This window comes from Nocardioides epinepheli (genome assembly GCF_037936805.1).
Lineage (GTDB): Bacteria > Actinomycetota > Actinomycetes > Propionibacteriales > Nocardioidaceae > Nocardioides.
Genome location: NZ_JBBMMC010000007.1, coordinates 110,864 through 224,543, shown reverse-complemented (window position 1 = coordinate 224,543; position 113,680 = coordinate 110,864). Strand labels below are relative to the sequence as shown.

General features: G+C 71.7%; 100 protein-coding genes (2 of these 100 cut by a window edge). 27 read left to right on the top strand and 73 right to left on the bottom strand.

The window, feature by feature from the left end; all coding sequences use genetic code 11:
• The 3 genes in view from WMR31_RS11865 to WMR31_RS11855 are tightly spaced (at most 37 nt apart) and all read right to left on the bottom strand, a layout consistent with a single transcriptional unit that may run on beyond the window.
• Positions 1–814 carry the 5' portion of an alpha/beta fold hydrolase gene (locus WMR31_RS11865; protein WP_340539040.1) on the bottom strand. 50 nt of this gene lie to the left of the window's left edge, so 814 of the gene's 864 nt are visible here — the first part of the coding sequence; the start codon lies at positions 812–814; its stop codon lies beyond the left edge, outside the window.
• Positions 814–1,770 carry a VOC family protein gene (locus WMR31_RS11860; RefSeq protein ID WP_340539039.1) on the bottom strand — a complete coding sequence of 319 codons (957 nt, stop codon included), beginning with the start codon at positions 1,768–1,770 and terminating at the stop codon, positions 814–816. Before WMR31_RS11860 ends, WMR31_RS11865 begins: the two co-directional genes overlap by 1 nt.
• Before the next feature lie 37 nt (positions 1,771–1,807).
• Positions 1,808–3,361 carry a bifunctional 3-(3-hydroxy-phenyl)propionate/3-hydroxycinnamic acid hydroxylase gene (locus tag WMR31_RS11855; RefSeq protein WP_340539038.1) on the bottom strand — a complete coding sequence of 518 codons (1,554 nt, stop codon included), beginning with the start codon at positions 3,359–3,361 and terminating at the stop codon, positions 1,808–1,810.
• Positions 3,362–3,535: 174 nt separating this feature from the next.
• On the opposite strand from WMR31_RS11855, the gene WMR31_RS11850 reads away from it, so the two are divergent.
• On the top strand, positions 3,536–4,204 hold the full coding sequence (locus WMR31_RS11850) for a TetR/AcrR family transcriptional regulator (RefSeq protein WP_340539037.1): 669 nt from the start codon (positions 3,536–3,538) through the stop codon (positions 4,202–4,204).
• A gap of 8 nt (positions 4,205–4,212) precedes the next feature.
• On the opposite strand, the gene WMR31_RS11845 is transcribed toward WMR31_RS11850, so the two are convergent.
• A complete protein-coding gene (locus WMR31_RS11845) occupies positions 4,213–4,980 on the bottom strand; it encodes an IclR family transcriptional regulator (protein WP_340539036.1) in 768 nt (255 codons plus the stop codon).
• 145 nt (positions 4,981–5,125) lie between these two features.
• Between WMR31_RS11845 and WMR31_RS11840 the strand changes: the two genes are divergently transcribed.
• From WMR31_RS11840 to WMR31_RS11825, 4 genes are read left to right on the top strand one after another with little or no spacing between them, the layout of a single operon-like run.
• A complete protein-coding gene (locus WMR31_RS11840) occupies positions 5,126–6,217 on the top strand; it encodes a cupin domain-containing protein (protein WP_445321625.1) in 1,092 nt (363 codons plus the stop codon).
• 1 nt (position 6,218) lies between these two features.
• Positions 6,219–7,046, top strand: coding sequence for a fumarylacetoacetate hydrolase family protein (locus WMR31_RS11835; protein WP_340539034.1), 828 nt, complete (start codon positions 6,219–6,221; stop codon positions 7,044–7,046).
• On the top strand, positions 7,043–7,681 hold the full coding sequence (locus WMR31_RS11830) for a maleylpyruvate isomerase N-terminal domain-containing protein (protein ID WP_340539033.1): 639 nt from the start codon (positions 7,043–7,045) through the stop codon (positions 7,679–7,681). Before WMR31_RS11835 ends, WMR31_RS11830 begins: the two co-directional genes overlap by 4 nt.
• The gene (locus WMR31_RS11825) at positions 7,678–8,991 is read left to right on the top strand and encodes an FAD-dependent oxidoreductase (protein WP_340539032.1); all 1,314 of its coding nucleotides are present in this window, start codon (positions 7,678–7,680) and stop codon (positions 8,989–8,991) included. The genes WMR31_RS11830 and WMR31_RS11825 overlap by 4 nt, the downstream gene beginning before the upstream one ends.
• 134 nt (positions 8,992–9,125) lie before the next feature.
• Here the strand turns inward: WMR31_RS11825 and WMR31_RS11820 are convergent, their stop codons facing one another.
• Complete coding sequence (locus WMR31_RS11820; protein ID WP_340539031.1) at positions 9,126–11,054, bottom strand: anthranilate synthase family protein; 1,929 nt, start codon at positions 11,052–11,054, stop codon at positions 9,126–9,128.
• 237 nt (positions 11,055–11,291) lie between these two features.
• Positions 11,292–13,820, bottom strand: coding sequence for a CHAT domain-containing protein (locus WMR31_RS11815; protein ID WP_340539030.1), 2,529 nt, complete (start codon positions 13,818–13,820; stop codon positions 11,292–11,294).
• A 126-nt stretch (positions 13,821–13,946) separates the two neighbouring features.
• Here WMR31_RS11815 and WMR31_RS11810 point away from each other — a divergent pair, with 126 nt between their 5' ends.
• Positions 13,947–15,302 carry a S8 family peptidase gene (locus tag WMR31_RS11810; RefSeq protein WP_340539029.1) on the top strand — a complete coding sequence of 452 codons (1,356 nt, stop codon included), beginning with the start codon at positions 13,947–13,949 and terminating at the stop codon, positions 15,300–15,302.
• Positions 15,303–15,571: 269 nt separating this feature from the next.
• Here the strand turns inward: WMR31_RS11810 and WMR31_RS11805 are convergent, their stop codons facing one another.
• Both WMR31_RS11805 and WMR31_RS11800 read right to left on the bottom strand, forming a co-directional pair.
• On the bottom strand, positions 15,572–16,003 hold the full coding sequence (locus tag WMR31_RS11805) for a hypothetical protein (protein WP_340539027.1): 432 nt from the start codon (positions 16,001–16,003) through the stop codon (positions 15,572–15,574).
• Positions 16,000–16,578: an RNA polymerase sigma factor gene (locus WMR31_RS11800; RefSeq protein WP_340539026.1), complete on the bottom strand. Its 579-nt coding sequence runs from the start codon at positions 16,576–16,578 to the stop codon at positions 16,000–16,002. Before WMR31_RS11800 ends, WMR31_RS11805 begins: the two co-directional genes overlap by 4 nt.
• A gap of 205 nt (positions 16,579–16,783) precedes the next feature.
• Between WMR31_RS11800 and WMR31_RS11795 the strand changes: the two genes are divergently transcribed.
• Positions 16,784–17,065: a hypothetical protein gene (locus WMR31_RS11795; RefSeq protein ID WP_340539025.1), complete on the top strand. Its 282-nt coding sequence runs from the start codon at positions 16,784–16,786 to the stop codon at positions 17,063–17,065.
• Positions 17,066–17,068: 3 nt separating this feature from the next.
• Here WMR31_RS11795 and WMR31_RS11790 read toward each other — a convergent pair whose 3' ends face one another.
• Positions 17,069–19,294 carry a HelD family protein gene (locus WMR31_RS11790; RefSeq protein WP_340539024.1) on the bottom strand — a complete coding sequence of 742 codons (2,226 nt, stop codon included), beginning with the start codon at positions 19,292–19,294 and terminating at the stop codon, positions 17,069–17,071.
• Positions 19,295–19,368: 74 nt separating this feature from the next.
• A complete protein-coding gene (locus WMR31_RS11785) occupies positions 19,369–20,178 on the bottom strand; it encodes an enoyl-CoA hydratase-related protein (protein WP_340539023.1) in 810 nt (269 codons plus the stop codon).
• 36 nt (positions 20,179–20,214) lie between these two features.
• Between WMR31_RS11785 and WMR31_RS11780 the strand changes: the two genes are divergently transcribed.
• Together WMR31_RS11780 and WMR31_RS11775 are read left to right on the top strand one after the other, a co-directional pair.
• Complete coding sequence (locus WMR31_RS11780) at positions 20,215–21,807, top strand: molybdopterin-dependent oxidoreductase (protein ID WP_340539022.1); 1,593 nt, start codon at positions 20,215–20,217, stop codon at positions 21,805–21,807.
• Positions 21,807–22,574, top strand: coding sequence for a serine hydrolase (locus tag WMR31_RS11775; protein ID WP_340539021.1), 768 nt, complete (start codon positions 21,807–21,809; stop codon positions 22,572–22,574). Before WMR31_RS11780 ends, WMR31_RS11775 begins: the two co-directional genes overlap by 1 nt.
• Before the next feature lie 16 nt (positions 22,575–22,590).
• Here WMR31_RS11775 and WMR31_RS11770 read toward each other — a convergent pair whose 3' ends face one another.
• A complete protein-coding gene (locus tag WMR31_RS11770) occupies positions 22,591–23,703 on the bottom strand; it encodes a YihY/virulence factor BrkB family protein (protein WP_340539020.1) in 1,113 nt (370 codons plus the stop codon).
• Between the two features lie 49 nt (positions 23,704–23,752).
• Between WMR31_RS11770 and WMR31_RS11765 the strand changes: the two genes are divergently transcribed.
• The gene (locus WMR31_RS11765) at positions 23,753–24,316 is read left to right on the top strand and encodes a GNAT family N-acetyltransferase (RefSeq protein ID WP_340539019.1); all 564 of its coding nucleotides are present in this window, start codon (positions 23,753–23,755) and stop codon (positions 24,314–24,316) included.
• 244 nt (positions 24,317–24,560) lie between these two features.
• Here the strand turns inward: WMR31_RS11765 and WMR31_RS11760 are convergent, their stop codons facing one another.
• From WMR31_RS11760 to WMR31_RS11680, 17 genes are all read right to left on the bottom strand, one after another.
• Positions 24,561–25,736, bottom strand: a complete 1,176-nt coding sequence (locus tag WMR31_RS11760; protein ID WP_340539018.1) for an acyl-CoA dehydrogenase family protein — start codon at positions 25,734–25,736, stop codon at positions 24,561–24,563.
• Positions 25,733–27,622 (bottom strand): acetyl/propionyl/methylcrotonyl-CoA carboxylase subunit alpha, encoded by a 1,890-nt coding sequence (locus WMR31_RS11755; protein ID WP_340539017.1) that lies wholly within the window; start codon positions 27,620–27,622, stop codon positions 25,733–25,735. Before WMR31_RS11755 ends, WMR31_RS11760 begins: the two co-directional genes overlap by 4 nt.
• A 79-nt stretch (positions 27,623–27,701) precedes the next feature.
• Positions 27,702–29,282 carry an acyl-CoA carboxylase subunit beta gene (locus WMR31_RS11750; protein WP_340539016.1) on the bottom strand — a complete coding sequence of 527 codons (1,581 nt, stop codon included), beginning with the start codon at positions 29,280–29,282 and terminating at the stop codon, positions 27,702–27,704.
• Complete coding sequence (locus tag WMR31_RS11745; protein WP_340539015.1) at positions 29,279–29,755, bottom strand: SRPBCC family protein; 477 nt, start codon at positions 29,753–29,755, stop codon at positions 29,279–29,281. Before WMR31_RS11745 ends, WMR31_RS11750 begins: the two co-directional genes overlap by 4 nt.
• Positions 29,752–30,882, bottom strand: a complete 1,131-nt coding sequence (locus WMR31_RS11740) for an acyl-CoA dehydrogenase family protein (RefSeq protein WP_340539014.1) — start codon at positions 30,880–30,882, stop codon at positions 29,752–29,754. The genes WMR31_RS11745 and WMR31_RS11740 overlap by 4 nt, the downstream gene beginning before the upstream one ends.
• Entirely contained in the window at positions 30,879–32,618 is a 1,740-nt protein-coding gene (locus WMR31_RS11735; RefSeq protein ID WP_340539013.1) for an acyclic terpene utilization AtuA family protein, read from the bottom strand. The genes WMR31_RS11740 and WMR31_RS11735 overlap by 4 nt, the downstream gene beginning before the upstream one ends.
• Positions 32,611–33,411: a TIGR03084 family metal-binding protein gene (locus WMR31_RS11730; protein WP_340539012.1), complete on the bottom strand. Its 801-nt coding sequence runs from the start codon at positions 33,409–33,411 to the stop codon at positions 32,611–32,613. The genes WMR31_RS11735 and WMR31_RS11730 overlap by 8 nt, the downstream gene beginning before the upstream one ends.
• Positions 33,408–34,022, bottom strand: coding sequence for a TetR/AcrR family transcriptional regulator (locus tag WMR31_RS11725; protein WP_340539011.1), 615 nt, complete (start codon positions 34,020–34,022; stop codon positions 33,408–33,410). The genes WMR31_RS11730 and WMR31_RS11725 overlap by 4 nt, the downstream gene beginning before the upstream one ends.
• Before the next feature lie 32 nt (positions 34,023–34,054).
• Positions 34,055–34,366, bottom strand: coding sequence for a Sec-independent protein translocase subunit TatA/TatB (locus WMR31_RS11720; RefSeq protein WP_340539010.1), 312 nt, complete (start codon positions 34,364–34,366; stop codon positions 34,055–34,057).
• The gene (gene tatC / locus WMR31_RS11715; RefSeq protein WP_340539009.1) at positions 34,354–35,139 is read right to left on the bottom strand and encodes a twin-arginine translocase subunit TatC; all 786 of its coding nucleotides are present in this window, start codon (positions 35,137–35,139) and stop codon (positions 34,354–34,356) included. The genes WMR31_RS11720 and tatC overlap by 13 nt, the downstream gene beginning before the upstream one ends.
• Positions 35,136–35,300 (bottom strand): Sec-independent protein translocase subunit TatA/TatB, encoded by a 165-nt coding sequence (locus WMR31_RS11710; RefSeq protein ID WP_340539008.1) that lies wholly within the window; start codon positions 35,298–35,300, stop codon positions 35,136–35,138. The genes tatC and WMR31_RS11710 overlap by 4 nt, the downstream gene beginning before the upstream one ends.
• A gap of 37 nt (positions 35,301–35,337) precedes the next feature.
• A complete protein-coding gene (locus WMR31_RS11705) occupies positions 35,338–36,318 on the bottom strand; it encodes an intradiol ring-cleavage dioxygenase (RefSeq protein WP_340539007.1) in 981 nt (326 codons plus the stop codon).
• A 120-nt stretch (positions 36,319–36,438) separates the two neighbouring features.
• Positions 36,439–37,290 carry an FkbM family methyltransferase gene (locus tag WMR31_RS11700; RefSeq protein WP_340539006.1) on the bottom strand — a complete coding sequence of 284 codons (852 nt, stop codon included), beginning with the start codon at positions 37,288–37,290 and terminating at the stop codon, positions 36,439–36,441.
• A gap of 9 nt (positions 37,291–37,299) precedes the next feature.
• Positions 37,300–38,379 carry a VanZ family protein gene (locus WMR31_RS11695; protein WP_340539005.1) on the bottom strand — a complete coding sequence of 360 codons (1,080 nt, stop codon included), beginning with the start codon at positions 38,377–38,379 and terminating at the stop codon, positions 37,300–37,302.
• Positions 38,380–38,406: 27 nt separating this feature from the next.
• Entirely contained in the window at positions 38,407–39,264 is an 858-nt protein-coding gene (locus WMR31_RS11690) for an endonuclease/exonuclease/phosphatase family protein (protein WP_340539004.1), read from the bottom strand.
• Positions 39,265–39,332: 68 nt separating this feature from the next.
• A complete protein-coding gene (locus WMR31_RS11685) occupies positions 39,333–40,004 on the bottom strand; it encodes a histidine phosphatase family protein (RefSeq protein ID WP_340539003.1) in 672 nt (223 codons plus the stop codon).
• Positions 40,004–41,122, bottom strand: coding sequence for a phosphotransferase family protein (locus WMR31_RS11680; protein ID WP_340539002.1), 1,119 nt, complete (start codon positions 41,120–41,122; stop codon positions 40,004–40,006). The genes WMR31_RS11685 and WMR31_RS11680 overlap by 1 nt, the downstream gene beginning before the upstream one ends.
• 46 nt (positions 41,123–41,168) lie before the next feature.
• Here WMR31_RS11680 and WMR31_RS11675 point away from each other — a divergent pair, with 46 nt between their 5' ends.
• Positions 41,169–41,690 carry a hypothetical protein gene (locus WMR31_RS11675; protein WP_340539001.1) on the top strand — a complete coding sequence of 174 codons (522 nt, stop codon included), beginning with the start codon at positions 41,169–41,171 and terminating at the stop codon, positions 41,688–41,690.
• 107 nt (positions 41,691–41,797) lie between these two features.
• Here the strand turns inward: WMR31_RS11675 and WMR31_RS11670 are convergent, their stop codons facing one another.
• The 3 genes from WMR31_RS11670 to WMR31_RS11660 are packed head-to-tail and all read right to left on the bottom strand — an operon-like array spanning position 41,798 to position 44,567.
• Positions 41,798–42,328: an AMIN-like domain-containing (lipo)protein gene (locus WMR31_RS11670; protein ID WP_340539000.1), complete on the bottom strand. Its 531-nt coding sequence runs from the start codon at positions 42,326–42,328 to the stop codon at positions 41,798–41,800.
• Positions 42,329–42,364: 36 nt separating this feature from the next.
• Positions 42,365–43,885, bottom strand: a complete 1,521-nt coding sequence (locus WMR31_RS11665; RefSeq protein WP_340538999.1) for a hypothetical protein — start codon at positions 43,883–43,885, stop codon at positions 42,365–42,367.
• Positions 43,860–44,567 (bottom strand): ABC transporter ATP-binding protein, encoded by a 708-nt coding sequence (locus tag WMR31_RS11660; protein ID WP_340538998.1) that lies wholly within the window; start codon positions 44,565–44,567, stop codon positions 43,860–43,862. The genes WMR31_RS11665 and WMR31_RS11660 overlap by 26 nt, the downstream gene beginning before the upstream one ends.
• A 77-nt stretch (positions 44,568–44,644) precedes the next feature.
• Here WMR31_RS11660 and WMR31_RS11655 point away from each other — a divergent pair, with 77 nt between their 5' ends.
• On the top strand, positions 44,645–45,640 hold the full coding sequence (locus WMR31_RS11655) for a glycosyltransferase family 61 protein (RefSeq protein WP_340538997.1): 996 nt from the start codon (positions 44,645–44,647) through the stop codon (positions 45,638–45,640).
• 274 nt (positions 45,641–45,914) lie between these two features.
• Here the strand turns inward: WMR31_RS11655 and WMR31_RS11650 are convergent, their stop codons facing one another.
• From WMR31_RS11650 to WMR31_RS11610, 9 genes are all read right to left on the bottom strand, one after another.
• Positions 45,915–47,423, bottom strand: coding sequence for a CoA-acylating methylmalonate-semialdehyde dehydrogenase (locus tag WMR31_RS11650; RefSeq protein ID WP_340538996.1), 1,509 nt, complete (start codon positions 47,421–47,423; stop codon positions 45,915–45,917).
• Positions 47,423–48,766: an aspartate aminotransferase family protein gene (locus WMR31_RS11645; RefSeq protein ID WP_340538995.1), complete on the bottom strand. Its 1,344-nt coding sequence runs from the start codon at positions 48,764–48,766 to the stop codon at positions 47,423–47,425. Before WMR31_RS11645 ends, WMR31_RS11650 begins: the two co-directional genes overlap by 1 nt.
• 95 nt (positions 48,767–48,861) lie before the next feature.
• Positions 48,862–50,025 (bottom strand): ABC transporter substrate-binding protein, encoded by a 1,164-nt coding sequence (locus WMR31_RS11640; RefSeq protein WP_340538994.1) that lies wholly within the window; start codon positions 50,023–50,025, stop codon positions 48,862–48,864.
• Between the two features lie 43 nt (positions 50,026–50,068).
• A complete protein-coding gene (locus WMR31_RS11635) occupies positions 50,069–50,851 on the bottom strand; it encodes an ABC transporter permease (RefSeq protein ID WP_340538993.1) in 783 nt (260 codons plus the stop codon).
• Positions 50,848–51,762, bottom strand: coding sequence for an ABC transporter ATP-binding protein (locus WMR31_RS11630; RefSeq protein WP_340538992.1), 915 nt, complete (start codon positions 51,760–51,762; stop codon positions 50,848–50,850). The genes WMR31_RS11635 and WMR31_RS11630 overlap by 4 nt, the downstream gene beginning before the upstream one ends.
• Entirely contained in the window at positions 51,759–52,703 is a 945-nt protein-coding gene (locus tag WMR31_RS11625; RefSeq protein ID WP_340538991.1) for an ABC transporter permease, read from the bottom strand. The genes WMR31_RS11630 and WMR31_RS11625 overlap by 4 nt, the downstream gene beginning before the upstream one ends.
• A gap of 3 nt (positions 52,704–52,706) precedes the next feature.
• Positions 52,707–53,735 (bottom strand): TIGR03842 family LLM class F420-dependent oxidoreductase, encoded by a 1,029-nt coding sequence (locus WMR31_RS11620; RefSeq protein WP_340538990.1) that lies wholly within the window; start codon positions 53,733–53,735, stop codon positions 52,707–52,709.
• A gap of 61 nt (positions 53,736–53,796) precedes the next feature.
• Positions 53,797–55,236 carry a dihydropyrimidinase gene (gene hydA, locus WMR31_RS11615; protein ID WP_340538989.1) on the bottom strand — a complete coding sequence of 480 codons (1,440 nt, stop codon included), beginning with the start codon at positions 55,234–55,236 and terminating at the stop codon, positions 53,797–53,799.
• A 31-nt stretch (positions 55,237–55,267) separates the two neighbouring features.
• Positions 55,268–56,107, bottom strand: a complete 840-nt coding sequence (locus WMR31_RS11610) for a nitrilase-related carbon-nitrogen hydrolase (protein WP_445321628.1) — start codon at positions 56,105–56,107, stop codon at positions 55,268–55,270.
• Positions 56,108–56,243: 136 nt separating this feature from the next.
• On the opposite strand from WMR31_RS11610, the gene WMR31_RS11605 reads away from it, so the two are divergent.
• The gene (locus tag WMR31_RS11605; protein ID WP_340538987.1) at positions 56,244–57,587 is read left to right on the top strand and encodes an aminotransferase-like domain-containing protein; all 1,344 of its coding nucleotides are present in this window, start codon (positions 56,244–56,246) and stop codon (positions 57,585–57,587) included.
• 25 nt (positions 57,588–57,612) lie between these two features.
• Here WMR31_RS11605 and WMR31_RS11600 read toward each other — a convergent pair whose 3' ends face one another.
• Positions 57,613–59,499 (bottom strand): protein-arginine deiminase family protein, encoded by a 1,887-nt coding sequence (locus WMR31_RS11600; protein ID WP_340538986.1) that lies wholly within the window; start codon positions 59,497–59,499, stop codon positions 57,613–57,615.
• 379 nt (positions 59,500–59,878) lie between these two features.
• Between WMR31_RS11600 and WMR31_RS11595 the strand changes: the two genes are divergently transcribed.
• Positions 59,879–60,226, top strand: coding sequence for a hypothetical protein (locus WMR31_RS11595; RefSeq protein WP_340538985.1), 348 nt, complete (start codon positions 59,879–59,881; stop codon positions 60,224–60,226).
• A gap of 97 nt (positions 60,227–60,323) precedes the next feature.
• Here the strand turns inward: WMR31_RS11595 and WMR31_RS11590 are convergent, their stop codons facing one another.
• Together WMR31_RS11590 and WMR31_RS11585 are read right to left on the bottom strand one after the other, a co-directional pair.
• Positions 60,324–62,531 (bottom strand): 3-hydroxyacyl-CoA dehydrogenase NAD-binding domain-containing protein, encoded by a 2,208-nt coding sequence (locus tag WMR31_RS11590; protein WP_340538984.1) that lies wholly within the window; start codon positions 62,529–62,531, stop codon positions 60,324–60,326.
• A gap of 144 nt (positions 62,532–62,675) precedes the next feature.
• Positions 62,676–63,887, bottom strand: coding sequence for an acetyl-CoA C-acetyltransferase (locus WMR31_RS11585; protein ID WP_340538983.1), 1,212 nt, complete (start codon positions 63,885–63,887; stop codon positions 62,676–62,678).
• A gap of 163 nt (positions 63,888–64,050) precedes the next feature.
• Here WMR31_RS11585 and WMR31_RS11580 point away from each other — a divergent pair, with 163 nt between their 5' ends.
• Positions 64,051–64,755 (top strand): MerR family transcriptional regulator, encoded by a 705-nt coding sequence (locus WMR31_RS11580; protein WP_340538982.1) that lies wholly within the window; start codon positions 64,051–64,053, stop codon positions 64,753–64,755.
• 338 nt (positions 64,756–65,093) lie between these two features.
• Here WMR31_RS11580 and WMR31_RS11575 read toward each other — a convergent pair whose 3' ends face one another.
• Complete coding sequence (locus tag WMR31_RS11575; RefSeq protein ID WP_340538981.1) at positions 65,094–66,524, bottom strand: DEAD/DEAH box helicase; 1,431 nt, start codon at positions 66,522–66,524, stop codon at positions 65,094–65,096.
• A 195-nt stretch (positions 66,525–66,719) separates the two neighbouring features.
• Between WMR31_RS11575 and WMR31_RS11570 the strand changes: the two genes are divergently transcribed.
• Complete coding sequence (locus tag WMR31_RS11570) at positions 66,720–67,619, top strand: NAD(P)H-binding protein (protein ID WP_340538980.1); 900 nt, start codon at positions 66,720–66,722, stop codon at positions 67,617–67,619.
• 33 nt (positions 67,620–67,652) lie between these two features.
• On the opposite strand, the gene WMR31_RS11565 is transcribed toward WMR31_RS11570, so the two are convergent.
• The 8 genes from WMR31_RS11565 to WMR31_RS11530 form a co-directional block, all read right to left on the bottom strand.
• Positions 67,653–68,351, bottom strand: coding sequence for a CPBP family glutamic-type intramembrane protease (locus WMR31_RS11565; RefSeq protein WP_340538979.1), 699 nt, complete (start codon positions 68,349–68,351; stop codon positions 67,653–67,655).
• Positions 68,352–68,405: 54 nt separating this feature from the next.
• Positions 68,406–68,600: a CsbD family protein gene (locus WMR31_RS11560; protein WP_340538978.1), complete on the bottom strand. Its 195-nt coding sequence runs from the start codon at positions 68,598–68,600 to the stop codon at positions 68,406–68,408.
• Positions 68,601–68,660: 60 nt separating this feature from the next.
• Complete coding sequence (locus WMR31_RS11555) at positions 68,661–70,097, bottom strand: flavin-containing monooxygenase (RefSeq protein WP_340538977.1); 1,437 nt, start codon at positions 70,095–70,097, stop codon at positions 68,661–68,663.
• A gap of 20 nt (positions 70,098–70,117) precedes the next feature.
• Positions 70,118–70,855, bottom strand: coding sequence for an amino acid ABC transporter ATP-binding protein (locus WMR31_RS11550; RefSeq protein ID WP_340538976.1), 738 nt, complete (start codon positions 70,853–70,855; stop codon positions 70,118–70,120).
• Positions 70,852–71,703, bottom strand: coding sequence for an amino acid ABC transporter permease (locus WMR31_RS11545; protein ID WP_340538975.1), 852 nt, complete (start codon positions 71,701–71,703; stop codon positions 70,852–70,854). The genes WMR31_RS11550 and WMR31_RS11545 overlap by 4 nt, the downstream gene beginning before the upstream one ends.
• A gap of 7 nt (positions 71,704–71,710) precedes the next feature.
• The gene (locus WMR31_RS11540; protein ID WP_340538974.1) at positions 71,711–72,643 is read right to left on the bottom strand and encodes an ABC transporter substrate-binding protein; all 933 of its coding nucleotides are present in this window, start codon (positions 72,641–72,643) and stop codon (positions 71,711–71,713) included.
• Positions 72,644–72,688: 45 nt separating this feature from the next.
• Positions 72,689–73,858, bottom strand: a complete 1,170-nt coding sequence (locus tag WMR31_RS11535; RefSeq protein WP_340538973.1) for a CaiB/BaiF CoA transferase family protein — start codon at positions 73,856–73,858, stop codon at positions 72,689–72,691.
• Between the two features lie 146 nt (positions 73,859–74,004).
• The gene (locus tag WMR31_RS11530) at positions 74,005–75,579 is read right to left on the bottom strand and encodes a DUF6461 domain-containing protein (protein WP_340538972.1); all 1,575 of its coding nucleotides are present in this window, start codon (positions 75,577–75,579) and stop codon (positions 74,005–74,007) included.
• Between the two features lie 119 nt (positions 75,580–75,698).
• Between WMR31_RS11530 and WMR31_RS11525 the strand changes: the two genes are divergently transcribed.
• The 3 genes from WMR31_RS11525 to WMR31_RS11515 are packed head-to-tail and all read left to right on the top strand — an operon-like array spanning position 75,699 to position 78,588.
• On the top strand, positions 75,699–76,124 hold the full coding sequence (locus tag WMR31_RS11525) for an HIT family protein (RefSeq protein ID WP_340538971.1): 426 nt from the start codon (positions 75,699–75,701) through the stop codon (positions 76,122–76,124).
• Positions 76,121–77,269 carry a MalY/PatB family protein gene (locus WMR31_RS11520; RefSeq protein ID WP_340538970.1) on the top strand — a complete coding sequence of 383 codons (1,149 nt, stop codon included), beginning with the start codon at positions 76,121–76,123 and terminating at the stop codon, positions 77,267–77,269. Before WMR31_RS11525 ends, WMR31_RS11520 begins: the two co-directional genes overlap by 4 nt.
• Positions 77,270–77,274: 5 nt before the next feature.
• Positions 77,275–78,588 (top strand): UDP-glucose dehydrogenase family protein, encoded by a 1,314-nt coding sequence (locus tag WMR31_RS11515; protein WP_340538969.1) that lies wholly within the window; start codon positions 77,275–77,277, stop codon positions 78,586–78,588.
• A 9-nt stretch (positions 78,589–78,597) separates the two neighbouring features.
• Here the strand turns inward: WMR31_RS11515 and WMR31_RS11510 are convergent, their stop codons facing one another.
• From WMR31_RS11510 to WMR31_RS11490, 5 genes are read right to left on the bottom strand one after another with little or no spacing between them, the layout of a single operon-like run.
• Positions 78,598–80,061, bottom strand: coding sequence for a hypothetical protein (locus WMR31_RS11510; RefSeq protein WP_340538968.1), 1,464 nt, complete (start codon positions 80,059–80,061; stop codon positions 78,598–78,600).
• Positions 80,054–80,953: a hypothetical protein gene (locus WMR31_RS11505; RefSeq protein WP_340538967.1), complete on the bottom strand. Its 900-nt coding sequence runs from the start codon at positions 80,951–80,953 to the stop codon at positions 80,054–80,056. The genes WMR31_RS11510 and WMR31_RS11505 overlap by 8 nt, the downstream gene beginning before the upstream one ends.
• Entirely contained in the window at positions 80,940–81,938 is a 999-nt protein-coding gene (locus WMR31_RS11500) for a sulfotransferase family protein (protein ID WP_340538966.1), read from the bottom strand. The genes WMR31_RS11505 and WMR31_RS11500 overlap by 14 nt, the downstream gene beginning before the upstream one ends.
• A gap of 5 nt (positions 81,939–81,943) precedes the next feature.
• The gene (locus WMR31_RS11495) at positions 81,944–83,566 is read right to left on the bottom strand and encodes a glycosyltransferase family protein (RefSeq protein WP_340538965.1); all 1,623 of its coding nucleotides are present in this window, start codon (positions 83,564–83,566) and stop codon (positions 81,944–81,946) included.
• Positions 83,567–83,590: 24 nt separating this feature from the next.
• A complete protein-coding gene (locus WMR31_RS11490; protein ID WP_340538964.1) occupies positions 83,591–84,967 on the bottom strand; it encodes a GH1 family beta-glucosidase in 1,377 nt (458 codons plus the stop codon).
• Positions 84,968–84,983: 16 nt separating this feature from the next.
• On the opposite strand from WMR31_RS11490, the gene WMR31_RS11485 reads away from it, so the two are divergent.
• Positions 84,984–85,625 carry a pirin family protein gene (locus WMR31_RS11485; RefSeq protein WP_340538963.1) on the top strand — a complete coding sequence of 214 codons (642 nt, stop codon included), beginning with the start codon at positions 84,984–84,986 and terminating at the stop codon, positions 85,623–85,625.
• Here the strand turns inward: WMR31_RS11485 and WMR31_RS11480 are convergent.
• Positions 85,616–87,229: an FAD-binding oxidoreductase gene (locus tag WMR31_RS11480; protein WP_340538962.1), complete on the bottom strand. Its 1,614-nt coding sequence runs from the start codon at positions 87,227–87,229 to the stop codon at positions 85,616–85,618. The genes WMR31_RS11485 and WMR31_RS11480 overlap by 10 nt on opposite strands.
• A gap of 17 nt (positions 87,230–87,246) precedes the next feature.
• Here WMR31_RS11480 and WMR31_RS11475 point away from each other — a divergent pair, with 17 nt between their 5' ends.
• From WMR31_RS11475 to WMR31_RS11460, 4 genes are all read left to right on the top strand, one after another.
• Complete coding sequence (locus WMR31_RS11475) at positions 87,247–87,846, top strand: TetR/AcrR family transcriptional regulator (protein WP_340538961.1); 600 nt, start codon at positions 87,247–87,249, stop codon at positions 87,844–87,846.
• Positions 87,843–89,387 carry a glycerol-3-phosphate dehydrogenase/oxidase gene (locus WMR31_RS11470; RefSeq protein WP_340538960.1) on the top strand — a complete coding sequence of 515 codons (1,545 nt, stop codon included), beginning with the start codon at positions 87,843–87,845 and terminating at the stop codon, positions 89,385–89,387. Before WMR31_RS11475 ends, WMR31_RS11470 begins: the two co-directional genes overlap by 4 nt.
• A gap of 133 nt (positions 89,388–89,520) precedes the next feature.
• The gene (locus WMR31_RS11465; RefSeq protein ID WP_340538959.1) at positions 89,521–90,501 is read left to right on the top strand and encodes a sigma-70 family RNA polymerase sigma factor; all 981 of its coding nucleotides are present in this window, start codon (positions 89,521–89,523) and stop codon (positions 90,499–90,501) included.
• A complete protein-coding gene (locus WMR31_RS11460) occupies positions 90,498–91,121 on the top strand; it encodes a TIGR03086 family metal-binding protein (RefSeq protein ID WP_340538958.1) in 624 nt (207 codons plus the stop codon). Before WMR31_RS11465 ends, WMR31_RS11460 begins: the two co-directional genes overlap by 4 nt.
• On the opposite strand, the gene WMR31_RS11455 is transcribed toward WMR31_RS11460, so the two are convergent.
• From WMR31_RS11455 to WMR31_RS11425, 7 genes are all read right to left on the bottom strand, one after another.
• Positions 91,098–91,457 (bottom strand): YkvA family protein, encoded by a 360-nt coding sequence (locus tag WMR31_RS11455; protein ID WP_340538957.1) that lies wholly within the window; start codon positions 91,455–91,457, stop codon positions 91,098–91,100. The two genes, WMR31_RS11460 and WMR31_RS11455, sit on opposite strands and share 24 nt — an antisense overlap.
• Before the next feature lie 66 nt (positions 91,458–91,523).
• The gene (locus WMR31_RS11450; protein ID WP_340538956.1) at positions 91,524–92,489 is read right to left on the bottom strand and encodes a glycoside hydrolase family 25 domain-containing protein; all 966 of its coding nucleotides are present in this window, start codon (positions 92,487–92,489) and stop codon (positions 91,524–91,526) included.
• 26 nt (positions 92,490–92,515) lie between these two features.
• Positions 92,516–93,985, bottom strand: coding sequence for an NAD-dependent succinate-semialdehyde dehydrogenase (locus tag WMR31_RS11445; RefSeq protein ID WP_340538955.1), 1,470 nt, complete (start codon positions 93,983–93,985; stop codon positions 92,516–92,518).
• 466 nt (positions 93,986–94,451) lie between these two features.
• A complete protein-coding gene (locus WMR31_RS11440) occupies positions 94,452–96,368 on the bottom strand; it encodes a M4 family metallopeptidase (RefSeq protein WP_340538954.1) in 1,917 nt (638 codons plus the stop codon).
• Positions 96,369–96,553: 185 nt separating this feature from the next.
• Positions 96,554–99,328, bottom strand: coding sequence for an AAA family ATPase (locus WMR31_RS11435; protein WP_340538953.1), 2,775 nt, complete (start codon positions 99,326–99,328; stop codon positions 96,554–96,556).
• A 66-nt stretch (positions 99,329–99,394) separates the two neighbouring features.
• A complete protein-coding gene (locus WMR31_RS11430; protein WP_340538952.1) occupies positions 99,395–101,317 on the bottom strand; it encodes a penicillin-binding transpeptidase domain-containing protein in 1,923 nt (640 codons plus the stop codon).
• A gap of 51 nt (positions 101,318–101,368) precedes the next feature.
• A complete protein-coding gene (locus WMR31_RS11425; RefSeq protein WP_340538951.1) occupies positions 101,369–102,187 on the bottom strand; it encodes an SGNH/GDSL hydrolase family protein in 819 nt (272 codons plus the stop codon).
• 191 nt (positions 102,188–102,378) lie between these two features.
• Here WMR31_RS11425 and WMR31_RS11420 point away from each other — a divergent pair, with 191 nt between their 5' ends.
• Both WMR31_RS11420 and WMR31_RS11415 read left to right on the top strand, forming a co-directional pair.
• Positions 102,379–104,778, top strand: coding sequence for an ABC transporter permease (locus tag WMR31_RS11420; protein ID WP_340538950.1), 2,400 nt, complete (start codon positions 102,379–102,381; stop codon positions 104,776–104,778).
• Positions 104,779–104,783: 5 nt separating this feature from the next.
• Positions 104,784–105,566 carry an ABC transporter ATP-binding protein gene (locus WMR31_RS11415; protein ID WP_340538949.1) on the top strand — a complete coding sequence of 261 codons (783 nt, stop codon included), beginning with the start codon at positions 104,784–104,786 and terminating at the stop codon, positions 105,564–105,566.
• 1 nt (position 105,567) lies between these two features.
• Here WMR31_RS11415 and WMR31_RS11410 read toward each other — a convergent pair whose 3' ends face one another.
• From WMR31_RS11410 to WMR31_RS11400, 3 genes are all read right to left on the bottom strand, one after another.
• Complete coding sequence (locus WMR31_RS11410; protein WP_340538948.1) at positions 105,568–105,894, bottom strand: hypothetical protein; 327 nt, start codon at positions 105,892–105,894, stop codon at positions 105,568–105,570.
• 63 nt (positions 105,895–105,957) lie between these two features.
• The gene (locus WMR31_RS11405) at positions 105,958–107,172 is read right to left on the bottom strand and encodes an HNH endonuclease signature motif containing protein (RefSeq protein WP_340538947.1); all 1,215 of its coding nucleotides are present in this window, start codon (positions 107,170–107,172) and stop codon (positions 105,958–105,960) included.
• Between the two features lie 564 nt (positions 107,173–107,736).
• Positions 107,737–109,500 (bottom strand): DEAD/DEAH box helicase, encoded by a 1,764-nt coding sequence (locus WMR31_RS11400; RefSeq protein WP_340538946.1) that lies wholly within the window; start codon positions 109,498–109,500, stop codon positions 107,737–107,739.
• A gap of 79 nt (positions 109,501–109,579) precedes the next feature.
• Here WMR31_RS11400 and WMR31_RS11395 point away from each other — a divergent pair, with 79 nt between their 5' ends.
• On the top strand, positions 109,580–109,954 hold the full coding sequence (locus WMR31_RS11395) for a YccF domain-containing protein (RefSeq protein ID WP_340538945.1): 375 nt from the start codon (positions 109,580–109,582) through the stop codon (positions 109,952–109,954).
• A 15-nt stretch (positions 109,955–109,969) separates the two neighbouring features.
• On the opposite strand, the gene WMR31_RS11390 is transcribed toward WMR31_RS11395, so the two are convergent.
• The 5 genes in view from WMR31_RS11390 to WMR31_RS11370 are tightly spaced (at most 23 nt apart) and all read right to left on the bottom strand, a layout consistent with a single transcriptional unit that may run on beyond the window.
• Positions 109,970–110,311 carry a DUF2200 domain-containing protein gene (locus WMR31_RS11390; RefSeq protein ID WP_340538944.1) on the bottom strand — a complete coding sequence of 114 codons (342 nt, stop codon included), beginning with the start codon at positions 110,309–110,311 and terminating at the stop codon, positions 109,970–109,972.
• A 23-nt stretch (positions 110,312–110,334) separates the two neighbouring features.
• Positions 110,335–111,771, bottom strand: coding sequence for an FAD/NAD(P)-dependent oxidoreductase (locus WMR31_RS11385; protein ID WP_340538943.1), 1,437 nt, complete (start codon positions 111,769–111,771; stop codon positions 110,335–110,337).
• Positions 111,768–112,052 carry a (2Fe-2S)-binding protein gene (locus WMR31_RS11380; protein WP_340538942.1) on the bottom strand — a complete coding sequence of 95 codons (285 nt, stop codon included), beginning with the start codon at positions 112,050–112,052 and terminating at the stop codon, positions 111,768–111,770. Before WMR31_RS11380 ends, WMR31_RS11385 begins: the two co-directional genes overlap by 4 nt.
• Positions 112,042–113,241, bottom strand: a complete 1,200-nt coding sequence (locus tag WMR31_RS11375) for an NAD(P)/FAD-dependent oxidoreductase (protein ID WP_340538941.1) — start codon at positions 113,239–113,241, stop codon at positions 112,042–112,044. The genes WMR31_RS11380 and WMR31_RS11375 overlap by 11 nt, the downstream gene beginning before the upstream one ends.
• Positions 113,238–113,680, bottom strand: the final stretch of a protein-coding gene (locus tag WMR31_RS11370) for a dihydrodipicolinate synthase family protein (RefSeq protein ID WP_340538940.1). It continues 490 nt past the right edge of the window; the window shows 443 of its 933 coding nt (coding positions 491–933); its start codon lies off the right edge, out of view; it ends in the stop codon at positions 113,238–113,240. Before WMR31_RS11370 ends, WMR31_RS11375 begins: the two co-directional genes overlap by 4 nt.

The following is a 113,680-nucleotide window of genomic DNA, read 5'->3' as shown; positions in this document are numbered from 1 at the left end:
TGAACTCGTCGGCGTGCTCGAGCTGGGCCCAGTGGCCGCAACGGTTGATGATGTGCACGCGGCTGTCGGGGATCCGCGCGGAGGCGTACAGGGTCCCCTCGAAGCCGACGACCCGGTCGTCGCGGCCGTGGATGAGGAGCGCCGGAGCAGTGATCTCCCCGAGCCGGCCCAGGTCGGCCCACTTCGGGATCGGGCCGCGAATACCGGCCTTGGCGACGTTGGCGACGTGCTGCGGCCGTGCTGCGACCGCATCGGAGCGCTGCTGGCACAGCTCGGGAGTTGCGAAGCGCGCGCCGTCGAAGACCATGATCTCGACCAGCCGCTTCATGGCCTCGGGCGAGTAGTCGCTGTAGCCCGCGTACATGATCTTGATGCCCTCGGACGGCCCGGTAGCCCCGAACAGGAACGGGGTGAGCTGCAACGGCGCTCCCATCGTGATCAGGTGGCTGACCCGCTCGGGACGCTCGATCGCCATCCGGATCGAGGTGTGCCCGCCCATCGAGTTGCCCACGAACGCCGCCTTCGCGATGCCGAGGGCGTCCATCAGCTGACACACCGCGTCCAGTGGCTCGTAGGCCAGGAAGTCGACCTCGGACGACCCGCCCCACCCAGGTAGGTCGGGAGCGATGACCCGGAGGCCGGCGTCGGCGAGCGCGCCGATGTTCGGGTTGTAGTTGCTCCACCCGGTGGCTCCTGGGCCTCCACCGTGCAGCAGGATCACCGGGACGCCGTCGGCCGGGCCGGCCTCGTTGTAGTGGATCGTGAAGTCGGCGGTGGTGACGTCGTTCGCGACGTCGGCCTCGAGCAGCCCCATCACAGGGCCCCTTCCGGCGCCGGCCCCGGCATCGGCGGGAGCTTCGCGGCACCGGCGGCGAGCTGCTCGGCGACGGCGCCGGCCGGCGCGTGTCCCCACCAGTGCAGCTTGTCGAGGACCTTCGGCTCCCACGTCGCGTCGTCGATGAGCAGGCCGCCCCAGCCGTACTCGACCGAGAAGCCCGACGGCGTGACGACGTAGAAGCTGAACATGTGGTCGTTCGGGTGCATGCCCAGCGTCATCTCCATGGGCTGGCCGGCCGCGAGGCAGCGGTCCCAGGCCATTCCGACGTCGCGGATGTCGGTGACCTCGACCATGAAGTGATGCGTCTTCTTCGGATGCGGCATGTCGCCCAGGGCGACGGTGTGGTGGCGCGGGTTGCAGTGCAGGAACATCAGGTCGGCGACGATGCCGGGGGCGAGCTCCTCGACGATGTTGTCGGAGATCTTGAATCCGAGCAGTCCGCAGTAGAAGTCCATGTAGGTCTCGCGGGTGACGCCCTTGGACAGCAGGACCTGGTGCCCTGCGCCGCCCGCGCCGGTGACGAAGTCGCCGACGAGAGTGTCGGAGTGGAACGGCTCGACGCCGTCTGCGAGTCCCACGACCAGCTCGATGACGTTCCCGATCGGATCCTGGGTGATGAACAGCCTCTCGACCTTGCGTTCAGCGGCGAGCGCGGCGTCACCCTCGGTGACCTCCACGCCGGCGTCGCGCAGCGACGTCACGAGCGCGTCCAGGGCCTCGGCGGACTCGACCTCGTAGCCGCTGCGCGCCAGGTCGTCGGCCGGACCTTCGGTGAGGATCCATCGGTGCGCCTTCTCGTCGGTGCGCAGCGTGAAGCCGCCGTCGATCTTCTCGCCGAGCTGCATGCCGAGCAGGGTCACGCCGAAGTGCTCCCAGTCCGCGAGGTCGGACACCTCGTAGACGACGTAGGCGAGCTCCTTGACTCCAGTCATCTTCTTCTCCTTGGGGTGAGGTCTGTGTTCGGTGCGTTCAGAGGGTCGGGGTGGCCAGGCCCGACTTGTCGGCGGCCGCGACGAACCTGTCCGGACGCACGGCGGCCACCTGCACGCCGTACCTGCCGAGCCACGCCAGCAGCACGCCCTCCAGGTCGACGAGCTCGTCGGGACCCTGGGTATAGGCGGACTGCGGACGGATCGTGACGTAGCGCGCGCCGAGGGCGTCCCACGCAGCGCGCTCTTCGTCGGTGAGGACCGAGGCAGGGTCGACGTCTGCACCGAGAAGGACGAAGTCGTCGCCGAGGAGGTCGTCGAGTCGCGCCATGCGGCCGACGGCGTCACCGGCGATCGGCTGCGGCAGCATCCGGCCGATGACGCTCGCATCGCCCTGCGTCCCGTTCAGCCAGCCGGCCACCAGCACCGGCGGAGCGATCAGCGGCGGCTCGAACGGCGTCACGGTGTTCTCCGGGACGGCGTTCATCGCCGCCAGCTCCTCCGGCGTCGCCTCCTGCTTGATCACCCGGCCGAGCCCGATCGCCAGGTCGGTGTAGAAGTCGGCGTTCGGTCGGCGCTCGGCCTCGTAGGTGTCCAGCCAGGCGTCGTCCAGCTCACCGCGCAGCACGCGGGCGAGCTTCCAGCCGAGGTTGTGGGCATCGCGCATGCCGGTCTGCATGCCGGCCCCGGCCCACGGCGGCATCAGGTGGCAGGCGTCGCCGGCCAGGAACACCCGGCCGCGGCGCCAGGTCTCCGCGCCGAGGGCGTGGTGGCGGTAGAAGGCGTGCTGATGGATCTCCACGTCGTCCTCGGTGACGCCGAGCGCCGCGAGCAGTGGCCACACCTCGGCGCTGGACTCGAAGTCGGCCTCGCACTCGCCCGGCTTGAGCGGGATCTCCCAGCGGTGGTTTCCGGCCGATAGCGCGATGTCGACGACCGGCCGCTCCGCGTCGGTCCAGAACGTGAGGAAGTCGCGGTCCGGCCACCAGCGCTTGACCTTGCAGTCGATGACGATCCACTGGGTGTCGATGGTCTCGCCGCGCATCGCGATTCCGAGCATCTTGCGGGTGGGTGAGGAGCCCCCGTCGGCACCGATGACATAGCGGACCACGACGCTGGACTCCTCGCCGGTGGCGGTGTCGCGGCTGGTCACCCGGACGCCGTCGGCGAGCTCCTCCACGCCGACGACCTCGGCGCCGTACCGCACCTCGAGACCGTCGAGCTCGGCGGCGCATGCGCGCAGCTCGGCTTCCATGGTCGGCTGGTAGATGTTGTAGAAGCGTGGCTTGGTGTTGCGGGTGCCGAGCTCGCTCGGCGGGTGGACGACCCGCATGACCTCCTGGCCGTCGTAGGTCACCCAGCGCAGCGCGCGCTGCGGCTCGATCACCTTCTCGATCCGGTCGTCGATGCCGAGGTCCTGGAAGATCCGCATCGTCCAGTCGTTGACGGTGACGGCCCGCGCCCTGGCGTAGATGTCCTTGTCGCGCTCGAAGGCGACGACACTCGCGCCCTTGCTCGCCAGGGTCATGGCTCCGACGAGGCCGGTCGGACCGTAGCCGATGATCGCGACATCGGCGTCGTAGTTGGTGGTCATGCGGCGACTCCCCGTCGATCCAGAAAACTGGTTTTGGACCGATCGGTCCATTCCTGGTGATGAGCCTCACAACTCGCCAGAAGGCTGTCAACGACGCGCCGGGCGTTTTCCGCAAGACAGAAACGTCTTGCATGCGCCGGACGACGCCGCCCGGCGGTGCAGGACGAGGCGCCTATGCTGCGCGACGTGGAGGAAGACGCCGATGCCGCGCGGCCGGGCAACCGGCGCGGCCGTCGATCGCGCAGAGAGATCCTCGAGGTGGCCTCCCGCCTGATGGCCGAGCGCGGGTACGCCGCGACGTCCCTCTCGGTGCTCAGCGCCGAGACGGGCCTGCCGAAGAGCGCGATCTACCATCACTTCCGCTCCAAGGCCGGCCTGCTCACCGCGGTGATGGAGGAGGGCCTGCACGACTTCTTCGCCGCCATGCGGGCCGCACAGGCCCAGCCGCCCGAGGGCGGCAGTCCCCGCGAGCGGATGACCTGGTTCCTGGAACGGACCAGCGAGGTCTTCATGGCGCGCCAGGAGTTCCTGCGGCTGCACATGATCTTGATCCTGAGCGCAGAGGCACACGAGGCCGAGGTCGCCGACACCATCACCAAGGTCCGCACCGAGGGCCGCGTGCTGATGAACCACATGATCCGGTCGGCGTTCCAGGACGAGGATCCGGCGATCGCAGCGGCCGTCGCAGACGAGCTGGAGTACCTCGGCATCGCCGGCTTCGACGGCGGGTTCATCGCGATGCAGGCCGATCCGGAGCGGGATCTTCTGGAGGCCAACCGGCGACTGGCCGAGGCCATGGTCTCCCTCGGCGAGGCGACCGCCGCGCGCCTGCGCTCGCAGTAGCCGGCGGACTACTCCGCGAGGTCCCGCTCGAGGGCCGCCGCGGTCGCGCGCAACGTCCGGACCAGTGTCGGCAGGTGCTCCTTGTCGTAGCGGACGCTCGGCATCGAGACCGAGAGGCCGGCAAGGAGCTCCCCGTCGGCCCGGTGCACCGGCACGCCGACGGCGACCACTCCGCGCTCCGAGCGCCCCTGGTTGAGCGCGAAGCCCCCGTGCCGCACCCGCCGGAGGTCTCGCCGCAAGGCGACGAGGTCCGGCCTCTCGCCTGGGCGGTCGACGTACTTGTCGGCGGCGTAGAGCACTTCGAGCTGGTCGTCGTCGAGCTCTGCGAGCAACAACAGTCCCGCCGTGGTCCGGTGCGCGGCGAACACCATCCCTTCACGAGAGCCGACGCGTAGCGCCTTCGACGACTCGACGCTGGCGACGAACCGCACCGTGTCGCCGGTGCGGATCGCCAGGTTCGCAGACTCGTCGAAGAGGTCGACGAGGTGCAGTAAATGAGGCAGTCCGAGCAGGCGCAGTCGCGATGCCTCCGAATGCGAGTGTGCGGCGAGCTCGAGGACCGGTCCGACCCGATAGGTGCGGTCCTCGTCCTGGGTGACGAAGTCGCGGTAGACGAGCGTCGCGAGCAGCCGGTGGGCGGTCGAGGGCGCGACCCCGATGCGATGGGCGATCTCGGTGACCGTCAAGGCGCCTTCCAACTGGAGCATGGTCGCGATCCGCAGGGCATTGTCGACGCTTGTGACGACATAGGCCGGCGGCGCCTTGAACTGCTGCATGAACACCTCTGTTCCGCCCAGCAGAATAATCGGTTCTGCATCGGGCTGTTCGCCTCACCCTAGACCCATGTCCAGCATCCCCGCCGCGAATCCTGTCGGCTCTCCCGTCCGCCTCCGGGCCGTCGACTCACCAGACCACCCGGCCGTGACTCCCGCACTCGAGGCGCTATACCGCGGGTTCGAGGACGAGCTTCTGATCCCCCTGTGGACCGAGATCGGCGACCTGATGCCGGCGCACCCGCGGTCCAAGGCCGCGGCACACCTGTGGCGGTGGCAGAGCCTGCGTCGTCTCGCCGAGCAGGCCGGCGAGATCGTCCCGGTCGGCCGCGGAGGGGAGCGCCGCGCGATCGCGCTGGCCAACCCTTCGCTCGGCGGGAAGCCCTTCGCGACGCCGACCCTGTGGGCCGCGATCCAGTACCTGCTGCCCGGAGAGGATGCCCCGGAGCACCGCCATACCCAGCACGCCTTCCGCTTCGTGGTCGAGGGCTCGGGGGTGTGGACCGTCGTCGGTGGTGATGCCGTCCCCATGAACCGTGGTGACTTCCTTCCGCAAGCGGGCTGGAACTGGCACGCCCACCACAATGCGACCGACGAGCCGATGGCCTGGATCGACGGCCTCGACATCCCCTTCCAGTGGACCAACGAGGCGCAGTTCTTCGAGTTCGGGCGCGACGAGATCTCCGGCGCCGAGCGGATCACGCCCGAGCGTGCCCGCTCCGAGCAGCTGTGGGGCCACCCGGGGCTGCGCCCGCTCGGCGTCACCCACAGCACGCCCGGCTCGCCGCTGCTCTCCTACAAGTGGGAGCACACCGACCGCGCGCTCTCCGACCAGCTCGACCTGGAGAGGCAGGGGTACGCGGGCACCGTCGAGCCCGGGCACGCCGCCGTCCGTTTCGTGGACCCGAGCACCGGCGGCGACGTCCTCCCGACGATTCGCGCCGAGTTCCACCGCGTCACCCGCGGGTCGGTGACCGCCCCGGTCCGCGAGACCGGATCGAGCGTGTACCAGGTCTTCGATGGCTCCGGGCGAGTGACGGTCGGCGACCTGACTTGGTCGGTCACCCGCGGCGACCTGTTCGTCGTGCCGTCGTGGCAGCCGCTCTCGATCGTCTCCGAGGCGGGCGACACCGACTCCGACTCCGGCGCTCTCGACCTGTTCCGCTTCTCCGACGCCCCGATCTTCGAGGCGCTCCGCATCCACCGCACCGACCACTCCGACCACACCGACAAGGACTGACATGACCAGGCTCGCCACCCTCCGTATCGACGGATCCACCCGCGCCGTCCGACTCGACGGCGACGTCCACACCGACCTGGGCTTCGCCGACCTGGGCGCGTGGCTCGCCGCCGGACAGCCCGAGCCACGGGCCGGGGCGGCGACGTTCGGCGTCGAGGACGCGGACTTCGCGCCCGTGGTGCCGAACCCGTCCAAGGTCCTCTGCGTCGGCCACAACTACACCGACCACATCAAGGAGATGGGCCGCGACCTGCCCGAGTACCCGACACTGTTCCCGAAGTACGCCGACTCGCTACTCGGCGCGCACGACGACGTGGTGCGGCCTCCCGAGACCGACGCGCTCGACTGGGAGGTGGAGCTTGTCGTCGTGATCGGCGAGACCGTCCGCCGCGCGACCACCGAGCGCGCCGCGGCGGCGATAGCCGGATTCACCGTCATGAACGACATCTCGGTGCGCGACTGGCAGTTCCGCACGATCGAGTGGACCCAGGGCAAGATCTGGGACTCCACGACTCCGGTCGGCCCCTACCTGGTGACGCCCGACGAGGTCGGCGGCGTACGCCCGGCGTTGCGCGTCAGCACGACCGTCGACGGCCAGGTGATGCAGTCCGACGACACCGGCACGCTCCTGTTCGATCCCGTCTTCCTCGTCGAGTACATCTCCACGATCATCACGCTGCGTCCCGGCGACCTGATCGCAACGGGAACGCCGGCTGGAGTGGGTCATGCGCGCGACCCGAAGGTGTACCTGCTCGGCGGTGAGGAGGTCGTCGCCGAGATCGCCGGGATCGGCGCGTGCGCCAACCGGATCGTCGAGGAGCCACGATGACCCGCACCGCGACGAGCCGCACCAGAGAGGATGCCCTTGGGTGGGCTCGGACCGGAACCGATCTCGTCCTCGCTCGTGCCACCGGCCTGACCGACACCGACGTCGCGGCCGACTCGACCCTTCCCGGATGGACCGTCGGTCAGGTCCTCGGCCACGTCGCCGCCAACGCGGTCGCGCTGACCAACCTCGCGACCTGGGCGGCCACCGGAGTAGAGACGCCGATGTATCCCTCTGTCCAGGCTCGCGACGCCGACCTCGCCGCCGCCCGGGAGAGGAGCGCCGCCGAGCTGGTCTCTGCGATCGCTGCGACGGCCGAGGCACTCGCGCTCGCTCTGGCCCGACTCGACGACGAGCAGTGGACGCACCAGGTGCGCACCATCCAGGGCCGCAGGCTCCCCGCCAGCGAGATCCCGTGGCTGCGAGCCCGCGAGACCTGCGTGCATGCGGTGGACCTCGGCGCCTCGTTCACCGACCTTCCGGCCGACTTTCTCGCCGCCCTGGTGGACGACATCTGCGTCAAGCGCGGCCTGGACGTCGGAGCGCTGCCGGCCGGCGGCGACGCCGAGGTCGCCGCATGGCTCGCCGGACGAGACCACGGCCTCGTCGACGCCCCTGAGATCGGTCCCTGGCTGTGAACCCCGACGTGATCGTCGTCGGAGGCGGCATCGGCGGCCTCGCGACGGCGTACGCGCTGACCCGCGAGGGCCTCCGGGTGCGGCTGCTGGAGCGGGCCCCCGCGTTCGGCGAGGTCGGAGCCGGTCTCCAGATCGCCCCCAACTGCACTCGCATCCTGGACGAGTTCGGCCTGCTCGAGGAGGTCAAGCGCCTCGGCGTGCTGCCCGACGACCTCATCATGTTCGACGGCGTCGGCGAGCACCAGCAGGGCACCGAGGTGACCCGGCTCGACCTGCGCGACCTCGAGAGGCGCTACGGATTCCCCTACGTGGTGATCCATCGCTCGGACCTGCACGGCACCTTCCTGCGTGCCTGCGAGCAAGCGGGCGTCGAGCTGGTCAACAGCGCGACCGCGGTCGACTACGAGACCGGCCCGGCCGAGGCGACCGTCGTCCTCGAGGACGGCGGCCGGCACACCGCCCCGGTGATCATCGCCGCCGAGGGCATCTTGTCCCCGGCCCGCGACAAGTTCGTCGGCGACGAGCCCGTGTCGTCGTCCTACGTCGCCTACCGGGGCGCGATCTCGATGGAGGACGCTCGGGAGAACCACATCCACGAGAAGGCGATCGCCCTCTACCTCGGCAACAACTGCCACTTCGTGCAGTACGGGCTGCGCGGGGGCGAGATGTTCAACCAGGTCGCCGTGTTCGAGTCCCCCAAGGCGCTGGCCGGCGATCCGGACTGGGGCACCCCCGACGAGCTCGACGCGGCGTTCGCAGACACCGTCGGCGACGTCCAGGACGGGCTGCGGTTCATGTGGCGCGACCGGTGGTGGCGGATGTACGACCGCGAGTCCACGCCGCAGTGGGTCTTCGGGCGCGTCGCGCTGCTGGGCGACTCCGCCCACGCGCCACTCCAGTACATCGCGCAGGGCGCGATCATGGCGATCGAGGACGGCTGGGTACTCGCCAAGCACGTCGCTCGCAATCGGAGCGCCGACGGCGGCGTCGACTGGGACACCGCCCTCGCCGCCTACCAGGCCGTACGGACCCGCCACACGGCTCGGGTGCAGGCGACCTCTCGCGCGTGGGGCGTCCTGTGGCACCACGTGGGCGAGAAGCGAGACCAGCGCAACACCATCCTCGGAGCCCGCGACGTCTACGACTACTCGTTCGTCGACTGGCTCTACGGCCCCACTGCACTGACCCCCGAGGAGGAGCCGCCCATGTTCACGCCGATTCCGCTGGCGAGCGCCGACACCGTTCGCACTGCCTCCATGGCCTCCATGGCCGCCGTGCCCGCGACCTCGGCCATTCGCGATTCCCACTGATCCACAGCCCCAACAGATGCGCCTGACCCACCAGATGCGCTGACCCGTCAGCTATAGCTGACGGGTCAGCGTCGATTTGGGGTCGCCGCCTGTGGACAACCGCCTCCCACGCGGGGATGGGGCCGTCGCGATGCTCAGCCGAGCAGGTCGGTGATCAGCTCGTGCAGCAGGTCATAGCCGTGCTCGGTGAGGATCGACTCGGCGTGGAACTGGATGCCCTGGTAGTGCGGGCCCGCGATGTGGTGGACGTCGCCGGTGGCGGCGTCGCGTTCGATCCGGATGTCGGAGGCCAGGGCCGGTCCGGTCGTGCCGGGCTCGATCCGGCCCACGAAGGTGTTGTAGAAGCCGACCCGCTCGGGGCGGCCGTTGAAGTCGATCTGCGACTGGGTGCCCTGGAAGACGATGTCCTTGTAGGCCAGCGGGATGCCGAGCTCGTGGCACAGCGCCTGGTGGCCCAGGCAGACCGCGAGGAACGGCTTGCGCTTGGCCAGCAGCCAGGCGACGGCGTGGCGGAGCTTTGCCATCTTCGGGTCGGCGTCGTCGCGGGGGTCGCCGGGGCCGGGGCCGATGATCACCAGGTCGGCGCGGTCGAGGGAGCCGGCCTCGTAGTCGGCGTGGCGCACCACCGACGAGGTGAGGCCCAGGACGCCGAGCACGTGGCGCAGCATGTTCACGAAGTCGTCCTCGCCGTCGAGGATCACCACGTGCCGCCCGGCGAGACGGCGATCCGGCGCGGCGCCTGCCTGGTCGCGCAGCCAGAACCCGCTCAACCGAGCGTTGCGCGCGTTGAGCGAGAGCAGCACGTCCTCGTCGTTGACGAGCTCGGCGACGTTCACGTTCGACGCCGGCGCGGGCGCGACCAGCCCGAAGGCAGAGAGGATGCCGCCCGCCTTCGCGTGGGTCTCGGCCACCTCGGAGGCCGGATCGGAGTCGCGTACGAGCGTCGCACCGGCGGTGACGGTCAGGTTGCCGTCGAGGTCGACGTCGGCGGTGCGGATGACGATCGGGCTGTCGAGCATCGGCCCGCCCTCGTCGTCACGGCCGAAGAGCGCCAGCGCGGCGCCGTAGTAGCCGCGGCCCGACGTCTCGTAGCGCTTGATGAGCCGGCAGGCGTTCTCGACCGGCGAGCCGGTGACCGTGGCCGCGTACATGGTGTCGCGCAGCACCTCGCGCGGGTCGCGGTCGGTGCGGCCGGCGAGGAGGTACTCGGTGTGCACGAGCCGGCTCATCGGCTTGAGGAACGGCCCGAGCACCTGGCCGCCCTCGTGGCACACGTCGCACATCATCTTCAGTTCTTCGTCGACGACCATGTAGAGCTCGTAGATCTCCTTCTCGTCCCGAAGGAAGTCGAGCATCTGGCGCCGCAGCTCGTTGGGTGCGACGACGGTGGTGGGCAGCCGGAAGGTGCCGCTGATCGGGTTCATCCGGACGTCGCCGGCGTGCACGCTCACGTGCCGCTCCGGACTGGCGCCGATGAGGTAGCGGTCGCCGGTGAAGAACACGAAGGTCCAATACGCGCCGCGCTCGCGCTCCAGGAGTCGCCGGAACACCGCGAGAGCCTTGTCGCGGCCCCAGTCGGCGATCTGGGCACGGTAGTGGCGACCGACCACCAGGTTGGCGCCCTCGCCCTGGCCGATCTCCTGCTCGATGATCGCCGCGACGAGCCGCTCGTACTCGGCGTCGTCGGTCTCGAAGCCGCCGCGGTCGGTGAACTCGACCGGCACGTCGTCGATCGCCTCGATCACCTCGGCGACCGAGAACTCCCGCTCGGTGACGACGTCGACCACGACCAGCGGCGTGCCGTCGTCGTGCGCCTCGAAGCCGCGCTCGGCCACCTGCCGGAACGGGACGGCGACCAGCCGGTCGGCGATGTGCCCGGCCTCGGGGACGCCGTCCTTCAGGTCGATGTCGAGGATCGAGGCGACCTCTCGACGCGGGCCGCCGATGAGCCCGACGGTGTCCCGGTCGCCGGCGCGCGTCGAGCGCCGGATGATCGCCCACGCCTCCTGCTCCGCGAGCGCTTCGATGGCGGCGCGGGCGTCCGAGGCAGGCGGCGTGCTCATGGGCGAACCCTAACGACCCTCCAGGAACGCCGAGTCGGCGTTCCGGCTTAGCCTGGATCCACCGATTGTCGGCTTGGCGAGCGTCACCAGATGGGTGCGATGGCAAGGCGCGGTCGCGAAGGCGTTCTGGTTGACCGTCGAGCGGCCGCAACGCCGCCACCGTGCTCATATGGTGGCGCGTAGCTGGCGAGAATCGGTGGATCCAGGCTTAGCAAACGCGCCGACTCGGCGTCCTGGTCAGACACCCAGCGCTACGAAGGCGGTGGCGGTCGGGTCGCCGGGGGCGGCGGCGCGGACGGCGTGGAGGGCGCTCGCGGGGTCGAGGCCGGCGTCGAGGTGGGCGTGCAGGTCGACCATCAGGTCTGCGGTGGCGGCGTCGTCGACCTCGGCGACGCTGCACACCAGGCCGGCGGTGCCCAGAGCGAACAGCGCGGAGGCCAGGCCCAGGAGCTCCTCGGCCCCCACCGGCGCCAGGACGCCGGACTCGCACGCCGAGAGGACCACCCGGTGCGGGGCAGCCCGGAGTCGTTCGAGGTCGTGCACGGTGAGCGGTCCGTCGGCGAGCTCGAGCGCGGAGAAGAGCGGGCTGTCGGCGCGGAAGCGACCGTGGGCGGCGACGTGGGCGAGCCGGGCGCCGTCGAGGGCGCCCATCGCCGCCTCGACGGTGGCCGCCTCGCCGTCGAGGAGGAGGGCGGTGGCATCGCGGCGCGCGAGCGCCGGCACCTCGGCACCGCCGCTGTCGAGGCCGGGCCCGGCCAACAGCACCGTGCGGCCGGTCGACGGCACAGCCGAGCACGCGCGCAGCCACTGGGCCGCGGACGGGACGACGCCGAACGGCCGGTCCGCGAGCACCGGGAGCAGAGCCCACGCGACGCCGTGCAGCCGGCCCGTCGGCACCACGGTGACCGGTCCGTCGGGCAGCAGCCGGGCCGCGGGGCCGAGCACGACGTCCTGAAGCCGGGAGCCCAGGTCGCCCGGCGTGAAAGGGCGGCCCCGCGCCGCCCGGCGCAGCGCGAACGCGGCCGACCCGGTGAGCGCCAGCGCGTCGGCGGCCGGCCCGGCCACCACATGCCGGACCCGTCCGCCGTGCACGACCAGCACATGCAGGACGCCGTCGACGTCGACCAGCTCGACCAGGCAGCCGTCGCCGACCTCGGCGACCAGGCGATCGACGTCGAAGCGCGCGGTGTGATCGGTGGCGCCGGTCAGTCGATGGTGCTCGGCGCGGACCTCGCGTTCGAGACGCCGGCGCTCCTGCTCCAAGACGTCGGTGGGCTCGCCGCCCGCGCGCGCCTCCGCGAGGCGGCGACCGTTGTCGCGCAGGGCGGCCAGCGACGGCAGCACCGGCTCCTCGCCTGGGGTGACCGGCGGCTGGGCGAGTGCGGTGGCCCGCCACCGCTCGCTCCACCGCAGCAGGGCACGGGGGACCGCCGCTCCCCGGGCAGCATGCCGCAGCGCCAGCCCCGCCAACTCGGTGCCGTGGCCGGTGGCGAGGGCCCGCAGCTCGGTGCTGCCGAGGGTGGCTCGATGCTCGTCGAGGGCGTCGAGTCCCCGGTCGCAGGCGCGCAGCACCCCCGCCCGATCCTCGACGTCGTCGCGCAGCAGCGCGGCCGCCCACCACCCCGACGCACGGACCAGCGCCGAACGACCGCGCCGCCGGTACTCCGATGCGGTCAGGAGCAGCTCGCCCCGGCGTCCGGCCCGGTCGAGCTCGGCCGCGATCGTGAGCGCCAGCGGCGCCTCGTCGGCTCCGGCCAGATGGAGTTCGGTGGCGACCCTCGCCGCTGCCGGACCGTGGCGGCCTGCGGAACCGAGGCGGCGTCGTCCTCGCAGCACCACCAGCTCCGCACGCAGCTCGAACCACCGCGCGCCGAGCCGGCGGTAGTGACGGCGCGCCTGGTCGGCCAGCTCGACGGCGCGCTCCGGGTCGCGGATGTCCAGGCGCGCGGTCGCTGCGACCAGCTCCAGATCGGCCCGGTCCATCGGCAGCAGGTAGGCGGCGTCCAGCGCCTGCTCGGCGAGCTCGGCCGCCTCCTGCGCCAGGCCCGCCGCAAGGAGGGTGCGCGACCTGATGGACACCAGGTTCGGCCGGTGGTGCCCCAGCTCGGCGTAGGCCCGGGACACCTCGTCGAGGCGGGCCAGCGCGGTCGGCAGGTCGCCGCGCAGCTGGGCGATCTCCCCCAGGTTCTGTCGAGCCCACAGGGCGTCGAGGAGCAGATCCTCATCGGCGAAGATCGCGGCTGCCTCCTCGGTGTGCTGCTGGGCGCGGTCGACCTGTCCCCACATCAGCTCGAGGTAGCCGAGGTTGTGCAGCGTCACCGCCTCCCACGTCCGATCGCCCGTCCGACGGAAGCCGGCGAGCGCCTCGACCAGATCGTCGTGGGCCTCGGCATGCCTGTTGACCGTGGAGCGAGCCACCGCGCGACGCATGAGGGTCACGGGCGGCCGCTCCGGCCCGTCGAGCGCGCGGTCCAAGTGCCCGAGACCGCGCGTGGCGTGACCTGCCATGACCAGGGTGAGCCCGTAGGTCGCCTGCACGTCGCGGAGCCGGACGTCGTCACCCGAACGCCGCGCAGTGCGCACTGCGGCGGCGAGTGATCGCAGGGCGGCGTCCACCTCACCCCGGTCGCGCAGCACGATCCCGAGCGCCTGCTGGGCTGCGGACCGCTCCGACGCCGTCGCGTCGTCGTCGCCGAGGGCCGCGCGCGCGAGGGCCTCGGCTCGGGCCGGATCCTCGACCGCGAGGGTCGGAAGGTCCACGGTCATCGGGCTCCTGTCAACGCTCGTTCGGGCCATTTACCGTCCTGCTCGGCACCACTAGCGTCGAGTTTCGGGCGGGGGTAGCCGACTCGCGCCATTCTGACCCTTCCGCGGGCCCCACGAGGAGCATCCATGTCCGAACCGCGCATCGCGACTGTGCCGATCAGGATCCTGCGCCGGGCACTGGCCCGACTCGGCATAATCCCGGGCGACACAGGCCCCGGCAAGGGGAACCCGTCGGATGCCGAGATGCGCCGGAGGACCTTCGCCATCCAGTTGGCGATCATGCGCCGAGCCCTCGACAAGCACGGCGGCGTCGCGGTCCACCAGGGCCCACGCGACGACGACTGGTACCTCTTCCGCCCGCACCAGGTGCTCGTGCTCCAGGAGGACGTCGCCACGCTCAACGGCTTCTTCCTCGACAACCAGGACCGCTTCGTCGGCACCGGCAGTGTCCGCGAGGAGCTGGTGAACGTCGTGCGCTATCAGCTGCCCGACAGCGTCGACGACCGCGACGTCCCCGATCTGCTCGACGAGCTCGACGACGAGATCGGCGAGGGCCGGGTCCGTCCCGACCACGTCATGTTCGTGACGCCGGGGTGGGGCCGGCTGTGCCCCGCGACCGAGCCGCAGGAGCCGCCGTCCGCCGATCCGCGGCCGGCGCTCAACGACGACGCGCGGGCCGGTGCCGGAGTCCGCGTGTCGGTCGTCGACACCGGTTGGTGGGAGCCGGCCGGTCGCACCATCCCGTGGCTCGACGACGTCGAGGGCGACCCCGAGTTCGTCAACCCGGTCGACATCCACGCCTATGCCGGGCACGGCACCTTCGTCAGCGGCGTGGTCCGCTGCATGGCGCCGGCGACCGCGATCGAGGTCGAGGGCTTCTTGCCCCACGGCGGCGCGGTGTACGAGTCCGACATCTGCCGCGAGCTCAACGAGGCGCTGACCGACGAGGATCACCCGGACCTGATCTCGATCTCGGCCGGCACCTACACCCGCAAGAACCTCGGTCTCCTCGCCTTCGAGGCACTCGCCCGGCGCCACCGTCTCATCGACGGCGAGAAGGCGCCCCTGGTGATCGGGGCGGCAGGCAACGACACCAGCACGCGCGAGTTCTATCCCGCGGCCTACCGCTGGGTCCTCGGCGTCGGTGCACTCGACGACGACGGCACCGTGTGCGACTTCTCCAACACCGGCCGCTGGGTCGACGTCTACGCCCACGGCCGGGACCTGGTCAACGCCTTCCCCGACGGCGCCTACACCTGCCACGAGCCGCTGCACGCCGGCGAGGTGCGCCACTTCAAGGGGATGGCCCAGTGGAGCGGGACGTCGTTCGCGACCCCGTTGGTCTCCGGCCTGATCGCGGCGCGGATGAGCGCCGGAGGCAGCACGCCGCGCGAGGCGCGAGACGAGCTGGTCGCGGAGGGCAAGCACCTCATGGACCCCCGCGCCGGCGCGATCATCGCCCTGGGCCCACCGTTCGTCTGAGCGGACTCGGAGACCGACCGAGGCTTCGGAGGTTGGGCAAACTGGAGGGCGAGGAACGAGCCCGCCTGACAGTCGGCCGCCGACGAAACCTCCCAACCGACCTCACCAACGCTGGCAGGGACGGTTGCCGGGGTTTCGTCGGCGCTCGCTGGCGCTCGCTTGCTCAACCTCCGGCGGGTCGGCAGGGACGGGTGCCGGGGTTTCGCTGGCGCTCGCTTGCTCAACCTCCGGCCCGCTTGCTCGACCTCCGGCCGAGGTGGTGGGAGAGGTCAGAGCACCAGCCACGGCGTGGTGAGCGGGCCGGCGACGAAGCGGACCGGGCCGGGGGCCACGGTGTCGAGGCGGAAGAAGCCGGCCGGATCGACCTCGGCGCGCACCTCGGTGCCGTCGGCCCGGCGCAGCACGACCGAGCCGGTGCCACCCACCAGCTGGCCCAGGACGACGTCGCCGTCGATCTCTAGCTCGAGGGTGAGGCCGCCCGCCCCGTAGGACAGGGTCCGGACGTCGGTGGCCGCCGCCGAGCGGACGGCGCCGGACTCCAGCGCGGAGTCGTGCAGCAGCTCGGCCAGCTCGGCGTCGACGGTGCGCCAGGTGAAGGCTGCCTGGGCGGCGGCGCGGCGACGTGCGGTGACCGCGGCGGCGTCGGGATCGGGATCCGCGAGCGCCTCGGCGAGCTCGGCGAACAGTTCCTCGTCGTTCATGTCCTCACCTCACCGAGGGCGCGTAGGGCACGGGTGGCGCGCAGCTGCTCGAGCGCGCGGGCCCGGGTGGGGCCGATGCTGCCGATCGGGATGCCGAGCCGGGCGCTGATCTCGGCGTAGGGAAGGGGCGGGTCCACCAGCAGCAGCAGGAGCAGGTCGCGGCGGGCGGCCGGCAGCTCGGCGAGCCCGTCGCGCAGGGCCTGGTGCCGCTCGAAGGCGAGCAGGTCGTCGGCCGCGACATCGTCGTCGGCGACGTCGAGGACGCCGTCGGTCTGCGGGTCGGCGGCTCGGGTGCGGGCCCGGGCGGCCAGCAGCCGCAGACATTCGTGCCGGGCGGTGGTGCGGATCCAGCCGGGCAGGGCATCCGGCTCGCGCAGGGAGTCGAGATGCTCGACGAGTCGCAGCCACACGGTCTGGCTGACGTCGTCGCCGTCGGCCTCCGAGAGCCGATGCCGCCGGACGATCGCTTCCACCAGTGGGAGGAACCGATCGACGATCGCGTTCCAGGCATGCGGATCACCCTCCTGTGCCGCCGAGACGAGGGAGGTCAGCGGGGCGGAAGCGTCCACGAGCATCGACCCCCTCCACTCGGCGCTTCAGGCCCACCCAGTGGCATCGTCTCGCACCCTCGGATCAGCCAGCCACCGGTCCTGATACGTGATCACTGTCCCACCTTTCACCCGTTCCGGGTATCAGCGCGCGATCTCGGCGCTCCCCACTATGAGCGGCGCGGCCGGCGTCGCCTCGACGGATCGAGTGACGAGGGAGATGGGGAGCGGCATGGGTGACCTGATCGGCATCGCCAGGCACGACACGCACGAGCGCACGCGCATCATCCGGGAGGTGGAGGCTGTCGCCGTGGTCGACATGACCGGGCATCTTCCGTGGAAGGCCGCCTGGGGCGCTCACTTCGGCGACCGCGACGGCCTGCTCCGGGCGCTGCGCGACCGGTGGGAGCGGATGGCGGTGCACCCGGCCGGGCCGGACGAGCACCAGCGGCTGCGCCGCACCCACGCCGGGATGCTGCGCATCCTCGAGGCCCACCCGGTCGCGGACGCGTGAGGGTCAGCTCACGGTGGTGAGCAGCTGCGTGGCGCGGGTCAGCACGACGTAGAGGGTCGCGCGGCCGGTGAGGGACTCCTCCTCGATCTCCTGCGGCCGGACGACGACGATCGCGTCGAACTCCAGGCCCTTGGTATCGAGGCCGGTGAGGACGACGACGCGGTCGTCGCCGGAGGGGGCCACCGAGGAGTCGACGGCGGCGCGGGCGCCGCGGGCGTCGTCGGCGAGCTCGGGCCAGGAGGCGAGCCAGGAGTTGACCTCCGAGCGGCGCGCCACCGGCACCACGATCCCGACGGTTCCGTCGACCTGGCCGGCCGCCTCGACGACGGCCTCGCGCACCGCGCTCTCCAGGTCTCCGGAACGGTCGGCGGCCTCGATGACCAGCGGCTCGACGCCGGTCGAGCGCACCGCGGTGGGGAGGTCGGCGTCCAGTCCGACCCGTTCGGCGTAGGCGGCGGCGAAGTCGTAGATCTCGGAGGAGTTGCGGTAGTTGGTCGAGAGGTGGAAGTCGTGCACCTGCTTGCCGGCCAGCGCCTCGTCGCGGGCCTCGCGGGCCTCGGCCGGCACCGGCCACGACGACTGCGCGGGGTCGCCGACGATCGTCCACGACGCCGTGCGCCCGCGGCGTCCGACCATCCGCCACTGCATCGGCGTGAGGTCCTGCGCCTCGTCGATGAGCACGTGGGCGAAGCCGTCGTCGTCGATGGAGTGGGTCGGCGGCGTCCACGCCCGGCCGGACGGCGCGTACTCGCGATCCGCGGCGGTCATCAGCTCGGCGATGTCGACGGCGCCGTCGATCAGGGCGAGCGGGTCGTCGCGCTCGTCGTCGGTGCGCACCGGCACGTCGCCGACGGCGTAGCGCAGCTCGTCGAGCAGCGCGACGTCGGCGACCGACAGGTCGATCGGGCCGGCCTCGCCATCGGGACCGTCGGGGCCGCCGGCGCTCCCCCACGACTTGAGCAGCAGCCGCTGCTCCTCGGGGGTCACGATGCCGTCGCCGACCCGGGCCAGCAGCTCGGGATCGCGCAGCCAGCCCAGGACGTCGGTGGCGGTCACCGGCGGCCACCACGAGGCGGCGAAGTCGAGGAAGTCGTCGTTGCCGAGCATGTCGTCGTCGAAGGACTCCCGGCCGCGGTCGCGGCCGCGCTCGCTGCGCACCTGGCGCCACATGGCGTCGAGCAGGGTGGGGACGATCCGGGGCAGCTGGCGGTTGCGGCGTCCGTGCGACATCAGCTGGCGGCGCAGCCGGCCGAGCTGGCCGCGGTCGAGGGTGATGGAGTTGTCGTACCAGAACGTGCGGAACTCGCGGGGGCTGCCGGGCGCCTGCTGGCGCGCGGCGCGGCGCATCAGCTCCGCCATCCGGGCCGAGCCCTTGATGTCGGCGACGGCGGGCTCGTCGTGCCGGGTCGCGCGGACGCCGTCGACCACCTCGCCGAGCGAGCGCAGCGCCACCGCGGTCTCGCCCAGCGAGGGCAGCACCCGCTCGATGTAGCGCATGAACACGCCGCTGGGGCCGACGATGAGGACGCCGCCCTTCTCGTAGCGCCGCCGGTCGGTGTAGAGCAGGTAGGCCGCGCGGTGCAGCGCGACGACGGTCTTCCCGACGCCGGGGCCGCCGGAGATCATCGTGACGCCCTTGCTGGGCGCGCGGATCGCTTTGTCCTGCTCGGCCTGGATGGTCGCGACGATGGAGTGCATGGTGCGGTCGCGGGCCCGGGAGAGCTGGGCCATCAGCGCGCCCTCGCCGAGGATCGGCAGGTCGTCGGTGTTGCCCTCGGCGTCGAGGAGCTCGTCCTCGAGGCTGGTGACGGTGGTGCCGGCCGAGCGCAGCACCCGGCGGCGGACGACGTTCTGCGGCTCGGCGGCGGTCGCCTGGTAGAACACCGCGGCGGCGGGCGCGCGCCAGTCGATGAGCATGGAGTCGTGGTTCTCGTCGCGCAGCCCGATCCGGCCGACGTAGCGGGGCTCGGGGTCGAGGTCGGGGCGCAGGTCGAGCCGCCCGAACACCAGGCCCTCGTGCGCGGCGTCGAGCTGGGCCATCCGCTTTGCGGCCTGGAAGACCATCGCGTCGCGTTCGACGAGGCCGCCCTCGTGCCCGAGCCGGCCGCGGTCGTGGCCCTCGCGGGCCAGCTGCTGGGCCGCCTTGCCGGCGTCCTCGAGACGGGCGTGCACGCGGTCGACGAAGCCCTGCTCGTGCGCAAGCTCCCGCTCGACGAGTTCGTCTGTCACCGGCTGCCCCTCCACTGCCCGACCAGTCGCCACGGCAAGTGTCGAAGTCTACAAACCCTCCGGCGCCGGGCCGACTACGGCTTCTGGGAGGTGGGACGGGACTTGGGGCGCGACAGGAAGGCGTGCATGGCCTCGCGGGCGGCGTCGGAGCCGAACAGCCGGGCGGAGAGCTCGGACATGGGGCCGGCGTCGGCGTCGATCCGGGCGAGGAGGTCGCGGGCCAGGAGGGCCTTGGTCTCGCGCAGGCCCTGGGGTGCGCCGGTGGCGAGCTCGGCACAGACCTCGTCGGCCGCGCCGTCGAGCTCCTCTGCGGACACCGACCGGGTGACCAGGCCCATCGGCACCGCCTCGGCGCCGGTGAACACCGCGCCGGTGAGCGCGGCGTAGGCCGCCGCACGGGAGGTGAGCCGCGGGAAGACGGTCAGCGAGATCACGGCCGGGGCGAGCCCGAGCTTCACCTCGGTGAGCGCGAAGGTGGCGTCGGCGGCGGAGATCACGATGTCGGAGGCGGCCACGATGCCGATGCCACCCGCCCGTGCTGCGCCGCGGACGACGGTGACCACCGGCTTGGACATGCTCACGATCCGGCGCTGGATCGCCACGATCGCCTTGGTGCCCTCGCCCATCCCGTCGGCGGTGGCCTCCGACATGTCGGCGCCCGAGCAGAAGACCCGGCCGCTGGAGACCAGGCGGACGACGCGGACCGCGTCGTCGGCCTCGGCGCGCTCGAGGTGCCCGGCCAGCTCGGTGACCAGCTGACGGGAGAGCGCGTTGCGGTTGTGGGGCGAGTCGAGGGTGATGGTGGCGACGCCGTCCGGCGACCCCTCGACGTCGTAGTGGACGAGCTCTTCGCGGGCCGTTTCCTGGGAGCCGGTCGTTACCATGACCGCCATCCTGCCGCACCCACTCAGACAGCAGCCATGACCACCTCCGCAGACCCTCCCCTCATGAGCCGCTGCGTGGCAGCGGTGTGCGGGGTGGTCTCCACCCTCCTGGCGATCGCGGTGGCGCACCTGCTGGCGGCGATCCTCAACCCCGACTCCTCACCGGTGCTGGCGGTGGGCTCGACGGTGATCGACCTGGCGCCGACGCCGTTGAAGGACTGGGCGATCCGGACGTTCGGCACCGCCGACAAGGTGGTCCTGGTCGGTTCGGTGCTCGTCGTGGTCCTGGTCCTCGCCGCCGTCGCCGGCGTCCTGGCCCGGCGCAGCTTCGCCCGGGGTGCGGCCCTGCTGCTCGTCCTGGTGGCCCTGGCCACCGTGGCGGTGCTGACCCGGCCGGTCGTGGCGCCGTCCGATGTGATCCCGAGCCTGGTGTGCGCGGTCGTGGGCGTGGGTGCGCTGTGGTGGCTGGTGCAGGTCGCCGAGCGCGGCACGATGCTGCCCCCGCCACGCGGGCTGATCCCGGTCACCGGCGCGGGGGAGCGGGCGCCCGAGGCCGCGGCGTCGGCGAGCCGTCGCGCGGTGCTGGTCACCGCGGCGGTGATGACGGCGGTCGCCTCCGCGCTCGGCGGCGCGGGCCGCTGGATCAACTCGCGCCGCATCGAGGCCGAGCCGGTCACCCTGCCGCGTCCGGCGCCGGGCGAGGCGGCGCCGCCGCTGCCGACCGGCTTGGAGAGCACGGTGCCCGACATCTCCCCGCTCCAGGTGCCCAATGGCCAGTTCTACCGGATCGACACTCGTCTCGACACGCCCGTCGTCTCGGCCGCCGACTGGACCCTCACCATCGACGGCGACGTCGATCGCGAGCTCACGATCACCTTCGAGGAGCTGCTCGCGATGCCGATGGTCGAGCGCGACATCACCCTCACCTGCGTCTCCAACCCGGTCGGCGGCCCCTACATCGGCGGCGCCCGGTGGCTGGGCGTGCCGCTCCTCGACATCCTCGACCGGGTCGAGATCGGGCCGAAGGCCGACCAGATGATCGCTACCGACTTCGACGGCCTCACCATCGGCACCCCGCTCGAACTGCTCCTCGACGGCCGCGAGCCGCTCCTGTGCGTGGGGATGAACGGCGCCCAGCTCCCCCGCGAGCACGGCTTCCCGGTGCGCGTCGTCGTCCCGGGCCTGTACGGGTTCATCAGCGCCACCAAGTGGGTCACCCGGCTGACGATGACCACCTACGCCGACACCGAGGCGTACTGGACCCAGCGCGGCTGGGACACGATCTCCCCGATCAAGCCGTCGGCGCGGATCGACACCCCGTTCCCGTGGTCCTCCCTGCCCGCGGGCAAGGTGAACGTCGGCGGGGTGGCCTGGGCGCAGAACGACGACGGCGTCTCCACCGTGCAGGTCCGCGTCGACGGCGGCGCGTGGACCGACGCGAAGCTCGGCCCCGACCTCGGCAGCGTCTACTGGCGCCAGTGGTACCTCCCGATCGAGCTCGATCCGGGCGAGCACACCCTGGCCGCGCGGGTCGTCGACGGCGACGGCACGACGCAGGTCGACGTCAAGACCCAGCCCTTCCCCGGTGGCGCGAGCGGCATCCACACGATCCCGGTGACGGCCACCTGATGGCTGCGTCGATGCGGTGGTCGACGCTGGTGGTCGACGCCGACGCTCCGGCCGACGTGCTCCTCGCCGAGTCGCCGGACGTCGTCCTGCCCACCGCGAGCGTGGCGAAGATCCTGGTGCTCACCGCGCTCGCCGAGGCGCTGGAGTCGGGCGCGGTCGACACCGCAGAGGTGCTGTCGCGCGGGTCGACGCCGCAGGTGGGCGACTCCGGCCTGTGGCACCGGATGACGGCGGACGCGCTGCCGGTCGGCGACCTCGCCGTCCTGGTCGGGTCGGTCAGCGACAACTGGGCCACCAACGTGCTCGTCGAGCGGCTCGGGCTCGAGGTCGTGCAGGCGATCGCCCCGCGCGAGGGCCTGGCCTCCACGCAGCTGTGGGACGTCGTCCGGGACGAGCGCGGGCCACAGGATCCGCCGACGTTGAGCACGGGCACCGCGGCCGAGTGGGTCGACGTGCTGGTCCGGCTGCATCGCGGCGTCTGGGGTTCGGCGGCGGTCTCGACGCGGTTGCTCGGCTGGCTCGCCGGCGGCGCGGACCACTCGATGGTCGCCGGTGCGTTCGGGCTCGACCCGCTCGTCGTCCCTGACGGCGCGTTCCGGGTGGTCTCCAAGACCGGCACCGACGACGGCGTCCGCTGCGACGTCGGCCTGGTGCACGGCCCGTCCCGTACCGCCGCCTACGCGGTGCTCGCATCCGGCGGCGAGCCGGACGACGTGCTGGCCAGGATGCGCGAGATCGGCGCGCGGATCCGGGCCTGGGTGGCGTGAGGATCCAGGGCGTGCCCTATCCGACGTTGTTTCCCTCGCCGGGGTACTTCGCCGCAGGTGCCCGGGGCTGCGGCTGCGGCGGGGCCTCCGGCTCCACCGAGCCGCGCAGCTCGGGTCCGGAGCGCTCGGGTTCGAGCACGATCTCGTGGGTGTCGCCGTCGCGACCGTCGAAGCGCACCAGGACCGTCTCGAAGCCCTTGTGACGCTGCATCTGGGCGTACATCGCGTAGGCGCGCCGGTCGGCGTCGGTGAGGTCGACCGCATCGGTGAACGGCGTGAGCAGCGCTCGCGGCCAGAGCCGGCGGGCGAGCACGACGTTCACCTCGACGCCGATGATCGACATCACCGCGGCGATGTAGATGATGCCGATGAGTCCGAGGACGAACCCGAACGTCTGGTTGAGTGCCGACGGTCCGTTGAGGACCTTGGTGACGTAGAGGGTTCCGAGGTGCTGGAGCAGCTGCCACAGGATCGCGACCGTGAAGGCCCCGGGCGCGGCCCGCACGATCCGATGGCCGTGCGCGGAGGCGAAGCGCATGAGGAGCGTGAGGACCAGGCCGACCACGAGGACGGTCGCGAGCTGGATGAGCAGCCGGAAGGTGCCGGTGACCTTGAAGCCGAACACCTCGGTGTTGCTGCCGAGGGCGGAGATGATCGAGATGGCCACGACCGACATGCCTGCGAACATCAAGATGAGCAGGCTCTTGAGCCGCAGCAGGAACGGGTTCGGGCGGCTGTTGCGCGGGATCGCCCACGCCGTCGCCATCAGGTTCTGGATCGCCTGACCGAGGCCGAGCGCTCCGTAGAGCGCGGCCAGTGCTCCGGCGATGACGGCGCCGGTCGAGCCCTGGAGCCCCTGGGGCCGGCCGAGCTCCTCGCCCACGATCGGGAACTGCCGCAGCGCGGAGTTGAGCACCTGGTCCTGGAGCTCGGGGTTGCCCTGGAGGATGAAGCCGAAGATCGAGGAGGCGAGCAGCAGCAGCGGGAAGATCGCGATGAACGCGTAGTAGGTGATCGCCGCTGCCAGGTAGTTCCCCTGGTCGTCGAAGAACTTGTAGATGACCGCGAGCGGGAAGCCGAAGATCGTGAAGCGTCGCTGCGTGCGGTCGATCCCGCTCACGACACTCATGCGCCGAATCTAGCGGGCGCCGCACTCCCGGGCGCGGCATCATGGCCCCGTGCCGCTGACCACTCCGATCCTCAGGACCGACCGACTGCGGCTGCGCCCGGTGCGCGAGGACGACGCCGACGCCCTCTACGAGATGCACAGCGACGCCCACGTGCTGCGCTTCTGGGACTCCTCGCCCTGGATCGAGCGTGAGCGGGCCACCCGGTTCATCGCGGCGTCCCGCTCGATCGCCGAGGACGGGTCCGGCGCCCGCGTCGTCCTCGAACGCACCGACGACGGCGCCTTCCTCGGCTGGTGCGGCCTCACCTCCTGGAACCCCGAGTTCCGCAGCGCCTCCCTCGGCTACTGCCTCCACGAGCGCGCCTGGGGCCATGGCTACGCCACCGAGGCGGCCCGCGCCCTCCTCGACTGGGGTTTCTCCACCCTCCCCCTGAACCGCGTGCAGGCCGAGGCCGACACCCGCAACGACGCCTCCCGCCGGGTGCTGGAGAAGTGCGGCTTCACCCTGGAGGGCACCCTGCGCGAGGACTGCATCGTCGACGGCGTCGTCTCCGACTCCTGGGTCTTCGGGCTCCTGCGGCGCGACCGGGACGCCGGAACCGCAGGAGGTTGAGCACCACGAACGCTGGCAGCGACGGTTGCCGGGGCTTCGTCAGCGCTCGCTGCGCTCGCTTGCTCAACCTCCGGCAGCGGGGCGACTCCTCGGAGGTTGAGCAAGCCGACGAGTGAGGAACGAACCCGTCGGCGCCGACGAAACCTCGCAACCGACCTCGGGAACCCTGGCAAGGACGTTCGCCGGGGTTTCGTCAGCGCTCGCTGGCGCTCGCTTGCTCAACCTCCGGCTGGCCGGCGTCGGCTCAGTAGCTCTTCGGCAGCCCCAGCGAGTGCATGGAGACGAAGTTGAGGATCATCTCGCGCGAGACGGGGGCGATGCGGCCGGCGCGGGTGGCGACGAGGAGGCCGGCCATGCCGTACTCCTGGGTGATGCCATTGCCGCCGTGGGTCTGCACGGCGCGGTCGGCGGCGTGGCAGGCGGCCTCGGCGGCGGCGTACTTGGCCATGTTGGCGGCCTCGCCTGCGGCCATGTCGTCGCCGGCGTCGTAGAGCGCGGCGGCCTTCTGGGTCATCAGGCGGGCCAGCTCGATCTCGATGTGGCTCTCGGCGAGCGGGTGGGCGATGGCCTGGTGGGCGCCGATGGCGTCCTTGAAGACGGTGCGCTCGCTGGCGTATGCCGTGGCCTTCGCCAGCGCATAGCGGGCCAGGCCGGTGGAGAACGAGGCCGCCATGATTCGCTCGGGGTTGAGCCCGGCGAACAGCTGGACCAGGCCGCCGTCCTCGTCGCCGACGAGCGCGTCGCCGGGCAGTCGGACGTCGTCGAAGAACACCTGGAACTGCCACTCCGGACTGACGATCTCCATCGGGATGGGCCGGTACTCCAGGCCCGCCGCGTCGGTGGGCACCACGAACAGGACCGGCTTCACCTTGCCGGTCGTGGCGTCCTCGGCGCGGGCGACGACGAGGAGGTTGTCGGCCTCGTCGACGCCGGAGATGAAGACCTTCTGCCCCGAGAGCACCCACTCGTCGCCGTCGCGGCGCGCGGTGGTGGTGATGTTGTGGGTGTTCGTGCCGGCGTCGGGCTCGGTGATGGCGAAGGCCATGGTGCCGGTGCCGTCGCAGATGCCGGGCAGCCAGCGCTGCTTCTGCTCCTCGGTGCCGTAGCGGGTGATGATCGTGCCGCAGATCGCCGGGCTGACGACCATCAGCAGCAGCGGGCAGCCCTGCGCGGCGAGCTCCTCGCAGACGGCGGCGATGTCGCCGATGCCGCCGCCCCCGCCGCCGTACTGCTCGGGGATGTTGATGCCGAGGTAGCCGGTGCGGCCGATCTCCAGCCACAGGTCGGTGGTCTTCTCCCCCGCGCGGGCGCGCTCGGCGAACCACTCGCGGCCGTACTTCCCGGCCAGCTTGGCCACCTGGGCACGCAGCTCGCGCCGCTCCTCAGACTCGGTGAAGGGGGTGGTGACGTCGGTGCTCATGGCTGCTCCTCGGCTTCCTCGACGACGGCGAGGACCTCTCCGGCGGCGACCTGCGCGCCGGGCTGGACGTTGATCTCGGTGACCGTGCCGGCGACCGGCGCCGCCACGGTGTGCTGCATCTTCATCGCCTCCAGGACGAGCACCGGGTCACCGGCCGCCACGTGCGCTCCGCGGTCCACCGCGACCCGGACGACGGTGCCGGGCATCGGCGCCAATAGCCCGCCTCCGGGGACGGCGTCGGCGGGGTCGACGAAGCGCGGGACGCGACGCAGCGAGGTGTGCCCGCGGGGCGAGTCGACCTCGACGACGAGGCCGGAGACGGCGACGTCGTAGGCGGTGCGGACGTCGTCGATCTCGAGCACCACCCGCTCCGGCGTGGCCGAGACGACGGTGATCCCCCCGACCCGGTAGCCGTCGCGGCCACCCCACCACTCCACGACGCCGGTCTCGAACTCGGTGCGCTGCGGCTGGCTCACGACGTTGCGCCACCCGGCCGGCACCGCCTGCTGCACCACGCGCGCGGCGCGGGCCCGCTCGGCCAGCGCGAGCGCGGCGGCCACGGGAGCACCGGCGTCGGCCGCCGGACCGGCGACCGGGCGCTCGGCGAGGAACGCCGTGCTGACCTCGCCGCCCAGGAACGCCGGGTCCCGCAGGACGGCGACGAGCTGGTCGCGGTTGGTGCGGACGCCGTGGATCCGGGCGCGGCTCAACGCGTCGGCGAGCCTGCGCGCGGCCCGCTCGCGGGTGGGTGCCCACGCGATCACCTTGGCGAGCATGGCGTCGTAGTTGGTGGAGACCTCGCTGCCGGTCGCGAAGCCGGCGTCGACGCGCACCCCGCCGCCGGTGGGGATCTCGAAGCGGGTGAGCCGGCCGCTCTGCGGCTGGTAGTCGGCGCCCGGGTCCTCGGCGTAGAGCCGCGCCTCGATCGCGTGGCCGTTCGTGCGCGGCGAGACGCAGACCGACCGCCCCTCGGCCACCGCGAGCTGCAGCTCGACGAGGTCGACGCCGCGGACGAGCTCGGTGACGGGGTGCTCGACCTGGAGCCGAGTGTTCATCTCCAGGAAGTAGAACCGGTCGGCGGTCTCGTCGTAGAGGAACTCCACGGTGCCGGCGCCGCGGTAGCCGATCGCCTCGGCGGCCGCCCGCCCGGCGGCGTGCAGCGCCTCGCGGGTGGCCTCGGGCAGTCCGGGCGCGGGCGACTCCTCGACCACCTTCTGATGACGACGCTGCAGCGAGCAGTCGCGCTCACCGAGCACCAGGACGCCGTCGGGCGTGCCGACCACCTGCACCTCGACGTGGCGTCCGCGCTCGACGTACGGCTCGACGAACACGGTGCCGTCGCCGAAGGCGGACTCCGCCTCGGCGCGGGCCCGTTCGACCTCGGGCTCGAGGTCGGCGAGCGAGCGCACCACCCGCATGCCGCGGCCGCCGCCTCCGGCGCTGGCCTTCACCAGGAGCGGCAGGTCGTCCTCGGCGGGCTCCGCCGGGGCGTCGAGCACAGGGACCCCGGCGTCGGCCATGATCTGCTTCGCCGCGATCTTCGAGCCCATCTGCTCGATCGACTCCGGCGCCGGCCCCACCCAGGTGAGCCCGGCGTCGAGCACGGCGCGGGCGAAGTCGGCGTTCTCGGAGAGGAAGCCGTAGCCGGGGTGGACGGCGTCCGCCCCGGTCCGCTTGGCGGCCTCGATCAGCAGGTCGGCGCGCAGGTAGCTGTCGGCCGGGCTGGTGCCCGGCAGCCGCACCGCGTGGTCGGCCTCACGCACGTAGGGCAGCTCGGCGTCGGCGTCGGAGTGGACGGCGACCGTCTCGATGCCGAGGCGGCGGCAGGTCGCGAAGATGCGTCCGGCGATCTCGGCCCGGTTGGCGACCAGCAGTCTTCCGATCATGGTGTCCCCCCACGACGCCGAGTCGGCGTTCCGGTTGAGCAAAACTGCCGACTCGGCGTCTTGGGCGGTCGGTGCGCGGTCACGGTCGGAACACTCCGTATCCCGGGGTGCCGGAGTAGGGGCGGGTCTCGATCACCGAGAGGCAGATGGCCAGGACGGTGCGGGTGTCGCGGGGGTCGATGACGCCGTCGTCGTAGAGCATCCCGGACAGGAAGTGGGGCAGCGACTGCTCCTCGACCTGCTGCTCGACCATCGTCTTGATCGCCGCGAAGCCCTCGGCGTCGAAGGTCTCGCCCTTGGACTCGGCCGAGGCCTGCGCGACGATCTCCAGGACGCCGGCGAGCTGGGCCGGACCCATCACCGCGGACTTGGCGCTGGGCCAGGTGAACAGGAATCGCGGGTCGTAGGCGCGCCCGTTCATGCCGTAGTTCCCGGCGCCGTAGGAGGCGCCCATGATCACGGTCAGGTGCGGGACGGTGGAGTTGCTGATGGCGTTGATCATCATCGCGCCGTGCTTGATGATGCCGCCCTGCTCGTACTCCGCGCCCACCATGTACCCGGTGGTGTTGTGCAGGAAGAGCAGCGGGGTGTCGCTCTGGTTGGCCAGCTGCACGAACTGAGCGGCCTTCTGGGCCTCCTCGCTGAACAGCACGCCCTGGGCGTTGGCCAGGATCCCGATGGGGCGTCCGTGCAGCCGGGCCCAGCCGGTGACCAGCGAGGGGCCGTAGAGCGGCTTGAACTCGTCGAAGGCCACGGCGTTGCCCTCCGAGACGCCGTCGCAGATGCGGGCGATCACCTCGCGCGGGTCGAAGGGCTCCTTGAGGTCGCCGGGGATCAGGTCGAGCAGGTCCTCGACGTCGGCGTCGGGCTCGGCCCACGAGCCGGGCGCGGGCGGGGGGATCGCCTTGCGCCAGTTGAGCCGGGCCACGATCCGGCGTCCGATCCGCAGCGCGTCGAGCTCGTCCTCGGCGAGGTAGTCGGCCAGGCCCGAGGTGCGCGCGTGCATCTCCGCTCCGCCCAGCGACTCGTCGTCGGACTCCTCGCCGGTGGCCATCTTGACCAGCGGCGGCCCGCCGAGGAAGACCTTCGCCTTCTCGCGGACCATCACGGTGTAGTCGCTCATGCCGGGCACGTAGGCACCGCCGGCGGTGGAGTTGCCGAAGACCAGCGCGATCGTCGGCCGCTTGTCGGCGCTGGAGCGGGTGAGGTCGCGGAACAGCTTGCCGCCGGGGATGAAGATCTCCTTCTGCGTGGGCAGATCGGCGCCGCCGGACTCCACCAGCGAGACGGTGGGGAGGCCGTTCTCCTCCGCGATCTGGGCGGCACGGAAGACCTTCTTGGTCGTCCACGGGTTGCTCGCGCCGCCCTTCACCGAGGGGTCGTTGGCGGTGATCATGCACTCGACGCCCTCGATGACGCCGATGCCGGTGACCACGCTCGCACCGACGGTGAAGTCCGAGCCCCAGCCGGCCAGCGGCGAGAGCTCCAGGAACGCCGAGCCCTCGTCGATGAGCAGCTCGATCCGCTCGCGCGGCAGCAGCTTGCCGCGCTGGTGATGGCGCGCGACGCTGCGCTCGCCGCCCCCGGCGACCGCCTTGGCCTGCTCGGCGTCGAGGTCGGCCAGCTTCTCCAGCAGGGCCTCGCGGTTGGTGGTCGTCACGACTCCAGGACCGCCTTCATCCGCTCCAGGGTGGTGCGCATCCCCTTCTCGTTGGTCCGGCCGCGCAGCCGGCCGAGGAGCAGCCAGTACAGCCGGGTCGGCAGGCTCGGCTCGAGCCGGAAGTACTCGGTGATGGTGGTGCCGGAGCCGTCGGCGTCGGGCTCGAGCCGGTAGCCCCAGTTGTTCACCGTCATCTTGTCGGTGCCGACGGAGAACTCGAAGACCCGCTCGGGCTCGCAGACGGTCACCCGGCACGGCGACCAGTAGGTCGGCCCGACGCCGTTGCGCTTCACGTGCCCGGCGAAGTACGCGCCGACCTCGGGACCGGTGGACCCGCGGGTCCACTTGGCCTCGAAGGTCTCCGGGGAGAACTCCCCGATCCGGGTGACGTCGCTGACCAGGTCCCAGACCTCGGCCACCGGCGCGTCCACGTGCAGGCTGACCTCGCCGCCGAGCGGCTTGAGCAGTTTCATGATGCGTATCCCAACAGTCGGGCGGCGAGGTCGGTGAGGACCTCGGTGGCCCCGCCGCCGATCGGAAGCAGCCGGGCGTCGCGGTAGTGCCGCTCCACCTCGGTGCCATGGAGGTAGCCGGTGCCGCCGTGGAGCTGCACCGCCTGGTCACACACGTAGGCAGCGGCCTCGCATCCGGTCTGCTTGGCCAGGCACGCCTCGGCCACGACCCATTCGCCGGCGACGTGCCGCCGGGCGACGTCGCGGACGTGCGCGCGGGCCATCTCGACGTGGCGCCGCATCTCGACCAGCTTGTGCCGCACCACCTGGTTGGCGATCAACGGCTTGCCGAACGTCGTGCGCTCGCGGCAGTAGGCGGCGGTCAGGTCGAGCGCACGACCGGCGATCCCGTAGCCGTGCACGGCCAGCGAGAGTCGTTCGACGACGAACTGCTCGGCGATCACGACGAATCCGCCGCCCTCCTCGCCGACGAGGTTGGCGGCCGGCACCCGCACGTCGGCGAAGCCGAGCTCGGCGGTGTCGGAGCAGTGCCAGCCCATCTTGCGCAGGGTGCGGTCGACGCTGAAGCCGGGGGTGCCCTTCTCCACGACGAGCAGGCTGAGCCCGCCGTGTCCGGCATCGCCGGTGCGGACCGCGACGGTGACGAAGTCGGCCCGGCCGGCGGAGGTGATGAAGGTCTTGGTGCCGTCGACGACGTAGTGGTCGCCGTCTGCGTCCGTCCCGCGGCGGGCGGTGGTGCGGATCGAGGCGACGTCGGAGCCGGCGTCGGGCTCGGTGATCGCCAGGGAGCCGATGGTCTCGCCGGCCAGGGTGGGCCGGACGAAGCGGTCGATCAGGTCGGCGTCGCCACTGGCGATGATGTGCGGCAGAGCGATGCCGTGGGTGAACAGCGCGGCCATGAGCCCCGACGACGCGCCCGCGGCGAACATCCCCTCCTGGAGGTCGATGCTGTCGAGCAGGTCGCCGCCCGAGCCGCCGACGTCCTCGGCGATGCCGACGCCGAGCAGGCCGTGCTCGGCGGCGGCGCGGTGCAGCGCGCGGGGCACCTCGCCGTCGTCCTCCCACTGCTGCAGGTGGGGCAGGATCTCCCGGCGGGTGAACTCCGCGCCGAGCTCGTGGGCGTTCACAGCAGCGCCTCCGGGATCGCGACGTGGCGGGAGCGGACCCACTCCCCGAGGCCCTTGGCCTGCGGGTCGAATCGGGTGGAGGAGGCCACGCCCTCGCCGAGCAGGCCGCGGATCAGCACGTTGACGGCGCCGAGCCGCGGAAGCGGATGGACCTCCACGGCGTCGGCGGGCAGGTCGGCGGCCTCGGGGATCAGCGTCCGCACCAGGTCGGGCGTGACGAGGGAGAGCAGCCAGGCCACGCGCTCGGACCGGAGCGGGGAGTCGTCGTGGGCGACCCACAGGCCGAGGTTGGCGTCGCCGCCCTTGTCGCCGGAACGGGCGTGGACGAAGGTGCCCAGCGGACGTCGTTCGCCACCGTTCGGGACCTCACCGGTCGCCGCAGGCACCTCGTCGATCTCGTCCGCGACCGAGAACGTGGTCGGTCCGGCGATCGGCTCGCGACGCCCGTCGGCGTGGACCACGACCTGCTCGACCTCCTCGCGGGCGACGTAGGCGGGGCGGTAGACGCCGTACGGCGTCGCCGCGCTGGGCGGGGTGGTCATCGTGAAGCCGGGGTAGGAGCCGAGCGCGAGCTCGACCAGCGGCGCGGTGAACGCCTTGCCGACCGGCGCGGCCTCCGGATCGCGGACGGTGCACCGCAGCAGGCACGAGGCGCCCTCCTCGGTGTCGGCGTCGGGCGCCGGGAGCGGCGTGCGGGTCCAGGTGACCGACGCGGCGGTGATCGCGCCGTCGAGCTGGGCGCGCACCCAGTCGGCCTTGGCGTCGACGTCGAGGCCGGTGAGCACCAGCTCCATGGTGTTGCGGAAGCCGCCGAAGGTGTTGACGCACACCTTGAGGTCCGGCGGCGGCGCCTCGCCGCGGACGCCGGAGATCGCTACCCGGTCGGGTCCGGCCTGCGCGAGCTCGATCGTGTCGAGACGGGTGATGACGTCGGGGCCGAGGTAGCGGGCGGACTGGATCTCGTAGACCAGCTGGGCGGTGACGGTGTCGACGCTCACCGCGCCGCCGGTGCCGTCCTGCTTGGTGATGACGCTCGAGCCGTCCTCGGCGATCTCGGCGAGCGGGAAGCCGAGGGGGCGCCCGGCGAGGGTGTCGGCGGGCAGGCCGAGGAAGCCGGAGAAGTTGCCGCCGGTGGCCTGGGTGCCGCACTCAAGCACGTGCCCGGCGACGACGGCGCCGGCGAGCGCGTCGTGGTCGGCCGCCGTCCAGCCGTGGTGGGCGGCGGCGGCGCCGACCACGAGCGAGGCGTCGGTGACCCGGCCGGTGACCACCACGTCGGCGCCCTCGCGCAGCGCGGCGGCGATCCCGAAGCCGCCGAGGTAGGCGTTGGCGGTGAGCGCCCCGTCGAATCCGAGCTCGGTCGCCCGGGCGCGGAGGTCGTCGCCCTCGACGTGTGCGATGGCGGGATCGAGGCCCAGCCCGCGGGCGACCTCGCGCAGCCGGTCGGCGAGCCCGGCCGGGTTCAGACCTCCAGCGTTGGCCACGATCCGGATGCCGCGCTCCAGGGCGAGGCCGAGGCAGTCCTCGACCTGGCGCACGAAGGTGCGGGCGTAGCCGAGGGAGGCGTCCTTGAGCTGGTCGCGCCCCAGGATCAGCATCGTCAGCTCGGCCAGGTAGTCGCCGGTGAGGACGTCGAGCGCCCGGCCCGCGACGTCGCCCTCCACCATCTCGCGCATCGCGCTGAGCCGGTCGCCGTAGAAGCCGGAGCAGTTGCCGACCAGGAGCGGGTCAGCCATGGGCGGCCTCTCGGCCCGGTCCGGGTGGGCCGGCGAAGCACTGGGCGATGTCGAGCCAGGCATCGGCCCCGGGCCCCTCGGCGACCAGCGTGGTGTCGGCACGGTGGACCCGCTGGGTCACCAGCCGGCAGAAGTCGGCGGCCGGGCCGGTGACCCGCTCGGCGGCGTCGTCGGGGCCCCAGGTCCAGACCTCGCCGCTCGGCGCGGCGAGCTCGACGCGGACCTCCGTCTCGGGCGCCTCGCGCCCTTGGGCGGCGAACGCGAAGCGGCGGGTGCGCACGCCCAGGTGCGCGACGTGGCGGATCCGGTCGGTGATCTGCGGATCGAGGCCGAGCGCGTCGTAGACGTCGAGCCCGTGCGCCCAGGTCTCCATGAATCGGGCGGTCGCCATCGAGGCCGCCGCCATCGGCGGACCGAACCACGGCATCTTGACGCCGTCGGGCACGGCACGGAGCGCCTGCGCCAGGCCCGCGCGTCCGGCGTCCCAGCGGGCCAGCAGCTCGGCGGGCGGGAGGGCGGCGTACTCGAGCGCGGCGGCGTCGACGGCTCCGGCCGGGTCGGCCAGGGCGGCGAGCACCAGCTCGTCCCACGGGCCCTTGTCCTCGTGGGAGCGCGCGGCGCGCATGGCGGCGTCGTCGGTCCAGGCGAGGTGGCCGATCTGGGCGGCCACGCTCCAGCCCGGCGCCGGGGTCGGCGTCGCCCAGCCGGTGTCGTCGAGCGAGGCGACGGCGGCGCGGAGCCGGTCGCCCTCGGCGTCGAGGTCGGCGAGCAGGCCGTCGAGCAGATCGGTCATCGAGCAACGCCTAACTGGGCGTCGAGCACGAGCGCCCACTGGTCGAGGATCCGGCGCCGGCGCCGGGTGTCGTCGGTGATCGTGGTGGCCAGGCCGAGGCCGCGCACGAGATCGAGGGTGGCCTGCACCAGCTCGCGGACGCCGGGCTGGGACTCGTCCGCACCGAGCGCCTCGACCACCAGGCGGTGGGCCTCCCGGCCGACCCGCTGCTCCAGCGGAGCGACCGCGGCCAGCAGCGACTCGTCGGTGCGCGCGGCCACCCAGAGCTCGAGGGCGGCGACGAACACCGGCGAGGCGAAGTGGTCGCCCAGCATCGTCAGGACCGCCCGGGTCCGGCGCGGGCCGGTGGGCAGCGCGGCGGCCGCGGCGGCGAGCTCGGCCCCGCGCAGCTCGGTCAGGTGCTCGACCGCCGCGACGACGAGTGCGTTCTTGCTCGGGAAGTGGTGGAGCTGGGCTCCACGACTGACTCCGGCCCGCTCGGAGACCATCGTCGTGGAGGTCCCCGCGAAGCCGTGCTGGACCAGGCACTCCACGGTGGCGTCGAGCAGCCGGGCGCGCATCGCGCGAGTGCGCTCCTCCTGAGGGATGCGCGAGGTCGCAGCGGTGCTCACGAGCAGCACCCTGCCGCGCCATTAACAAACAGTCAAGGCTGTTTGTTAATTCGGACGCGGGGATGGGCCGCCGTCCCGCTCACGAGGTACTGCGTTCTCGGGGCCTCCTCCGCGCCGGGAGGGGCGAACGCCTCTCGCGCGATCCGGCGCGGGTCGTACTGCCCGACGTCGAGCGCCTCCCATTCGGCCCGCAGAGCGCTGGCGCGGGCGGTGTCGAGATAGCCGCGCACGCCGTGGATCAGGTCCCGGAGCTGTTGGGCACACGCCGGCAGGCGGTGCGGGCCGATCACGAACCCGGCCACGAGCGTCACCAGGAACAGCTTCTCGAAGGTCAGGCCGAACATGCCGCACCCCTCTCGTGGCGGCCGGCCGCGCGATGGTCGTGAACGTGGGAGATCACCAGCGCGGCGCCGAACAGCACCGTCATCGGAAGGGCGACGAAGAACATCGACATCATGTCGGCGGCCGGGGTGACCAGGGCACTGAACAGCGCGATGAGCACCACGATGATCCGCCAACTGCGACGCAGGGTGCGCGCCGAGAGGATTCCGAGCAGGTTGAGGGCGACCACGAACACCGGCAGCACGAACGCGATGCCGGTGGCCAGCACGACCCGCAGCACGAAGTCGACGTAGTAGGTAGCGGTGAGGATCGTGGCGTCCTCGGTGGCCGAAAACCCGGCGAGCACGCGGACCATGTGCGGGAAGATCAGGAACCCGAAGGTGCACCCGGCGGCGAACAGTGGGAGTGCTGCGGCCAGGAAGCCGTAGGTGGCACGGCGTTCGCGACGGGTCAGTCCGGGCGTCACGAACGCGAAGAGCTCGGCGATCCAGACCGGGCTGGAGAGCACGACGCCGGCGAACACCGCGATCTTGAGCTTGAGGTCGAACGCCGCGGTGACGGTGTCGTAGTTGAGAGTCGCCTCGCGGGAGGCGGCGAGCTCGTCGATCGGCCGGCGCAGCAGATCGAGGATCGGGTCGGCGACCAGGTAGCCCGCCACGACCGCGATCAGCAGGGCGGTCGCCGCCCGCAGCGAGCGGCGACGGGCCTCGCGCAGATGACCGGCCAGCGGCATGGTGCCTCGGGCGATCGGGGGCTCGCTGATCGCGGCCGTCATGAGTCGCGCGGACCCGTGGTCGGCTCGTGCACCTCGTCCTTGAGGATCCGCACGGACTGGCCGACGCCCTTGGCGAGCGCGGGGAGTTTGGCGGAGCCGAAGACGAGCAGCACGATCGCGAGGATCACCAGGGCGTGCCATCCAGTGAGGTTCTGCAACATGGGAGTTCTCCTGAGAGTCGGGTGGGTGTGGGAGTGATCAGTTGGACGGGGGCTCGGGCGCGCCGTTCGGCGGCTGGCCGCCGGGAGCACCAGCACCGCCGGCCGGGCCTCCCGCGGACGCGGGCTCGGTGGTCGTGTCGATCGCGACGGCCAGCGACCCGACGTACCCGGCGCTCGGGTCACCGGTGAAGGTGCCCATCTCCAGCTCGTAGCCGTCGCCGAAGATGCCGTCGGTCTCGAGGGAGACCTGGGAGAGGTTGTCGGCGGAGCCGGGATAGAGGTCGAGGGCGTAGACCGCCTCGACCAGGTCCTGGGGAAAGGCGAGCTGGGAGGTGGCGATCGCGTTCTCGACGTCGGTGGCCGACGCGGCGTCTGGGTAGACCTCGAAGTGGATGTGGGGCCAGCGCCCGGAGTAGCAGGCGGGGACGATGGTCTGGAAGGTCACCGCTCCCTCGGCGTCGGCGACCTGCACACCGCGCAGGTAGGTCACGTCCTCCAGTCCGGAGGAGTACATCGAGTAGCCGCCGTTGGCGTCGCACTGCCACATGTAGACCGCGACCCCCTCGAAGGGCGCGCCGTCATCGGCCAGGTCGGTGACGGTGAAGGTGAGCGACAGCGGCACACCGAGGGCGGTCGCGCCGCCGTCGAGGCTGGAGGTGACGTCGCTGCGGACGATGCCCGACTCCTCCAGCACGTTCACCTCGGTCGTGCCGTCGGCCGGGTAGGGCCCGTTGGTCTCCTGTGGGATCTCCCCGTCGGACGTAGCGCCGGAGCCGCCTGCGCTGTCCGAGGCGTTCGAGCCGCTCGGGCCGCTCGAGCCACCGGCCCCGGAGCACGCGGCGAGGGCGACCGCGCCGGCTCCGATCCCGAGGACGCCCAGCAGGCGTCGCCGGGTCAGCAGGGTGACGACGTCGAAGCCGGCGCCCTGGTCGACGACCTCGTCGTCGGGCCGGGCGAGCCGGCGCCCGTCGTAGGCGGGTCCGTCGGGGGTCTGGTCGGGCTGGGGGATGGTGCTCATGGGCGACACTCCTTGTCGGATCTGGAGCAACCGGAGTTGCTGACAAGGCGAATCTGCCTACGCCCGCGGTGACGGGCGTGTGGAGTGTCTGTGTGGTTCCTGTGAGCGCGAGCCGGGTCGTCAGTCGCGCGGCTCGAACGCGGGCCCGACCATCATCAGGTCGAACTCGATGGCGCGCAGCGACTGGCGGTCGCGGTTGACCGAGAACAGCCCGGTGGTCTCGAAGCCGGCCGCCTCGTAGGTGGTGAGCATCTCGGCCATCCGCGGCATGCCGTCGTAGATCGGCACCATCGCGACCTCCGACTGGAGACCGAGCAGGAGCCGCACCTTGTCGCCGGCGCCGCGGAAGGTCTCCAGGTCATAGCCCTGGGTGTCCATCTTGAGGAAGGGCCGCGGGTCCTCGACGCCGGCCATCACCTCGTCCCACACGTCGGCCAGGCGCCGGATGGAGATGGTCTCGGTGGTGGTCTTGCTGAGGTTGTCGGCCCACTCGCGGCCGAACTCGCTGGCCGGCAGCAGCGAGCTGAGCGGTCCCGGCGTCATGTTGATCTCCGCGGTGCCCTCCTCGTCGCCGAGGGCGCACGGGACGACCTGCCAGTCGGGGTCGGAGGCCGAGAGCTCCTCCAGCCGCTTCACCAGGTGGGCCACCGGCTCGAAGGACACGATCCGCCCCCGGTAGCCGTTGCGCCGCAGGCTCTGGGCGTACTGGCCCTTGTTGGCGCCGACGTCGAGCACCACGTTGGCGCGCACCTGGCGCAGCAGCCAGGCGGAGTGCTCGCGTCCGAGGAACTCGCTGACCGCCCGCTCGAACCGTCCCTGCCGCACCCGGGCCGAGCGCGGCTGGTAGACGATGCTGGCCTGCACCTCGGGCCCGCCGAGTTGGCGGACCCGGCGCCGCGCGCCGGGGCGCACGAGCAGCCACGCGTCGTCGTCCACCTGTTGGGGTGTCCAGGTCGCGATGTCCTGATCCATACCGACACCCTAGGTGGGGGTCTGTTGTGCCTCTGGGTCCGCCCGGTGCAGCGCCTCGTCGGTGGCGATCCGCAGGTCGAGTCCGGCGACCAGGTTGCTCAGCCCCCGGTGCTGCTCGGTCCGCCAGGCGACCACGACGTTGACCACCGCGAGCACCACGAAGGCCAGCACCGGCCACAGGCTGTTGTAGTGGATCGCGAGCCAGACCAGCACGAAAAGCGGGGTGGGGCCCACGAGGAGCTTGACCAGGCGTCGTAGGGGCATGGCCCCGGCGCCCGGGCGGACGGTGCGCACCGCGACGACGTACTCCCCGACCGTGCGTCCCGCCCCGAGCACGCACGCCGCCTGGATCAGGAAGGGGACGCCGACCAGGATGGCCAGGCGGACGTCGAGGTCGTAGGTCCCGGGCCCGTAGAGGGTGAATCCGCGGTACACCGCCGAGGCCGCACCACCGACCAGCCCCGAGAAGATCACGTCGCAGACCAGCCCGGTCACCCTGCGCCCGAGGGTCACCGAGGTGGGCAGTGGCGGAGTGCTGTCGTCGCGGCGGTCGAGGAAGACGTAGGACAGCATCGATCCGACCACGGCGCCGAGCGTGTTGAGGATCAGGTCGTCGACGTCGAAGAGGCGGTACGGGCAGTCGTAGAGACCCCTTACCCCGGTGTTCTGGGTGAACTCGATGAGCAGGGATACGCCGAGCCCGACGACCAGGGAGGTCACGACCCCGCGCTTGACGATGACGCGCAGGAAATAGCCCAGCGGGACGAACAGCAGGACGTTGAGTCCGACCTGGCCGATCTGCAGCGTGTGGTCGGCGGCGCCGGCGTCGGTCCAGATACCGCTGATCGTGTGGAACGGGATGAGCTGACGGCCCTGGCAGCGGTAGCTGCCGGGCTCGGGCATCGGCAGCAGGGTGTAGGTCCACAGCGAGAGCGAGTAGATCGCACTGGCCACCAGGACGAGCAGATCCTTCGGCTGTAGCTTGCCGTCGAGGCGGTACTGGTAGGCCGCGGTCGGCACCAGCAGGACGACGGCGGCCACCGAGCCGAGCACGATCGCCACGATGGCGTTGACGACCTGATCCTCCACGTGGCTGGACCTTACCGACCGCCACGGCTATGTCAGACGCCGCACCGTCGCGACGACGAACGGGTGATCGGAGACCTTGTCGTCCCTGGTGGAGTCGTCGGACAGGTAGCCGTTGAAGTCGACGCCGGCGCCCAGGATCCAGTCGATGCCGGCATCCGAGGGTGGCTCGCAACCGGCGTCGCCGTGGGAGCCGCCGTTGGCCGCGCGCATCGCCCCGCCCTCGGTGAGGGCGCAGAACGCGTCCTCCTCGGCGTTCAGGTCGCCGACCAGCAGCACGTGGCGTCCACGCTCCCGCTCGGACACGACGAACGCGCGCTCGCGGCGCTGGGCCTCCAGCCGGTTGTCGGAGGCATCGCCGCGGACGTCGGCGGGGTTGTGCACGCTGAGCACCGTGATCAGCTCGCCGCCACGCTTGCGTTCGAGCACCACGACCGGCATCTCGCGCAGGTTGTCGTAGAAGTAGGGCACCGAGAGGGTGCTCTGCTCGACGAGCTCGAACTCCGCGCGCCGCCACATCACGGCATTGTCGAGGTTGCCGGCGTAGCCGTACCGGTCACCGAGGCGCCGCCGGAAGGCCGCCGCCTGCGCGCCCTGGAGCTCCTGGAGGCCGAGGATGTCGGGCCGGTACTGCCTGATCCGGGCGAGTGCTCCGGCCACCCGCTCCCGGGCCGGCGGGTAGTACTCGGCGGCGCCGCCGCCGGGCGAGGTGTGGCTGGCGCCGAGCACGTTGAACGTCGCCACGGTGAACGCCCGCCGCTTGGGCAGCACGTCCGGCTCGGGCGCCGCGGAGGACTCCTCACCGCCTGCGGGCTCGTCCTTGGGCGGGCCGGAGTCACATCCGGCGACGACGAGGGCGAGCCCGAGCGCCACCGCTGCCGCGAGCACTGGACGTGCCAACGATCGGGCCAGCGATCGGGCCAGTGATCGGGCCAGTGATCGATCCGGTGATCGGCTCACCGGTACGTGAGCGTGTCGGCGTCCAGGTGCGGGTGCTCGTTGAAGGTCAGCAGTCGCGACCCGGTAGACCCGACGACCACCCTGGTGATCGAGGTGTTGACCACCACGGTGTTGAAGCGCTGCCACAGGCGCGCCCGGCCGGCCGGGTCGGCCTCCGGGTCGGCCAGGGCCGCGCACACGACGGCGATCGCCCCGCCCGAGGTGACCACCACGGCGGTGCGACCTGGCCCGGCGGCGTCCGAGGCCCGGCCGAGCGCTCCGAGCACCCGGTCGGTGAATCCGGCGTAGGTCTCCTCGTGCGTCCCCTCGCCGGCGGTCCACCGCTCGGTGGCACGCTCGAAGAGCCGCTGGAAGGCACGACGGTCGTGCCCGGCGTCCGGCTCGGAGGGGCCGTCGTAGCCGGCAATGACCGAGAGGTGGTCGAACTCGTCCCAGTCGGGGTCGACCACCGAGCCGGCCAGGTCCCAGCCGGCCGCCTGCGCCATCGCCTCGAGGGTCTCGCGGTGGCGGCGCATGCCGCCGCGCACCAGCAGGCTCGGCGTCGCCTCCCGCTCGGAGACCCACGAGCCGAGCCGGGCGCCCTGGACCCAACCGGTCTCGGACAGGACGTCGTAGTCGTCGGTCCCGAAGGAGGCCTGGCCGTGGCGGACCAGCAGCACCAGGCCCATCAGTCGATCACTCCCGCGTCGCGCAGCAGACGCCGGCAGCGCTCCTCGAGCGCCGCGACCGCAGGCCCGAAGACGGCGTAGGCCTCGTTGGTGGTCTGCCCGTTCGCGTAGCGGTACCAGATCTGCTGGGCGATCACCGCCAGCCGGAACAGCCCGAACACCTCGTAGAACAGCCACGCCTCGGCCGGGAGCTCGCGACCGGTGCGGGCGCAGTAGCCCTCGACGAGCTGGGCGCGGGTCCACATGCCCGGCGTCGTGGTGGGCTGGCGCCGGAACTGCTGGAACAGGGGATCGTCGTCGGCCTCCACCCAGTAGGCCAGGGCGCTTCCCAGGTCCATGAACGGGTCGCCGACCGTCGCCATCTCCCAGTCGAGGACGGCCTCCACGGCGAGCGTGTCGGGGTCGAGCACCAGGTTGTCGAGCCGGTAGTCGTTGTGGATGAGCACCTGGCCGACGTCGGCGGGCTGGTGCACGGCGAGCCAGTCGGTGACGTCGGACCAGTCGCCGGTCTCGGCGGTGCGGGCGTCGGCGAACCGTCGGGTCCAGCCGCTCACCTGGCGGGCGACGTACCCGTCGCCCTTGCCGAGCCGCGCCAGCTCGGGCACGGCGGTGACGTCAACGCCGTGCAGTGCGACCAGGACGTCGAGGGCGTCCGCGCACAGGGCGTCGGTGGCGTCCGCGGCGATCGGGGTCGCGAAGTCGGTACGCGGGATCAGCCCCTCGACCCGCTCCATGACGTAGAACTGCGAGCCGATCACCGAGTCGTCCTGGCAGTGCCCGACCATCTCGGGTACGTAGGGGAAGACCGGGCGCAGCGCTCGCTGGACGTCGTACTCCCGGCCCATGTCGTGCGCGCCGCTGGCCCTCGTGCCCTGGGGCGGGCGGCGCAGGATCAGGTCGGGACCGGACTCGAAGCGCAGCAGGTAGGTGAGGTTGGAGGCACCTCCGGCGAACTGGCGCACCTCCTCGATGGGGCCGCGCCGCAACCACCGGGCCACGGCGGCGGCGTCGAAGGCGTCCTCGTCGCGGACCGGACGCGCCGGGTTGGGGTCCACCTGCCTGGTGGCGGTCGGCTTGGAGCTGGCCGCCTGGGGACCAGGAGAAGATGCGATGTGCACGCGGGCACGGTAACCGGCGGCGACCTCGCGTGGCAGGATCGTCCGCGTGCGTGGCGTACGTGGCGGGATCTGGCTGGCTGCGCTCGCCCTCGCGCTCGGCGCGACGACGGCCTGCGACGCCGACCTCCAGCAGGACGACGACCACCCGCCGCAGGTCGACGTCGTCCGGGCCGGACTGGTCGAGCGCTATGCCGACGGCGCGACCGGTGCCGCCGTCCGCGCCGAGGGCGAGTGCTTCGCCGACCACCTGCTCGACGCCGTCTCGCTCGAGGAGCTCGTGGGCGCCGAGGTCGTCGACGACAAAGGTCAGGTGAGCCCGGCGGCGCCGCTGCTCACCGTCGACGTCGCCGGCGCCTGGTTCGATGCCTTCGACGCCTGCGCCGACTACGCGACCACCGCGGCCCGCGCGATCACCGGCGTCGACCCGGCCGCCTTCAAGACCTGCTTCGACGCGGCCGTCCCCGCAGACGCCGTCCGCGCCGGCGTCATCGACACCCTCACCGGCCGCTCCGACACCGACGCGGCTCGTGCGCTCGGCGAGGCGCAGGCCACCTGTGCGGCGGCCTGACGGGGCCGGGATTTCCCCGGTCGACCGGGGAAGTATGAACTTGGGGGCCGATATCCCGCCCGACAAGTTCAGGGATAGGCCGCCCAGTCGGCTCCCGGGGAGGTCACTCAGTTTTTGAGGTCGATCACGATCCGCGAGGGGCCGGAGCGTGCCTTGGCGCGGAACGCGGTGCGCTCCTCGAGGCCGAGGAAGACCTGGGTGTAGCCCTCGAAGGGGCCGGCCGCCTCGACGTCGACCAGATCGCCGCCGGTGCGGACGTGCACCGGACGCTGGTGCCGGGTGAGCGGGGTGCCGGCGACGTCGACCTGGAGAATCGCGCCGCCCGCGACGTCGAGGACCTCACCACTGCCGTCGGCGACCGCCCGGCGGACGTAGTGCACCACCGCGCCGGGCCTCCCGTTCCCGCGGAACCTGATGACGATGCGGTCCCCGCCGCGGCGTTCGACGACGCGCACGCCCCGCAGGGCGAGGTCGTCGGCCGAACCGTGGAGGGTCTGGGGCGAGGTGCCATATCCCTCGGTGCGCGGTGCGGCCGGCTCGGCCGATGCGGCCGGTGCGGCCGGTGCGGCGACGCCGGACAGGGGGGCGGTCAGGAGGGCCGCGGCGAGCGCGGCGGCGATGGCGTGTCGTTGTCTCATGTCTGTGCCACGCACGAGCGCCTCATTGGGTTGTCATCACGCCGACACGGCGAGCACCACCCGCGCCCGCTCGGCCGGGTCGAGCCAGCCGCGGCGGGTGCGGAGGAGGCGCTCGGCCGACCAGGCGAGCATCGCGACCGCCGCCAGCAGCGCCAGGTCCCAGCGGCCGAGCTCGGCCAGCGCCGAGAACAGGATCCCGGTGCAGGTGGTGGTGAGGGCGAGCGTGAGGGCATAGGTCAGCATCACCGCGGGCGGCGCCGGCGTGGAACGGGCCGAGCGCAGGTCGACGGCGTACGGTGCACTCGCCGACCACCGCATCGCGGCGCCGACGACCTGGACGGTCACCACCACGAGGGTCGCGAGGAGCAGGACGACCTCGGTCGGCGACGGGATCCCGGCGCGCAGGCCGGCCACCACGAGCGTGCCGAGCGAGGCAAGGACGAGGAACTCGGCGAGCACGTAGGCCCGGGCGTCGAAGACGACGGCCGGTGAGACCGGGAGGCTCTCGCGCCACAGCGCACCCCGCTGGTCGAGGGACCACGCGTTGACGCCGTAGAGCAGCGCGCCGCCGGCCGCGACGAGGCCGGGGAGCACGGTCATCATCGACCACTCCAGGCCACCGAGCAGGGCGACCAGGGTGGGCCCGAGCGCCATCACGAAGAGGCCACGACGCATCGGCACCGCTCGCCAGACCGACCCGCGATCGATCCGCACCAGGGTCCCGAGGTCGCTGGCGGCGTCTCGGCGCGGCCGGAAGCTCTCGGCCTCCACCCGGGCCTCGTCGCGGGAGGGCCGCCGAGCCGCCAGGTGGGCCGGATAGGCGCCTGCGACGACGAGCACGATCGCGACGGCGAGCGTGCCCAGCAGCGTGACCAGCCAGCGGAGGGTGGGTCCCTCCTCGAGCATCGCGAGGAGCACCCAGCGGGTCGGCAGCCGGTCGAGCAGATCCACGAGCCGGTCGGTGAGGTGGAGCGCGACCACGCTCGCGCAGAGGACCAACGCCGCCAGGCGCACGGCGAGGATGCCGTGCCGGGTGCGGCGGATCGCCTCGAGGGCCCAGGCCAGCAGTTGCCCGAGTGCTGTGGCGGTGAGGATCCAGGCCACCGCGATGGCCTGGGCCCAGACGAGCCCGTCGAGCCCTACCGCGAACGCGGTGATGCCGAGCAGCAGCCAGCCCTGGACCAGCCAGGCGACGTTGAACGGGGCCAGGAGCAGCGCGCCGAGGTGGTCGGTCGTGGGGCTGATCGGATGGATCGCCGCGGGTTCTCTGGCGAGCAGCTCCCGGCCGCCCGCCGAGGACGCCGCCGCGACCGCGGCGAGCAGGACGAAGCCGGCGAGCACGGTGGGGAGCAGCAGGGTGACGTCGAAGGCGCGCCCGGCGCCGCCGGCGCCGTCCAGGTGGGCCGGGATCACCGCGGCGCCCACGGTGAGCACGCCGAAGAGCAGGGCGCCTGCCAGCAGCGGCCCCCAGCGCACCGAGGACACGCGGAAGCGCACCAGGTGCCCCACGTCGGCGACCGCCCGCCAGCGATCAGTCGAGGAGGCCGCGGTAGGCACGTGCTCCCTCCTCGCCGAGCATCTCGTCGGCCGGCACCGTCGCGACCCGCGCGCCGCCGCGCAGGACGCTGACCGTGGTGCACGCCTGCACCGCCAGCTCCCGCAGATGGGTCGAGACGATCACGCAGGCGCCGCGCGCCCGGGCGTCGCTGACGACCTCCAAGGTGGCCTCGACGCCGATCGGGTCGACGCCGTCGAAGGGCTCGTCGAGCAGCAGCACCTCGGGGTCGTGCCAGGCGGCGAGCACCACGCTGAGCCGGCGGCCCATCCCGTGGGAGAACCCGGCAGTGACCCGGTGCGCCACCTCGTCGAGCCCGAAACGCTCCAGCATCGTGCGGGCTCGCGGCTGCCAGTCGCGCATCCGGCGCAGCCGCGCCGCGAGCTGGAGGTGCTCCCAGGGCGTCGCCCGAGGCACCAGGCCGCCGACGTCGGGGCAGTAGCCGACGGCCTGCTTCACGCGCAGCGGGTGGGAGCGCACGTCCCATCCGGCCACCTGCACGAACCCCGACGTCGGTGGCACCACGCCTGCCAGGACCCGCATCGTCGTCGACTTCCCGGCACCGTTGCGTCCGAGCAGGGCCGCCGACTGTCCGGCCTCGGCGGTCAGGTCGACGCCGTCCACTGCGGCCACCGGGCCGAAGTGCACGCTCAGCGCTCGTACGTCGACGGAGGGATCGGCCACACGGCATTCTCTCCTGCGCTCGGAGCGGGGGTCAGCCGATCCCGGGGATCCTCGCCCGGATCGCTTACGGTGCGCCTGTGCAGGTTCCCTCGCTCCCGCTCGAGCCGCTCGATGTCCCGAGCGTCCAGACCATCGAGGGTGCGCACCTGTCGCCGTGGGAGCTCGGCCAGCTGCGGACCATCGGGCGTCCCAACCGGTACCTGCGCGGCGCCGTCTACGACGGCTCCGGGCGTCTGGTGGAGTCGTCGCAGAAGTTCGCGGTTCCGGGGCACCCGTGGGTGGCCGCGGATCCGTCCAACCTGCGGCTGGGCGGGCGGATGCGCGAGCACGCCGGCACGTGGCTGTACGGGGGGCACTGGATCCAGCACTTCGGGCACTTCCTGGTCGAGACCCTGACGACGTTGTGGCCCGACGTCCCCGGGCTCGACGGCCTCGTCTTCCACAAGTACCTGCGCGGCACGACCGAGCCGGAGCCGTGGATGCGCCGCCTCCTCGATCTGGCCGGCTTCGCGGACCTGCCGGTCTCGATCGTGGGCGCCCGCCGGGCAGCGCACGTCGAGCGCCTCGTCGTGCCGTCCCGGGCGGTCGTCGCCAACGGCTGGGGCCATCCGCAGGCGGCGGAGGTCTGGCGCCGCATCGCTGCACCGTTCGCGCCGACGCGGTCGCCGTCGGCTCGCATCTACCTCTCGCGTACCCGGTTCAACCAGGCGCGGCGCGCCGACGACCCCGGCCGCGACCGCTCCACCCCGGAGCGGGACCGCGCTCTCGACGCCCTCTTCGCCCGGGCCGGCTTCGACGTCGTCGCGCCGGAGCTGCTCTCGATCGACGACCAGATCAGGTGCATGGCCGGCGCCCGGATCGTCGCTGGGAGTTCGGGCTCGGCTCTCCACCTCACCGCACTCGCGCCTCCCGGGACAGCGGTGCTGGAGATCGGCGACAGCCGCAGCCCGCACCGACCCGTGCCGATGCAGCTGATCATCGACCACCTCCTCGAGCACCCTCACCAGTTCCTGCCCGCCACCGACGACCTCGACGCCGTCGAGCGGGCGGTGAGTCGGCTCCCCGGAGGTTGAGCAAGCCGTCCGGCTGAGGAACGTCCGGCCGCAGGAGCTGCGACGGGTGGAGGTTGAGCAAGCCGACGAGTGAGGAACGAACTCGTCGGCGCCGACGAAACCTCGCAACCGACCTCGCCAACGCTGGCAAGGACGGTTGCCGGGGTTTCGTCGGCGCTCGCTTGCGCTCGCTTGCTCAACCTCCGGCGGAGAGACGGGTCGAGACATGCACGACCCCGCCGCTCCCCCCGAAGCGACGGGGCCGTGCGCGGAGCCGGAGGGGTCCGGCTCCAGCTCAGGTGTTCTGCGGGAAGCCCAGGTTCAGGCCGCCGTGGCTGGGGTCGAGCCAGCGGGAGGTGACGGCCTTCTCGCGGGTGAAGAAGTCCATGCCGGCGGGGCCGTAGGCCTTGGAGTCGCCGAAGAGCGAGGCCTTCCAGCCGCCGAAGGAGTGGTAGGCGACCGGGACCGGGATCGGGACGTTGATGCCGATCATGCCGACCTCGACGTCCTGCTGGAAGCGGCGGGCGGCGCCGCCGTCGTTGGTGAAGATCGCGGTGCCGTTGCCGTACTGGCCGCTGTTGATCAGGGCCAGGCCCTCGTCGTAGGAGCCGACGCGGACGATCGAGAGCACGGGGCCGAAGATCTCGTCGGTGTAGACGGTCGAGGTGGTGCCGACGTTGTCGACGAGCGAGGGGCCGAGCCAGAAGCCGTCGGCGGCGCCGTCGGCCTCCACCCCTCGGCCGTCGACGACGACCGAGGCGCCGTCGTCGGTGGCGACGTCGAGGTAGCCGGCCACCTTGTCGCGGTGCTCCCGGGTGATGAGCGGCCCCATGTCGGCGCCCTTGCGGCCGTCGCCGGTGACGAGCTTGCCCATCCGCTCGGTGATCTTCTCGACGAGCGCATCGCCGACCGGGTCGACGGCGAGCAGCACCGAGACCGCCATGCACCGCTCCCCGGCGGAGCCGAAGCCGGCGTTGACGGCGGCGTCGGCGGCCAGGTCGAGATCGGCGTCGGGGAGCACCAGCATGTGGTTCTTCGCGCCGCCCAGTGCCTGCACGCGCTTGCCGTGCTTGGTTCCGGTCTCGTAGACGTACTGCGCGATCGGGGTCGAGCCGACGAACGAGATCGAGGCCACGTCGGGGTGCTCCAGGAGCGCGTCGACGGCCTCCTTGTCGCCGTGGACGACGTTGAACACGCCGTCGGGCAGGCCGGCCTCGGACAGGGCGGCGGCCAGCCAGTTGGCGACCGAGGGGTCCTTCTCCGAGGGCTTGAGCACGACGGTGTTGCCGGTCGCGATCGCCAGCGGGAAGAACCACATCGGCACCATGGCCGGGAAGTTGAACGGGCTGATGATGCCGACGACGCCGAGCGGCTCCTTGACGGAGTAGACGTCGACGCCGGTGGACACCGACTCCGAGTAGGCGCCCTTGTTGACCTGCGGCATGGCGCAGGCGAACTCGACGACCTCGATGCCGCGGGCGACCTCGCCGGCGGCGTCGCTGAGCACCTTGCCGTGCTCGGAGGTGAGCAGGGCGGCGAGCTCGTCGCGGCGGGAGTTGAGGATCTCGCGGAAGGCGAACATCACCGTCTGGCGCTTGGCGATCGAGGAGCGCCCCCAGCCGTCGGCGCCGGAGAAGGCCTCGCGGGCGGTCGCGACGGCGGCGTCGACGTCGGCGGCGGAGCCGAGCCGGACGTGCTTGGTCACCTCGCCGAGGGCCGGGTCGTAGACCGGGCCGGTGCGGTCGGAGTCGCCGGTGGCGGTGGCGCCGCCGATCCAGTGGTCGAGGACGGGCAGGTCAGACATCAAGAGACTTCCTTGTCGAGAACGGTGAACACTTCGTCATAGATCGCCATGGCTTCGGCGACCTCGTCGTCGGTGACCACACAGGGTGGGACGACGTGGATCCGGTTGTCGGCGGCGAACGGCACCAGGCCGCGCGCCATCGACTCCTTCTTGGCCAGCCCGATCAGGGCCGGCGAGATCGGTTCGCGGGTGTCGGGATCGGCCACCAGGTCCAGGGCCCAGAACACGCCGAGGCCGCGGACCTCGCCGATCACCGGGTGCTTGTCGGCGAGCTCGGCCAGTGCCGGGCCGATGGCCTCGGCGCCCACTCGCTTGGCGTTGGCCACGATGCCCTCGGACTCCATCGCGTCGAGCGCACCGACGATGGAGGCCGCCGCGAGCGGGTGCCCGGAGTAGGTGAGCCCGCCGGGGAAGACCGTCTCGTCGAAGTCGGCGGCGATCTCGTCGGAGATGATCACGCCCCCGACCGGCACGTAGCCGGAGTTGACGCCCTTGGCGAAGGTGATCAGGTCCGGTCCCGCGCCGTTCAGCTCCTCGAAGGCGTCCAGGGCCAGCCACTCCCCCGACCGGCCGAAGCCGGCCATCACCTCGTCGAGGATCATCACGATGCCGTGCTTGTCGCACAGCTCGCGGACGCCGGCGAGGTAGCCGGGCGGGGGCACGAGCACTCCCGCGGTGCCGGGGATGGTCTCGAGCAGCACTGCGGCGATGGAGGCCGGGCCCTCGCACTCGATCACCCGGCGCAGGTGCTGGAGGGCACGCTCGGTCTCCTCCTCCGGCGTGCTCGCCCAGAACTCGCTGCGGTAGAGGAACGGCCCGAAGAAGTGCACGTGCCCCCTGGCGTACTCGTTCGGCACGCGACGCCAGTCGCCGGTCGCCACGACCGCGGCGCCGGTGTTGCCGTGGTAGGAGCGGTAGGTCGAGAGCACCTTGTCGCGACCGGTGTGCAGGCGCGCCATCCGGATGGCGTTCTCGTTGGCGTCGGCGCCGCCGTTGGTGAAGAACACCTTGTTCATGCCGTCGGGCGCGCGGTCGGCGATCCGGCGCGCGGCCTCGCCGCGGGCGAGGTTGGCGGTGGCCGGCGCGATGGTGGCGAGCTTGCCGGCCTGCTCCTGGATCGCCGCGACCACAGCGGGGTGCTGGTGGCCGATGTTGACGTTCACCAGCTGGCTGGAGAAGTCGAGCCACTGGTTGCCCTCGTGGTCCCACACCCGGCTGCCGAGGCCGCCGGCGACGACGGCCGGATCGAGGGTCGCCTGGGCGGACCAGGAGTGGAACACGTGGGCCCGGTCGAGCTCCTTGGTCTGGGCGTCGAGGTCTTGTGTGGTCTCGCTCGCCGTCATCATCGGCCTCCTGCGGTGCTGGTGTCTCTGGTGGTTGTGAGGGGTGCTGGTCTGAGGGGTGCTGGTCGGGGCCGGCGAGCCGGCCCCGACCGGAATCAGTTGCCTCCGGCGTTGAGCGTGACCTCGACCGGCTCGTAGTCGGCACCGGTGGTGTCGACCTCGTCACCCAGCTCGTCGATCGCCTGCTGGATGTAGGTGTTGTCGTAGGAGCCCTCGGGCGGCTCGTTGGTGATGAGGTTCTGGCCCTGCTCGTTGACCGCCGACAGGGCGCCGTCGACGGTCTTCTGCCAAGCGGCCTCGTCGATGACGCCGATGCCGTTCTCGGCCGGCCAGATCAGCTTGTTGGTCTCGTTGGCCATCCACAGCTCGTGGCTCGGACCCCAGCTGGAGCCGGCGGCGATGGTGATGTCGGCGGCGTCCTGGACGTTGTCGCGGGCGAAGGCCCAGCCCTTGATGACTGCCTTGAGGAACTTGACCGTGCGCTCCTGGAACGCCTCGTCCTTCAGGCAGTTCGTGTCGGCCCAGATCGCGTCCTGCAGCATCGCACCTTCGGTGTCCTCGTAGCTGATGACGTTGAAGTCCTCGGGCTGGTAGAGCTCACCGGTGTCGGGGTTCTCCGACTCCAGCAGCTGGGCGTACTCGTTGTAGGTCATCGCCTGGGCGGCGTCGATGTCGCCTTGGAGGAAGGCGTTCATGTTGAAGTCCTGGGTCACGATCTCCACCGACTCCGAGTCGAGACCCTCGGCGGCCATGGCGGCGAAGATCTCCCACTCGTTGCCGAAGCCCCAGGAGCCGATCTTCTTGCCCTCGAAGTCGGCGACCGACTCGATGCCGGACTCCTTCATCGAGACCTGGAGGGTGCCCGAACGCTGGAAGATCTGGGCGATGTCGGTGAGCTCGGCTCCCTGCTCGATCGAGCCGAGCACCTTCGGAACCCACGCGATCGCGTAGTCGGCGTCGCCGTTGGCGACGGCGTCCTGCGGCACGATGTCGCCGCCGGAGGGCACGATCGTGACGTTGAGGCCCTCCTCCTCGAAGTAGCCCTGGTCGACGGCGGCGAAGTAGCCGGCGAACTGCGCCTGCGGAAGCCACTGCAGTTGCAGGGTCACGTCGTTGCCGGTGTTGCAGCCGCCGCCGCCGTTGCCGCCGGCGCTGCCGTCCTCGCCGTTGCCGTCGTCGCTCCCGCAACCGGCGAGCATGGCCGACGCGGTGAGCACCGTGACTGCGGCCGCGAGGGTGCGACGCATCGAGTTCCTCATGGGTGTCCCTTTCCAGTTGCGCAAATGGTGTTGAGCGGGGACCTCATCGGGTCCCCCCGGCCGGCAGTCGCCACTGCACGAGTCGTTCGAGCAGCACAGTGGCGACGTAGGCGACCAGTCCGAGCACGATGGCCGCCATGACGTACGCCCCGGCTCGGGCGTACGCGCTGGTGGCGGCGGAGGTGGAGATGAAGCTGCCGAGCCCCTTGCGGGGTCCGCCGAAGTACTCGGCGACCAGCGCGGAGATGACCGCCAGCGAGCTGGCGACCCGGATGCCGGTGAGGATGAACGGCGCGGCCGAGGGAAGCGTGAGTGACCGGAAGGTCTGCCACGGCGACGCCGAGTAGGAGTGCATGAGGTCGCGGTGCTGTGGCGTGGTCTGCCGCAGCCCGCGCACGGTGTTGACGTAGACCGGGACGAACGCGGCGATCGCGGCGATCGCGCGGCGGCCGTACTGGCTGTCGGCGCCGTACATCGAGTTGAGCACCGGCGCGAGGGCGACGATCGGGATGACCGCGAGTCCGGCCACCACGAAGGCCAGCATCCCGTCGATCAGCCGCGCCCAGGCCGCGAGTGCGGCCAGGACGATGCCGACGACGGTGCCGAACACCAGGCCGTAGAGGGCGTTGGTGCCGGTGATCCAGAACGCCTCGCGGATCGCGGTGCTGTTGTCCTGCCACTCCTGCCAGATCTGCTCGGGCCCAGGCAGCAGGACCGGCGAGACCTTCACGACCGTGACGAGGAACTGCCACAGGGCAAGGCCGAGCGCCCCGACGACGACGGGGGCGACGATCTTGCCGATCCGCTCGGTGGCAGGTGCGCTCACCGCTCCTCCGCTCCGCCGGACGCGGGGGCGCCATGCAGCGCCTCGCGCACCTCGGTGACCTTGGCGAAGAAGGCGGGGTCCTCCCGCAGGCTCTGGTCGCGGGTCACCTCGCGTGCGATCCCGGTGACGATCTGGCCGGTGATCCGGCCGGGCCGCGCGGACATCACCACGACCCGGTCGGCCAGGAAGACGGCCTCCGGGATGGAGTGGGTCACGAAGATGACCGCGGCTCCGGTCTCCTGGGCGATCCGCGCCAGCTCGGCCTGCATCCGCTCGCGGGTCATCTCGTCGAGGGCGCCGAACGGCTCGTCCATGAGCAGCAGGCGGGGTCGTTCGGCCAGCGAGCGGGCGATCGCCACGCGCTGCTGCATGCCACCGGAGAGCTGGTCGGGGTGCGACTTGGCGAAGTCGCCGAGACCGACCAGCTCGACCAGCTCGGCGACCCGGCTCTTGCGCTCGGCGCGCGAGGCCCCGTGCAGCTCGAGCGGGAGTCCGATGTTGCCGGACACGGTGCGCCAGGGAAGCAGGCCGGCCTGTTGGAAGGCGATGCCGTAGTCCTGGTCCTTGCGGGCCTGGGTGGCGGTCTTGCCGAAGACCTCGATGCTGCCGTCGCTGGGCTGCTCGAGGTCGGCCACCAGCCGCATCAGGGTCGACTTGCCGCAGCCGGAGGGGCCGATCAGCGCGACGAACTCGCCCGAGGGGACGGTGAGGTCGACCTCGGAGAGAGCGGTCACCTGGTTCTTGCGGCTGCCGAAGGTCTTGGTGACCCCCCTGACGCGGACGGCGTCGACGCTGCCGAACGGCGTCGGCGCGGGACCGGGCCGGCCGGACCGGCTGGGCTGGTCGGCGTCGACGGCAGGGTCGGTGCCGGCGTCGGCGTTCTTGGCCAGGCTGGGCGGGGTGTCACTCATGAGGCTTCTCCACGTCGGTAGGTGCGCATGGTCAGTCCGAGCAGCGCGACGAAGCCGCCCGCGATCAACCCGAGCGCGATCGCGCCGAGGATCGGGGCGTAGGCCTTCGCCGGGTCGCCACTGGCCTGTCCTGCGTAGGTGATGATCATCCGTCCGATGCCGTCGGGATAGGCGATCGAGACCTCCGCCACGACCGTGCCCACCACGGCGCCCGCGGCGCCGAGCCGCAAAGCGGGCAGCAGGTACGGGACGGCGGCGGGCAGCCGCACGCGGCGCAGCGTCGACCACCAGCCGGCGTTGTAGGTGTGCATCAGCTCGGTGTGGATGCGCTGGGAGGCCTGGAGCCCGCGCAGGGCGCCGACCGCTACCGGGAAGAACGCGAGGTAGCTGGCGATCAACGCCACCGACATCCACGGCTCCCACTGCCAGCTGCCGATCGTGAACTTCGCGCCCCAGCTGCGCACCATCGGGGCGAAGGCGATCAACGGGACGGTCTGGCTCAGCACGATCCACGGCAGCAGACCCCACTCGGCCACCTTCAGGCGCGCCATCAGCAGGGCGAGCAGCAGCCCGATCACGGTGCCGATCAGCCAGCCGGCGGCGGCGATCTTGAGAGAGACGACGACGGCGTCCATCACCACCCGCCACAGCGGCTCGGCGCCGGGCAGGCTGGTGACCGGCTCCCCGAGTCGTTTCACGATGTCCCACACGTGCGGCATCGTCAGGTCGCTCGAGCGCGGGAGCACTCGGGTCTTGCCGATCAGCACGCCCTTCTCGGGCGCCACGGCCTTGTAGCCCTCCCACAGCCCGGCCACGGCCACCAGGCCGAGGATGCCGAGCAGCACCGCGCGGACCGCCGGCCAGGCACCCGAGACCGCGCTGGCGCGGATCGCGGAGAGTCCGGGCGCCGCGGTCTGCTGGGCGGTAGTCGTCGAGGTCACCCGTCAGGCCTTCGCGGTCACGTGCTCGCGCAGCGCCGGGATGATGGTCTCGCCGTACTGCCGCAGCGTCTCCTCCTTGTTGTCGTGCTGGAGGTAGACCGCGAACTGGTCGACGCCGATCGCCTTGAGCTCCTCGAGCTTGGCGATGTGGTCCTCGGGGGTGCCGAGGATGCAGAACCGGTCGACGATCTCGTCGGGCACGAAGTCGACGTGGTCGTTGTCGGCCTTGCCGTGGGTGTTGTAGTCGTAGCCCTCGCGGCCCTTGATGTAGTCGGTCAGCGCCTGCGGGATGTCGCCGCCCTCGCCGTACTTGGCGACGATGTCGGCGACGTGGTTGCCGACCATCCCGCCGAACCAGCGGCACTGCTCGCGCATGTGCTGGAGCGACTCCGGGCTGCCGTCGCCGACGTAGGCCGGTGCGGCGACGCAGAAGGTGATCGCGTCGGGGTCGCGTCCGGCGTCCTCGGCGGCCTTGCGGACCGCGCCGATCATCCACCTGGCGATGTCGACGTCGGCGAGCTGGAGGATGAAGCCGTCCCCGACCTCGCCGGTGGTCTTGAGCGCCAGCGGTCCGTACGCCGCGATCCACACCTCGAGCTCGGAGGAGCGTGCCCAGGGGAACTGCAGCGTGGTGCCGTTGACCTCGACCGGCCGGCAGTTCGCGAGCTCACGGATCACGTGGGTGGCCTCGCGGACCTCCTTGAGCGTGGTCGGCTTGCCGTTGAGCACCCGGACCGCCGAGTCGCCGCGGCCGATGCCGCACACGGTCCGGTTGCCGTACATCTCGTTGAGGGTGGCGTAGACCGAGGCGGTGACGGTCCAGTCGCGGGTCGCGGGGTTGGTGACCATCGGGCCGACGATCACCCGGTTGGTCTCGGCGAGGATCGCTGAGTAGATGACGTAGGGCTCCTGCCACAGCAGGTGGGAGTCGAAGGTCCACACGTAGTCGAACCCGTGCTCCTCGGCCCGCTTGGCCAGACCGACGGTGCGCCACGCGGGCGGGTTGGTCTGGAGGACGACGCCGAAGTCCATGGTGTGCCTTTCGGAGGTTGAGCCTGACGAAACCGTTGAGCCTGACGAAACCGATCCGAGATCAGGTGAGGTACTGGGTGAGACCGCGCTTGAGGAACTTGCCGTGGCCCGCGCGACCGTGGAACTCGCCGTCGGAGACCACCACGTCGCCGCGGCTGACGACGACGTCGACGTGGCCGTCGATCTCGAAGCCCTCCCAGGCGGAGTGGTCCATGTTCATGTGGTGGGTCTTGTCGACGCCGATGGACGTGTGCCCGTTGGGGTCGTAGACGACGATGTCGGCATCGGCTCCGGGTGCGATGACGCCCTTGGTGCCGTAGAGACCGAACATCCGCGCCGGCGTCGTGGAGGTGAGCTCCACCCAGCGCTCGAGGCTGATCTCGCCGGTGACGACGCCCTGGTACATCAGGTCCATCCGGTGCTCGATCGAGCCGATGCCGTTGGGGATGGCCCGGAAGTCGCCCTTGCCGAGCTCCTTCTGGTCCTTCATGCAGAAGGGGCAGTGGTCGGTGGAGACCATCTGGAGGTCGTTGGTGCGCAGGCCCTGCCACATGGCGTTCTGGTGGCCCTCCTCGCGCGAGCGCAGCGGCGTCGAGCAGACCCACTTGGCGCCCTCGAACTCACCCCAGGTCCGGTCGCCGGTGGCGCCGAGCTGCTCCTCCAGCGACAGGTAGAGGTACTGCGGACAGGTCTCGCCGAAGACGTTCTTCCCGCGGTCACGCGCGGCCGCGATCTGGTCGACGGCCTGCTTGGCGCTCACGTGGACGACGTAGAGCGGCGACTCGGTGAGGTCGGCCAGCATGATCGCGCGGTGGGTGGCCTCCTCCTCCATCTGCCAGGCGCGGGCGATGCCGTGGAAGTAGGGGGTGGTCTTGCCCTGGTCGTAGAGCTGCTGGGCCAGGACGTCGATGGCCGGACCGTTCTCGGCGTGCATCATCGTGAGCAGGCCGAGCTCGGCGGCCTTCTGCATGGCCTTGAGGATCTGGGCGTCGTCGGAGTAGAAGACGCCGGGGTAGGCCATGAACAGCTTGTAGCTGGTGATGCCCTCGTCGATCAGGGTCTCCATCGCCTTGAGCGACTGCTCGTCGACGCCGCCGATGATCTGGTGGAAGCCGTAGTCGACCGCGCAGTTGCCGCGAGCCTTCTCGTGCCAGGCCTCCAGGCCGCTCTCAACCGTCTCGCCGGTCTTCTGCACCGCGAAGTCGATGATGCTGGTGGTTCCGCCCCAGGCGGCGGCGGTGGTGCCGGTCTCGAAGGTGTCACTGGCCTCGGTGCCGCCGAAGGGCAGCTGCATGTGCGTGTGGGCATCGATGCCGCCGGGGATGACGTACTTGCCGGTGGCGTCGATGACCCGGTCGACACTGGATCCGAGGTCGGTACCGAGCAAGTTCGAGCCGGGCTCGAGGACCGCGACGATCTTCTCGCCGTCGACCAGCACGTCGGCCTCGGTGCGGCCGGTGGAGCTGACGACGGTGCCTCCGGTGATCAGGAGCGTGCTCATGCGGGTGTTGCCTCCTTACGGGTCAGGCAAGTCAGGGCTTGGCGATCTGCGTGTAGGAGTCCGGTCGGCGATCGCGGTAGAACTGCCAGTCGTCGCGCATCTGCTGGACCATGTCCATGTCGAGGTCACGCACCAGGAGCTCCTCGTGTTCCGAGGAGCCCCGCTCGCCGACGAAGTTGCCGCGCGGGTCGATGACCTGGCTGGTGCCGTAGAAGTCGACGGCGAGATCGCCGTACTCGTTGTCCTCACGACCCACCCGGTTGGGCTGGAGCACGAAGTAGCCGTTGGCGACGGCGGCGCAGGGCCCCTCGACCTCCCAGAGCCGGTTGGAGAGCCCGGGCTTGGTGGCGTTGGGGTTGAACACCATGTGGGCGCCGTTCAGGCCGAGCTCTCGCCACCCCTCGGGGAAGTGCCGGTCGTAGCAGATGTAGGTGCCCACCTTGCCGACCGCGGTGTCGAAGACCGGGTAGCCGACGTTGCCGGGCCGGAAGTAGAACTTCTCCCAGAACCGGTCGAGGTGCGGCAGGTGGTGCTTGCGGTACTTGCCGAGGATGGTGCCGTCGGCGTCGACCACGACGGTGGTGTTGTAGTAGACGCCGGTCTGGTCCTCCTCGTAGATGGGGAGGACGTGGACCATGCCGAGCTCCTTGGCGAGGTCGGCGAAGCGCTGCACGATCGGGCCGTCGGCCTGCTCGGCGTAGCGGTAGTACTTCTGGTCCTGGGTGATCCCGAAGTAGGGCCCGTAGAAGAGCTCCTGGTAGCAGATGACCTGTGCCCCCTGCTCGGCCGCGTCGCGGGAGAACTGCTCGTGCTTGTCGAGCATCGACTCCTTGTCACCGGTCCAGGTGGTCTGGCTGATGGCGGCCTTCACGATCGTCAACGGGTCCTCCGCGGGCTCGGGTCGGGTGGATTTTCTGGGCGGCTCACGCCCGGTTCATGCTCCGAGAGTTCTGTTATCTTGTGGGCTGAACATTTCGCGCTCATTACGCTCATGTCAAGGATCTGGCGTGGACTTCTCCGAACTAGATGAGCGGACTCCGCGGGCGATCGCCGGTGCCGTCAGCCGGGCCGTCCGTTCCGGAGACCTCGCCCCCGGCGCCCGGCTGCCGACCGTGCGCGACGTCGCGGCCGATCTCGGCGTGTCGCCGGCGACGGTGAGCGCGGCCTGGCAGGCACTGCGCCGCACCGGCCTGGTCGTCTCCCGCGGCCGCGCCGGCACGTTCGTCCGCGACACCCCCACCGCGTGGCTCAGCCCCCGAGTGCGCGGGCTGGTCGGCGCCGGACCGGAGCGTCTGCCGTTCGACCTCTCGCGAGGCATCCCGGATCCGGCACTCCTGCCGTCTCTCGGGCCGGCTCTGGCGCGGGTGTCCGCGCGCGCCGCCACGCTCGCCTACCACGAGGAGCCGGTGCTTCCCGCGCTGCGCGAGACACTCGCGGCCACCTGGCCCTATCCGGCCGAGTCGATCACCGTCGTCAACGGCGCCACCGACGCGGTCGGTCGTACCTTGGAGCAGCTGGTCTCCTACGGCGACCGCGTGGTGCTGGAGTCTCCGGGCTTCCCGCCGTTCTTCGACCTCGTGGAGGCACTCGGCGCCGAGGTGGTGCCGGTCGCCGTGGACGCCGAGGGGCTGCGGGTCGACGCGCTGCGCCGCGCGCTCGCGACACGGCCGGTCGCCGTCGTGCTCCAGCCGCGGGCGCACAACCCCACCGGGGCGGCGATGACGCCCGAGCGCGCACAGGCCCTGGCGTCAACCCTCCGCCGCCGCCGCGCTGCCCGGGAGGTGGTGCCCTGGATCATCGAGGACGACCACTCCGGCGCGATCTCGGTGACCCCCGACGTCACCCTCGGCACCTGGCTCCCCGACCGCGTCGTCCACGTACGGTCCTACTCCAAGTCACACGGCCCCGACCTGCGCATCGCCGCGGTGGGCGGCCCCGCCTCGCTCATCGACCGCGTCGTCGCGCGCCGCATGCTGGGACCGTCGTGGACCTCGCGGATGCTCCAGTCGATCCTGCTCGACCTGCTCACCAGCCCCGACTCCGCCGAGGAGGTCTCCCAGGCCCGCCGCCACTACGTCGGTCGCCAGCACGCGATCACCACCGCGCTGCGTGAGCATGGCGTGGTGCTGCCCCCGCCCGACGGGATCAACCTGTGGCTTCCGGTCGCCGACGTCGCCGCGGCCTCGGTCCAACTCGCCGCAGCGGGCATCCGCGTGGCGACCGGCTCGGCCTTCCTCGCCGACCCCGACCACGCCGTCGACTCCCACCTGCGGGTCACCACCGGCCTGGTCACTCCGGCCGATGCTCCGCACGTGGCGGCCGAGCTGGCCGCCGCCGCCCGGGCGCAGTAGTGCGGTCCGGCCGGCGGCCTGCCGGTCAGCCGGTCTGCCACCAGTCGGCGTCGACGCGCCGGAAGGTGTTGGTCGCACAGTGGATCTCGCCGTCGTTGCGGTGGTAGAAGTCGTCGGCGACCCAGGTGGTCTTGAACCCTGCCTCTGCGTAGACATCGCGCACCGCGTCGGCGAAGAGCTCCCGCCCTGCCACGCGCGGCCCCTTCTGCCGCGGCACCACCACGCGGTCGTCGTCGAGCACCACGCCGTTGACGGCGTCGGCGATCACCGCGCTCAGCGGCGAGATGCGCGGCGTCCCGGCCTCGTGGCCCCAGTCGAGCTCGATCGAGCCGAACAGGGTCGGGACGCGCACGACGTCAGCCTCGGTGATCCCGGTCTCGCGCTCGAGCACCCGCAGGTTGGCCTCGACGCGACGTGAGGCCATCTTGTTCTCGGCCACCAGCACCCGGTCGGGGTCGTCGAGGTACTCGTCGATCGTGGTGAGCCGGGTGTAGCCGAGCTTCTTGGGGAATAGGCGGACGTCGCCATGACCGGCCGCGCTGGCGTCCCGGAGAAGCTGCAGGCCGGCCGCCGGGTCGGCGATCGCGACCTTCCACCCTCGCTCGTTGTCGGCCGGCAGGAACTGGATCGACTCGTCGATGTGCTCGACGAACGTCCAGCCGGCGTCGAGCACGAGGGGTGCCTGGCCGTTGGCGCGCAGCAGCCGCAGCAGCGACGGCGCGGGACGCTCCTTGTCGCGCGGGTCGGCACCGAGCAGGGCGCGGCCGTGGGGGTAGCTCTTGCCCTTCCAGGTGTAGGGCGGGATCGTCTCGAGGTTGCCCATCGAGCTCAGGGTCTGACCCGATCCGTCGCCGCCCGAGGCGTCCTGGCGCACGCGGATCACCGCGGAGTCGACGCCGCGGAAGCGGCGGTACAGCTCGCGGGCGCCGTAGCGCCACGACTGCGGCGAGCGCAGCAGGACGCGCATCGTGTGCGCCTTCCCGCCGGCGCCCGGCATCGAGGTGAACATCTGCTCGAAGTGGTCCTGCGGGAAGATCTCCCCACCCCGCAGCCGGATGGCCGGCCGCAGCCCGGCGGACTTGGACACCTGGTCGATGCGCGTGGCCATCCGCTGAGAGGCCTTGACGGCCTTGGGCGCCGACCACTTCTTGGCCGCCTTCTTCCCCACGAGCGAGACGAGGATCCGCTGGACCGGCTCGGTGTGGTTGCTGGTCAGCACCGGCGCCTGGAACAGGCTCACCGAGTCCGTGGACGTCGTCCCCGCGTCGTTGACGGTGACGGTGACGGTGGCGCGGCCGTTCCAGCCCTTCGCGGCCCGGCGCACGTCGCGGCCCTCGATGCCCAGCTCGAGGCCGGACCGGAGCAGCGCCGCGGACACGGTGCCCTTCGCCCCGAGGTAGCGCCAGGATGAGCCGTCGCGGACGAACAGGTTCGCGCGGTCGCGACTCGCGGCGTCCAGGCTCACCTGCCCCTGAGCGGCGTCACCGATCTCGGCCATCGGCACCGACTTGATGCGTGCGAGGTCGAGCTCGTCGGCGGAGCCGTTGACCCGCTTGTCGGCGCCGTCGTAGCAGGTGGCCAGCTGCGCCAGGGTGAGCGGGTCGCCGCCCGCGCCGGTCATCTTGCAGCGACGCGCGTCGTCGTCGAGGTTGGCCAGGAAGAGCGCCCCGCGGTCGCGCGTGGCCGGGACCGTCGTGCCGTCGGCGCTGCCGTCGTCGAGCGAGACGACGCCGTCCCGGTCGACGTCGACGCGCAGGTCGATCGCGTTCGGCTCCGCAGCCGACGCCGGACCGGCCACACTCCACGCGAGGGGTGCGGGGAGGGTAAGCGGGAGCAGCAGCGACAGGGCGATCCGGCGACGTCGGCGCACGGAGTCGGTGGGGCCGGGACGAGGCGATTCGGGGCGAGACATGCCCGCGAGCCTAGGTACCGAGAGCGGCGAAAGCCCAGCGGTTGAGGGGGAATGTGAGAAGGTCGTTCGCTGACAACCGAACCGCCCTCCGCGGAGTTGTCCGCGTCGTTCCGCAGCGGCTGGCACTCGGAGGTTGAGCAAGCCGGGCGGGCGAGGAACGAGCCCGCCTGACAGTCGGCCGCCGACGAAACCTCGCAACCGACCTCGGAAACCGGCGTGTCCACAGCCGCCGGATCGACGCTGTTCCGGAAGCGCCGCCTCCCGTAGAGTTCGCTCACTCGGCTCGACCCCCCGGGCTCGACTCAAGGGACGACCCGATGCCGATCTGCTCGATTACCGGGGAAGTGCGGCACGTGCTCCGCACTTGGCTCCGGAGGACATGATGCACACCGAGGCGCCGGACGAGACTCGGACCACGCGAGGTCCGACTGCTCTGGCTGCCCTTGCCGGCCTCGTCGTCGGCGCGGTGCTCGCCGCGGCCGGCGTCGCGTTGATGCTCGGGCACGACGAGACGGGAGTGGAGGTCGAGTCGGAGTTCACGACGACGGTGACGACCGTCGGCCCTCGGAGCATCTGCGTCGAGCGCACACACGACACATGTGGTGTTCCGCTCCTTGTTCCCGAGTACGACATCAAGGTCGGCGACCGCGTCACGGTCACCGAGGTCTGGCTCGACTACGAGGGCATCGACAGCCTCGGCTTCTACATCCGACCAGCGGCCGACTGACGCCCTACCGGGTTGGGACTGCGCGACCCGCTCCTCCACGAGTTCGGCCCGCCAGCAGGGCTGGCGGGCCGAACGTGACTCTGATCAGTGCACTCGATCAGACGGGCAGGGAGCCGCCGGTCTCGGCGAGGTTGCGCAGCCACGGGGTGGGCGTGAAGCGCTCACCGTAGGCGGCGGCGAGCTCGTCGGCGCGCTTGACGAACGCCTTGAGGCCGATCTCGCCGTCGGCGCCCTCGTAGCCGGTCATGAACTGCGCCGCACCACCGGTCATCGGCGGGAAGCCGATGCCCATGATGGAGCCGATGTTGGCCGCGGCGGAGGTCTCGATGACGCCCTCCTCGAAGCACTTGGCGGTCTCGAGGGCCTCGGCGAACATCATCCGGTCCTTCATGTCCTGCAGCGGGATCTGCTTCTCCGCCGGCGGGAACAGCTCGGCCAGGCCCGACCACATCGACCCGCGCTTGCCGGACTCGTCGTAGTCGTAGAACCCGGCGCCGCGCAGGCGACCTGGGCGACCGGCCTCGAGCATCTTGTCGATGACGACGATGCCGGGGTGCTCGACGTAGGTGCCGCCGTCGCGCTCGGCCGCCTCCCGGGTGGCCTTGGTGATCTTGCCCATCAGCTCGAGGTTGAGCTCGTCGGAGAGCTGCAGCACCGGCGCCGGGTAGCCGGCCTGGGTGGTGGCCCGCTCGATGCTCCACGGGTGGGCGCCCTCGGCGAGCAACGCCATGCCCTCGTTGACCATGAAGCCGATGACCCGCGAGGTGTAGAAGCCGCGGCTGTCGTTGACCACGATCGGGGTCTTGCGGATCTGCTGGACGACGTCGTAGGCCTTGGCCAGCGCCTCCTCGGAGGTCTGCTCGCCCTTGATGATCTCGACCAGCGGCATCTTGTCGACCGGGCTGAAGAAGTGCAGGCCGATGAAGTCCTTGGGACGGTCGACGCCCTCGGCGAGCTCGGTGATCGGCAGGGTGGAGGTGTTGGAGCACAGCAGCGCGTCGGGGTTGACGTGCTCGGCCACCTCGGCGAAGACCTTCGCCTTCAGGGCGGGGTCCTCGAAGACGGCCTCGATCACCAGGTCGCAGCCGGCCAGGTCAGCGGCGTCGCCGGTGGCGGTGATCCGGTCGAGCAGCTCGGTCTTCTTCTCCTCCGTCGAGCGGCCCTTGGCGATCGCCTTGTCGAGGATGCCGGCCGAGTAGGCCTTGCCCTTCTCGGCGTTCTCGGTGGAGACGTCCTTGAGGACGACGTCCATCCCGGCCTTCGCGCACACGTAGGCGATGCCGGCGCCCATCATCCCGGCGCCGAGCACGGCGACCTTGGTGGCCTTCCACGGCTCGATGCCCTGCGGGCGGAGCTTGCCGGAGTTGATCGCCTGGAGGTCGAAGAAGAACGCCTGGATCATGTTCTTCGAGCCCTGGTTGACGATCAGGTTCGTCAGGTAGCGCGACTCGATCCGGCTGGCGGTGTCGAAGTCGCGGCTCGCGCCCTCGACGGCGGCCGACAGGATCGCCCGCGCTGCCGGGTAGACCGCGCCCTTGGTCTGCTTGCGCAGCAGCGCCGGGAAGGCCGGCAGGAAGGCCGCCAGCTTGGGCGACTGCGGGGAGCCACCGGGCATCCGGTAGCCGGGCTGGTCCCACGGCTTCTGGGCGGCTTCGGGGTTGGCCTTGATCCACGCCTTCGCCGCGGGGAGCAGCTCGTCCTGGCTGCCGACGACCTCGTCGATGACGCCGACCTTCAGCGCCTGCTCGGGCTTGAACTGCTTGCCCTCGAGCAGCACGTTCATCAGGCCGTCCTGCAGGCCGAGCATCCGCACGATCCGGGTCACGCCGCCGCCACCGGGCAGCAGGCCGAGGCTCACCTCGGGCAGGCCGAGGACCACCTTCGGCTCGTCGACGGCGATGCGGTGGTTGGCCGCGAGCGCGATCTCGAGTCCGCCGCCGAGCGCAGCGCCGTTGATCGCTGCCACGACGGGCTTGGGCAGCTTCTCCAGGCGGCGCAGGTCGCTCTTGACGTTCTCGGAGGTCGCGAAGACCGACGCGGCGTCGTCCTTGGTGGCCTGGGTCATCTCGCGCAGGTCGCCGCCGGCGAAGAAGGTCTTCTTCGCGCTAGCGATGACGACGCCGGCGATCGAGTCGGGGTCGGCCGCCAGCTCGGACTCGAGGCGGTCCACGGCCGCCTTCATCGAGTCGACGTAGAGCTGGTTCATCGTGTTCGCCGACTGGTTCGGGTCGTCGAGGGTGAGGGTGACGATGCCGTCGGCGTCCCGGTCGTAGCGGACGGCGGTCTGGGTGTCGGTGGTGCTCATCGTTCGTGGTTCCTGTCTGTGGCGGTGGGCGGCCGCGGCTTGTTACTGACCGTTGTTACCTCTGACCTGCGCTTACAAGAGCAGGTCAGAGGTCATAACGGTCGGTAACAAGCCTCCTCGGCCGGAGGGACGAAGACGCAGAGGTCAGACCAGCTCGACGACGGTGGCGATGCCCATGCCGCCGCCGACGCACAGCGTGGCGAGGCCGCGCTTCTGGTCGCGCCGCTCGAGCTCGTCGATGAGGGTGCCGAGGATCATCGCGCCGGTGGCGCCCAGCGGGTGGCCCATGGCGATCGCGCCGCCGTTGACGTTGGTGACCTCGTGGGAGATCTCCATGTCGCGCATGAAGCGCATCGCCACCGCGGCGAAGGCCTCGTTGATCTCCCACAGGTCGATGTCGGCCGCGGTGAGACCGGCCTTGGCGAGTGCCTTGCGGGCCGCGGGCGCCGGGCCGGTGAGCATGATCGTCGGGTCGGCGCCGCTCACGGCCATCGACACGATGCGGGCGCGGGGGGTCAGACCGAGGTCGGAGCCGATCTGCTCGTTGCCGATCGCCATCAGGGCCGCGCCGTCGACGATGCCGGAGGAGTTCCCGGCGTGGTGGACGTGGTTGATCTTCTCCAGCCAGTGGTACTTCTCCAGCGCGACGTCGTCGAAGCCGGCGTCGGCGCCGAGCTGGGCGAAGCTGGGCCGCAGCCCGGCCAGGCCCTCGGGGCTGGTGTCGGGGCGGACGGTCTCGTCGTGGTCGAGGATCACCAGACCGGACTTGTCCTTGACCGGCACGATCGCGCCGTTGAAGTAGCCGTTCGCCTGGGCCTTGGCGGCGCGGTGGTGCGACTCGGCGGCGTAGGCGTCGACGTCGTCGCGACTCCAGCCCTCGATGGTGGCGATCAGGTCGGCGCCGATGCCCTGCGGGACGAAGCCGGTGGTGAGCGCGGTGGCGGGGTCCTGGGCCCACGCGCCGCCGTCGGAGCCCATCGGCACGTTGCTCATCGACTCCACACCGCCGGCGAGGATGAGGTCCTCCATGCCGCCGCGGATGCGGGCAGCGGCCTGGTTGACGGCCTCGAGACCGGAGGCGCAGAAGCGGTTGAGCTGCACGCCGGCGACGGTCTCGGGGTAGCCCGCGGCGAGCGCCGCGGTCTTGGCGATGTCGCCACCCTGCTCACCGATCGGCGAGACCACGCCGAGGACGACGTCGTCGACGCGACCCGGGTCGAGGTCGGGGTTGCGGGTCTTGACCTCGTCGAGGAGGCCGACGATCAGGTCGATCGGCTTCACCTCGTGGAGGGAACCGGCGGCCTTGCCCTTGCCGCGCGGGGTGCGGAGGTGGTCGTACACGAATGCTTCTGCCATGACCCGTCCTTGCTCGTATCGGTGCTGAATGACGACTGATCGACGACTGACGTCGGCTGGATGTCGGCTGGCGCGCGGACTGTCCGCTTGCACTAGCGATTGTGACACCAATACTGTCAGAGTCGTCAAGGAACCGGCGGAGTTAGTGAGGGGGGTCACGCCGATGGCCGAGCGCCCGGAGGGACTGCTGACCCTCGACGAGCTGTGCGCACGCGTCGGCCTCACCGTGCGCAATGTGCGCTTCTACACCTCTCGCGGCCTGGTGCCCGCGCCGATCCGGCACGGACGCTCGGGCTACTACTCCGCCGAGCACGTCGCCCGGATCGAGCTCGTCCTCGAGCTCCAGGCCCACGGCTTCACCCTCGCCGCGATCGAGCGCTACGTCTCGGCGCTCCCCGAGGACGCCGAGCCGGAGGACATCGCGCTGGCCCGCACCATGCTCGCGCCATGGCAGTCCGACCTCCCGGTCGACATGGAGCGCGACGAGCTCGAACGACGCGCCGGCCGGGACCTCAGCGAGGAGGACCTCGCCACACTCGTGGCCCTCGGCATCGTGCGGGTGCGCGGCGAGCGCTTCCTGGTCGCACGGACCCAGCTCGGGATCGGCATCCGGCTGCTCGACCTCGGCTTCCCGCGCGAGGTCGCCGAGTCCGCCCGCGACATCTACCAGGCGCACGGCCGTCAGATGGCCGAGGAGCTGCACGACATGGTCGCCGAGAAGCTCGCACCCCACTACGACTCACAGGACTCCGAACGCTTCCAGGAGGTCATGGAGCGTCTCAAGCCACTCTCGGTCGGCGGCCTGGTGACGGCCTACGAGACCGAGGTCGCCAAGGCCGCGCGCAGCGCCGCGCCGCACCGGCGCTAGTCGACGGTTGCCGGGTTTCCTCGGCGCTCGCCTGCTCAACCTCCGGCGCGCGCGGCGACCCCTCGGAGGTTGAGCAAGCCGGAAGGGCGAGGAACGAGCCCGACCGGCGCCGACGAAACCTCACAACCGGCCTCGGAAACCCTGGCAAGGACGGTTGCCGGGGTTTCGTCAGCGCTCGCTGGCGCTCGCTTGCTCAACCTCCGGCGGCCTGGACCGCGTCGGTACCCGAGGTTTCGCCGGCGTTCGCTTGCTCGACCTCCGGCGGCCTGGACCGCGTCGGCACCCGAGGTTTCGCCGGCGCTCGCTTGCTCGACCTCCGGTGAGGCGAGCTCGGCGACCTAGCGACCCGAGGAGAAGGACGCGGCGGAGTGGCCTCCGCTGCTCGGACGACCCGCGCCCGAACGGCCCCGGCCACGGCCCCGACGACGAGAGCCGCCGCCGTTTCCGCCGCCACCGTTGCCGCCGCGCTTCGCTGCGCCGCCGTTGCTGTTCGGCCGGCCGCCGGAGCGCCCGCTGTTGTTGCTCGACGCGGACTTCGGCTTGGCCGATCGCCGGGGCTGGTCCGGCGTCTCGATCACCAGACCGCCCGGCACCAGGGTCCGCTCGCCGGGGGCGAGCTCGGCGAGCACCGGGTGCGAGGAGCCCGAGACCCGGGTCGTGGTCGGACGGATGCCCGCGGCGCGGGTCAGCTGCCTGACGTCGCGCACCTGCTCGTCGGTCATCAGCGTGACGACGGTGCCGGCGGCACCGGCCCGGGCGGTACGGCCCGAACGGTGCAGGTAGGCCTTGTGCTCGGTGGGCGGGTCGGCATGGACGACGAGGGCGACGTCGTCGACGTGGATGCCGCGAGCCGCGATGTCGGTGGCGACCAGCGTGGTCGCACGGCCGGAGTGGAAGGCCTCCATGTTGCGGGTGCGCGCGTTCTGGCTGAGGTTGCCGTGCAGGTCGACCGACGGCACCCCGGAGCGGTTGAGCTGGCGCGCCAGCGCCTTGGCGCCGTGCTTGGTGCGCGTGAACACCACGGTGCGGCCCGGCGCGGAGGCCAGGTCGACCAGCACCGGGAGTCGGTGCTCACGGGCGAGGTGCAGCACATGGTGGTCCATCGTGGCGACCGGCGACTGCGCCGAGTCGGCCTGGTGCACCACCGGAGACGACAGGTAGCGCTTGACCAGGACGTCGATCGCGTTGTCGAGGGTGGCCGAGAAGAGCAGTCGCTGCCCGTCGGCCGGGGTCTTGTCGAGGATGCGGCGCACGGCCGGCAGGAAGCCGAGGTCGGCCATGTGGTCGGCCTCGTCGAGCACGGTGATCTCGACGTCGCCCAGGTCGCAGTGGCCCTGGCCGATGAGGTCCTCGAGGCGGCCGGGGCAGGCGAGCACGATGTCGGCTCCGCGGCGCAGGTTCTGGACCTGCGGGTTCTGGCCGACCCCGCCGAAGATCGTCATCGTGCGCAGGCCGGCGGCAGCGGCCAGGGGCGCCAACGACTCCTGGATCTGGCCGACGAGCTCACGGGTGGGGGCCAGCACGAGGGCCCGGGGGCGGCCCGGCTTCGCCTTGCGGCCGGAGGCCACGAGGCGGTCGACGATCGGGAGCAGGAAGGCGTAGGTCTTGCCGGAGCCGGTGCGGCCCCGGCCCAGGACGTCGCGGCCGGCGAGCGAGTCGGGCAGCGTCGCGGCCTGGATGGGAGTAGGGGTGGTGATGCCGCGCTCGGCCAGGACGGCCACGAGGTCGGCGGGCACGCCGAGGTCGGCGAAGGAGACAGACGAAGTCACAGGAGTTCACTCACGGTTGGTGTGTCTCACCAAGCGGTCCGGGCCGGTTGGCCGGACGGAGGATGCATGCCCTCCGCACTGGAGGGGCGCCGCAGACGGCGCGGGGTCCGAGGCAAGACTGGACGGACCGATGAGGTGAGCCTAGCGGCTCGAAGGGTGAGGACCCGCATCGCAGCGCCCGCGTAGCGTGTGAGCGTGACCACTGTCCTCCTTACCGGCGCCACCGGCTTCGTCGGCCGGCGCCTGGAGCCCGTGCTGATCGAGCGCGGCCTGAAAGTTCGTGCCATGACCCGCTCACCCGAGGACTACGACGGCGAGGCGGAGCCGGTCGCCGGCGACGTCTTCGACGCCGACACCCTGGGTCCGGCCCTGGAGGGCGTCGACGTCGCGGTCTACCTCGTGCACTCCCTCGGCGACCGCGACTTCGAGCGTCGCGATGCCGAGGCCGCGAAGGCCTTCGGCCGAGCCGCGGCACAGGCCGGGGTGCGGCAGATCGTCTACCTCGGAGGGCTGGGCGGCGACGGAGAGCTCTCGCCGCACCTGCGCTCGCGGCGCGAGGTCGAGTCGCTGCTGGGCGAGGCCGGAGTGCCGGTGACGGTGCTCCGAGCCGCGGTGATCGTCGGGGCGGGCGGCATCTCGTGGGAGATCACCCGCCAGCTGGTCGAGAACCTGCCCGCGATGATCGTGCCGAAGTGGGCCAAGACGCGCACACAGCCGATCGCGATCACCGACGTCGTGCGCTACCTCGACGGCGTCATCGACAACCCCGAGGCCATCGGACGCGTCTTCGAGATCGGCGGTACCGACCAGCTCACCTACCTCGACATGATCCAGCAGGCCGCGGAGGTGATGCGGGGGAACCGCCGGGCGATCGCGACCGTGCCGGTCCTCACGCCCTCCCTCAGCTCGCACTGGATCTCCTTCGTCACCGACGTCGACACCACGACCGCGGCGAACCTGATCGAGTCGATGTCCACCGAGGTCATCGTGACCGACCAGTCGATCCGCGACCTGGTGCCCGGCGAGCCGCTCACCTACCAGGAGGCCGTCCGGCGCGCGCTCGAGGAGGACGAGACCAACCAGCGCTGGGCCTGAGCACCGGGCGCGGGAGCTCAGCCTGGATCCAGGTCACGCGCCGAAGATGGCGGGGAGAGCGAAGAGCATGATCAGCGACCACGTGCAGTGGGTGATGATCGGCGCCAGGATTCCGCCGGAGGCGCGCCGCTGCAGCCCGACGACGACTCCGAGCACGACCGCGGCGAAGGCGAGCATGGGGTTGCCGGTGGCGGCGGTCGCGATCGTGTAGGCCAGCGTCGTCCAGGCCACCGGGTGACGGGTGATCGCCGCGTAGGCCGCCCCCCGGAAGAACAGCTCCTCGGCGACGCCGTTGACCGCGGTCACGATGGCCAGTACCGCCAGATTGCCCTCGGTGGCGAAGCCGAGCACCGATCGGACCTGATCGGCCAGCGGCTCGATCTCGCGTACGACCAGGGCGCCCGCGACGAACACGCCGGCGAGCGCGGCGCCGATGAGGAAGGGCGCCAGGACCGGTCGCAGTCGCTCACCGGTGTCGTCCCCGGTGCCGATACGGCCCAGATGCAACGGGCCGGAGGCGAAGGCACCACCCGCCCAGACCGCGGCGAGCAGCAGCGAGGTCGCGGTGAAGGCGAGGCTGCCACGATCCAGCCGCAGCAGCACGGCCAGGACGACGGACCCGAGAAGGATGACGCCGACGGTGACGACGCGCCGACGCCTCAGTGCATCGGGAGAATCGCGATGGTCGCGGGGAACGACGTCCCAGAGCGACCGCTCGACCCAGCCCTTCAACAACCCATCCACCGCCTCCCCGCGACACCGTAGCGGGGAGGGCGGTGGCGGGGACTACTTGGTGAGGCCGTCCTTGACGTCCTTGATGGCGTCCTTGACCTTCTCGCCGGCCTGCTTGACCTTCGAGGAGGACTGGTCGGCCTTGCCCTCGGTCTCGAGACGCTCGTTGCCGGTGGCCCGGCCGGTGCCCTCCTTGGCCTTGCCCTTGAGCTCTTCTGCCTTGTTGTCGAACTTGTCATCGATACCCATAGCTCCACCCAACCACGCCACTCAAGCGACCGACTCACCCGTAGGCCTGAGTGCGGGCGATCAGGTGAACGCCAGCACGTCGTCGTCGATCTCGCCGCGCCGGATCGTGCGGACGTCGACGAAGTAGTTCTGCTTCAGCTGCCACGGGGCGCGATCGCCCTGGCGCGGCAGCCACGCGACCGCACGCTGGATGTAGCCCGACTGCAGGTCCATGAACGGCCGCTCGCCGACGGCGTCCTCGCGCACCGGCACGACGGTGCGCAGCCCGCGGGCGTCCATGAAGTCGAGCAGCCGCACGACGTAGTCGCCGACCAGGTCGGCCTTGAGGGTCCAGGAGGCGTTGGTGTAGCCGATGGTGAACACGAAGTTCGGGACGCCGCTGAGCATCAGCCCCTTGTAGGCCATGGTCTCGCTGGCTACCAACGGCTCGCCATCGACGGTGATCTCGATGCCCCCGAACAGCTTGAGCTCGAGACCGGTGGCGGTGATCACGAGGTCGGCGGCCAGCTCGCGACCCGACGTGGTCCGGATGCCACCGGGGGTGAAGGTCTCGATCGAGTCGGTGACGACCGAGGCGCCACCCTCGCGCAGGGCTCGGAAGAGGTCGCCGTCGGGCACCACGCACAGGCGCTGGTCCCAGGGGTCGTAGGGCGGCTGGAAGTGCTCGTCGTAGGAGGTGTCCGACGGCAGCGACTTCTCGGCGAGCCGGCGCACCAGCTTCCTGGCCTGCGCGGGGAAGCGTTGCGCGAGCTGGTAGTTCGCCACCAGCTTGAGCACGTTGGCCCAGCGGACGACGGGGTAGCGCACCCGCTCCGGCAGCCGGCGCAGCGCGACGGCCAGCGGGTCACGGTCGGGCTGCGGGATGATGTAGGTCGGGGTCCGTTGGAGCATGGTGACGTGCCGCGCCTTCTCCGCCAGCGCCGGCACCAGCGTCACCGCGGTCGCGCCCGAGCCGATGACGACGACGTCGAGCCCGGTGTGGTCCAGGTCCTCCGGCCAGAACTGCGGGTGCACGACCTGCCCGGCGAAGGACTCCTCGCCCGGGAACTCCGGACGGTGCCCGCGTTCGTAGTCGTAGTAGCCGGTGCACCCCCACAACAGGTCGCAGGTGATCGTGGACTCGACGCCGTCGTGGTCGACGACCACGCTCCAGCGCGCGGTCGCGGAGTCCCAGGCGGCCGAGACGACCCGGTGCCGGTACCGGATCAGCCGGTCGACGCCGCGCTCCTCGGCCACGGTGCGCAGGTAGTCGAGGATCAGCGGGCCGTCGGCGAGCGCCGTCTCACTCGGCCACGGACGCCAGCGGTAGCCGAAGGTGAACATGTCGGAGTCCGAGCGCACGCCGGGGTAGCGGAACAGGTCCCACGTGCCGCCACTGACGTCGCGGGCCTCCAGGACCGCGACGCTGCGGCCGGGATGCCCGGCACGAAGCTGGCACGCCGCGCCGATCCCGCTCAGCCCGGCCCCCACGATCAGGACGTCGACGTGCTCGCTCACGAGAGTGAACGGTAGCGCCGTCAGCCGGGCAGGACGCGGCGCAGGAACTGCCGGGTGCGCTCCTGCGCGGGTGCGGTGAAGATCTGCTCGGGGGTGCCCTGCTCGAGGATGCGGCCCTGGTGCAGGAAGCAGACCTTCGTGGCGACGTCTCGGGCGAAGCTCATCTCGTGGGTGGCGAGCACCATCGTGGTGCCCTCCTCCGCGAGGGCGCGCACGTTGGTGAGCACCTCGCCGACCAGCTCGGGGTCGAGGGCGGCGGTGATCTCGTCGAGCAGCAGCAGGTCGGGCTTGGTGCACAACGCGCGCACCAGCGCGGCGCGCTGCTGCTGGCCGCCCGAGAGCCGGTCGGGGTACTTGTCGACATGCTCGGCCAGCCCGAAGGTCTCCAGCAGCTCGCGGGCCCGGCGCTCGGCCTCGGCCCTCCCGACTCCGTGCACCCGGCGCGGCGCGAGCGTGCAGTTGTCGAGCACGCTCAGGTGCGGGAAGAGGTTGTAGGCCTGGAAGACCATGCCGATCCGGCGACGCACCCCGCGCGGGTCCACCCGCGGATCGGAGATCTCGCGCCCGTCGAAGCGGATGACGCCGTCGTCGATCTCCTCCAGCAGGTTCACACAGCGCAGCAGGGTCGACTTGCCGGACCCGGAGGAGCCGATCAGGCACACGACGTCGTGCGGCTCGACGTCGAGCGCGACGTCGTCGAGCACGAGCCGGTCGCCGTAGGACTTGCGCAGGCCTTCGATCTCCAACAACGAGCTCACAGTGCACCCGCCCGTTCCCGCTGCGCGTAGCGGCGCTGGAGCCAGTCGGTGAACCGGGCCAGCGGCACGGTCATCACCACGAAGAAGCCGGCGACGACCACGAGCGGGGTGTAGTTGAAGTTGAAGTTGCCGTAGTCGCGAGCGGCGAAGACGGCGTCGAAGATGCCGGCGGCAGCCACGAGCGCGGTGTCCTTCTGGAGCGAGACGAAGTCGTTGAGCAGCGGCGGCAGCACCCGCCGGACGGCCTGCGGCACCACGACGTCGCGCAGGGTCTGGAACCGGCTCAGCCCGAGGGCCTGGGCGCTGGCGATCTGGGAGGGGTGGATGGAGTCGATGCCGGCGCGGAACACCTCGGCGACATAGGCGCCGTAGGACAGGATGAGCGCCACCCCGGCCCAGAACAGCGCGCTCTTGGGGACGCCTTGGAGGCCGAGCGCGGGCATGCCGAAGGCGAGGAGCACCACCAGTAGGATGGTGGGGACCCCGCGCAGGATGTCGGTGTAGCCCACGGCCACGATCCGCAACGGCAGCAGCCACGGCGAGCGCGAGACCCGCGCCAGCGCGACGAGCAGCGCCAGCACGAGGATCACCGGCTCGCAGATCAAGAACAGCTTCACGTTGATCCAGAAGCCCTTGATCAGCTCGGGGAAGGACTCCTTGGCGTGCTCCCAGCTGAAGAACGTCTCCTTCACCGAGGGCCACCCCGGCGAGGAGCCGATCGCGGCGATGAGCAGACCGAACACCGCGATCGTCATCGCACCGGCGATCAGGATCGACCTACGACGCCGTCGCCGGCGCACATCCTCCCGCTCGAGCTCGCGTGCGCTCGGCGTCCATTCCTCGATCACGGGAGGCTCAGGAGAGCTCGGGGACACTCACGACCTCGGACAGCCACTGCTGCTCGAGCTTGTCGAGCGTGCCGTCGTCCTTGAGCGTGGTGAGCGCCTGGTCGACGCAGGACACCAGCGAGCTGCCCTTGGGGAACAGCAGCCCGAACTCCTCGGCGTCGCTCGACTCGACCTGGAACTGGCCGACGATCGCGCTGTCGGGGATCTCGACGGCGCTGATGTAGAACGCGGTCGGCAGGTCGGCGAGGATCGCGTCGACCTGGTCGTTCTGGAGGGCCTGCTTGGCGGCGTTGGTGTCCTCGAAGACCAGCGGGTCGTCGCCGGGCTTGATCACGTCGCGGATCGCGGTGAGCGAGGTGGTGCCGGTCTGGGCGCCGAGCCGGTAGTCGGCCAGGTCGGAGATGCTGGTCACGTCGGCGACCGGGGAGTTCTTCAAGGTGACGACGGCCTGGGCGGCGGAGTAGTAGCCCTGGGAGAAGTCGACGACCTTCTGCCGCTCGGGGGTGATCGAGATCTGGTTGATGTCGAAGTCGAACTTCTTCTCGCCCGGGGCGTAGGAGGTGTTGAAGGGCACGGTGACCCAGCTGACGTCGTCAGGCGCGAAGCCCAGCTGGTCGGCGACCGCGTAGGCCACCGCGGACTCGTAGCCCTCGCCGTTGCTCGGGTCGTTGTCGGTGAACCACGGCTCGTAGGCCGGGGAGTCGGTGGCGATGGTGAGCTTGCCGTCCTCGTAGAGGTCGAGGTCGGCGACCTCGCACGACGCGGTGTCGGTGCCGCCGGAGGCGTCGCCGGAGGGGCTGTCGGTCGAGGTGCCGGAGTTGCCTCCGTCGTCGGCGGCCTTGTCCTCCTCGGGAGCGCAGGCGGCACCGGCGACGAGCAGGAGGGGAAGGGTGGCGGCGGCGACCAGGCGACGCGCAGACTGGGCAGACAGGGCATGCATGGGCCGAATCGTAGGCCCGGCTCGCCGCGGTTGCGTACGTCTTGCTCAGGTCTGGACGGCGACGCCCCGCTCGACCAGCGCGTCGGCGTCGTCGATGCCCCACGCGAGGAGCGCGGCGCGAGTGTGCTCGCCGGGACGCGAGGGCGGCGTCGTCAAGGTGGGCTCGGTGCGCGAGAACCGCGGTGCGGGCGCGGGTTGGACCAGTCCGTCGCGCTCGACGAGGGTGCCTCGGGCGGCGAGGTGGGGGTGGCCGGGAGCCTCGCTGAGCGGGATGATCCCGGCCACGCAGGCGTCGGTTCCCTCGAAGATCTCGACCCACTCGGCCTGGGTCCGTGTGGCGAACGTCTCGGTGAAAAGGCGGCGCATCTCGTCGTAGCGATCGGTCTCGGCCTGGCTAGGGCAGGTGTCCTCCAGGCCGAGCAGTCCGACCAGGGTGGCGAAGAACTGCGGCTCGAGCGGACCCACGCTCAGGTGACGGCCGTCGGAGGTCTCGTAGATGTCGTAGAAGGGAACGCCGCCGTCGAGCAGGTTGGCCGCCCGCTCCTCGCGGTGGCCGGGTGCCTGCGCGAAGGCGCTGGTCATCGCATTGAGGTGTGCGGTGCCGTCGACGATCGCGGCGTCGATGACCTGGCCCTGTCCGGACGTGCGCGCCTCCAGCAACGCCGCGAGGATCCCGATGACCAGGTAGGTCGACCCTCCCCCGAAGTCGCCCACGAGGTTCGCCGGGAAGTGCGGGCGGCTCGGGTCCTGCCCGAGCCCGTAGAGGGCGCCGGTGATCGAGATGTAGTTCAGGTCGTGGCCGGCGGCCTGCGCCAGCGGACCGTCCTGGCCCCATCCGGTCATCCGGCCGTAGATCAGCCGGGGGTTGACCGCGAGGCATTCGTCGGGGCCGAGCCCGAGGCGTTCGGTGACGCCCGGTCGCATCCCCTCGATGAGCACGTCGGCCTCGGCCACCAGGCGCAGGACGGTCTCGACCGCCTCGGGCTGCTTCAGGTCGAGGGCCACGCTCGGGCGGCCGCGGTTCAGCAGCATCGTCGGCCCGCCGGCCAGGCCGGCGCCTCCAGGCCGTTCGATGCGGATCACGTCGGCCCCCAGGTCGGCCAGGATCATGCACGCGTGCGGTCCCGGCCCGATCCCCGCGATCTCCACCACCTTGACGCCGCGCAGCGGCCCGGTGCCCTGACCCAGCTCGATGGTCGCGCTCTGCTCGCTCACGTCGGCGATCCTGCCGCATGTGGTCGCCGGTTGCCCGGGACCGCCGGAGGTTGGGCAAGGAGCGCCAGCGATCGTGGTCTGAGCGGCACTTGTCGTCGGCGGGTCGGTTCGCTGCGGGCGTGACTATTACTGGGCAGCGGGGATGGTCACTCGGACCGTTCGGTCGAGCCACCGTTCGAGTCGTCGTCCGGGCGTGGCCATGCCTTCGGCCAGCCTTCAGGCCGCAACTCGACATCGATGTCGACCTCGATCTCGAGGTACTCGATCTCGCCTAGCGAGTAGCCGTACAACCCCCCAACCGGCGGGTCGGCAGGCGGACGCCATCCGTTGACGAACTCGGCCTCATCCTCGTCATCATCTTCTTCATCGAGGTCGGTGGCAGCAGCCATCTGATAGGTCGCGAACTTGCCCTCAGCATCAGCGACGGCGTCTTCATGGATGGCCCGACGTCGCTCCGCGGCCCGCAACGGGCGAGGAAGGGCCGAACTGGCGCGCAGGCAGGCGCGGTAGCCATCCTCGGTTGTGGCCAGGTCGGCGAGGAGCGCAGTCACCGCCTCGACGAAAGCGGTGTGCCGAGGATTCGGCGCGGTGCCGACGCGATAGCGGCCGCCATCAGGATCGGACTCGAAGATCCATCCTCGCGCGGTGCGTCCACGTTCGAACGTACTGCTGGCCGCATCGAGGGAGCCGAGGGCTGCAGAGAGCGGGTCCTCGTGGCATGCGTACCGCACCGCTTCGACCGCGCGATCCCGCTGGCCCAAGTAGGCGCCCTCGAGGACAGACATGCCTCGACTTTGCCCGAAGATGCTCGGGACAGTCGCGATATAGCAACGTCCGGCCGGGATCGAGCGAAGGCCGCCCCACTCGCGCTGATCCACTAGCTCGGAGAAATCGTTGTGACGCTTGGCTGTCGCTTGGGCGAGCTGATCGAGGGACGACGGCGCGGACGGCCGGGATCCTCGGCCGAACTGTGCGAGCACCTCAGCCACGGCCGCCTCACCACCGACGTCGGCCTCGCGAACCGAGGCCGCGGCGGCCCACTCTGCGAAGAGCCGCTGGCCCTGCTGAGACAGAGCACCCACCAGGGCCGGCGCGTCACGCAACCCGGAAACGTCGTGGCGACCGAGTCTGTAGTCACGCAGATCCTCAGGGACTGGCGCGGCCTCGTAGATCACGCCGCCGGAGACCACCGATGCCGAGAAGGGCGTGGCGGTGTGCGCAGCGATCAGCGCCAGGCCCGAGCCGAGCATGTCCCCGTCCTCGGATCCACCCTCGACGACGAGCGCCCGCAACTGCGCCGGGACGTCGGCCAACTCCTGGTCGTCCTCGTCCTCCGGCCCGATCAACTCGACGCCGAAGAGCACGGCGCCATTGCGGGCTCCGGAGAACGACGTCAACGCATTGATGTTCCAGAAGAAGGATGACGCGACCCCGGCCCTGCTGGCTGAGGAGGCCGGGCCAAGGACCTCGGGTCGCGCGCCCTGGAATCCGTTGTTCTCGAAGAGGATCATCGCCTCTCCCAACGTCACGGAGTAGATCGGCCCACCGGCTCCCGCACCCATCCCGAGGTCGTTCAACGACCCGGGTCGACCCGAGCTGACGTCGACGCCGAAGGCGGTGAGGACCGCCGCACTGTCGGCGGCGGGGACCACGGTGACGCACCCGGCTTCGCAAAGGTAAGTGTCGTTGATCCAGGAATACGCCTCGGGCCCTGATGTCATCGTCACATTCTGGAGCCTTGCGCGCTGGGGGCGCACAGAAAGGCGACGAGTCGTCGATCGCCGGTCGGGCCTGCCAAGCCGCCATCGTGGCGGAGACCTTCCCCGGATACGTTGACGCCATGAGTCACGAGGACTGCCTGTTCTGCGGAATCGTCGAGGGCACCATCCCTTCGGTGCGAGTGGCCGAGGACGAGCGGACGGTGTCGTTCATGGACATCAACCCCGCCACCGAGGGACACGTGCTGGTCATCCCGCGGGCGCACAGCAAGGACCTGCTGGAGATCGCCCCGGAGGACCTCGCCGCGTGCGCGGTGGCCGCGCAGCAGATGGCGGGACGGGCGGTCGACGTGCTCGGGGCGTCGGGAGTGAACCTGCTGAACTGCTGCGGCGCGAGTGCCTGGCAGACGGTGTACCACTTCCACTTCCACGTGGTGCCGCGCTACGACGACGACCGCGACCAGCTCACGCTGCCGTGGATCCCGACCCCCGGTGACCCGGACCAGATCGCCGAGACCGGCGCCCGCCTGCGCGGGGACGAGGCGTGAGCGACCTGATCCGCGACCTCACCGACGACCAGGCCCGCGCCGCGTTGGTGTGCAAGTGGGGCGAGGTTCCCGACGACGTGCTGCCCGCGTGGGTCGCGGAGATGGACTACGCGGTCGCGGAGCCGATCACCGAGGCCCTGCACCGCGCCATCGACGCCGGGATGACCGGCTACCCGCGCTTCGGCGCCGGCGGCGCGCTCGGTGCGGCCTACGCCGGCTGGGCGAGCCGGCAGTTCGCCCACGAGGTCGACCCGAGCCGCGTGGTCGCGACCGTCGACGTGACGGCCGGCGTCCGGCTCGCGCTGGACGCCGTGGTGGGGCCGGGCGGCCTGGTGATGCCGGTGCCGGGCTACAGCCCCCAGCTCGCGATGGCCGAGATGACCGGCCGGGAGCGCTTCGACCTGCTCCTCGATCCCGACGCCGAGCGGGCCGAGCTCGACCTGGACCAGCTAGACCACCACCTCTCCCACGGTGCGCGGGCGCTGCTGCTGACCCAGCCGCACAATCCGTGGGGCCGCGCGTTCACCCGCGCCGAGCTCGAGGCGGTCCGCGACGTCGTCGTCCGGCACGACGCGTTCGTGATCTCCGACGAGATCCATGCACCCCTGGTGCTCGACGGGCGCGAGCATGTGCCGTATCTCTCGATCGAGGGCACCGCCGAGCACACCGTGGCGGTCGTGGCGGCCTCCAAGGGCTTCAACATCGCCGGACTCAAGTGCGCCCAGGTCGTCACCGCCTCGCCGCGGCTCCACGAGGCGCTGGTGTCGGTGCCGATGGCTCGCAACGACTCCTGGTCCGTGCTCGGCGTCGCGGGCTCGATCGCCGCCTACACCGACGGCGACGCGTGGCTCGCGGCGCTGCGCGAGCGGCTCACCAGCCAGCGCGACCTGCTCGTGGACCTTCTCGCCGAGCACCTGCCGCGGGCGCGGATGCGTCCGATCGAGGCGACCTACCTGGCCTGGATCGATCTGCGCGCCTACGGCCACGACGACCCGGCGGCGCTCGCCGTCGAGAGGCAGCGGGTCCAGGTCGCGGCGGGGCACGACTACCAGCCCGGGCTGACCGGCCACGTCCGCCTCAACTTCGCCACCAGCCCGGAGCGGCTGACCGAGATCGTGCGGCGCCTCGCGCTCGCGCTAGCGTGACCGCCGTGCGGATCACGGTCATCGGATGCGGCTACCTCGGCGCGACCCACGCCGCCTGCATGGCCTCCCTGGGCCATGAGGTGCTCGGCGTCGAGATCGACGCCGCCAAGCGCGAGCTGCTCGCCGCCGGCAGGGCGCCGATGTACGAGCCCGGGCTCGACGGGCTGCTCGCCGAGCAGGTCGCGTCGGGACGGCTGCGCTTCACCGACTCCTACGCCGAGGCCGGCGCCTTCGCCGACCTGCACTTCGTGTGCGTCGGCACCCCACAGCTGGCCTCGAGCCTGGGCGCCGACACCTCCTACGTGGAGGCGGCGGTGCGCTCGCTGGCGCCGCACCTGACCCGCCCGGCGCAGGTGGTGGGCAAGTCGACGGTGCCCGTGGGCACCGCGGCGCGGATGGCGGCGCTGCTGGGCGAGGTCTCCCCCGCCGGCGTGGACGCCGACCTCGTCTGGAACCCGGAGTTCCTCCGCGAGGGCTTCGCCGTCAAGGACACCCTCGAGCCGGACCGGATCGTCCTCGGCGTCACCTCCGAGCGGGCCGAGCAGGCGCTGCGCGACTTCTACGCGCCGATGCTCGAGGCCGGCACCCCGCTGGTGGTCACCGACTACGCCACGGCCGAGCTGGTCAAGGTGTCCGCGAACGCCTTCTTGGCCACCAAGATCTCCTTCATCAACGCCGTGGCCGAGGTCTGCGACGCCGCGGACGCCGACGTGGTCGCGCTGGCCGACGCGCTGGGCCACGACGTCCGGATCGGACGCCGGTTCCTCGGCGCCGGCGTCGGGTTCGGCGGCGGCTGCCTGCCCAAGGACATCCGCGCGTTCGTGCACCGCGCCGGTGAGCTCGGCGTCGAGGACGCCATGACGTTCCTGCGCCAGGTCGACGACATCAACCAGCGCCAGCGCAAGCGCACCGCCGAGATCGCCCGCGGCCTCCTCGGAGGCTCGGTGCTCGGCGCGCGCATCGGCGTGTGGGGGGCGGCGTTCAAGCCCGACTCCGACGACGTCCGCGACTCCCCCGCGCTCAGCATCGCCGGCAAGCTCCACCTCGGCGGTGCCCACGTGACCGTCTACGACCTGCAGGCGCGGCACACCGCCGCGGCGACGTTCCCGACGCTCGCCTACGCCGACACCGCCGTCGACGCCGCGCGCGACGCCGACCTGCTGCTCCACCTCACCGAGTGGCCGGAGTTCCGCGCGGCCGACCCCGAGGAGGTCGGCTCGGTGATGGCGCACCGGCGGATCCTCGACGGCCGGAACCTCCTCGACCTCGCCGCGTGGCGAGCGGCGGGCTTCGAGGCCCGCGGCCTCGGCCGCCGCTGAGCCGCGAGGCTAGGGCATCCAGCGCGGGTCGGGCTGCAACAGCCGCGAGGGCCGGAAGCCCGGCCAGGTCTGGATCGTGCGGGCCGGGTCGAGCAGGTAGTCCAGGTCGACCTGCCAGGTGTGCCCGGTGGCATTGCGGCGCAGCACGTAGCCGAGCCCGTGCGTGCGATAGGTGGCGGCGCCGATGGCGTCGAGACCGTCGATGAGCTGGGCGTCGACCCACTTGCGAACCGGGCGGAACCCGCCTGCCTCACGCAACGCGGCCCGCTCGACGAGCATGGTGCCGCCGGCCACGAAGGAGGTGTAGAGCTCCACCGGATGTCCGCGCTTGGCGGTGAGGTCGGCCTCGGCCAGGTAGTGCAGCTCGGCCGGCATGCCCACCAGCTCGGCGCCTGACCAGGCGTGGGCGCGAAGCAGGTCGGCGACGACGTCGGGGGCGTACCAGTCGTCGTCGTCCATCTTGAGCAGCAGGTCGCCGCCGGCTGCGCGAGCGGCGCTCTCCAGGACGTCACCGAACAGCGTGGTGTCCGGCTGGGCCGTCACCTGGACGGCGACGCCGGGGCCGACCGCCTCCTGCACCCGCTCGAGCGGGACGTCGAAGCCGTGCGGCGCCAGCACCAGCTCCAGCTCGTCGACGCCGCGCTGCCGGGCGACCTGCGCCAGCGCGAAGTCGAGCATGTCGGCGCGGCGGGTCGCGATCAGGATGCTCACGCTGGGGTGCCGGGGACGCCCGGCGGGTCCCTGGGCCCGAGAGGAGAACCGGTCGAACGCCGCTCGCCGCAGCAGGACACTGCGCTCCTCGCGGGAGGTCACGTCGGAGAGGTCGACGGGCTCCGCGAGCACTGCTCTCAGTTCGGGGCCGAGCGAGTCGGGCACCGCCCCGGGAGCGGCCGTGACGACCGGGACGCCAGCCATCGCCAGGGCTGCGGCGGCGCGGGTGGCGGCGTCGTCCCATCGCTCGACCGCGACCGCCGCCGCCGAGCGCAGGCCGGCGACCACCGGTGCGGTGATCCCACCCAGACTCGCGACGTCGACGACGGGGCCGTCCGCAGCCGGGACGAAACCGGTGGGGTTGAGGACCCGCTCGTCGAAGGGCCCGATCCGACCGGCGTCGGTTGCCCGGGCTCGCGGCCCGTCGAGGTCGCGCCACACGGACTGGCGACCGACCTCGGCGACCACCTCGGCGACGTCGATCTCCTCGGCGAAGCGGAGCACGCTCCACCACTCGCCGTCGACCAGGCTCGAGTCGACCTCGACCAGGTCCGGCCACTCCGGTCGGGCGACGAGAGCCACCGGCCCACCGCCGCGCAGCCCGATCTCGGTTGCGTACACGCCGGGCGGCCACTCGGCGTCGCGGGGATCGCCGACCACCGCGACGCGCGCGTAGGCGCCCGGCTCGGTCGCGGCGTCCAGGACGATGCCGCCGCGATCGGCCAGGAACCGGTCGACCGGTCCGTCGACCACCTCAGGCATGACGCCGTCCGGGCTGGACCAGCGGACGCCGCGCGGCGGGCAGCCAGGTGTCGACGACGTGGTCGACCACGTGCACGCCTGGCGGCGCGAGGATCCGGTGCAGATCAGGGACGTCGTCGCCGCGGCCCTCGCGTAGGGCCGAGACCACCTCGAACTCCCGGCGCTTGCGCTGCACGCGCAGCTGGGCGAACTCCTCGACGCCGTCCCACTGGGCGAACTCGTCGGTATCGAGCCACTTCAGCTCGACGCACAGCCCCTCGGGAGCGATGATCCGCTCGGAGGTGGCCGGGAACTCCCGCACCTCCCACTCGAAGGCCTTCACGAAGGTGAACCCCGGGCCCATCGGGTAGATCCACGGCTCGATGAAGCGCGAGCCGAGGTCGATCCAGGCCTCCGACTCGTTCACGACGGTGAGTGGGTGCCGCGGGATGGCGACGACGGCGGCGCTCCCCTGCAGCTGCCAGGACAGGTCGCGCAGCACGCCGATGCCGTCCTCGGTGAGCACCATGTCGCCGTCCCACTTCATCGAGTAGGTGGTGCGCACGTGGCTGAACGACCAGTTGTAGAAGTGCGTGAGGGAGTGCACGGAGTCCGGCGGGGTGGCCAGGTGCTCCCGGCCGGCGCGGCTGACGTCGAAGGGGTACTCGAGGCCTTGGTACCGCTCGCTCGCGCCCTGCTCGGCCGCGATCCGGCGGGCGAGGCCGGCGGTGCCGTCGCTCGACCGGTTGTCGACGAGGATCACCTGGTCGGCGGCGGCCAGCATCGGCGGCAGCACCCACGGCAGGTTGCGCGCCTCGTCGCGCACCCGGAACACGCAGGTGAGTCCGGGCTCCATCGGCGCGCCGTCGCTCCACGGCCACCGGACGTCGTAGGCCGGATCAGGGGCGGTCACGGCGCCGTCCGGCCAGTGAGCGCAGCCCGCGGCGAAGTCCCGGCGGGACGGCGGCGCGCACCGCGTGCGGCACGCGGTCCGCCGCGCGAGGGTTCGAGGGCTGCGGCGCTCGGCCGGCCCCACCGGCTCGCCGGGCAGCCTCGATGCTGGACCGCGCGAACGCCGCCGCCGCGTCGTAGTGCGCGAGGTAGTCGGCCCGCACGGCGTCGAGCCGGTCCAGGTCGTCGGCGCCGACGGCCAGCGCCGACAGGGCCTCCCACGCCCGGTCCACGAGCGCGGCGACCGCGTCGGGGAGCTCGGCGGGCTCCCTCCGGTCGAAGCGGTCACGCAGGTAGCTGTGCACCGCGCGGATCGCGTTGGCCTCGGCGTCCTGCACCGCAGGCAGACCCAGGCGCTCGCCGACCGCGGACACCGGGACGGTCCAGTCGGCGGCCAGCTCGTCGCGGAGCACGAACGCGCGCGGAGCGCCCCGGGTCGCCTTCTCGGCGTGGGTCGCGAGGTTGAGCCAGGACGCCGCGGCAGCGACGGCGTCGGGGTCGGGAGCTCCCGAGGCGCGAACGGCCGCGTGCGGCGCGGCGGAGTCAGGGGGCCGCCGCAGCAGCACGACGGACGACGTCTCGGCACCCGCGCGGAGCGCCGCCGACCGCCACAGGCCGACGAACCAGACCAGGGCCGGGTCGTGCAGGACGAGCTCTGGGCCGTCGGCCTCGAAGCGGGCGGCGAGCCAGTCGTGGACCCGCTTGCGCAGCGGCTCGAGGTGGGCGAGCCGGCCGGTGGCGAACCAGGCGGAGGGTCGGGCGTCGTCGACGGCGACGTCGGCGCGGGCCAGGAGCTCGCGGTGGAGGTCGCGCAACCATGGCGTGCGCTCCGCGGCGTCCGCCTCGGGGATCCGGAGTCCGAGCGTGGCCAGCGTCCCGGCGAGCTCGGCGGCCCCGCTGGCCTCGTCGCCGAGCACGAGTACGAGGCAGCGTTGGGGGTCGTCCACGGCGCTCACGGTAGCGACTTGCGTCCGGGTCGTGCGTGCGCGGGCGCCTCGCTCGTCCGGTCGTCGCGGCGCACGTGGCCGAGTCCGTGGACGCGGTACCCGGTGCCCCCGGACTCCCGCACCAGGCTTCCGACGCCGCGATCGGCGGGCCAGCCGCCGAGCCGGCGCAGGAGGGCGCGCTCCAGCAGCAGGGTGGGGCCGTCGACGTCGGAGGTGAAGACCTCGGTCTCGACCGGGCGCCGCCACGAGGCGTCGACCGGCTCGCTGTAGACCCACTCGGCCGCCATCGAGACCGCCGTGGCGCCGCTGTAACGGCGGGCGAGCAGCAGGTCGGTGAGGACGTCGGGGCCGTACCAGTCGTGACCGTGCATCGTCACGATCACCTCGCCGGTTGCGGCCTCGGCCGCGCGCGCCAGGAGGGACGCGGCAGGAGTGCCGGCGTCGGCCGTCACGATGGTCACGGGCGCAGGGTCGGGGCGCGGACCCTGCCGGCCGAACGGGCGATCGAGGGTGAAGCCGTGGGCGGCCAGCACGATCTGGGCCGGAGCCACGCGTTGGTGGTCGACCTGCCTCAGCGCGTGCTCCAGCAGCTCGGGCCGGCTGAGGGTCAGCAGCACGCTGATCGAGGGCTCTGCGGCGGCGCGGACGCCGGCTCGCTCGGCCAGCGCGTGGCGGCGTCCCATGGGGGCCTGCGCCGCGAGCGCGGCCCGCCGCTGCCGGACCGAGGCCTCCTCGCGTCTTACCGGGTCGGCGAGATCGGAGTCGGTCACGCCGGCGAGGTCGGCGAGGTCACCGATGAGCGGGACGCCGCTCATCGCCAGTCCGGCGGCGAGGGCCGGGTCGTGCCCGGGCGCCAGCCGGACGCCCTGGGCGTCCCGCAGGTCGTGCACGAGGCGCGGCGAGAGGCGCGTGTGGGCCGGAAGGTCGACGAGGCCGCGGCTCCAGTCCCGCCGGAAGCCGGTCGGGCGGTACACCGCGTCGTCGAGCGCCGGCGCGGCCTCCGCCGCGGTGAGCACGACGGCGGCCCGGCCGGTGGCCTCGGCGACCACAGGTGGCTCGGGCGGGTCGATCGCGACGTCGGGCGGGTGCTTCACCTCCGGGTCCGTCGAGTCGGCGCCCGGCGGCAGGACGCGCACGCCGAGGTGGCCGTCCTCTGCTCGGGTGCCGTCGAGCGAGCCGGCGACGTGGGCGAAGCCGGCGAGAACCGGACCGGCGGCGAGCCTGCGGGAGAACTCGACGCGGGTGAGCGCGGTGGCTCCCACCAGCTCGGCGCGCACGGCGTCGGCCGGCGGCCAGGCGGGGTGCGGGCGGAGGGTCAGCACGGAGGTGCCGGTGTCGCGGGTCGCGTCGAGCACCACGATGCCGATCTCACGCGCCCAGCCTGCGGTCTTGGCGGACGCGGCCAGCAGGGCAGCCCGGCGCAACTCGGCGACGTCGGAAGCGAGCAGGACCACGGTGCGGAACTGGCCCTCAGGCTTCGGCTCACCGGGCCGGACCCGCGCCTGGACGCCGTCCAGATCCTCGGGGAGGTCGAGGTCGGTGATCAGCAGCGCGGGTCGGCGCGCCCCGTCGAGCACCCTGGTGAGCGCATCGGTCGGGCCATCCATCGGGGCATCGGCGACCGGCACGGCCCTCACCGTACGGGGCCCGGCTCAGCCCACGGAGCGCGGCTGGGCGGCGATCAGCCTGGCGTACCAGTCGAAGGAGCGCTTCGGGGTGCGGACCTGGTTGGCGAAGTCGACGTGCACCAGGCCGTAGCGCTGGCTGAGGCCCTCGGTCCACTCGAAGGCGTCCAGGAGCGACCAGACGTAGTAGCCGCGGACGTCGACGCCGCGCTCGACGGCCTTGGCGACCGCGCGCAGGTGCTGGTCGAGGTAGTCGATGCGCGGCTGGTCGTCGACCACGCCGTCGGGACCCACGACGTCGTTGTAGGCCGCCCCCGACTCGGTGATCACGATCGGCGGCAGGGCGGCACGGAAGCGCGCCCGGAAGGTGATCAGCCACTCGCGCAGGGCGTCGGGGACGATCGTCCAGCCGCGGTCGGTGCGGTCGTACCCGAGCAGGTCGAGGAACTCGAAGGGCACCGGCGAGTCCTCGTCGGCCGCCGCGACCCGCATCGGGCTGTAGTAGTTGACCCCGTAGAAGTCGAGCGGGACCCGGATGGTCGCGAGGTCGCCGGGCCGAGCGATCTCCTCAAGGAGCGGTTCGAGGTCTGCGGGGTAGCGGCCGAGCAGCATGGGCTCGATGAACATGCCGTTCCACAGCGAGTCGAACAGCTTGGCGGCACCGACGTCGGCCGGGTCCTCCGAGGCGGGCCAGATCGGCGAGTGGTTGTTGGCGCAGCCGATGTTCCGGGCGCCGGTGGCCCGCAGGGCCGTGGCACCCATGCCGTGTGCCAGCAGCATCTGGTGGCAGGCGTGCAGGGCGTCGAAGCGCAGTGTGTGGCCCGGCGCCTGGGTGCCGAGACCGTAGCCGAGCAGAGAGCTGACGTTCGGCTCGTTGATCGGCACCCACGCGTCGACCCGGTCGGCGAGCCGCTCGCCGACGACCTCGGCGTACTGGGCGAACGCGCGCGCGGTGGCCGGGTTGATCCAGCCGCCGTCGTCCTCGAGGTGCTGGGGCAGGTCGGACTGGTGGAGCGTCGCCATCGGTTTGATGCCGGCCTCCAGCAGCAGGTCGACCATCCGGTCGTAGAAGTCCAGGCCGGCGGCGTTGACCTCGCCGCGGCCGGTGGGCAGGACCCGCGACCACGAGATCGAGAACCGGTAGCCGCCCACGCCCAGTCGGCTCAACAGCGCGATGTCCTCGGGGAGCCGGTGGTAGTGGTCGGCGGCCACGTCCCCGGTGCTGCCGTCGGCGGTGCCGCCCGGCTTGTGGCTGAAGGTGTCCCAGATCGACGGCCCGCGGCCGTCCTCGTCGGCTGCGCCCTCGACCTGGTAGGCGGATGTCGCCACGCCGAGGGTGAAGCCGGGGGGAAGCATCGGCGGAGGCCCCGAGTCGGGGCTCTGACCGTCGTCGGGATGAGGCACGGGCACAATGATGCCTGTGACTGTCGAGATCCGTCGGGGAAACGACCGGTTCGTGGAGAAGGAGGACGGGCGGCTCACCAAGCACTCGCTCTCCTTCGGCGAGCGCTACGACCCCGCGAACCTTCGGTTCGGCCCGATGGTCTGCCACGACGACCACCTGCTCGGTCGCGGTCGCGGCTTCGCCACCCACCGGCACAGCGATCTGCTGATCGTCACCTACGTCGTCAGCGGTGCCCTCGAGCACACCGACGCCAGCGGGACGCTGGTCGTCCCCGCCGGGCACTTCGCGGTGTGGCGCACCGGCCCCGAGGGCGAGCACAGCGAGATCGCCGCCCAGCCCCAGACGCGCTTCGTACAGGCCTGGCTCACCCGCGCGGGCGACACCGCCTCGACCTACGAGGTCCTCGGCGAGGACGCCGTCGGCCTCCCCGACGGCGCGCACCTCAGCCTGATCCGGCTCGACGCCGGCGAGACCGCGACCCTGCCGGAGGCGCCGCTGGTGCATGCCTACGTCGTCCGTGGCGCGCTGCTGCGCAGCTCGCTGGCCGACCCGCTCCAGGAGGGCGACGCCTTCCGCTTCACCGACGAGCCGGCGCACGAGGTCACCGCGGCCGTGCCTACCGAGCTGCTGGTCTGGACCTTCCCACGTCAGGACTGAGTTCCGGCCGGGATCAGCACGCCCGGGTTCAAGATGCCGGTCGGGTCTAGGTCGGCCTTGATCGCGCGCAGGATCGAGACCCCGAGATCGCCGATCTCGTGAGCCAGCCACGGCTGGTGGTCGGTACCCACCGCGTGGTGGTGGGTGATGGTGCCCCCGGTCGCGACGATCGCCCCGGTTGCGGCCACCTTGGCGGCGTGCCATTGCTCCAGCGGCTGCGCTCCGGCCTTCGCGGCCACCGTGAAGTAGAGCGAGCATCCGGTCTCGTAGACGTGTGAAATGTGGCAGAGCACGATCGCGCCCTCGCCGAGACTGGTGGCCAGCGAGTCGCGGACCGCGGTGTAGAGCGCATCGCGCTGCGACCAGAAGGCCGCCGTCTCGAGCGTCTCGACGAGCACGCCGACGTCGAGCATCGAGTCGCGCAGGTACGGCGCGTCGAACCGGCCCGCGGCCCATGACTCGCCCGGCTCGCTGCCGAGCGGCACCCCGCCGAGCCGGCCCAGGAGACCGCACACGGCCGCGCGGCGCGCCTCCACCTGGTCGGGCCGGCCCTCGAAGCCGACGACCATGAGGGAGCCGCCCTCGCTGTCGCCGCCGATCTCCTCGGGGCGGGCCAGGTTGATCGCGGTCTCGTTCTCGTCGGAGAGCCGGATCACCGTCGGGAGCAGGTTCGCCTGGGCCAGCGTGCGCATGGCATCGGCGCCCGCGGCGAAGGAGGGCCACCGCCAGCCCTCGTAGCGCTTGACCTCGGGGCGGGGACGCACTCGCACGGTGACCGCGGTGATCACGCCGAAGGCGCCTTCGGAGCCGAGGAGGATCTGGCGCAGATCCGGCCCGGCGGCGGTCGCGGGGGCGGTGCCGAGCCGCAGCTCACCGCGTGGCGTCGCGACGCGCAGCCCGACGACGAGGGAGTCGAACCGGCCGTAGCCGGCGCTGGACTGCCCGCTGGACCGGGTCGCGGCGAAGCCGCCGATCGTGGCGAACTCGAACGACTGGGGAAAGTGGCCGAGGGTGAGGCCGTGCTCGCCGAGCAGTGCCTCGGCCTCCGGACCGCGCAGGCCCGGTTCGAGCACGGCGGTCATCGAGACGGGGTCGACCTCGATCAGGCGCTTGAGCCGGACCAGGTCGAGTGAGATGAGGCCCGCGTATCCCTCGCGTCGAGCGACCAGGCCGCCGGTCACCGAGGTGCCGCCGCCGAAGGGCACGACGGCGACGCGATGGCGCACCGCCCACTCCAGCACCGCCGCCACGTCGTCGTGGCCTCCGGGGCGAACGACCACGTCGGGAGCGTCGGCGAGGTCGCCGGTGCGCGCCCGAATGAGATCGGGGGTGGACTTCCCGCGAGTGCGTAGCCGTCTCGTAGCGTCGTCGGTACGTACGTGATCGGCGCCGAGGATGTCCCTGAGCTCCGCGACCAGTTCGGCTGCCAGGCCGACCGGCGGGAGTGCGCCCTCGATGGCCGGCGACTCCTCGATGCCGAAGGCCATCTCGACCAGCCCACGCGCGGAATCGGGGAGCGGTCGAGCAACGGCCGGATCACCCCACCGGCTGGGGTGCATCTCGGGCTGCTCGGGCAACTGGCGCGGGTTCTCGGCGGTGCTCACGTGTTACAGTGTGACACATGACGTCACTTCGTCACATCGATCGGTCGGACAATGCCTACCTCGACGCCGCGCGCGCGTGTCTGCTCGATCTCGGCTGGCGGCGGACGACCCTCACCGAGGTCGCCCGTCGGGCCGGCGTCTCCCGGATGACGATCTACCGCACCTGGCCCGACATGCCGTCCCTGCTCGCCGACCTGATGACGCGCGAGTGGACCCAGCTCATGCAGGCCCCCGACTTCGCGCTGGAGATCGACGACCCGGCGCACCTGCCCGGCGACGACCTGGTGTCCCGGGTCGTCGCGATCGTGCGGGCCCTGCGCGACAACGAGCTGTTCGTGCGCATCGTCGAGGTCGACCCCGAGCTCATCCTCCCCTACCTGTTCTCCAGGCGGGGCCGCTCACAGGACCTCGTCCTCCAGCTGCTCGTGCCCGCGATCCGCAGAGGCCAGAAGGAGGGCCGCTTCCGCGCCGGCGATCCGGCCGTCATCGCCCGCGGCCTGCTGCTCACCGCTCACGGCTTCGTCCTGTCGGCCCAGACGATGCTCGACGACGACGTCACCGAGGCCGACCTCGACCACGAGCTCGCGCTCGTGCTCACCCGATCGCTGGCGCCATGACCGGCTCGCTCGGCGCCGGCCTGGACGGCGTGCCCGACTCCGTCGACGTCGTCGTCGTCGGCCTGGGCGCCACCGGCGCGGGCGTGGCGCTCGACGCGGCCACCCGCGGGCTGTCGGTCCTCGCGGTGGACGCCCACGATCTCGCCTTCGGCACCTCGCGGTGGTCCTCGAAGATGGTGCACGGCGGATTGCGCTACCTGGCCCACGGCCAGGTCGGCGTCGCCCACGAGAGCGCCGTCGAGCGCGGCATCCTGATGACCACCACCGCGCCGCACCTGACCCATGCGATGCCCTACGTCGTGCCCACCACCACCGCCCACGGCGTGCTCGACCGAGCCCTCGTCTCGGGCGGCCTGGTCGCCGGCGACGTCCTGCGTCGCGGGGCGCGCACGCCGACCTCGGTGCTCCCACGCCCGCGGCGCCTCTCGACGACCGAGCTCCTGCGGCTCGCCCCCGGCCTGCGCCGCGACACCCTGCGCGGCGGCCACCTCTCCTGGGACGGGCAGCTCGAGGACGACGCCCGCCTCGTGGTCACGATCGCGCGCACCGCCGCGGCGCACGGCGCGCGGATCCGGACCCGGGCGCGGGCGCTGCACGCCGACGGTCGCGAGGTCGAGCTGCGCGACGAGCTGACCGGCCAGACCCGCACGGTCGCCGCCCGCGTCGTGGTCAACGCCGCCGGCGTGTGGGCCGGAGAGCTGGCCGAGGTGGAGCTGCGACCGAGCCGCGGGACCCATCTCGTGCTCCGGGCCGAGGCCTTGCCCGGGCTCGCCACGGCGGTGTTCGTGCCGGTCCCGGGCAGCCGCAGCCGGTTCGTCATGGTGCTCCCCCAGCCCGACGGCACGGTCTACATCGGCCTCACCGACGAACCGGTCCACGGACCGGTGCCGGACGTCGCGACCCCGTCGGAGGGCGAGGTCGACTTCCTCCTCGACGTCGCCGGCGGCGCCTTCTCACACCCGCTCGGCCGTGACGACGTCGCCGGCGCCTTCGCCGGCCTGCGCCCGTTGCTCCGCTCCCCACAGCGCCACGGGGGCACCGCCGACCTGTCGCGACGCCATGCCGTGCTCACCGACCGGTCGGGAGTGGTCACGATCGTCGGCGGCAAGCTCACCACCTATCGGCGCATGGCCCAGGACGCCCTCGACGCCGCCCTGGACGCCGCCCCCGACCTCGAGGCCACCCGGTGCGTCACCGCGTCCCTTCCCCTGGCCGGGGCCGCTCCCCGCGACCGTCTCGCCGGCCTGGACGTGCCCGCCCGCCTGGTACGGCGATTCGGCGCCGACGCCGCGCTCGTGCTCGCCACCGCACGCCGGACCACCGGCCTCCACGACGCCGACCTGCTCGCCCCGGTGGCCGACGGCGTCCCCGTGACCATGGCCGAGCTCGTCTTCGGCGTCACCCACGAGGGAGCCCACGACGTCGACGACCTGCTCGACCGGCGCACCCGGGTCGGCCTGATCGCGACCGACCGTGCCGCAGCCGTCCCGGCCGCCGAACTGGCGCTCGCCGTCGCGAAGAAGTCGCGCGCGAACCTCTGACGATCCCTGGAAGGATTCACCGGACAGGGAGCGATGAGTTCCTGGGTCGCCGTCGGTCGGTAGGAGCAGGCACACTGACGAGGGGCGGGAGATTCACATGACGGCAGTAGCCTCGACGCGAGCGGGAGACACGATGACGGGAGAGTCGGCTCCGACCGGCGAACTCGACGACTTCGACGGCCTCACCGCGCGCTACCAGCGCGAGCTGCTGGCCCACTGCTACCGGATGAGCGGGTCGGTGCACGAGGCCGAGGACCTCGTCCAGGAGACCCTGCTGCGCGCCTGGCGGGCCAGCGACTCCTTCGAGGGCCGCAGCTCGGTGCGCACCTGGCTCTACCGGATCGCGACCAACGTCTGCCTCACCAACCTCGAGGGGAAGCCTCGGCGTCCGCTCCCGGCGGGGCTCGGCACTCCCGACCAGCCGGCCGGCGATGCGCTGGAGGAGAACCACGAGATCGCCTGGCTCGAACCGGTGCCCGACGCCGCGGTCGTGGTCGCCGAGCGCGACTCGCTGCGCCTGGCGTTCGTGGCGGCCCTCCAGCACCTGCCGGCACGCCAGCGCGCCGTCCTGATCCTGCGCGACGTGCTGCGCTGGAGCGCGGCGGAGACCGCGGAGGCCCTCGACACCACGACGGCCGCGGTCAACTCCGCACTCCAGCGCGCGCACGCCCAGCTCGACGAGCGGGCACTGACCGAGGACACCGTGGTCGACGAGCTCACCGAGTCCCAACGCAGCCTGCTCGACCGCTACCTCGACGCCTTCTGGCGCAAGGACCTCGACACGATCGTCGGACTCCTGCGGGCCGACGCGACCTGGGACATGCCGCCCTTCACCAACTGGTTCCGCGGCTCGGAGGCGATCGCGGAGCTGATCGGCAACAAGTGCCCCGGCGGCGTGCACGACATGCCGATGATCGAGACCACCGCCAACGGACAGCCGGCCTTCGCCCTCTACATGCGGGTGCCCGACGGCCACTTCGAGCCTTTCCACCTCCAGGTCCTCGACCTCGACGGCGACCTGGTGCGACACGTCACGGCGTTCTTCGACCCGCGCCTGTTCGAGACCTTCGGCCTTCCCACCCGGCTGCCGGCCGACTACGTCCCGGTCCCATGACCCGCGCCCCCCTCGGGGGCGTCGAACTGCTCGAGCGCGCGTTGCGCTACACGCACGCGGCGCTGCTCGACGTCGACCCCTCGCACCTGGACCGTCCCACACCGTGCGCCGAGTGGAGCCTCGACGGGCTGCTGGACCACATGGACGACGCGCTCGACGCGTTCACCGAGGGCGCGGGCGGCACGGTCGCACCCGCCGCGCCACGCCCGGAGACCGCGTCGGTGTCACGGCGCGTGCAGACCCTCCAGCACAAGGCCTGCGCGCTCCTGGGCGCGTGGAGCGGACCGCGAGCACGCGACACCGTCCGCGTCGCCGGCCTGGAGATCCCTACCGAGGTGCTCCTCCACGCCGCGGCTCTCGAGATCGCCGTCCACGGCTGGGACGTCGCCCAGGCCACCGGGCATCGCACGCCCATCCCGGCGCCCCTGGCCATCCGACTCACCGAGGTGGCACCCGCGATGGTCGCCGACGTCGATCGCGGCACCCGGTTCGCGCGGCCCGTGCCACCGGAGTGGGGCACGGCCCGCCACCGCTCCGGCGGCGAGGCCAGCGCCCGGCTGGTCGGCTACCTGGGCCGGCGACCGCTCGAGGCCGGTTCAAGGGTGAGCCCGGTCTCCTGACCCCTCAACGGCTGCGTGATCCGTCTTGGTCTTGCGGGGCCGTCGTCCCTGGATCCCGGCGTCGCGCAGTCGCTGGCGCGCCTTGACGATCTTGTAGACGAAGATCGTCACCCCGGTGATCACGCCGGCGTCGTCGACGAGGCCGAGCGGACCGAGCAAGGCTTCCGGGAGCACATCGATCGGACTGGCCAGGTAGACCAGCGCCCCGATCATCGCCACCACGCCGCGCGGCGGGATGCGGTAGCGCCACATCACGTACCCGACGACGAGGAGGCCGATCGCCACCAGCACACCGAGCGTGATGAGCACGCCCACCACCACGTCGGAGAAGTCCATGGCACCACTGTGCCCGATCGCCGAAGCGACGTCTGCACCGGCGAGCGGGTGCCGGGCGGGTACCGGTCAGTACCGGTGGAACCAGTTCGCCAGGTCGACCGAGATGCCTGGACAGGTGAGGTTCATGTCGCGATCGGCCTCGACCCACTGGCCGAGCACGGCCTGCCCGCCCTGGATGATCCAGTCGTCACCGCACCGCGAGAGAGCCTCGTCGGCGGAGGTCTGGCCGGCGGCGCGCCACTCCGGGATGCCGAGCTCGAGGTTGCCCACGACACCGGCCCACAGCGCCGGCGTGGAGTAGACGCCGATGCGATAGCCGGCGTCCTCGTAGCCGCGCGCGATCCCGGCGACCACTGCAGCGTTGGCGTTGAGGTCGTCGGTCCACTCGAAGTCGGGGACCGGCTCGACGTCGATCCAGACGATCGGCGTGCGCAGGCCGGTCTTCTTCATCAGGTCCACGTTGAAGCGGGCCTGCTGGTAGCCGGTGTTGGCCAGCGCCCCGGCAGCCGTGGCGCCGTCGTAGGGGCCGTCGGCGCCGTACTGGTCGAGGAAGCGCTGCTCGGGGTAGCTGGCCACGGCATAGGCGGCGACCATCCGGTCCGCGGCCTTCGCGTCGGCGAGCTGGTCGGCCAGGCAGGGGTTGGGGTAGAACCCCGGGCCGTTGGTGAGGCCGAGGATCACGTACTTGGCCTCCGGCACCGGACCGGGCCCGCCGTGCGATCGCTTCTCGGGGATGCCCATCCCGGGCGGGCACTGGGGCCAGCTGATGTCGGAGCCGAGCACCGGCCCCTCGTCGATCTCGATGCTCTCGGCGAGGTCGGCGAGGGGGTCGCGCGTGGGGGTCGTGGCGGGCGCGGGGGCCTGCGTGGGCACGGGGGTATGCACGTCGGTGGACATGTCGGTCGGGGCCGTCGCCGCCGACGACTCCGGCGTCACGGAGGCGGCGTCGTCGTCCGAGGTGAGGGCGCACCCGGTCGTCAGGAGCAGGACGGCTCCGACCGCGGCCCCCAGGGCGAATCGCACACGACGCATGCCCCGAGGGTACGGAGCGGGCCGGCTCAGGGTGCGGGAAGTGACACGTAGGTGGTCTCGAGGTACTCAGCGATCCCCTCGAAGCCGCCCTCGCGGCCGAATCCGCTGGCCTTCATGCCCCCGAACGGCGCCGCCGGGTTCGACACCAGTCCGGTGTTGATCCCGACCATGCCGAAGTCGAGCGACTCGGCCATCTTGATCGTGCGCTCGAGATCCCTGGTGTAGACGTAGGACGCCAGGCCGTACTCGGTGTCGTTGGCGGCCCGGATCGCCTCCTCGTCGGTGGTGAAGGTCGTGATCGGCGCCACCGGGCCGAAGATCTCCTCGGTGTTGATAGCCGACTCCGCCGGGACGTCGACCAGCACGGTCGGCGGATAGAAGTAGCCCGGCCCGTCCGGACGGGTGCCCCCGACGAGCACCCGGGCGCCGTCGTGCACGGCGTCGGTGACCAGCTGGCCGACCGACTCGACCGCCTTCTCGTCGATCAGCGGGCCGACGTCGACGCCGTCGTCCTGGCCGCGCCCGACCGTCAGGGCGCCCATCCGCTCGGCCAGCCGGCGGGCGAACTCCTCGGCGACGTCGGCGTGGACGAGGAAGCGGTTCGCCGAGGTGCAGGCCTCGCCCATGTTGCGCATCTTGGCGAGCATCGCGCCCTCGACCGCGGCGTCGAGGTCGGCGTCGGCGAACACCAGGAACGGCGCATTGCCGCCGAGCTCCATGCTCACCCGCTGGAGCTGATCGGCCGACTGCCGCACCATCACCCGGCCGACGCCGGTGGAGCCGGTGAAGCTCACCTTGCGCAGCCGTTCGTCGGCCTGGAGGGCCTGACCGACCTCGCTGGACCGCGTCGTGGTGATGATGTTGAGCACGCCGTCGGGGAGCCCGGCCTCGGCGAGGATGTCGGCGAGCAGAAGCATCGTGAGCGGCGTCTGGCCGGCCGGCTTGACCACCATCGTGCAGCCGGCGGCGATGGCCGGCCCGATCTTGCGGGTGCCCATGGCGAGGGGGAAGTTCCACGGCGTGACGAAGAAGCACGGACCGACCGGCTTCTTGATCGTCAGCAGCCGGCTGCCGCCGGCGGGGGCGTCCATCCACCGGCCGTGAATGCGCACCGCCTCCTCGGCGTACCACCGGAAGAACTCCGAGCCGTAGGTCACCTCGCCGCGCGCCTCGGCGACCGGCTTGCCCATCTCCAGGCTCATCAGCCAGGCGACGTCGTCGGCACGCTCCTGGAGCAGCTCCCAGGCGCGCCGCAGGATCTCGCCGCGCTCGCGCGGCGGTGTCGCGGCCCACGAGGCCTGGGTGGCGACAGCGGCGTCCAGCGCCTCGATCGCCTCGCCGGGCGAGCCGTCGGCCACGCTGGCGATCACCGCGCCGTCGGCCGGATCGACGACGTCGAATCGCTTGCCGTCGTCGGCGTCGCGCCAGGTGCCGCCGATCAGGAGGTTGCGGTGCTCGGGTGTGAGTACCGCGTCGAGCCGCTCGAAGGTGTCCATAGGCACAGCCAACCACTGCGCCTCGGGCCAAGGGAACCGAGTGCCGGCAGGTGCCCCGAAGATGACCGGCAGGTGCCTGGCGGGGGGCCGGCGGGCACCTGGCGGCTGACCGACAGGTGACGCGCGGCAGTCGGGCACGTACGCTGTCGGGGTCGTCCTTCGGAGGGAGCACCAAGGAGACGACATGAGCCCCTCGCCGACCCCATGCGGCGGGGGGCTCGCTTGCTTCGGCTGCGGCTTCGGCTTCGGCGCCGCCGGTGGGGCAGCCACGACCTCCAGCGCCGGCTCCGCACGAGGTGGTCGACGGACTGGGCGGCCGATCCCTGAACTGGGCGGCCGATATTTCGCCCGCGAAGTTCAGATTTCCCCGGTCGACCGGGGAAATCCCGGCCCACGCAAAGGGCACCGGGTCGGCGGCCCGAGCCGCCGATCCCGGTGCCCCCGGATCGGATGGAGCTTAGCTAGCTCACGGGGTGTCGTACTTGACCGTGTACGAGCCCGAGCCCCGGTAGGCGTAGACCTCGATGCGGTAGGTGCCGGCCGAGGCGGAGTAGCTGATCTGCTCGGTGGAGGATGCGGTCTCACCGGCGGCGACGTCGACCCACCCGGAGCCGGAGCGGCGCTGGAGGTAGAGGTCGAAGTCGGCGCTGCTCGGCCCGGTCAGGCACACGTTGATCGTGCCCGAGCCGGCACTGAAGCCCGAGGACGACGGCTGGTAGGACGACGTCCGGCTGCTCACGCTGCCGTTCGCGGTGGTCTCCGAGCAGGTGCCGCCACCGGGCGGTGTGGAGCCGCCGCAGGTGGGCTCGCCGGACTGGGGCCCGACGTTGATGGCCGACCAGGCGTCGCGGACCCGGTTGAACTTCGTGCAGTCGGTGGTGCCGTAGAGGTTGCGCGCGGCGGTGAGGGTCGCGACGCGGGCCTTGGCGTGGTTCCACGACGAGGTCTTGAGCAGGAGCCCGTTGTAGAACACGCGGCCGGCCTCCTGGAGGCCGATCCCGGTCAGGCTTGAGCCGTTGCACGACGTCGAGCCGCTGGTGCCGTTGGACAGCAGGTAGAACCAGTGGTTCAGCGGGCCCGCCGCGGCGTGGACCTCGGTGCTCGGGATGCTGGAGGAGTAGCAGTTGGGGTCGCCGAGAGCGCTCGGGTTCGCCATGTTGCGGATCGGGCCGTCGCCGGCCAGGTTCACCTCTTCGCCGACCAGGAAGTCGCCGGGGTCGTTCGGGTTGTTGGCGTAGAACTCGGTGAGCACCCCGAAGATGTCGCCGGTGGCCTCGTTCATGCCGCCGGTCTCGTTGTTGCCCGACGAGCCGCCCGGAGTGGTGTAGAAGATGCCGTGTCCCTGCTCGTGGGCGACGATGTCGATGGCGGTGAGCTGGCGGGCGTTGTCGGCGCTGTGGCCGAAGTTCACGAAGGAGCCGTTCCAGTAGGCGTTGACGTCGTTGAGCCCGACCCGCGCGGGATAGCTGGTGCCATCGCCCTTGACGCCGTTGCGGCCCAGCCAGGCCGAGAGCATGTCGACCTCCTTGCCGGTGGCGTACATGACGTCGACGCAGGCGGTCTCCAGGTTGCTCGCGCTGCCATTGCCCCACGTGTCGTCGGGACCGGTGTACGCCGAGCCGTTCTGCCCGCCGCAGCGCACGCCGGAACGGGCCGGATCGGTCATCGAGTACGACGAGCCGGAGCCGGAGGTCCCGATCGTCACGTTGCCGTTGTAGTAGCCGTTCCCGCTGCCGTGGGAGACCAGGTCGCTGGCCAGCAGCACCCGTCCGGTGCGCGCATCGCTCCACACGGTCACGATCGAGGGGCTCCCGTCGCGGACGCCGGTCACCTTGGTGCGCCAGGCGAGCCTCGGCGTGCCCACGGCGTAGACGGTCAGTCGCGGCCGGGTGACCGAGCGGACGCGGTCCACCTGGCCCCGTGCGGCTGCTCGGGCCTGGGGTCGGGCGACCTTCGGCGTCGTCGAGCGCACCGAGATCGCGCGCGCCGGGCTGCCGGTGGCGCCGGTGGCGCGCCCCTCGGCGTCTACGGCGACGACGTAGTCGCCGCCGTAGACCGGCAGGCCGCGGAAGGTCCGGCCGTAGCTGACGTAGTAGGTGCCCTTGGTGCCCGCGTGCGCTCCGGTGCGCTCGCTGGTGCCGATCCGGCCGCGCGCGGACGGAGTGTGCTGGCGCACGTACGCCGTGGCCGCGGCCAGGGCCCGGTCGCGACGCTCGGTCTGGGCCTTGCGTCCCTCCGGTGCCGATCGGTCGCTCGCCGTCGGCCGCTCCGCACCGCTCGCGGGGGTGGCGGACGACGGCGTCTGGCCGCTCAGACTGAGGGTGGCGCACAGGGCCGCGACTCCCGCGGCGAGGGCTGCGCGAGGCAGCGGTCTGGTACTCATCTGGTCTCCTGGGGATCGACTCGGACACGGTGCAGCGCTCGCGCTGCGGATGGTGCGCGGCCGGGTCGCGGGGAGGCCTCGGAAGCGGTCGCGAAGGGGAACCTAGGGACCGCGGGGGTGCGCCGGATACGGGGGAAACCCTTGCCTGCGGGGCGTGGACCGACCGGACCGACGAACGGGCTCTCCTACTCCCCCGCGGGCGGCACCAGCAGGGTGGCGAGCTGGGTGCGGGAGCGGATGTCGAGCTTGCGGTAGACCCGGGTCAGGGTCGCCTCGACGGTCTTCACGCTCACGTAGGCCTGCTCGGCGATCTCGCGGTTGCTCGCGCCCGAGGCCACCGCGTGCGCGATGCGGGACTCGGTCTCGGTGAGCCGCTGCAGCAGCGGATCGTCGCTCTCCGGCGCTCGCTCGGGCGCGAGCTCGGCGTGCACCTGCTCGGCCCACGGCGTCGCGTGCAGGGCGAGGAACAGCGCGTGCGCCTCCTCCAGGGCGGCGCGGGAGGCTGCGACGCGACGCCGACGTCGCTCCAGATGCCCGCGGGTGACGAGGATCCGCCCGACGTCGAGGCGCAGGCCGAGGTCGGCGGCGAGCTTGGCCGCGCGGTCGAGGACGTGTTCGGCCGCCTCGAGGTCGCCCTGGGCGATCAGGAGCTCGGCCTCGGCGCGGTCGAGCTGCACCGAGACGCCGTCGGTGCCGGCATAGGCCTCCCGGCGGCGGAGTGCGTAACGGGCGTCGTCGAGGACCTCGCCGGCCTCGTCGTAGCGGCCGAGGGCGGTGAGGGCCGCGACCAGCTCGGCATGCCAGCGGTTGACGGTGGGGTCCCCGAATCCGCCGTCGGCCTCGATCGAGCGGACCCGTTGCAGCGCGACCCGGGCACTCTGGGCATCACCGCTGCGCAGCAACGCCTGGCCCAGGACGATCAGGTGGCGCTGCAGATAGCGGACGTCGCCGCGGTCCTCGGCGGCCTCGACGCCCCGGCTGGCCAGGCTGATGGCGCGGTCGAGGTCGCCGGCCACCAGCTCGGCCTGCGCGGTGATGAACCACCCGGTGTGCGCCTCGAGGTCGAACTCCTCGCCGATCCGCGCGGCCCGGCTCGCGTACTCCGCCGCCTCCCGGGAGCGGCCGGTGCGCGCGGCGATCTCGACCAGGCAGCGCAGCACGTGCACGTGGTCCATGCCGGCGCCGCGCTCGACGCGCGAGAGCATGGCCAGGAACGCTGCCCAGGCCTCGTCGAGCCGGTCGTCGTAGAAGGCGAAGCGCGCCCGCATGTACTCCGGCGAGGTGTGCACGAACCCGGTGGGGGTCGGGCCGGTCAGCTCCACGGCACGCTCGAGCGGGGTCAGGTGATCGGCGCCGAGCCAGCGGCGGGCGACGGCGAGCGTCGTGAGGCCGAGTGCCAGCTCGTCGCGCTCGTCCTGGTCGCCGGCCAGCGCTTCGAGCAGGCCGACCGCCCGCTCGCAGGCCTGGTGCGCGGCGTGCGGGCGTGACTCCATCAGCGCGATCCGCGCGCGTTGGAGAAGGACCTTGGCCACCAGCAGGTCGTCGTCGCCGGCGTCGGCCAGGGCGGCGGTGAGCAGCTCGTCGAGGAGCGGCACCGGGTTCCCGGCCAGCTCGGGGATGGCCAGGCGCACCCGCACGGCCTGCGCCGGCGTCGCGGGTGCCTCCAGGACGTCGGCGAGGGCGCGCTGCACCAGGTCGACGTGATTGCCGGGCGCCGCGGTCTCGATGGCGGCGACCAGCCACTCGACCCGCTCGTCGGCGAGCTCGAGCGTGGCCCGGTCCGCGGCGAGCAGGTAGAGCTCGGCGGCGAGCTCGCGGTCGCCCTGCGCCGCCGACTCACCGGCCGCGCAGCCGAGCCCCTGGGCCAAGGAGGTCTCGGGCCGAGGGTCGGCAAGCGCGACGTGGCGCCACCGCTGGCCTTCGGTGGTGGCGGCCTCGGCGAGGGTGCGGTGCAGCTCGGAGCGCCGGGAGGCCGGATAGGCCTCGACGATCACCTCGCGCAGCGCCGACGGCGTGAACCGGAGCCCGCTGTCGCTCGGCATCACCAGGCCCGCGTCGACGGCTCGGCGCACGTCGTCGACGGCGCCGATCCGGCCGGCCCGCTCGAGCTCGCGCAGCGTGGGGCGGCTGAGCAGCGCGGCGTGCAGGAGGGTCTCGCGGACGTCGTCGGGCTGGGCGGCGAAGCGCTCGCGCAGCACCCGCTCCAGACTGGTCGGCAACGGCGTCGGCATGCCGAGCACGACCGGGCGCTCCCCCACGAGCCCGGCCATCGCCAGCGCGAGCGCGGGGATCCCGCCCGACTCGACGTGCACCCGATGGGCCACGTCCGCGGGGAGGCCGTGACCACAGAGCAGGTCGAGCATGTCGACCACGTCGAGCGGACCGACGTCGAGATGCTGCAGATCGCTCACGTCGACCCCGCCTGCGCCCTGGTCGACCTCTCCCTCGCCCTCGGTCCCGATGATCGTCGCGACCACGCCGACCCGGCCGACCAGACGCCGGCGCGCGTAGCCCACGACGGTCGAGGTGTCGTGGTCGAGCCACTGCACGTCGTCGAGCAGCAGGAGCACCGGCTGCTCCTCGGTCCAACGCTCGAGGACGGCGTGCAGGCACGCGGCGAGGTCGGAGCGCAGCCGATCGGTGGCAGCGACTCCGACCAGACCGGAGTCGACCGCCTCACGCACGCTGGGACAGCCCGTCGACAGCACCTCGTCGAGGATCTCGGCCGGGCACTGGGCGAGCAGGTCGCGCAGCGCGGCGAAGGGGAGCGCGATCTCGTCGACCGCACCCGTGGCGCGCAGCACCTCGGCGTGCTGACGCTGCCGGGCGTCGTCCTCGATCACCTGGAGCAGGGCGCTCTTCCCGGACCCCGACGGGCCGCACAGCACGATCGACTCCCCACGGTCGAGGAGGTCGCGGGCCTCCTCGAGCAGCGCGGTTCGTCCGACAACCCGAGTCATGGCCTTCAGGTTAGGACCGAAAGGGTCGTCGGCGACAGGGCTGGGCGACGGGAAGGTTCCGCACGGTCACTGCGCCGCGCGCAGGAACTCCTCCAGGATCGGCCCGGCGGTACCCGAGCCCGAGGACCCCTCATCGACGAACACGGCCACCGCGAGGTCGCCCTGGGCGGCGATCATCCAGGCGTGGGTCTTGAGCTTGCCGCCGTCCTCGAACTCGGCGGTCCCGGTCTTGGCGATGATGTCTTCGCCCGGGACGTCCTGGAGGAACCGGCCGCTGCCGGAGGTGACGACGCCGCGGAGCAGGTCGCGCAGCTGCGCCGCCTCCTTGCCCGAGACGGGGCTGACGCCGTCGGGCGGGCTCACCTGGAGTCCGTCGATCAGCCTCGGCACGACCAGGGTGCCGCTCTGGATCGAGGCGATCACGGTGGCCATCACCATCGGCGAGGCAAGCACGGTGCCCTGCCCGATCATGTCGGCCGCGGCGCCGGTCTCGGTCTCGGGCGCCGGCACCTGCCCGAAGTAGGCGGGGAAGCCGAGGTCGTGGTCGATGCCCATGCCGAGCGAGGCGGCGGCGTCGGGCAGGTCGCCGTCCTCGAGCCGGTCGCGCTCGGCGATGAACGCGGTGTTGCACGAGTTGGCCAGTGCGGTGCGGAACGGGATGTTGCCCAGCGCGCTGGAGGGGTAGTCGTCGTAGTTCTCGAAGGCGCGGCCGTCGACGGTGACCGTGGCGGTGCAGGGCACCGAGGTGTCGGGCTTGACGCCGCGGCGCAGCAGCGCGAGCGAGCTCACGCTCTTGAACGTGGACCCCGGCGCGTACTGGCCGTAGGTGGCCAGGTTCTGGCCGCCGTTGCCGGGGCCGTTGGCGGCGGCGAGGATCGCGCCGTCGCTCGGCCGGATCGCGACCAGGGCGCTGGCGGGCCCGTTCTCGCCGGTGGCGTTGCGCAGCGCGGCCTCGGCGGCCTCCTGGAGGCGCGGCGCCAGGGTGAGGGTGAGGTCGGTGCCCTGCGAGGCGCCGGTGGTGAAGAGCTCGCGAGCCACCCCGTCGCTGCCCACGGAGTTGACGACGACGCCGCCGGTGCCGCGTAGCTGCTCGTCGTAGCGCGCCTGGAGGCCGGAGAGACCTGCCTCGTCTCCGGGCTGGTAGAGGTCGGGCTGCTCCTTGACCATCTCGGCGGTGACCGGCCCGACGGTGCCGAGGATCTCGGCGGCGAACTCGCGGGTGGGCGCGAGGGGCACCTCGTCGCCGATCAGGCGGGCGCCGGGGATCGCGTCGACGCCGTTCTTCACCGCGCCAGGCAGCTCGTCCTGGCGGTAGACGATGGCCTGGACGAAGGCCTTGTCGCCGGCGGCCTCGACCTGCTTGACGTAGGGGGCGGCGTCGATGTCGACGAGCGCGGCGAGCGACTTCGCGGACTTGGCGGCCTTCGCCGCGGGCACCTGGCTTCGGTCGATGCCTACCCGGAAGACCGGGCGCTCGGTGACGATCGGGGTGCCACCCGCGCCGAGGATCTCGGCACGCTCCGCGGGCACGGAGGTGAGCTCGAGGGTGGAGTTGGCGTTCAGGCTCGGCTCGACGACCTGGTGGCCCCAGTCGACGGTCCACTCGCCGTCGACCCGACTGAGGTCGACGGAGCTGTCGTAGGCCCAGTCGTCCTCGCCGGTGACCGGCCAGGACCAGCTGAGCGTGGCGGTGGCGGAATCGCCGTCCTCGCTGACGTCGCCGGCGGTGACGGTGGGCGTGACGTCGCCCATCGCCTCGACGAGGTCGGCGTGGTCGGACTCGACCTCCTTAACGGTGCTCCCGTCGAAGGCGAGGTCGCCGATCTCGCCTCCGGACAGCCAGGACGCCAGCGCGGTGGCGGTCGCGTCGGCGTCGGCGCCCGGCTGGCCGGAGTCGCCACCGTCGTCGCCGGAGCAGGCGGCCAGACCGGCGGCCAGGACCAGGGCAGTCGCGGCGGCCAGCGGGGCTCGGGAGACACGCAATCGCATGCCCCGGTTGTACCAGCCGCCTCCGACCGGCCGCCTCCGACCGGGCGTCGACTACCGCAGGCGCGCGGCCACCAACGGCGCGTAGCCGGCGGAGTGGCCGGCCCGGTTGGGGTGGTAGCTGTCGGTGACCGGGTTGGACAGCCCGTTGAGCCACTCCACGTCGTCGCAGACGGCGTGGCCGGTGAAGGCGCTGGTGGGGTTGACGAACCGGAAGCCCGCGGCGGACGCCGCAGCGGCCAGTCGCGCGTTCAGCCGGTCGGCGGTCTCGTTGAGCCGGGCCTCCTCGGCCGGGGAGAACCAGGTCGCGGCATTGCAGTCCTCGCCCATGAACAGGTGGGGGTAGCCCACGACCACGACCGTGGCGCGGGGGGCCCGCGATCGGATCGAGGAGTACAAGGAGGAGAGCCGCGCCGGGAGCGTGTTGGCGATGAATGCCTGGGCGCCGTCGATCGCGCGATTGCAGTTCCCGGCCCAGAAGGGCTTCGCGCACTCGGTGAGCACACCGGAGAATCCGGCGTCGTTGCCTCCGGCCGACACCGTGACGAAGCTCGTGCTGCTACTCAGGGCGCCGAGCTGGCTGTTGGCCACCGACGTCGTGGTGGCACCTGAGCAGGCCCGGAAGTCGAGGCTGTAGCCCAGCTGGGAGGCCACCAGGCGCGGGAAGGCGAGGTTCGAGCGCTGGCATCCGGTGCCGTCGTCGAGATAGCTGCGGGTACCGACTCCGGAGGAGTAGGAGTCACCGAGCGCGACGTAGGTGGGAGCGGCGGCCTGGGCGGCCGGGCTGCCGGCAGCGACCAGGGCGAGCGAGGCGGCCAGGACGGCCAGAGCGGTCACGATGACGGTGAGCAGACGACGGGTTCTGGCGAGCACGGGCGACCTCCGAGATGAGTGATCCTGTGCCCAGCCGATCACCTCCGGCCTCCCGGCGCTAGCGGGCAATCCCCCGTCGGCAAGCACAGCCTTTCCTGGGTGTCCAGCATCACGAACATCGGTCGGCCGCAACTCCGTGCTAAATCCGCATTCGCCGGCCGCCGCTGAAATGATCGACCTGGGAGGTCATCGTGGGGCGAATCTCAGGGATCGATCGGACCTATGCGCGCAACGACCTGGTGCGCAACAAGGTCGTCAACATCGCACTCGGTGTGGTGCTCGTGCTCAGCGCCTTCCTCATGGCCACCGGCGCGATGGTCACCGAGCGGCTCACCGGCTCGGTCGGGGAGCTGTTCGCATCGGCCAAGCCCCCGCACTATCTCCAGATGCACAAGGGCGACTACGACACCGCGGCACTGGAGCGGTTCGCCGCCGAGCACCCCGAGATCCAGTCGTGGTTCGTCGAGGAGATGGTCGGCATCGACGGCTCCCAGCTGCGGTGGGAGCGTCCCGGAAGTGCCGAGGAAGGCGACTTCTCCTCGAGCCTGATCGACAACCTCTTCGTGACCCAGAGCCCCGACTTCGACCTGCTGCTGGCCGAGGACGGCACCGCCCCGCGACCCGATGCGGGGCAGGTCTGGGTGCCGGTCGCCTACGAGCAGGAGTTCGATCTCCAGCGCGGCGACGAACTGCAGCTTCCGCTCGGCGAGGGCCACCTCAGCCTCACCATCGAGGGATTCGTCCGTGATGCGCAGATGGCCTCCTCGCTGTCGTCGGCGACCAGGTTCGTGATCTCCGAGGCCGACTTCGCGGCCCTGGAGGAGTCCGGGACGGGCGAGCCGGAGGTGATCGTGGAGTACCGCCTCGAACCCGACGCCGACACCAGCGCCTTCCAGCGCGCCTACGAGCGGGACGACTCGCTGCCGCGCAACGGACAGGCCGTCACCTACACGATGATCCGGCTGATCAACATCTTCAGCGACGGGCTCGTCGCCGGCGCCCTCATCTTCGTCAGCGCGCTGCTCATCCTCATCGCGCTGTTCAACCTGCGCTTCGTGATCCGCGGGAGCCTGGAGGACGACGTCCGCGAGATCGGCGCGCTCAAGGCCCTCGGCATCCCCGATCGTGAGATCTCCGCGCTGTACCTGAACCGGTATCGATGGATGACGCTGGCCGCGTGCGTCGTGGGGGGTTTGCTCGCACTCGGCGCGACCAGCCTGCTGACCCGGAGCATCTCCACGAACTACGCGACCGCCGGGACCGGGGTCTGGCGCTTCGTCGTCCCGTTGGCGGCACTCGCGCTGGTCTACCTGGTCGTCGTGGGGAGCTGCCGGGGGATCCTGCGCCGGATCCGGAAGATCGAGGTGGTCGCCGCCCTGGTCCAGGGCAGCGTGCTGGACCAGAAGCAGACCCGCAAGCGCGCGCTGCGCCAGGCCAAGCGGGCGCGACGCTCCCAGCTGAAGGGGGGCACCCGCCTCAACGCCCGGCTCGCGGCGGCTGACCTCCGTTCCGAGCGCGGACAGTGGGTGCTGGTCCCGATCGTCTTCGCCCTGGCCGCCATCGTCATGACGATCCCGCTGAACCTGCTCAGCACCTTCTCGAGCCCGAAGTTCGTCACCTATCTCGGGGCGCCACAGGCCGACCTGCGCACCGACGTCCAGTGGTCTCCGGAGCTCGACTCCGTCTATCAGGGTGTGCTGGCGGCGATGCGCGCAGACGACCGGATCAGCGACGTCAGGCCCTTCGCGAACGAGGTGTACGAGATCGAGGGCGAGGAGGGCTGGGAGGCCCTGCGCGTCCAGGTCGGCTCGCACGAGGCCGGCGACATCGAGTTCGTCTCCGGGGGCAGCCCGGAGGCCGGCGAGATCGCCGTCTCGGTGCTCAACGCCGACAAGTACGACCTGTCGGTCGGCGACACCGTGACCCTGCGCGACGGCGATCGGTCGAGTCCGCACCGGGTGTCGGGCACCTACGCCGACGTCACCAGCGGCGGCTACACCGCGAAGATGCAGGGTGAGCCGGCCGCTGGGGCCGCGAGCTACGTCATCTATGCCGACACCGCGGACGGCGAGACGCCGGCCACCGTGGCTGCCGAGTACGACGAGAGCCACCCCGGATCGAGCACGCTGCCGATGGCGGAGTACGTGTCGCAGACGCTCGGCTATGTCACGAGCGCGTTCAAGAACGCGGCCATCATCTCGTTCGTGTTCGCGCTGGGCGTCGCTCTCCTGGTGTGCACGCTGTTCTTGAAGCTGCGGCTGACCCGAGACCGCAAGAAGATGGCCATTCTCTACGCCGTCGGCTTCTCGAGCCGGGAGATCGGGCGTCAGGTGCTGGCGAAGACCGTGTGCTGTGCCCTGGTCGGCACCGCGGTGGGGGTGGTGCTGACCGCGACCGTCGGCGAGCGACTCGTGGGGGCACTGCTGGCGGCCACCGGGCTCGGGCTCGACAGCATCTCGTTCCTCAGCAATCCCTTCCTGGTCTACCTGTTGTACCCCCTGTGCCTGGTGGCCGCCGGCTGCCTCGGCGCCGTCGTGCTGGTCCGGCGGCTGAGCCGGGCCGACAAGAGTGGCTGGTTGAGAGAGGACTGAACCCCGTGAACGAGACCATCGACACCCCCGGGACCCCAGCGCTGGAGGCCACCGGGATCACCAAGACCTTCTTCACCACCGATCCTCCGGCGCAGGTGCTCAACGGCATCGACCTCGCGGTCGGCGTCGGCGAGTTCGTCGCGATCATGGGTGCCTCCGGGTCGGGCAAGTCCACGTTGCTCTACGCGATCAGCGGGATGGACCGTCCGACCGAGGGCACGGTGCTGATCGACGGCGTCGAGCTGACGTCGCTCAGCGACGTCGAGATGGCCAAGGTGCGGCTGCACACGATGGGCTTCATCTTCCAGCAGGCGCACCTGCTCGCGAACCTCAACATCGGCGACAACGTGCTGCTGCCGGCGCTCAAGGCCGATCCCGACAACGCCGAGGCCGCGCACAAGCGGGTCCGCGGGCTCCTGGAGCGCTTCGCGATCGACCACGTCGCCCACCACGCCACGACCGAGGTGTCCGGCGGCCAGCTGCAACGCGCCGCGATCTGCCGCGCGATGGCGGCCGAGCCGAGCATCATCTTCGCCGACGAGCCGACCGGCGCCCTGAACTCCGCGATGAGTGCGGAGGTGATGGACTCCCTGACCGAGCTCAACCGCGACGGCACCTCACTGGTCATGGTCACCCACTCCGGCGCCTGCGCCTCGCGCGCCGACCGGGTGATCTACCTGCGCGACGGGCTGGTCGTCGACGAGATCGCACTGGGCAAGTGGACTCCGGAGGCCGCACAGGACAGGGAGCTGACCATCAGCTCCTGGCTGGCCGGCCAGGGCTTCTGAGTCAGCCCTGGGGGTCGGTGAAGGAGACCGGCGTGCCCCCGGCGCGCGCATAGGCGATCTCCCGGCTCGTCGACTCACCGACGTACCCGCCCGGGTTGACGACGACCACCCGGTCAGCCAGGTCGATCTTGCGCAGATGCAGCTCACCGAGCGCTGCCTTCTGCTCATCGCTCATCGGCTCTCCGGGTTCGTCCGCGCCAGGGAGCGGGAGGACGCCGGGCGCGACGACGATCGCTCCACCAAGGGTCAGCTCGCGGTTGGCCGCATGCAGCTCCTCCACGAACCGGGCGGATCCGCACAGGCAGACGATCTCGGGTCGGTCAGGCACGGCGCGGTCCTCAGGATGAACGGGGTCGGTCTGGCGGCGAGTCTAGGCAGCGACCTAGTGATGCTAGGTCCGCATCGGGTGGGCTTGTCCGGTGGCGTGGAGTTGGTGATGGTGGAAGGGGCAGTGGAGTCGGGCGTCTTTGGTGTTGGTGTCGCCGCCGTCTTGCCACGAGTGGGCGTGGTGGACGTGGCAGTAGGCGGCGGGGGTGTCGCAGCCGGGGGTTTGGCAGTGCTGTTGTTCGAGGCCGATCGCGTGGCGTTGGGCTGGGGTGTGGAAGCGGCGGGTGCGGCCGAGGTCGAGGACCTCGCTGTTGGTGCCGAGGACGGCGGGGATGATCCCTGCCTCGCAGGCGAGCCGTCGTGCTTGGCCGGGTGAGATGGCCGTGCCGGTGTCGAGGTGCGCTGCCTTCAGGCTGCCGAGCAGGGTCTCCAGGTGCATGGTCACGATCACGGTGGCGTTGAGTCCGCCGGTCTTGGGGAGTCTGTCGGTGGGGAACCGTTCGACGTACTCGGCGAACGCCAGGCCGAGCCTCTCGGGGGTCGGTCGCTCATAGTCATACGAGCCGGCGCCGTCGGTGGCGCGGACGTGTTTGGGTGCGGCGAGGGCGGTGAGGGCTTTGCGGAGCATCGAGCCCTGCGCGATCGGCAGGGTGAACCGGCCGTGGGTGAGGCCTTGGTCGTCGTCGTACATCGCGAACGACGTCTGCTTCCGAGCGCGTGCTTCCTCGGCCTCCAACAGGCGGGCTTCGTGTTCATCGGCCCGAGCGGGGTCGATGACCTCCAGGATGCGGCGACCGAGGATCTTCAACGCTCTCGCGTCGTGATGGGCGGCTTCTGCGATGAGGTGCTTCTCGGCCAGGTCGCGATGGGTGGGGTCGAGCTCGTCGACCGCCGCGACGATCACCTGCGCCTGGTCCGGAAGCACCCGTCCTGTGGCCGCCGCGACCCTGGTTTGTTCGTGGGTCGCCAGCTCCTGGACCAACCGTGTGGTGCGGTGTGCGTGTCCGGGGGTGATCGGGACCAGCCGCCGCAGCCAGGCACTGACCGACCGGGCGCCGATCGAGCCCGGCAGATCCAACGCTTCGGCCTGGGTCACCGCTCGGGCCTCGAGCTCGGCGAGGCTGGCGGTGACCTCGGCCAGGTCGACCAACAGTCCGGTGGTGTCGTCGGCGTCCAGGCTCCACAGCGGGGTGCCGACGTGGCCGGCGAGGTCCTTCTTGAACCGCGCCACCAACACGGCGAGCGGGTGCCCGGTTCCGGTGTCGGTGGTGGCGGCCATGTCTGATTCTACCTCGGTTGACGCGGATTCGCTAGTGTGTTCTAGCCGGTCCTCGCGAGAAGTTTGTCAGTGAGGGTTGCCGGGGTTTCGTCAGCGCTCGCTTGCGCTCGCTTGCTCAACCTCCGGCGGAGGCGATTCTTCGGAGGTTGAGCAAGCGGGGCGCGTGAGGAACGAGCGCGGACCGCGCCGACGAAACCTCCCGACCGGCCTCGGAAACGCGAGCCGGGCGAGCCGGCATACCCGGAGCGGGCAGGGGTGGCCGCGCAGGCGGCGGCGCGGGCGAAGCCCGTGCCGGCAGCGCGCCGGATGAGTCGACCGACCGGGACCCGCAGTCAAGGACGGACGAAGTCCGCCGCGAAGCGGGCGCCGAAGGCGATCCTTGACGGCGGGTGTCGGTCGACTACGCGCGCGGCCACCCCACCACCCGGCCGAGTCGGCACCCATGCGCGCCGACCCACCGACCACAGTCACGCAGTCGCCTCAGAGGTTTCGTCGGCGCTCGCTGGCGCTCGCTTGCTCAACGGCAGCGCGACGCCGCTTGCTCATCCTCCGCGAGGCGCGACCTCAGTCGCGGTTCTTCTTGTGCCGCGGCTTGCGCTCCTTGACCGGAGCCGAGTCGGAACGGTCGGTCGAGGGGCGGGCGCGGGACGGGCCACGGTCCTCGGAGAGCTCGATCAGCTTGCCGCTGATCCTGGTGTTCTCGAGCTTCTTCCAGACCTCGGCGGGCAGCTCGGCGGGGAGCTCGACCAGGGAGAAGTCGGGGCGGATCTGGATCCGGCCGAAGTCGCCGCGGGAGAGGCCGCCCTCGTTGGCGAGGGCGCCGACGATCTGGCGCGGCTCGACGCGGTGCCGCTTGCCGACCTGGATCTTGTACATCTTCATCGGCTGGTCGTTGCCGTGGCGGGAGCGGCGCGGGCCACTGCCGGCGGAGTCGCGGGCGCCGCGCGAGTCCGAACGCTCCGGGCGATCGCGACGCGCGACGCGCTCGGCGTCGGCGTCGAGGAGCAGCGGGGTGTCGCCCTGCGCGACGACGGCGAGAGCGGCCGCGACGTCGGCCTCCGGCACGTCGTGGTTGCGGACGTAGTGGCCGATGATGTCGCGGAACTTCTCCACCCGGTCGGTCTGGCCGAGCGCCGCGGTGATGGCGTCGTCGAAGCGGGCGAGCCGGGTGGAGTTGACGTCCTCGACCGAGGGGAGCGACATCTCGGTGAGGGGCTGCCGGGTGGCCTTCTCGATGTGCTTGAGCAGGTAGCGCTCGCGCGGGGTGACGAAGGAGATCGCGTCGCCGGAGCGCCCGGCGCGACCGGTGCGCCCGATGCGGTGCACGTAGGACTCGGTGTCGGTGGGGATGTCGTAGTTGACGACGTGGCTGATCCGGTCGACGTCGAGACCGCGCGCGGCGACGTCGGTGGCGACCAGGATGTCGAGCTTGCCGGCCTTGAGCTGGTTCACGGTGCGTTCTCGCTGGGCCTGCGCGATGTCGCCGTTGATCGCGGCGGCCGAGAACCCGCGGGCGCGCAGCTTCTCCGCCAGCGTCTCGGTCTCGCTCTTGGTGCGGACGAAGACGATCATCCCCTCGAAGTTCTCGACCTCCAGGATGCGGGTGAGAGCGTCGACCTTCTGCGGGTAGCTGACGATCAGGTAGCGCTGGGTGATGTTCGCCGCGGTCGCGGTCTTGCCCTTGACCGAGATCTCGACCGGGTCGGTGAGGTACTGCTTGGACAGCCGCCGGATCTGCGCGGGCATGGTGGCGCTGAAGAGCGCGACCTGCTTGTCGTCGGGGGTCTCGGCGAGGATCGTCTCGACGTCCTCGGCGAAGCCCATGTTGAGCATCTCGTCGGCCTCGTCGAGCACGAGGAAGCGCAGCTGCGAGAGGTCGAGGGTGCCCTTGTCGAGGTGGTCCATGATCCGGCCCGGCGTGCCGACCACGACGTGGACGCCGCGCCGCAGCGCGCTGAGCTGGACGCCGTAGCCCTGGCCACCGTAGACCGGCAGCACGTGCACGCCGCGGGTGTCGGCGGCGTACTTCTCGAACGCCTCGCACACCTGGAGGGCGAGCTCGCGGGTCGGCGCGAGGACCAGCGCCTGCGGCGTCTTCTGCTTCACGTCGAGCCGGTCGAGGATCGGCAGAGCGAAGGCCGCGGTCTTGCCGGTGCCCGTCTGGGCGAGGCCGACGACGTCGCGACCCTCCATCAGCGGCGGGATCGTCTCGGCCTGGATGGCCGAGGGGCTCTCGTATCCGACGGCGGCGATGCTCTTGCGGACGGCGTCGCCGAGGCCGAGGTCGGCGAAGGTGACGATCGGCTCCACGGACTCTTCAGTGCTCACCCGGCCACGGTAGTGGCTGGGCGGCGCAATCACCTGATCCGGCGTGGCTCCAGGTCAGGGGGCCGGGGAGAATGACGGCGTGCGCACCATCCTCAACATCCTCTGGCTCGTGCTGTGCGGCTTCTGGATGGCGATCGGGTACGTCGTGGCCGGCGTCATCTGCTGCATCCTGATCATCACCATCCCGTTCGGGCTGGCATCGTTCCGGATCGCCAACTACGCGCTGTGGCCGTTCGGCCGCGACGTCGTCGAGCGCCGTGACGCCGGCGCCCCCTCGGCCATCGGCAACATCATCTGGTTCGTCTTCGCGGGCTGGTGGCTTGCGATCGGCCACATCGTGACCGGGATCAGCCTGTGCATCACGATCATCGGCATCCCGCTCGGGATCGCCAGCTTCAAGATGGTCCCGATCTCGCTCCTGCCGCTCGGGCGCGAGATCGTGCCGGCCCGCTGACCGAGCCGGGTCACCTCAGTCCCGCAGGACCTTCTCCATCGCCTTGCCCTTCGCGAGCTCGTCGACCAGCTTGTCGAGGTAGCGGATCTGCTGCATCAGCGGGTCCTCGATGTCCTGCACCTTGTATCCGCAGATCGAGCCGGTGATCTTCGAAGCGGCCGGGTTGAGCCGCGCGCCGGCGAAGAAGTCGGCGAAGGTGGTCTCCGACTCCAGGTGCCTGGTGAGAGCGGCGTCGTCGTAGCCGGTGAGCCAGGTGATCACCTCGCGCACCTCGGCCTCGGTGCGGCCCTTCTTCTCGGCCTTGGCGACGTAGTGGGGGTAGACCGAAGCGACGCTGGTGGTGAAGATCCGGCTCATGGCGGCGAGCCTACGAGGCCGAGCTACTCGGGCTCGGCCATCCGGCCGATCTCGCCCACCGTGGCCGGCCTGATCGGGAACTGTGCGTTCAGCGGACCGACCTGCTCCATCGACATGTCCCTACCCCGCGCGAGGAGCCCCGCGGTCGTCAGCTCGCAGTAGCGGCCCTGGCACGGACCCATCCCGGTGCGGCACTCGAGCTTGAGGGCATTGGTGCTCGACAGGAACGGATTCGCCTCGATCGCGACCTCGACGTCGTCGCGGGTGACGGCCTCGCATCGGCACACCGTCGTGTCGCCCCGGGCGAGGTCGGTGAGCGTCTCTCGCGGGGGTTCGAACAGGCGCTGGACCACCGAGGCGAAGCGCCTGGCCCGGCGCACGTCGCGGCGTGCGCTCTCGACGTCGTTATCCGCGACGCCGTCGTCACCGCGCACCGACGCGGCCACCATCAGCGCCGCGAGCCGCCCCTCGGCGCGGGCCTGGTCTGCGCCCGCGACGCCCGCGGGCTCGCCGGCGACGAAGATGTTCGGGACCGTGGTGCGGAGATCATCGTCATGGGCGATCACCCAGCCCCCGGCCGGCGAGTCCCAGCGCAGACCGCAGCCGGCCTGTCGCGCCAGGTCGGTGGCCGGCTGGAAGCCGTAGCCCAGGACGACGCCGTCGGCCGGCACGGTTCGGGGCGCCTGCTCCGGGTCGATGGTGTTGTCGGCGCGCAGGGCGGCGACGTCGACCTCCTCCACGCGGCCGTCGCCGCGCGCCGCGGTCACGATCGCGCCGCGACGGACCGGCACTCGGGAGCGGGCCAGCTTCGCCGCCGTCGCGGCCGCGTTGGCGAGCACGCCGAGGTGCCCGGGCAGGGCGCCCACGGCCCGCGGCAGATCACGCAGGCTCGCCCGGCTGCGCGGCAGCGCGATCTCGGCGATGTCGCCCCCTGCATCGAGGATGAGGCCGGCCACCAGGAGCAGGAGGGGGTGCCCACCGGTCAGCACGACGTTGCGGGCCATCAGCACCTGTTGGGCCTTCAGCATGGTCTGCATGCCGCCCGCGGTCACCACGCCTGGCAGCGTCCAGCCCGGGAAGGCGACCGGGAGATCCATGGCCCCGGTTGCGACGAGCAGCCGGCGGACGCCCACCCGCTCGGTGCGTGCCGCCTGACGCACGATCAACTCGAGTCCCGCGTCGTCCTCCAGCACCCCCAGCGCCGTCGCGCCGAGACACCACCGGATGCCGTCGCGTCCCGACGACGCCTCGGCGTCGGCGACCAGGGACTGTCCCCACGGGTATCCGGCCACGCCCTTCGGGATCGGCGACCGGCTGGCCGGCGGCTGCCGGAAGATCTGGCCGCCGGGACGCTGCTGCTCGTCGACGACGACGACGGAGAGTCCGAGCGCGAGCGCGGTCAGCGCAGCGGTCATGCCGGCGGGACCCGCACCCACGATGCCGAGGTCGTAAGTGCTCATCGGGCGCTCTCCGTGGTGACGACCATGCCCGGGCGCGCCGCGATGAGACAGGCGCGCTGCAGGGGGACCTCGTCGACGGTGACGGTGCACTCGAAGCAGGTGCCCATATTGCACAGCACCATTCGCGGCGAGTCGTCGACACCGCTGTGGAACCGGGTGATGCCGGCGGCGACCATCGCGGCCGCCAGGGTGTCGCCGTCGTAGGCGGCGGCCGGCTGCCCGTCCACGGCGATCTCGAAGCGGTCGCCGCCCGGCCGAGCGACGCGGCTGCTATCCGGCATCTCGCACCGCCTCGTCCCGGTCGAACCGGTCGACCCGATAGGGCCGCAGGTCCAGGCGCGGTGTGCGACCCTGCACGAGCTCGCTGAGGAGGACGGCGAAGGCCGGGCCGAGGGTGAACACCGACCCGCCCGTCGCGACGAAGGCTCCCGGGGCACCCGGAAGCGGGCCCACCACCGGCAGTTGGTCGGGGGCCAGGGTGGTCGTTCCGACCCAGGTGCGCAGCACCGGCAGGCTGGTAACCGAGGGCACGGCCGCGATCGCTGCGGCGGCGTTGCCGGCCAGCGACGTCGAGACGATCTCTCCTCGCCCGCGCAGGTCGACGGTTCCGTCGGCATGACTCGCCAAGCGCGCCGGCCAGCCACCACCGATGAGGACGTTGCCCTCTGCGGTCTGCTTGAGGGAGAGCCGCGCTCCGGCGTGCTGGATCAGATAGGGGGTGAACGGCGCCGTGCGCGCGGTCACCGACATGGTCAGCGCCACCGGCTCGACCGGCACGGCCGAGCCCATCATGGCGGCCAGCTCGTCGCACCACACGCCGGCGGCCAGGATCACGATGTCGGCCTCGAAGGTCATCGGCACCGAGTTCTGCTCGGCGCGGATCTTCCATCGGGAGCCCTCACGCTCCAGGCCGGTGACCCCGACTCGAGTGAGCACGTCGGCGCCGAGCCCGACCGCCGCCCGACACAGCGCAGGCGCCGCCGTGCGGGCATTCGCCTTGCCCTCGTCGGGGCAGTAGGAGGCGGCGAGCACGGTATCGGCGAGGTAGGGGGCGAGCCGATGGGTCTCGGTCCGGTCCAGCACCGATACCTCGAGTCCCCAGCTCCGTTCGAGCTCGGCCTTCGCCTCGAGCCGCCTGGCGCCCTCGGCGTCGGTGGCGAGCATCAGGCCGCCGCGCTGAGCGACGCCGAGCGCCGGGCCTATCTCGGCACCGAGTTCCTGCCATAGCCGGGCGGACTCGAGGTGGAGCGGGATCGCCTCGGCAGCGCGGCGAGCGGCGTCGAGGCCCCGCTCGATCATGCGGTACTCGAGTTGGAAGTGGAGGCTCCCAGCATTGCGCCCGGACGCGTGCTGGTTGATCTGGTCCCGCTCCAGGAGCAGCACGTCGACCCCGTCGGAGGCGAGCTCGCGGGCGAGCGCAGCACCGAGGAGCCCGCCGCCGACGACCGCGACGTCGTAGCGCGCGCTCATCTCAGCGCGACCGTCTCGATGTCCAGGTCATGGAGTGTGTCTTCTACCCGGGCGACCTCGTCGGGGGTGAGCTCGAGCAGCGGTCGGCGCACGTATCCGGCCGGGACGCCGCGCAGACGCAGTGCGGTCTTCATGATCGCCTGCTGGTTGCCGAACTGTGCGCCATAGTCGGGCTTGAACCACCGCTCCATCACCACCCGGTCGCGCTGACCGAGCGCGAGGGCGCGATCGCGGTCCCCGGCGGCCAGGGCGCGCCAGAACTCGGGGTGGTCGGAGCCGAGGACTCCGCCGGAGCCCATCAGGCCATCGCCACGTCCCAGGGTCACCAGGTCGGCGCCCAGCGCGCTGGTCGGGATGCCGAAGTAGCGGACGCGGTCGCTGAGCCGGTAGAGACCTGCGAGGAATCCGGCGAAGTCGCCGGTCGAGTTCTTGATCGCGA

Bases quoted from the DNA above. Each gene is read 5' to 3' on its own strand.
- WMR31_RS11860 (WP_340539039.1), bottom strand. From the start codon at position 1,770: ATGACTGGAGTCAAGGAGCTCGCCTACGTCGTCTACGAGGTGTCCGAC.
- WMR31_RS11855 (WP_340539038.1), bottom strand. From the start codon at position 3,361: ATGACCACCAACTACGACGCCGATGTCGCGATCATCGGCTACGGTCCG.
- WMR31_RS11850 (WP_340539037.1), top strand. From the start codon at position 3,536: ATGCTGCGCGACGTGGAGGAAGACGCCGATGCCGCGCGGCCGGGCAAC.
- WMR31_RS11845 (WP_340539036.1), bottom strand. From the start codon at position 4,980: ATGCAGCAGTTCAAGGCGCCGCCGGCCTATGTCGTCACAAGCGTCGAC.
- WMR31_RS11835 (WP_340539034.1), top strand. From the start codon at position 6,219: ATGACCAGGCTCGCCACCCTCCGTATCGACGGATCCACCCGCGCCGTC.
- WMR31_RS11830 (WP_340539033.1), top strand. From the start codon at position 7,043: ATGACCCGCACCGCGACGAGCCGCACCAGAGAGGATGCCCTTGGGTGG.
- WMR31_RS11820 (WP_340539031.1), bottom strand. From the start codon at position 11,054: ATGAGCACGCCGCCTGCCTCGGACGCCCGCGCCGCCATCGAAGCGCTC.
- WMR31_RS11815 (WP_340539030.1), bottom strand. From the start codon at position 13,820: ATGACCGTGGACCTTCCGACCCTCGCGGTCGAGGATCCGGCCCGAGCC.
- WMR31_RS11810 (WP_340539029.1), top strand. From the start codon at position 13,947: ATGTCCGAACCGCGCATCGCGACTGTGCCGATCAGGATCCTGCGCCGG.
- WMR31_RS11805 (WP_340539027.1), bottom strand. From the start codon at position 16,003: ATGAACGACGAGGAACTGTTCGCCGAGCTCGCCGAGGCGCTCGCGGAT.
- WMR31_RS11800 (WP_340539026.1), bottom strand. From the start codon at position 16,578: ATGCTCGTGGACGCTTCCGCCCCGCTGACCTCCCTCGTCTCGGCGGCA.
- WMR31_RS11795 (WP_340539025.1), top strand. From the start codon at position 16,784: ATGGGTGACCTGATCGGCATCGCCAGGCACGACACGCACGAGCGCACG.
- WMR31_RS11785 (WP_340539023.1), bottom strand. From the start codon at position 20,178: ATGGTAACGACCGGCTCCCAGGAAACGGCCCGCGAAGAGCTCGTCCAC.
- WMR31_RS11780 (WP_340539022.1), top strand. From the start codon at position 20,215: ATGACCACCTCCGCAGACCCTCCCCTCATGAGCCGCTGCGTGGCAGCG.
- WMR31_RS11775 (WP_340539021.1), top strand. From the start codon at position 21,807: ATGGCTGCGTCGATGCGGTGGTCGACGCTGGTGGTCGACGCCGACGCT.
- WMR31_RS11770 (WP_340539020.1), bottom strand. From the start codon at position 23,703: ATGAGTGTCGTGAGCGGGATCGACCGCACGCAGCGACGCTTCACGATC.
- WMR31_RS11760 (WP_340539018.1), bottom strand. From the start codon at position 25,736: ATGAGCACCGACGTCACCACCCCCTTCACCGAGTCTGAGGAGCGGCGC.
- WMR31_RS11755 (WP_340539017.1), bottom strand. From the start codon at position 27,622: ATGATCGGAAGACTGCTGGTCGCCAACCGGGCCGAGATCGCCGGACGC.
- WMR31_RS11745 (WP_340539015.1), bottom strand. From the start codon at position 29,755: ATGAAACTGCTCAAGCCGCTCGGCGGCGAGGTCAGCCTGCACGTGGAC.
- WMR31_RS11735 (WP_340539013.1), bottom strand. From the start codon at position 32,618: ATGGCTGACCCGCTCCTGGTCGGCAACTGCTCCGGCTTCTACGGCGAC.
- WMR31_RS11730 (WP_340539012.1), bottom strand. From the start codon at position 33,411: ATGACCGATCTGCTCGACGGCCTGCTCGCCGACCTCGACGCCGAGGGC.
- WMR31_RS11720 (WP_340539010.1), bottom strand. From the start codon at position 34,366: ATGTTCGGCCTGACCTTCGAGAAGCTGTTCCTGGTGACGCTCGTGGCC.
- tatC (WP_340539009.1), bottom strand. From the start codon at position 35,139: ATGACGGCCGCGATCAGCGAGCCCCCGATCGCCCGAGGCACCATGCCG.
- WMR31_RS11710 (WP_340539008.1), bottom strand. From the start codon at position 35,300: ATGTTGCAGAACCTCACTGGATGGCACGCCCTGGTGATCCTCGCGATC.
- WMR31_RS11705 (WP_340539007.1), bottom strand. From the start codon at position 36,318: ATGAGCACCATCCCCCAGCCCGACCAGACCCCCGACGGACCCGCCTAC.
- WMR31_RS11700 (WP_340539006.1), bottom strand. From the start codon at position 37,290: ATGGATCAGGACATCGCGACCTGGACACCCCAACAGGTGGACGACGAC.
- WMR31_RS11685 (WP_340539003.1), bottom strand. From the start codon at position 40,004: ATGGGCCTGGTGCTGCTGGTCCGCCACGGCCAGGCCTCCTTCGGGACC.
- WMR31_RS11670 (WP_340539000.1), bottom strand. From the start codon at position 42,328: ATGAGACAACGACACGCCATCGCCGCCGCGCTCGCCGCGGCCCTCCTG.
- WMR31_RS11650 (WP_340538996.1), bottom strand. From the start codon at position 47,423: ATGTCTGACCTGCCCGTCCTCGACCACTGGATCGGCGGCGCCACCGCC.
- WMR31_RS11645 (WP_340538995.1), bottom strand. From the start codon at position 48,766: ATGACGGCGAGCGAGACCACACAAGACCTCGACGCCCAGACCAAGGAG.
- WMR31_RS11640 (WP_340538994.1), bottom strand. From the start codon at position 50,025: ATGAGGAACTCGATGCGTCGCACCCTCGCGGCCGCAGTCACGGTGCTC.
- WMR31_RS11630 (WP_340538992.1), bottom strand. From the start codon at position 51,762: ATGAGTGACACCCCGCCCAGCCTGGCCAAGAACGCCGACGCCGGCACC.
- WMR31_RS11620 (WP_340538990.1), bottom strand. From the start codon at position 53,735: ATGGACTTCGGCGTCGTCCTCCAGACCAACCCGCCCGCGTGGCGCACC.
- hydA (WP_340538989.1), bottom strand. From the start codon at position 55,236: ATGAGCACGCTCCTGATCACCGGAGGCACCGTCGTCAGCTCCACCGGC.
- WMR31_RS11600 (WP_340538986.1), bottom strand. From the start codon at position 59,499: ATGTCTCGCCCCGAATCGCCTCGTCCCGGCCCCACCGACTCCGTGCGC.
- WMR31_RS11595 (WP_340538985.1), top strand. From the start codon at position 59,879: ATGATGCACACCGAGGCGCCGGACGAGACTCGGACCACGCGAGGTCCG.
- WMR31_RS11590 (WP_340538984.1), bottom strand. From the start codon at position 62,531: ATGAGCACCACCGACACCCAGACCGCCGTCCGCTACGACCGGGACGCC.
- WMR31_RS11585 (WP_340538983.1), bottom strand. From the start codon at position 63,887: ATGGCAGAAGCATTCGTGTACGACCACCTCCGCACCCCGCGCGGCAAG.
- WMR31_RS11580 (WP_340538982.1), top strand. From the start codon at position 64,051: ATGGCCGAGCGCCCGGAGGGACTGCTGACCCTCGACGAGCTGTGCGCA.
- WMR31_RS11560 (WP_340538978.1), bottom strand. From the start codon at position 68,600: ATGGGTATCGATGACAAGTTCGACAACAAGGCAGAAGAGCTCAAGGGC.
- WMR31_RS11540 (WP_340538974.1), bottom strand. From the start codon at position 72,643: ATGCATGCCCTGTCTGCCCAGTCTGCGCGTCGCCTGGTCGCCGCCGCC.
- WMR31_RS11530 (WP_340538972.1), bottom strand. From the start codon at position 75,579: ATGACATCAGGGCCCGAGGCGTATTCCTGGATCAACGACACTTACCTT.
- WMR31_RS11525 (WP_340538971.1), top strand. From the start codon at position 75,699: ATGAGTCACGAGGACTGCCTGTTCTGCGGAATCGTCGAGGGCACCATC.
- WMR31_RS11510 (WP_340538968.1), bottom strand. From the start codon at position 80,061: ATGCCTGAGGTGGTCGACGGACCGGTCGACCGGTTCCTGGCCGATCGC.
- WMR31_RS11475 (WP_340538961.1), top strand. From the start codon at position 87,247: ATGACGTCACTTCGTCACATCGATCGGTCGGACAATGCCTACCTCGAC.
- WMR31_RS11470 (WP_340538960.1), top strand. From the start codon at position 87,843: ATGACCGGCTCGCTCGGCGCCGGCCTGGACGGCGTGCCCGACTCCGTC.
- WMR31_RS11465 (WP_340538959.1), top strand. From the start codon at position 89,521: ATGACGGGAGAGTCGGCTCCGACCGGCGAACTCGACGACTTCGACGGC.
- WMR31_RS11460 (WP_340538958.1), top strand. From the start codon at position 90,498: ATGACCCGCGCCCCCCTCGGGGGCGTCGAACTGCTCGAGCGCGCGTTG.
- WMR31_RS11455 (WP_340538957.1), bottom strand. From the start codon at position 91,457: ATGGACTTCTCCGACGTGGTGGTGGGCGTGCTCATCACGCTCGGTGTG.
- WMR31_RS11450 (WP_340538956.1), bottom strand. From the start codon at position 92,489: ATGCGTCGTGTGCGATTCGCCCTGGGGGCCGCGGTCGGAGCCGTCCTG.
- WMR31_RS11445 (WP_340538955.1), bottom strand. From the start codon at position 93,985: ATGGACACCTTCGAGCGGCTCGACGCGGTACTCACACCCGAGCACCGC.
- WMR31_RS11440 (WP_340538954.1), bottom strand. From the start codon at position 96,368: ATGAGTACCAGACCGCTGCCTCGCGCAGCCCTCGCCGCGGGAGTCGCG.
- WMR31_RS11435 (WP_340538953.1), bottom strand. From the start codon at position 99,328: ATGACTCGGGTTGTCGGACGAACCGCGCTGCTCGAGGAGGCCCGCGAC.
- WMR31_RS11430 (WP_340538952.1), bottom strand. From the start codon at position 101,317: ATGCGATTGCGTGTCTCCCGAGCCCCGCTGGCCGCCGCGACTGCCCTG.
- WMR31_RS11405 (WP_340538947.1), bottom strand. From the start codon at position 107,172: ATGGCCGCCACCACCGACACCGGAACCGGGCACCCGCTCGCCGTGTTG.
- WMR31_RS11390 (WP_340538944.1), bottom strand. From the start codon at position 110,311: ATGAGCCGGATCTTCACCACCAGCGTCGCTTCGGTCTACCCCCACTAC.
- WMR31_RS11385 (WP_340538943.1), bottom strand. From the start codon at position 111,771: ATGAGCACTTACGACCTCGGCATCGTGGGTGCGGGTCCCGCCGGCATG.
- WMR31_RS11380 (WP_340538942.1), bottom strand. From the start codon at position 112,052: ATGCCGGATAGCAGCCGCGTCGCTCGGCCGGGCGGCGACCGCTTCGAG.
- WMR31_RS11375 (WP_340538941.1), bottom strand. From the start codon at position 113,241: ATGAGCGCGCGCTACGACGTCGCGGTCGTCGGCGGCGGGCTCCTCGGT.